The organism is Micromonospora sp. BS32, from assembly GCF_059089345.1.
Genome location: NZ_JBSSHR010000013.1, coordinates 54,202 through 168,270, shown reverse-complemented (window position 1 = coordinate 168,270; position 114,069 = coordinate 54,202). Strand labels below are relative to the sequence as shown.

Genomic DNA, 114,069 nt, shown 5'->3' with positions numbered 1-114,069 from the left:
GTGCGCGAAGCCGGGGCCGACCCAGCCGGCGAAGGCGGGGTAGTGGCCGGAACCGCCGCCGAGCACGACGGCGACCTGGCCGGCCGGGGTAGCCGAGGCGCGTACCACCCCACCGTGCACGGGGAGGACGTGACCGCCGTGGGCGGCGACGAATCCTTCGAGCGCCTCCCCGGCGAAGTTCGGGGCCGCGTTGACCAGCCGGGTCATCGCCGGGCTCCGAGTTTCGCCCGCAGGATCCCGCGCAGGTAGTCACGGTTGCGCGCCGACACGCTCAGCCCGTCGCCCCCGTAGTGCTCCACGCAGATGGGGCCCTGGAAGCCGGCCTGCAGGGCGATCTCGATGGCGCGCCGGTAGCTGATGAGGCCGGACTCGGCGGGGGCGGGGACCGTGAAGTACGCGCCGGTCGCCGGATCATGGTCGCGGTAGTAGTTCTTGATGTGCCAGTAGTTGGCGTAGGGGAGGGTCTTCAGGTGCATCTGTTCCCAGTCCTCGATGGGCCGGTGCAGCCGGATGAGGTTGCCGATGTCCGGGTTCAGGCCGACGTTCGGCAGGTCGATGGCGCGGACCAGCGCGACGGCGTCGTCCGCCGTGCCCAGCAGGGTGTCCTCGTAGATCTCGAGCGAGAGCTGGATGCCGAAACCTGCCGCGTGCCGCCCGATGCGGGAGAAGCGCTCGACGGCACGGTCGAAGCTGGCCTCGTCGCGCCGCTGGTCGGCCCCGGGCTCGGTCCAGAACCACTCCGCGGCCCGCTGCCGCGCGGTCAGGGGCCGATGCAGCCCCAGGCAGACGACTCCCGTGCCGATGCCCGCCGCGGCTTCGACCGTACGCAGGGCGTAGTCGACGTTTGCCTCGCCGTGCTCAGGGTCGAGGATGCTGCGCCGGACGACCGAGATCGCGCTCACCCCGAGGTCTGCGTCCTTGAGCGTGCGGACCAGGTCCTCGCGCTGGCCCTCGGTGAGGTCGCCGGGACGCAGCCAGGTGTCGGTGAGGTCGACGTGGTCGAACCCGCAGGCGGTGACCTCGGCGAAGACCCTGGCCCATTCGATGGGGCCGGCGTCCGCCACGTTGGCGCCATCGCCGTTACGCCCCGGGAACTGGATTAGAGCAGCGCCGATGGGCCACTGCTCCGCCGTCCAAACCATGCGTTGTCTCCGATCGCGGATGCCGGGTCGTTGCCACGCGGTTGCCGCGTGGTTTCCGTATCGTTCCGGATAGATCCTGTAGGATCCACGATCGTGCGGGCTATGTCCAGAGATTCGGACGGTAGGATCTCAACCACCATGACAACGTCGACGACTTCCGATGGCGCCCAGCTCGGGCCGGACCAGGGTCGGCCCGTCGAGCGGCGCGCCCTGCGGGATGGCGTCTACGACGCGATCCTCGAACTTCTCCTCGAGGGCCGGGTCAAGCCGGGCGCCTCCCTGAGCATCGACGCCCTCGCCCGGCAGCTCGGCGTCTCGCCGACGCCGGTGCGAGAGGCGATGGTGCAGCTGGAGCACACGGGCCTGGTCACCCGCGCCGCCCTCAAGGGCTACCGGGTGGCTCCGCCGCTGTCGGCGGAGCGCATGTCCGAGCTCGTCGACGCGCGCACCATCCTCGAGATCGCCGCCGTGCGGGGCGTGGTACCGATTTCCGGCGCGGCGCTGCTGGAGCTGAAGGCCGCGCACTCCGACCACGTGCTCGCGGCCGACTACGTCAAGCGCGTACGGGCCGGAAGCGACGAGCAGAGCTGGTCGGTCATCCGCCGGTACTACACCGCGGACTGGGCGTTCCATCGGGTGATCCTCAACCACTGCGGCAACCAGTACCTGCTGCAGTTGGCGGAGTTCCTCTCGCCGCAGGTGCATCGACTGCGGCAGTCGCTCGGTCACGGCCTCACTGACGTGGACCAGGCCGTGTCCGAGCACGGCGACATCCTGGAAGCGATCGCTTCGGGGGACAACGAGCGGGCCGAGAACGCCATGCGGGCACACCTCATGGGCGTACGCGAACGCTCGCTCGCCGACGGCTGACCGGTCCGGGCAGCCGGAGGAACTCCTTGACGCGCCATGGTCGAGCAGTAGATCCTATAGGAAACAGCTCCACCTGGCACCGGACATCCCCGAGAGAGGACCGCATGCCCCACACCGCCGCCGAGGTTCTGCCCCGGATCGCCCTGACCATGGGAGATCCCGCCGGCATCGGGCCCGAACTCACCGCCCGGCTCCTCGCCACGCCCGAGAACCTGCACAAGGCCGAGGTCTACGTCCTCGCTGACGCCACCGAACTCAAGGCGGTCGCGGCCGAGGTCGGCGTCGACGTTCCGGTGGCCGACGAACCGACTCCAGGCCACGCCGTCCTCGTCGGCAGCGACCTGTCCGGCCCGCCCGTGCAACGCAGGACCGTCAGCAAGGCCGCCGGCGAACGCGTCATGGCCGACCTGCTCAAGGCGCTCAACCTCTACCGCTCCGGTTTGGTCGACGCGATCATGTTCACGCCGCTGAACAAGGCCTCGCTGCATCTGGCCGGCATGCACGAGGAGGACGAACTCCGCTGGTTCGCCAGGAACCTGGGCTACCAGGGCACCACCTCCGAGCTCAACTTCATACCCGGACTGGTCACCTCCCGGGTAACCTCACACATCCCGATCAAGGACGTCGCAGCGCGGATCAACGCCGACTCCGTCCTCGCCGCCATCCGCCTCCTCGACGACGTGCTCAAGGGATCAGGGATCCCCGCACCCCGCCTCGCCGTCTGCGCCCTCAACCCGCACGCCGGCGAGAACGGCAAGTTCGGCCGCGAGGAGATCGAGCACATCACCCCCGGGGTCGAGGCCGCACGGGCGCAGGGGATCGAGGCGACCGGGCCCTATCCGTGTGACACGGTCTTCATCAAGGCCAAGAACGGCGACTTCGACGGTGTGGTCACCATGTACCACGACCAGGGCCAGATCGCGATGAAACTCATGGGCTTCGACCGGGGCGTCACCGTGCAGGGCGGGCTTCCCGTTCCGATCGCCACACCGTCGCACGGCACCGCATTCGAGATCGTCGGCAAAGGCGTCGCCTACCTCGGCCCCAGCCAGCACGCCTACGATCTTGCCGTCGCTCTCGGACGGCGCAACCGGCAGAACCGACGGTGACCACAACAGTCGGGCCTGTCCCCACCGCGATCACCGGCAAGCTCGCCCGGAACAGCCGATGAGCCAGCCGGGGCGCGGGCGGACACGGACGGCTGCCCGAAGGCGTCAGGGTCCGGGGCTCGCGTTGGTCACCCGGCGATGTCCTGAACTGCCGAGATGAGTGTGTACGGCGCTTACCTACCTCGCAATGCTTAAAGTCTCTGACACGATCTGCTGAATAGATGTTGATCAGCGCCACGATGTGAAGATCAGTCTCGGTCGGTGTAGCACGAGTGAGGCGTGGGTCGTCGACGACGACCTATGGGATCTGATCGAGGTCCACGCGCCGACCGTGGGCGAGCTTCTCACCGGGTTCGCCGTGCTCCCGCCGTCCGCGTTCGGGGATTCGGCCGACGTGGCCGACGCGATCGTCGCGGGCGCCGGCATGGCGGAGCCCCCGCTGCGCCTGGCCGTCGGGCCGACGCGATCGACGGCATCCGGGCCGCGCTCGAATCCCGGCTGGCCGAGTTGGAGAAGTCAGCCCAGCGCGGCCGCCTTGCGCAGCAGCACCGAGCGTTCGCGCTGGTTGGCGCACAGCCGGGCCGCCAGCTCCAGCTCGGCGCGCGCCTCCGGTCGCCGGCCGAGGCGGGCCAGCAGCTCCCCGCGTACGGTCGGAACCAAATGCGAACCGGGGAGCCGGCCCAAGGCGATCAGCTCGTCCACGATGGCGAGGGCTTGCGCCGGACCCGAGGCCATGGCCACGGCGACGGCCCGATTGAGCTCGACCACCGGCGAGGGCGCGACCCGGCCGAGCGCCTCGTAGAGCACCACGATCCGGTCCCAGTCGGTCGCCTCGACCGAGGGCGCCGACGCGTGGGCGGCGGCGATCGCGGCCTGCAGGCCGTAGGGGCCGAGGCCGCGAGTCGATGCCTTGACCAGCGCGGCCAGCCCACGGCGAATCGCCGAGAAGTCCCACCGCCGCCGGTCCTGGTCCTCTAGCAGGACCGGCGAACCGTCCGGGCCGGTCCGGGCCGGGAAGCGCGCGGCCGTCAGCTCGCACAACGCCAGCAGGCCGTGCACCTCCGGCTCGTCCGGCTGCAGCGCGGCCAGCGTGCGGGCCAGCCGGATCGCCTCGTACGCGACGTCGGGGCGCAGCAGCCGGTCGCCCGACGTGGCCGTCGACCCCTCGGTGAAGATCACGTAGAGGACGCTGAGCACGGCGCCCAGCCGCTCCCGGCGCTCGCCGGCCGGCGGCAGCTCGAACGGCACCCCGGCCGCCGCGATCGTCTTCTTGGCCCGGGTGATGCGGGCCTGCACGGTCGGCACAGGCACGAGGAACGCGCGGGCGATCTCCTCGCTGGACAGGCCGCCGACCACGCGCAAGGTCAGCGCCACCCGGGCCTCGCGGGAAAGCACCGGGTGACAGCTGACGAACATCAGCGCCAGGACGTCGTCGTCGATCCTGTCGAGGTCGATTTCGTCGTCGACCGCGGGGCCGGCCGCCAGCAGGGCGTACCGGTCCTGCAGGGCGGTCCGGCGGCGGATCGCGTCGATCGCCCGCCGCCGGGCCGTGGCCATCAGCCAGCCGGCCGGATTGGCCGGAGCGGCAAGCGGCCACGACACCAGCGCCTCAGCCACCGCCTCCTGGGCCGCATCCTCGGCCAGCCCGAAATCGCCGGTGAACCGGGTCAGCGCGGCGACGATCCGCGCCGACTCGATCCGCCAGACGGCCTCGACGTCGGCCGTACCCATCAGATCTGGCCGCTGCTCTCGCGCAAGGCCCCTTCCTTGACGAACTTCCCGTTGTCCTGCGGGACCTCGTCCTCCCCGGGGACCCGCCGGATCTCGATCTTGGACCCGGGGACCGACGGGACCCGCTTGGCCCACTCGACCGCCTCCTGTTTCGAGGCGACATCGAGCAGGAAGAAGCCCCCGAACAATTCCTTGGTCTCTCCGTACGGCCCGTCCGTGACCACCGGGGCCTCGTCGCTGAAGTGCACCACGACGCCCTGGCCCGGATCGTCCAGCCCTTCGGCCGCGACGTAAACGCCAGCCTTTGCCGTCTCCTCGATGAACAGGCGGGTCGCGGCCATCATCTCGTCGACGTTGGCCATCATGGCCGCGTTCGTCTCATCGGTGCCCCGCATGATCAGCATGTACTGCGGCATCGCGTTCTCCTCATCCGGCGGGGCCGCCTCTCGGCCCTCGCACCCCCACGTCGAACGAGCGGCCCGCGGATCGACACGGCCCCGGAGAAATCTCTCGCCGCGACGCAGCCGATCCCTCCGACCCGCGTTTCGCCCGTCAGACCGGCCCCTGAGCGATGGCTGACGCGGACGCCCTGCTGATCTGATCAGAAACCTTATCGTCGCAGCTTTGGAAGGCGGTGACGCTGACACGGGGGCGAGTCAGCTTCTGCGTACCGTGGTCCCGGCTCGAAGCGCCCGCGGGATCTCGGCGACGTCGTCGACACGATCCAGCAGCACGGCAAGTTCCTCGACGGACGCGGGTGAGCTCAGCTCGACCTGGTAGGTGATGCCGCTCGATACCCACGTCTGCGTGTCGAAACCTCCCTCAGCCGATACACGTACCCCGTCGATGCGAATGCCGAGCTCGCCTGCCTCCCGGTATATGTCGTTCAGGACGCAGCCAGCCGCAGCGAGGTGCAACAGGTGGGCGCCGGTGAAGTCCGCCTCAACCGAGACGCCCGCAGGGGTCCACCGGTGTGGGAACCGGATCGCACCACCGTCATCTGATCTGAACGAGCCGGCGCCGACCACGACTGCACATTGCTCCACCGGTGCCCCCTGTCCGCTTTGCCTTACCCGGCCGGCTCATTGTGATCCGCCAGATACCGAAACATCCGCTTCTGCCGTCGGACCGCCGTCATCGCGACCCTAGGTAACACCGCCATCGGCTACCACCGCGCCAAACGGCGACACCAACATCGCCCGCGCGACCCGACGCGCGAACCGCCGCCCACACGACCTCATCACCGCCGTGACCAGCAGTTACCCGACAACGCAATGACCCTGGGTGAGACCCTGAGCTGATGCCAACCGAGGGACGGCGGCGTGTTCTCCTTGTCCGCGTAGCGACCGGACACCACATGCCTTCGGTTGGGCTGCTTTGCGGCTGCTGCGCAGCGACCGGTGCACTGCCCGTCCATTGTCTCGCCATGCTGATCTTCGTGCCTGGTGCCCGTCCGATTGAAAGGACATTGATGGGAACCGTTCCGCCTGTGGCCGTCCCGCGACCCCGGCCCGTCAGTATCGCCACTTATCTCCTCTACGCCGTCGCAGCGGCGCCGCTCATCTTCGCGTTCGTCCAGGGATCAGACCTGCGTCATGATGTTCTTGCCGTACGAGGAGAGGGTCTTACCCTTGTCGTCATGCATGAGGTAGAGGGCGAAGTTGTGCACCCCGATCTCCTTGAGCTCCTGCAGCCGGTCGACATGGGCTGAGTCGGGGCCGACGAGGCAGAACCGGTCGACGATCTCATCGGGCACGAAGTCGGTGGACGGATTGCCGGCGCGGCCGTGGTGTGCGTAGTCGTAGCCCTCGCGGCCCCTGATGTAGTCGGTGAGCGCCTTGGGCACGACCCCGGAGTCGCCGTAGCGGGCGACCAGGTCGGCCACGTGGTTGCCGACCATGCCGCCGAACCAGCGCAGCTGATCCCGCTGGTGCGCGAGGTTTGTGCCCACGTAGGCCGGCGCGGCCACGCACATCGTGATGGTGTCGGGATCTCGACCTGCTGCGGTGGCCGCGTCGCGTACCGAGCCGATCGTCCAGCGGGCGATGTCGGGATCGGCCGTCTGCAGGATGAAGCCGTCGGCCTGCTCGCCGACCAGCCGCAGCGCTTTCGGGCCGTAGGCGGCCATCCAGATCTCCAGCCTGCCGTCGCGCACCCACGGGATGCGCACCGGCGTGCCGTGGTGTTCGACCTCGTTGCCTTCGGCCAGCTCTTTGATCACGTGCATCGCTTCTTTCAGCGTGGCCAGGCTCGCCGGCGGCTGGCCGATGACCCGCCGGGCCGAGTCGCCGCGGCCGATCCCGCACACCGTGCGGTTGCCGAACATGTCGTTGAGCGTGGCGAAGAGCGACGCGGTGACCGACCAGTCGCGGGTGCTCGGGTTGGTCACCATCGGCCCGACGATCAGGTGCTTGGTTGCGGCGAGGACCTGCGAGTAGATGACGAACGGCTCCTGCCACAGCACGCAGGAGTCGAACGTCCACCCGTAGCGGAACCCGTTGTCCTCGGCGGCGGTGAGGCCGGCCACGACGTCGCGAGCTGGCGGGTCGGTCTGAAGTACGACACCGAAGTCCACCGCTTCTCCTTTTCAACAGTTGCTTAGGCGGGAGCCCCGGTCCTTCAGGGCCGGAGGAACGCTGTTGCGGACCGGGATGTTTCTGGTTTTCGATGTATGCCTTGACCACGGCGAGTGGTGCGCCGCGGCAGGACCCGGCGAAGTACGACGGGGACCACAGGTGCGCGCCCCACGGGTACCGGCGCAGGTGCGGCTCGTGCTCCTGGCGCAGTCGGCGGGCCGATACGCCTTTGAGGCTGTTGACAGGTTTCGACAGTGCGACGGCCGGCGGGTAGTGCACGAGCAGGTGGACGTGGTCGTCCTCGTCGTTGAACTCGCGCAGCTCCGCGGAAGTCGGTGCAGACGTCGGCCATGATCTGCTGGCAGCGAGTGAGGATGGGGTCGGTGAGCGCGCCCCGCCGGTTCTTCGTGGTGAGGACCAAGTGGGCATGCAGGTTGTGGACGACTGAGCGACCTCGGCGAACATCCGGGTCTGGGGTCCGTCTGGGTGACATAGGCCGAAGCTACGGTGGTCGTGTGAAGCTGGTCGTGCAGGTGAAGTTGCTGCCGACGCCCGGGCAGGCGTCGGCGTTGGAGGCGACCCTGCGCGCGTGCAACACAGCGGCGTCCGACGTGGCGGCCGTGGCCCGGGAGACCGGGGTGTACCGGAACTACGACCTGCGTAAGCACGTCTACGCCGGGATCAAGGCCGACTACGCCCTGGGTGCCCAGGCGGCCCAGCACGTGATCAAGAAGGTCTCCGACGCCTACGCCACCTTGAAGGCGAACCTGCGGGCTGGCAACTACGGCAAGCCCGGCTCGAAGCGGCGCCGCAACGTCGAGACCAACCCGATCGGGTTCCGCTGGAACGCGGCCCAGCCCTATGACGCCCGGATGCTGTCCTGGCAGGCCGATGCCCGGACCGTGTCCATCTGGAGCACGCACGGCCGGCTCAAGGGCGTCGCCTATACCGGGTCCGCCGACCAGCTCAAGGCGATCGCCACCAGCAAGACCGGCGAGTCGGACCTGATCTTCCGGGACGGCATGTGGTTCCTGTACGCCACCGTCGAGGTGCCCGAACCTGAACTGATCGACCCGTCCGGCTTCCTCGGCGTGGACATGGGCATCGCCAACATCGCCTACGACTCCGACGGCACTCGCTACGCCGGCGACCGGCTCAACGGCTACCGCCGGCGGCAGCTGCGGCTGCGCAAGCGGTTGCAGGAGAAGGACACCAAGTCGGCCCGACGGCTGCTGGCCCGGCGCAACAAGAAGGAAGCGCGGCACGCCGCGAACCTCAACCACCGCATCGCCAAGACCATCGTGACCGAGGCTGTACGCACCGGTCGCGGCATCGCCGTCGAGGAACTGACGGGGATCCGCGAACGGGTCCGGCTCCGCAAGCCCCAACGGGTCACACTGCACTCGTGGTCGTTCCACCAGCTCGGCAGCTTCCTGGACTACAAGGCCCGCCGAGCAGGTGTACCGCTGGTCCAGGTCGACCCGCGGTACACCTCCCAGACCTGCCACGGCTGCGGGCACCGCGACAAGCGGAACCGGCCGGACCAGGAAACCTTCCACTGTCGGTCGTGCGGGGTCGTTGCCCACGCCGATCACAACGCGGCCCTCAACATCGCCCAGCGCGGCGTCGAGGGTTGGGGCGCAGTCAACCGTCCGCACGCGGCGTCACCCTGCCTCCAGTAGGGGGACTGACCTGCAAGCCTGCCCATTCATAGGCGGGTAGTTGACACCAGGTACTGACTGAGATCGCGCTTGAGGAACCTGCCGTGCCCGGCCGCGCCGTGGAAGGCGTTGTCGTCGACCACGACTCGACCACGGGACAGCACGGTGGAGACCTTTCCGGTCAGCTCCATGCCCTCGTACGCGGAATAGTCCACGTTCATGTGGTGCGTGCGGGCCGAGATGGTCTGGCGGGCCGTCGGGTCGTACACCGTGATGTCCGCGTCGGCGCCCGGCGCGATGACGCCCTTGCGCGGGTAGAGGCCGAACATCCGGGCGGGCGTGGTCGAGCTGATCTCCACCCAGCGCGGCAGGGTGATCTCGCCTTTCACGACGCCCTGATAGAGCAGGTCCATCCGGTGCTCGACGCCGGGCATCCCGTTCGGGATCTTGGAGAAGTCTCCCCGGCCCAGCTCCTTCTGGTCCTTGAAGCAGAAGGGGCAGTGGTCGGTGGACACCAGCGACAGGTCGTTGGTGCGCAGGCCCCGCCACAGTTCCGCCTGGTGCTCCTTGGGGCGCAGCGGGGGAGAGGCGACGTACTTCGCGCCCTCGAAGTCGGGCTTGGCCAGATCCTCCAGCGACAGGAACAGGTACTGCGGGCAGGTCTCGGCGAACACGTTCTGCCCGGTGTCGCGGGCCTGGGTGACCGCGTCCAGGGCGTGCGCGGCGGACAGGTGCACGATGTACAGCGGCGAGCCGGTGACCTTGGCCAGCGCGATCGCCCGCGAGGTGGCCTCGCCCTCCAGCTCGGGCGGCCGGGTCAGGCCGTGCTGCACCGGATCGGTGCGCTGGCTGGCGAGCGCCTGCGCGACGAGCTGGTCGATGGCGATGCCGTTCTCCGCGTGCATCATGATCATCGACCCGGTGTCCCGGGCCTTCTGCATCGCCCGCAGGATCTCCCCGTCCGTGGCGTAGAAGACCCCCGGATAGGCCATGAACATCTTGAAGGTGTTCACGCCCGCGTCGATGCAGGACTCCATCTCCTTCAGTGACGTGTCGTTGACGTCCGACACGATCATGTGGAACCCGTAGTCGATCGCGCAGTTGCCATCGGCCTTGCTGTGCCACTTGTCGAGCGCGGACAGCACGGACGTGCCCTTGCCCTGTACGGCGAAGTCGACGATGGTCGTCGTGCCGCCCCAGGCTGCGGCGATCGTCCCGGTCTCGAAATTGTCCGCCGAGAACGTGCCGCCGAACGGCATCTCCATGTGGGTGTGGCCGTCGATGCCGCCGGGCACCACGTACTTCCCGGCGGCGTCGATCACGCGCTCGGCACCAGACAGCCACTGCTCGGCCAGACCTGAGTCCGGCGCGGCGAGCGCGGCGATCCGCTCGCCCTCCACCAGCACGTCGGCCCGGTACGCGCCGGTGGCGTTGACGACTGTTCCGTTCCGGATGACGATGCTCATGGCTTCACCAGCGACTCGTACGTCTCCGGCCGGCGGTCGCGGTAGAAGGCCCACAGGTCGCGGACCTCGGCCAGCTTGTCCATGTCGAGGTCGCGGACGACGACCTCATCCTCGGTGTCCGACGCGGCGTCGCCGACGAGCTGCCCCCGCGGGTCGACGAAGTAGGACTGGCCGTAGAAGTCGTTGTCGCCCAACGGTTCCACGCCGACCCGGTTGATCGCGCCGACGTAGTACTCGTTGGCGACCGCGGCCGCGGGCTGCTCCAGCCGCCACAGATACTCCGACAGGCCGCGGCTGGTCGCCGACGGGTTGAAAACGATCTTCGCGCCGGCCAGGCCGAGCGCCCGCCAGCCCTCGGGGAAGTGCCGCTCGTAGCAGATGTAGACGCCGATGCGCCCCACGGCGGTGTCGAACACCGGATAGCCGAGGTTTCCCGGCCGGAAGTAGAACTTCTCCCAGAACCCCTTCACCTGCGGGATGTGGTTCTTCCGGTGCTTGCCGAGGTACGTGCCGTCGGCGTCGATCACCGCCGCGGTGTTGTAGTAGACCCCCGGCTGCTCCTGCTCATACATCGGCACGATCAAAACCACGCCGTGCTGCTCGGCGACCTCGCGCATCAGCGCCGTCGTCGGCCCGTCCGGGATGGCCTCCGTGTACGAGTAGTAGTCCGCGTCCTGGATCTGGCAGAAGTACGGGCCGTAGAACAACTCCTGCAGGCAGACCACCTGTGCGCCCTGCGAGGCGGCGCTGCGGATGGCCTCGACCGCTCCTGCGATCATCGACTCCTTGTCGCCGGTCCACTTCTGCTGCACCAGCCCGGCTCGGATGATGTTGCTCATTTCTCCCCCTTCGCGTGCGCGGTGCGCGGCATCGACAGCGCCAGGTAGACGAGGAACCCGGCGATCAGCCCGACCACCCAGCTGTAGTCGTAGAGCGGCTTGAGGAACGGGATGAGCCCGTCCTCCGGGAACGGCCCCTTGCCGGGTGCGGAGTAGGCGCCACCCACCGCGAGGACCGCGCCGACGACGGTGGCGACGATGGCGGCCCAGTTCCACCCGCCGGAGAACCAGTACCTGCCCTCGGGGCGATAGAGGGCCGGCAGTTGGAGCCTGGTGCGGTAGCGGATCCAGTACCCGGCGATGAGTACGCCGGCGACCGCGCCGAGCAGGCCACCGTAGAAGCCGAGCCAGACGAAGATGTAGATGTTGGGGTCCTGCACCAGGCGCCAGGGCTGGATCAGGATGCCGAGCACGCCGGTGATCAGGCCGCCGGTCCGGAAGCTGATCAGTCGCGGCGCGGCGTTGGAGAAGTCGTACGCCGGGCTGACCGTGTTCGCCGCGACGTTCACCGACAGCGTGGCCACCACGACGGTGAACAGGCCGAGCGCGACGACCAGTGGGTTCTCGAACTTCGCGGCGAGTTGGATGGGGTCCCAGATGGCATCGCCGTAGATGACCGCCGTACCCGAGGTGATCAGGATCGACAGGATGGCGAAGAACGACATCGTGGTGGGCAGCCCGAGAACCTGCCCGTACGCCTGCTGCCGCTGACTGCCGCCGAACCGGGTGAAGTCGGGGATGTTCAGCGACAGCGTCGCCCAGAAGGCGATCATCCCCATCAGTGACGGTGCGAACAGCTTCCAGAAGTCGGCGCCCCAGCCCAGCTTCGACGGCTCGGACAGGATCGGGCCGAGCCCGCCCGCCTCGACCAGCACCCAGATCAGCAGGGCGACGGCGACCACGATGACGAACGGTGCGGCCCAGTTCTCGAAGCGCCGCAGGGTGTCCATGCCCCGCCAGATGATCGCCATCTCGATCGCCCAGAACAGGAAGAACGAGGCCCACAGCGTCCACGGGTGGTCCATGACCTGCGCCGCGTCGACCCACCAGGAACCCAGCAGCTTGCCGGCGATCGCGTAGATCGCCTCGCCGCCGATCCAGGTCTGGATGCCGAACCAGCCGCAGGCGATGAAGGCGCGGAGCAGGGCCGGGAGGTTCGCGCCGCGGACTCCGTAGAACGCCCGGGCGAAGACCGGGAAGGGGATCCCGTACTTCGTGCCCGCGTGGCTGTTCAACAGCATCGGGATCAGGACGAGCAGATTGCCCAGCGTGATCGTGAGGAACGCCTGCACCCAGTTCATGCCGAGCTGAATGAGGCCGGCGGCGAGCAGATAGGTGGGAATGTTGTGCGCCATGCCGATCCACAGCGCCGCGAAGTTGTACGTGGTCCAGGTGCGCTTCTCGATCGGCACCGGGGCGAGCTCTTCGTTGAAGTACCGGCTGCCGGCGATCGTGGAGAAGTCTCGCAACTCGACTCGGCCGTCCGGATGGGTGATCTGGGTGCCCGGCGCGACCGCGGTGGTTTCGGTGGGGGGGAGGGGTTCAACGGCCATCGCTCACCTCGCTGTTAGCTGCCGCAACAGTGGCCGGCCAACCGGCGCGCGTGCTGCGGGTGGGGCGGATAAGCTCGATCTCCTTCTCGGAATCGTGGGTGTCACCACGCCGCCGCGGGCAGTGTCAAACTGTTCACGCTTGCCTTGATCAAGGCACACTGTGTCGGTTGCGCCGCCCTGAGGTGTCAACCCGGCGAGGAGATCACCCCTCGTCGAGCTCGCGTACGAGGAGCGCCACGTACAGCGACAGCATCGACTCCGGATCCTCCAGCGACACCCCGAGCACCTGCTCGATCCGCGCAAGCTGCTGGTAGTACGCGGTGCGCGACAGGTGCGCCGCCACGGCCGCCGCCGACTTGTTACCGCCCTGCTCGCAGAAGCAGCGCAGCAGCTCCATGAGCCGGCTGCCCTGGGTGTCATCCCGCGCCAACAGTGGCCCCAGCTCCCGATGGGCGAACGCCCGGACCCGTTCGTCCTCGCGCAGCAGGTGCAGCAGGCCGCGCAGTCGCACGTCGTCCAGCCGGTGGTAGAGCTGGGTGCTGGGGGAGCGCAGCGCGGCACCGGCGACGTGCGCGGCCTCGCCCAGACTGCGCCGCACATCGGACACCTGCGACACCGTCGTCCCGACCGCCACCACCACGGCACCTGCGGCCGAGCGGTGCACCTCTCTGGCCAACCGTCGCAGGACCGCGTCGATCCCCGCCTGCGCCGGCAACGACAGCAACGCCCGCACGCTCGTGTCGTCCACGACGCCCACCAACGCCGGCACACTCACCCGCCGCGCGGCCACCGCGGTCGCCTCCGCGAGGTCCCGCAACACCTCCTGCGTGGCCAGTGCGGGCGCGCGCGGCGTGATGCTCCCCGGCCGAATCGCCACCCCGACCAGCCGCCGCCGCTCCAGCGGTACGCCCAACGCGGCCGCTCGGGCGGCCAGGTCAGGAGGTGGCAACGCCTGGCCGAGCAGTTGCGCGAGCAGCATCCGGTGCGTCTGCCGCTCCAGACTCTCCCGATCCCGCGCCAGGAGCCGATGCACCGCCAGTGCCGACGCGGCCCGCTCCGCGACCACCACATGACGGTGCGGGGGAGGGCCCGGCGAGAGCAGAACCAACCGTCCCCAGTCGGCGCCCTGCGCGCCGACCGCGGTGATCAGCCAGCCGGCTTCCTCGTCGTAGGCGGTTCGTCGGGAGACCGCCACCGACCGGGATCGCTGCCCCCAGTCGCTCAGCAACTCGATCGGATCCTGCCCGGCCGCGTTGTACGCGAGCACGTCGTGCCCCAGCGTCTCCAGGACGACCGGCAGCCCGGATATCCTCGCGACTTCGCGCAGCACCTCGGCCGGCTCCGCACCGGCGACCGTGAGCGCGGTGAACGTCTCGTGCACCTGCTCGGCCGCCCGCAGCTCGGCGAGCTGCGCGTCCACGATCAACGCCACGACCGCCTCCGTGACGGACACGAACTGCGTCTCCCGCGCCAGCGTGACCAGTGGCAGCCGGTGTCGTTCCGCCGCTGCCGAGAGCGCGCCGGGCACGTGGTCGCTCCAGCGCCGGACCAGCTCCACCACCAGCCCCGCCGCGCCGACCGCGGCCAGGTCGTCCACGTACGTCGCCAGTGCCGCCTCGTCGTCCGGCAGCGCGATGCCGGTGGTCAGCACGAGTTCGCCGCCGCGCAGCAGATGAGCGATGTCGGCCACCTCCGCCACATGGACCCATCGGACGGGTCCTTGCAGGCCGGCGGACCCGGCGACGACCCGTGGCCGGCCGCGCCGGATCACGGGCAGCGCCAGGGCTTCGGCGACCGTGGGGTACATGTGGCCTCCCTCGACGGTTGCACACAACGTAGTGCCATCGATGCGGACCCGTACAGGTTGTCGGTGGCGGCGAACACCGAATTCTCGGGACACTCGGCTGAGGTACGAGATACGGAGGACGCGATGGCGCATCGGGAGTTGCTGCATCGACACCGGTCCGTGCTGCCGAAGTGGCTGGCCCTCTACTACGAGGAGCCGATCGAGATCGCCAGCGCGCACGGTCGCCGGGTGACCGATCGCGAGGGCCGCACCTACCTCGACTTCTTCGGCGGCATCCTCACCAACTCGGTCGGCTACGACGTGGCCGAGATCAGCGACGCGGTCCGCTCGCAGATCGACACCGGCGTGCTGCACTCCTCGACGCTGTACCTGATCGAGTCGCAGGTCGAGCTCGCCGAGAAGATCGCGCAGCTGTCCGGGATCCCGGACGCGAAGGTGTTCTTCACGAACTCCGGCACGGAGGCGAACGAGACGGCGTTGATGCTCGCCACCCAGTACCGGCGCAGCGGGCAGGTGCTCGCGCTGCGCAACTCCTACCACGGGCGCGCGTTCGCCACCGTCGCGATCACCGGCATCCGCGGCTGGTCGGCCAGTGAGCTCAGCCCGATCAAGGTGAGCTGGGTGCACGGTGGCTACCGGTACCGCAGCCCCTTCAAGGACCTGTCGGACGCCGACTACGTCAAGGCGTGTGTCGCCGACCTGCGGGAGGTGATCGAGACCGCGACCGCCGGCGACGTGGCGTGCATGATCGTCGAGCCGATCCAGGGTGTGGGCGGGTTCGCCTCCCCGCCGGACGGCCTGTTCCGCGAGTTCAAGAAGGTGCTCGACGAGTACGGCATCCTGCTCGTCTCCGACGAGGTCCAGACCGGCTGGGGTCGTACCGCCGAGCACTTCTGGGGCATCCAGGCGCACGACGTCGTGCCGGACGCGATGACCTTCGCCAAAGGACTCGGCAATGGTCTGGCGATCGGCGGTGTCGTGGCGCGCGCGGAACTCGTGGACTGCCTGCAGGCCAACTCGATCTCCACCTTCGGTGGCAACCCGATCTCCACCGCCGGGGCCCTGGCCACCCTCAACTACCTGCTGGACCACGACCTGCAGGCGAACGCCGCGAAGCTGGGCAATCGGCTGATCCATGGCCTTCGCTCGGTCGCCGCGACGCATCCGGTGGTCGGCGACGTACGCGGCAAGGGTCTGATGCTCGCCCTCGAGCTCGTCGGCCCGGCCGGCGAACCCGACCCCGCGGCCGCAACCGCCCTGTTGGAGGAGACGCGCAGACGCGGACTGCTGGTCGGCAAGGGCGGCCTGTACGGCAACGTGATCCGGCTGGCGCCGCCGATGACGCTCACCGAGGACGAGGCCGAGGAGGCGTTGGGCATTCTGTCCGAGGCAATTGAGGCGGTGCCGGCATGAGGATCACCCATTGGATCGGCGGCAAGGCTTGGACCGGTATTTCCCAGCGCACGGGTGACGTGTACGACCCGGCGACCGGTCAGGTCAGCGGGCAGGTCGACTTCGCCCGCGCCTCGGACGTCGACGAGGCGGTCAACGCCGCCCGCGAAGCCTTCGCCCGCTGGCGCCACGCCTCCCTCACCCAACGCGCGAACGTGATGTTCGCGTTCCGCGAACTGCTCAATGCCCGCAAGGCCGACCTCGCCGAGATCGTCACCGCCGAGCACGGGAAGGTGCGCTCCGACGCGGCGGGCGAGATACAGCGTGCGCTGGAGGCGGTGGAGTTCGCGTGCGGCATCCCGCAGCTGCTCAAGGGCGGGTTCAGCGAGAACGCCTCCACCAAGGTGGACGTGTACTCCATCCAGCAGCCGCTCGGCGTGGTCGGGGTGATCTCCCCGTTCAACTTCCCGGCGATGGTGCCGCTGTGGTTCGTGCCCAACGCCATCGCGTGCGGCAACACGGTGGTGCTGAAGCCGAGCGAGAAGGACCCGTCCGCGTCGAACTTCCTGGCGGAGCTCTTCGCCGAGGCCGGGCTACCGGATGGCGTGTTCAACGTCGTGCACGGCGACAAGGAGGCGGTCGACCGGATCCTCGAGCATCCGGAGGTCAAGGCGGTCTCGTTCGTCGGCTCCACTCCGATCGCCCGTTACGTCTACGAGACGGGCACCCGTCACGGTAAGCGGGTGCAGGCGCTCGGCGGGGCGAAGAACCACATGGTCGTGCTGCCCGACGCCGACCTCGACCTTGCTGCGGACGCCGCCGTCTCGGCCGGATTCGGCTCGGCCGGTGAGCGCTGCATGGCGATCTCCGTCGTCGTGGCGGTGGACCCGGTCGGTGACGAGCTGGTCGGCAAGATCAGCGAGCGGATAGCCGGACTGCGTGTCGGCGACGGTCGCCGCCCAAGCTGCGAGATGGGACCGCTGGTCAGCGGGGCGCACCGCGACAAGGTGCTGTCCTATCTGGACGCCGGCCGGTCCGCGGGCGCGAAGCTGGTGGTCGACGGACGTGGTCATTCGATCGACGGTGACGACGCCGGCTTCTGGCTCGGGCCGACGCTCTTCGATCACGTCGGCGAGGACATGTCCATCTACACGGACGAAATCTTCGGTCCGGTGCTCTCGGTGATGCGGGTGCCCAGCTACGACGCGGCGGTGGAACTGGTGAACGCCAACCCGTACGGCAACGGCACCGCCATCTTCACCAATGACGGCGGCGCCGCACGGCGGTACCAGAGCGAGATCGAGATCGGCATGGTCGGCGTCAACGTGGCGATCCCGGTCCCGGTCTCCTACTACTCGTTCGGGGGCTGGAAAAACTCGCTGTTCGGCGACTCACACGCCTACGGGCCGGACGGGGTGCGCTTCTTCACCAGGACCAAGGTGGTCACCAGCAGGTGGCTCGATCCGTCCCACGGCGGCGTCAACCTCGGCTTCCCACAGAACAGCTGATCAATTGGTGACGGCCGACCCGCAGGCGCCTCCCGCCGCCGCAGCGCGAGAGCCGGCGGGTCATTCATGTCAGCTCCAGCGAATCTGGATCTGTGACCGCCACTGGTCGACGACGTCGGCTCGGCCTTCGGTTGCGATCTCGCTGGCGCGGTTCCAGAGGCTCAGGTAGACCTGCACCGCGGTGCCGGAGAGCACCACGTCCGACCGCTTGGCCTCGCCCGGGGTGGTGACGATTGGCCCGTCGCTGATCCGTACCGTCCAGGCGTGGCCGGTGTCATCGGTCCTGACCAGCACCGTGTACGGCTCGGCCGAGTGCAGCCGGCCCTTGCCTCGAGTGATGAAACCGGCCAGCAGCTCATCGATCCCGTCGGCGGCCAGCAGCGGATCGATGTCCACGTCCGCCGCTCTCGGCGACCGTCCATCGACGGCCGACATCGCGTCGACGCTGTGGATGGTCGTCTCGTGGGCCTGGCGCCGTGCCCAGAATCGGCGCGGCGGTGGGGCGTCCTTGAGGAACACCATCGCGTGGGCGTCGTCCGCCGTCGCACGCAAGGTGTCGACCAGGGCGGCGAGGCCGTTGGAGTACCAGCGGAGCGGATCGGCGGCAGCCTTGCCCTCGGCGTGTGACGCTGAGGTGACGTCATCGGTGTCGCCGCGCAGGTTCGCCGACGCCCATCTGTGCACCATGCCCTGATGGGTCACGAGCTCGATGACATCCCAGCCCGGGCATGTCGGGACCTTCGCATCGAGCCCGGCTGCGGCGGCCGCCAAGCGCAGGGCGGCGCCGCTGCGGACAAGAGCGTCAAGGTGATCTTCCAGGCTCAGGTGTGTCGGCATGGTCAGCCCACCTTAGGTGTGGCGCGGGAGATGATCGCGGCGAAGTCGACGCCGGCCGGCAGGGTGCCGTACGCCTGGCCGTGGTCGCCGCCGAGCCGGGACGCGCAGAAGGCGTCGGCGACGGCGGGGTGGCCGTGCCGTACCAGCAGCGAGCCCTGCAGCACCAGGGCGAGCCGCTCGACGACGCGCCGCGCCCGCAGTTCGAGGTCGTCGGGGTCGGACAGGTCGGCTCGCACCTGGCGGACTGCGGCGTCGAGCCGTGCGTCGGCGCCGGCAGCGGCGCTCAGCTCGGCCTGGAACGCCTCCACGACCTGGGGTTCCTTGACGAGGGCACGCAGTACGTCCAGTGCGGCGACGTTGCCTGATCCCTCCCAGATCGAGTTCAGTGGCGACTCGCGGAACAACCGCGGCATGCCCGACTCCTCGACGTAGCCGTTGCCGCCCAGGCACTCGAGGGCCTCGGCGGCGTGTGCCGGCCAGCGCTTGCAGACCCAGTACTTGCCGACGGCGAGGGCGAGCCGTTTGAACGCGGTCTCGCTGGCGTCGCCGCGCGCGGATCGGTCGGTCGCTCCGGCGAGGCGCATCATGAGGACGGTGGCGGCCTCGGACTCGATCGCGAGGTCGGCGAGCACGTTGCGCATCAGTGGCTGGTCGATGAGGTACCGGCCGAAGGTCTGCCGGTGGGTGGCGTGGTGGGCGGCGGTGATCACGCCTTGGCGCATCCCGGCCGCCGCGCCGATGACGCAGTCGAGGCGGGTCAGGTTGACCATGTCGATGATCGTGCGCACGCCACTGCCCTCGTCTCCGACGCGCCAGGCGACCGCCTGCTCGTATTCGACCTCCGCCGAGGCGTTGGACCGGTTGCCGAGCTTGTCCTTCAGGCGCATCAGCCGCATCGGGTTGCGGGTGCCGTCGGGGAGGACACGCGGGACGAGGAAGCAGGTGATTCCGCCCGGCGCCTGGGCGAGCGTGAGGAAGATGTCGCACATAGGCGCCGACGTGAACCACTTGTGCCCGACGAGCCGGTAGGTGCCGTCCGGCTCAGGGCGGGCGGTGGTGGTGTTGGCGCGGACGTCCGAGCCGCCCTGCTTCTCCGTCATCGACATGCCCGCCAGCAGCCCCTGCTTGGCCAGCGGCGGACGCAGCCCGAAGTCGTACGTCGTGGCGGTGAGCAGCGGCTCGTACCGGGCGGCCAGCTCCGGGTTGTGCCGCAGCGCCGGCACTGCCGCATAGGTCATCGAGATCGGGCAGCCGTGGCCGGCGTCGGGCCGCCAGGTGTAGAACTTGGCGGCCCGGGCCACGTGTGCGCCCGGTCGGTCGTCCGCCCACGGTGCGGCGTGCAGGCCGTGCGTGACCGCGGTGCGCATCAGCTCGTGCCAGGCGGGGTGGAACTCCACCTCGTCGATCCGATGGCCGTAGCGGTCGTGGGTGCGAAGGACCGGCGGATGCTCGTTGGCCAGCCGCCCGTACTCGATGGCCTGTTCGCTGCCACCGAGCCGGCCGAGCTCGTGCAGCTCGGCGGTGGCCCAGCCGGCGCCCTCCCGCTCGAGCCCGTCGAGCAGTGCCGGGTCGTCCGCCGCGTCATAGCCGGCGAGCGGTGGAACCTGGTTGAAGACCTCGTGTGTCGTCACGGCGATACTCCCAGCGCGCGGTGGATGAAGGCGATCAGGGCGGGGATGGTCTCCGGGCCGGCGACCCCGGCGGCCAGCGGACCGACCATGGCCTCGGCCAGGGCGCCGACCAGCGCGGTCGCGGTCAGCTCCGGATCTTGCGGGGGTAGTTCACCGCTCGCCACACCCGCCGCGACGTACCCGGCGATCAGTTCGGCGTACGCGCGGCGGAAGACGAGCCGCTCGGCGTCGACCGCCGGGTCGACCGGCTCGGCAAGCAGGGCATACGCCAACCGTGGGGACTGCAGCGCGCGGCCGGAGAACGTCTCGACGACGGCTGCCATCTGCTCGGCGGCGGAGGTCTCCAGCGCTGCGGCGCGCGCGACCGCGTCCACCTCGCGCTGGGAGGCCGTGCGGAACACCTCGGCGAACAGGTCGGCCTTGGTCGGGAAGTGGCGGTAGACGCTGCCGGTCGCCACGCCCGCCCGCTCCGCGACGGCGGCGACCGAGCAGCCGGCGTACCCGTGCTCGGCCATGATTCCCAGCGCCGCGGCGATGAGCCGCTCCCGGGAGGCGTTCAGCCGAGCCTTCACCCGCTCGGTGCTCCGATACGCCACGCAAGAATTGAACCATCATTCAATCCTTGGCGACAAGGTGTCGTGTCGCCCGGCCGGCCTCGCCGGGCCGTCGCGGTGGTGCGAACGGAAGCGGTAGTCGGGGTGATCCAGGCCCGGCCACCTTGCCGGTGGACCAGACTGCGTGGGTGAAAATCACCGCGCCCACAATCAGGTGGACGCCGTGGCGGTTCGTGACCGCCTTCGGTGTTGTCAGCCTGCTGTCAGACGTGGTGTACGAGGGCGCCCGGTCAGTCATCGGCCCCTACCTGGCCACCTTCGGCGCGTCCGCGACCGTCGTCGGGCTGGTCACCGGCGTCGGGGAGGCGTTCGCCCTGGTCGGGCGGCTGGGTACCGGACCGCTCGCCGACCGTACCCGGGCCTACTGGCCGCTCGTCCTGGTCGGCTACGCCGTGACCATGGTCGCCGTGCCCGCTCTCGGGCTGACCACCGCGCTGTGGCTGGCTGCGGCGCTGTTCATCGCGGAGCGCGCCGGCAAGGCGGTCCGCGGCCCGGCGAGGGATGTCATGCTCTCCCACGCCGCTGCGGCAGTCGGCCGCGGCAAGGGCTTCGCCGTCCATGAGGCGCTTGACCAGGCCGGCGGCGTGGCGGGGCCGCTGCTGGTCGCCGCCGTACTGGCCGCCACCGCCCACAACTACCGGCCCGCGTTCCTGGCCTTGGCCGTACCCGCGGTGGCGGGAATGCTCCTGCTGCTGTGGCTACGCGCCGGGGTTCCCGACCCGCGTCGCTTCGAACCGGGCCCTCGACCCGGCGCGGCGGCCGCCCCGCCGGGCGGCCGGCTGCCCCGCGTGTTCTGGACCTATCTGGCGTTCACGGCGGTGACGACGGCCGGCTACGCCACCTTCGGGGTGCTCAGCTTCCACCTCGCCACGCGGCACGTCGTACCGGTGGCGGTGATCCCGGTCGTGTACGCCGGCGCGATGGGCATCGACGCGTTCGCCGCGCTGGCGTCCGGATGGCTGTATGACCGGGCCGGCGTCCGGGTACTGGCCGCCGTACCGGTGCTGACCGCCCTGATCCCGTTGGCTGCCTTCACCACCGTCCCGGCGACCGCGGTCGCCGGGGTCCTGGCCTGGGGCGCCGTGCTCGGCATTCAGGAATCCACGATGCGTGCGGCCATCGCCGACATCGTCCCCGCCGCTCGGCGGGGCACCGCTTACGGCATCTTCGCCGCCGGGTTGGGCGGGGCGACCCTGGTCGGTGGGCTGCTCACCGGGGCCCTCTACGACTACTCGATCGCCGCCGTGATCGTCACCGTGGCCGGCATCCAGGTCGTCGCCCTGGCCCTGTTCCTCGCCACCGTTCGACCGGCCACGCAGGCCCGAGTTCTTCGCCGATGACCTTTCGGATCGTCTCTCGGAGGGGCCAAGGAGTGCCAACACCGTCGGCCCCAGGCAGTCATGGCCGCGTCGCGCGACCTCCACGGGCGCCGTTTTGCCGGACAGCGCTCGGGTAAAGCGGCGCTCGTCGCCTCAGGAGTGGGGCCGCGACGCACGGTCCGGGAGGGAGAACTCGTGAACTACGCCGGGTTTCTCGAAGCAGTGGGGAAGCGGGCGGGGCCTGACCCCGCACGACGTGCGTACGTGCTGGTGTGAGGGGCCAGACTCGACTCGGCACCCCCGGACGCAGGTTGCCCACGTCAGGCCAGACCGTGCACGCCGACGAGGCGGGGGACAGCGACGCGGCCCAGTTCGGTGCCGGTGCCGGGATCGTGCCAGCTCACGCCATCGTTCTGGCCCACGTAGAGGCGTCTGCCGTCGCGGCTCAGCACGAGGCCGGAAACGGGTTCGCGGACCCGCCAGTCAGCCGCGCGGCCGGGGCGCGTGAGATCCATCGTCCGTACCACCGTGCCGGCGCCGATGAAGAGGCGGTCGCTGTCGGCGGCGGCGTGTGCGGTCCCGACGCCCCTGGGCTGCGTGTCTGTCCGGCGTACGCTCAGCTCCTCGGTGTCGATCTCAGCGATGGTGCCCGACGTGACGTCGGCGACGAAGAGCCGAACGCCGTCGGGGCTGATCGTCATGGCGTGGCCGATCGCGGCCGCCTCACCGAACGGATGTGGCAGGTCGATGCAGTACGCCCATCGCTCGCTGAGGTGCAGCGTGTGGACGAATGCGTGCACGTTGCCCGGCCGCCCGCTGACGAGGTTGCGGGTGTGCTGGTGGTCGGGCTGGTGGGTGTAGAGCGTGTAGAGGGTGGTGCGATCCGGCGAGAGCACGGCCTGGCGTCCGTCGCCGCGCATCTCCTCCTCGGCGCCGGGCGGCACCGGCGCCTTGGTACGGGTGTGGAGCGGACCGGGTGTCCCGGTGGCGAGATCGACGACGCGGACCCGGTAGCGGTCCGGCGCCGTCGCCGGGAGCCACTCGAGGACGAAGAGCCCGGCGAGATCCGCGGTGAACGTCTCCGGTACGAAGTTGCCCCGCAACTCCAGCCGGTGTTGGACGCCGGTGACGTCGGCGATCAGCACGGGGGTCACGTCCCGCCCCTCCGGGCGCCCCTTGGTGGCATTCACCTCGTTCGACGTGAGCGCCACCGTACCGTTGGCGGAGACGGCCTGCGGCACCCAGCGTCCGGGCAGCTTGACCCGAGTGGAGGTGCCGCCCGTGGCGGTGTCGATCCGCCACAGGGCGGTGTCGGCGCCCTCGGGTGCGGTCGCGTAGATCGCCCGCCCGTCGGCGGTGGCGAGAGAACGCGGGATCGTCTGCCGGTCCGCACCACTCAGTAGGCCAAGCCCGTCGTCGACCTCGACGAGCAGTGGGTCAGGGATCGTGACGCCACGGGCCTGACTCAGGTGCCGAGCTCGATCGCAGCCGACCAACGCCGCGGTGCCCGCACCGACGAGCACGGTCAGAAGTGTGCGACGGGAGATCCTTGTCGTTGCCAGCATGCCTTGGGGACACCGCCACACCCGCCGAGGTTCCACCCCCGTCCCTGGAACCCATCCGGTGCGGGCGGTGTCATGTGTGTGATCCAACTGGAGGTTTCCACTGGACGACGAAGAGCTCGTCACCGGCGCTCGGGCAGGTGACCTGGGGGCGTATGACCTCCTGGTCGCCCGGCACACCGCGTCCGCCTACCGGACGGCGGTTCTGCTCGGCGCGGGTTCGGACGCGGAGGACGTCATCCAGGAGGCGTTCGTGAAGGCATACCGCAAGCTGTCCCGCTATCGGGGAGAGTCGTCCTTTCGCGCGTGGCTTCTCGCGATCGTCGCCAACGAGACCCGCAACATGCACCGCTCACGCAGCCGGCGGGACGGACTCATCCTGCGGGCCGCGGCGGCGAACCCAGAGTCGCAGATCGCCGAGGACGGCGCGGTGGGCGGCGTCCTCGCCGCCGAGCGACGGGCCACGCTGGTGCGGGCCCTGCGGCTGCTGCCGGTGACGGACCGTGAGGTGATCGTGTGCCGGTTCCTCCTTGATCTCAGCGAGGAGGAGACCGTGACGATGCTGGGCTGGCCCAGAGGCACGGTGAAGTCGCGGACGTCCCGAGCGCTGGCGAAGCTCCGCGTCCTGCTCGACCGCGAGGAGGTGCGCCGTGGATGACCTCGAACGGGAGTTGCGTGACCTCACCGAGTGGCTGGACACACCCGCCGCCCCTGACGTTGCCGACCGCGTACGCGCCCGACTGGCCGCGCCCGCGCGAAGGCGACGCCGGTGGCGCTACTACCTCGCCGTGGCGCTCGTCGCCCTGCTCGTCGCGGTGCTGCCGCCGGGGCGGGCCGCCCTCGCCGACGCCGTGGCGGGGCTGCTGCGCTTCTCCGGAATCATCATCGACACGTCGTCGGCGCCGATCTCGCCCACCGGCAGTCCGTCGCCGCTGCCGTCGCAGCGGCCCGCCTCCCTCCACGAGGCGCAGGGGAAGGTCCGCTTCCCGATCCGCCTGCCGACGAAGCTGGGTCCGCCCGAGCAGGTACTGGTCGCCGACGCCGACGGCACCGCCTCCTACCGGGTGGTCACCCTGCTCTACCGCGGGGGTGCGTTGCGCGTCGATGCCTTCGACGGTCGCCTCGACCCGGTCTTCCAGAAGCAGGCCGCCGGGCCAGGAGTGGAATGGGTCCAGGTCGACGCAGGCTTCGCGGTCTGGATCGGCGGCCCACACGCGCTGGCCTACGTGGATCGTGCGGGCACGGTCCATGTGGCGAGCGCGCGGCTCGCCGCCTCGACCCTGATCTGGGAGGAGGCCGGCGTGAGCTACCGGCTCGAAGGCGACCTGACCAAGGGCGAGGCGATCGAGATCGCCAACTCGCTGAATTGAGCGAGGGACGGCGGTCGCTTTCGTGGTGACAGTCGAGCCGGCAGGTCGGGTGGGGAACCCCGAGGGCCCGAGCGGTGTCCTGAATGGTGCGAGGCACGAACGGGGTCAGCGGGTACGACGTTTGTCCGGAGGGCGCGAGATGGGTTCATGGGGCAGGGTGTTGCTGGGGTCGGCGGTCCTGCTGGCGGCATGCACGACCACGGGGCGGTCAGCCACGCCGGTCGGCGCTCCGGCCACCACGGCCCCGGCGAATCCCCCGGCGAGCACTGCGTCGGGCTGCGGCTCACGGATCGAGACGGGTGTCCTGCCGGACTGGGCGGACGCCGGGTTCAGTGGGGAGGCCCGGATCCCGCACGTCTTCGGCGCGAAGGGCGAGATCGTCGCGGTGCTGTTCGGTCACCCGCTGGCGCTGGGCCGGGACGAGGGGCCCACCAACAAGATCCTCTGGGTCTCCGATCCTGCGGCGACGTCGTCCGACACGGCGTCGCCCGCCACCCTGGCGATCACCGCGACGTTGGACGGAACCGACACGCGGGTGAACCGGGAGGTCGCCGGCGGCCCCGGCCCGTCGATCATCGACATGCCGCGGGCCGGTTGCTGGCACCTCGAACTCCACTGGTCGGGACACGCTGACACCATGGACCTCGTCTACGCCGAAGGCTAGCGTGATGCCCAGCACCGTTGTCGACAGCGTGGCGTGACGCGGAGAGCGTACGGCGGTAATCGATGATGCTGGCGATTCGTGGGCGTCGGACGCCCGGAGTTCGACTACTCGAGATCGATCGGCCGGTCGACGAGGGCGGCCAGCCGCTTGGGCGCCAGGACGCAATAGCTTTCCGTGAGCAGTTCGGCGACCTCGTCCCAGTCGACCCGGTCGTCGAGCACCATGCCAACGACGTCGGCGCCCCAACCCGGCTCGTAGAACGGGTGGCCGCTGGCGATCAGCCCGGCGATCTCGTCGCCGGGCGATCGGAACGTCAGCACGCAGATGGGCTGATCCGTCGCGGCAGCGCGGGCGTAGGCCGCCTGGTGGCCGGGGTCGGCCGTGAGCACGTGGGCGAACGTGCGGTTGCGGATCCGCCACCGCGTGCCCACCCACGCCGGCTCCTCGTAGGTCTCCGGCAGCCCGAGGCAGACCGGCCGGAGCCGGTCGAGGATCTCGGACGGAACGTCTCCAGGGCCAGTCACGCTCGCGACGCTATCCGGCCCCTCCGACAGGCTGGCGACGTCGATTCGTCGTAGCCAGGGAGTACGACTGACGGAGACCGATGATTATCGGCTTGGTGGACGGTCTACCCAAGGGAAACGAGTGGAAAGGATGAGGATATGAGCGGCGTACGGGTGCTGGTGGGCACGCGCAAGGGCGCGTTCACGTTGACGTCGGACGGCAGGCGCGACGACTGGACGGTCGACGGACCCCATTTCGGCGGCTGGGAGATCTACCATCTCACCGGGTCGCCGGTTGACCCGAACCGGCTCTACGCGTCCCAGTCGGGCGGCTGGTTCGGGCAGCTGATCCAGCGCTCGGACGACGGCGGCAAGAGCTGGAACACGGTCGGCAACGACTTCGCGTACGAGGGCGAGGCCGGCGATCACCTGTGGTACGACGGCACCCCGCGCCCGTGGGAGTTCAAGCGGATCTGGCACCTGGAGCCGTCCCGGGACGACCCCGACACCGTGTACGCGGGTGCGGAGGACGCCGCGCTCTACCTGTCGACCGACGGCGGTCTGAAGTGGAACGAACTCACCGCGCTGCGTACGCACCCGACCGGGCCGACGTGGCAGCCCGGCGCCGGCGGGATGTGCCTGCACACGATCATCCTGGACCCGGTGAACAAGGACCGGATGTACGTCGCCATCTCGGCTGCGGGCGCGTTCCGTAGCGACGACGGCGGCGCCAGCTGGCTGCCGATCAACAAAGGCCTGCGCTCCGGGGAGATCCCCGACCAGGACGCCGAGGTCGGCCACTGCGTGCACCGCATCACCCAGCACCCGTCCCGGCCGGACACCCTCTTCATGCAGAAGCACTGGGACGTCATGCGCAGCGACGATGCCGGCGCGAACTGGCGCGAGGTGAGCGGCGATCTGCCGTCGGACTTCGGATTCCCGATCGCGGTGCACGCGCATGAGCCGGAGACCATCTACGTGGTGCCGATCAAGAGCGACTCCGAGCACTTCCCGCCGGAGGGCAAGCTGCGCGTCTACCGCAGCCGCAGCGGCGGCGAGCAGTGGGAGCCGCTGACCAACGGTCTGCCGCAGTCACACTGCTACGTCAACGTGCTGCGCGACGCGATGGCGGTCGACACGCTCGACCCCTGCGGGATCTATTTCGGCACCACCGGTGGCCAGGTCTACCACTCGGCCGACGGCGGCGACAGCTGGGCGCCGATCGTGCGGGACCTGCCTGCGGTGCTCTCCGTGGAAGTCCAGGTGCTCCCGTGATCCGGGTCGTCCTCCCGGCCCACCTGAAGAACCTGGCCCATGTCACCGGTGAGGTACGTCTCGAGGTGGCCGGTCCGGTCACCCAGCGCCTGATCCTGGACACCCTCGAGGCGCAGTATCCGATGCTGCTCGGCACCGTCCGCGACCGCCACAGCGGCAAGCGCCGCGCGTTCGTCCGCTTCTACGCCTGCGAGCAGGACCTGTCCAACGACTCGCCGGACGCACCACTGCCCGAGGAGGTGATCGCCGGCAAGGAACCATTCATCATCCTCGGGGCGATGGCCGGGGGATAGGGCATCGCCGCCGGCCCCGGTCTTCTACGGCGAGATCCGTACCTCCACCGAGCTGATGAACCACCGAAAGTCGGACGTGCTGTCGATGGACACGTCGTTCGTGCCGCTCTTGTCGAACGAACGGGTCCCGGCGCACACGACGACGGACTGACCCGCCGGCACCGGTCCCGCGCTGAACAGTTGCGCGAAGTAGTGAGCGCCACGGGTCAACTTCTCCTGCAGGAAGCTGTCGTCATCGTCGGTCTCCTCGTCGAGGACCGACATCTGGGCATACGACGGCTCGGCTACGTTGGGATGCAGGACGTCGAGCATCAGGAAGTTCTGCTGGCCGGTGCGGGAGTTCGACCATCCCCATTCGTCCTCTGTCTCCAGGCGGTGCGTCGCCTCGACGCATTGCGCATCGATGAGGACCTCGACCAGACCTGTCGTTGGCGGGACGAAGGCGAATGCCACCGCGCTGAAGGCATCGCCGGACGCGTAGTCGAAGTCGCCGGCGTCGCTGTTCTCCATCGTGATCGAGATGCCCACGTCTCCGACCGACGGGTTCAGCGTGTGGATCCGATCCACGACGAAGTTGTCGTTGTGCACCGGGACGAAGCCGAAGTTGAACCCGAAGAACGGCGGCCGGAAGACCTCCCACCGGTGCGGGCCCTGGCTGTCGTCGGGATCAAAGATGCCCCAGGGCAGCGCGCGATCGTGGAACGGAGACAGGCTCAACCATTTGTCGAGGTTCTTCGAGAGGTGAAAACCGGCGCTGATGTTTTCGTCGGCCGTGAAGACGTCGGTGATCGCCTCGTGGTATTCCGTCCCTATCGCAGCCAGCTCGTCTCGCCTGATGTCTCGACTCCGCAGGAATGCGTCGGCCTTCTGCTTCCTGGCCTTGTTCAATTTGTCGTAGCTGGCCGCCAGGCCTTCGGGCGGCTGAAGAAGATCACGAAAAGTCAGCCGCTCCTGACGCATCAGGTCGCTCAGTTCCGCCCAGTTGTCGTCGCCCAGCAGGCGCCGCAGCCGGTCAGTTGCCTTGGCCGACAGTTTCGCGGCTGTGCTGCTGCGCTTCTCGGTGATCTTCCGTAGGCGCTTCTCGCGTTCCTTGGCCGCCGCGTCCGCCGATCGCTGGGCTTCCGCCGGGAACTGGCTGAAATTGCGAATGTCCTTACACGTATCGAACACGTGGACCACCCCACTAAGGCCTTGCGTCCATGTTGCTCCGAAATCTCCCTGGGTGGCCATACGGGTTGTGCCATGTTTGCAACACCGCATCTACCTTCAAATGCAATCAATCAGACGCTGTGCCAGTCGAGGCTCCTGACGCGTTGGCCGCATGGGCAGTGGTCGTCTCGCCTACGCTGGACGGGTGGTGATCAGAACCGGCCGGTCGCGGTTCGGCCCGGACAACGGCCGCATGTTGCTGCGCACGGGCCGCAAGGGTGTCGGCTCGACCGTCGGCCACGATCTGACCATCGAGGTGACCGACTGGTCCGTGGAACTGGACGTGCCGGAGACCGGGCCGCCGGATGCCACCGCAACCGCCCGCATCGACTTGGGGTCCCTGGCGGTGCGCGAGGGAAAGGGCGGCGCGGTGCCGCTCACCGACAAGGACCGCGGTGAGATCGAGAACAACGCCCGGCGGACGCTGGACGTCGATCGCCACCCGACGGCCACCTTCCAGTCCACCCGCGTCGTCACCGACGGCGGCACCGCCACGATCAGCGGAACTCTCACGCTGCACGGGGTCACCGCCCCCATCGACGTCGAGGTGCGCGAACTGACGCCCGATCGGTACGGCGCCACGACGGTGGTGACCCAGTCGGCGTACGGAATCAAGCCTTACTCGGCCTTCCTCGGCGCGCTCAAGGTCCGGGACGACGTCGAGGTGGAGATCGACGTCCGCCTCGGAGGTTGACCGGCCCCCGGGTCCGCCGCCGCCGGGCGTCCCGGCGCAGGAGCTCGGACGCGAATCACGAGATCCTTGTCCGAGCGTGGGCGATTCATTACTAAAGTTTCGGTAATGGACGTCGACGCGAGCACCCGGCTTGAACGCATCCTCGGCATACCGCTGGCGGAGGATGCGGTACGTCAATGGCCGCAGTCCGGCGAACTGATCCGCGGCCGGGCGCGGATCGCGGAGGTGGAGTCGCACTTCGCCGGGCTTCGGCTCGGCGTGGGCCGGCGACACTCCTGCGCAAACACCCTGATCGTCGAGTGGAGCAACGACTACGGCGACGGCCGGATCTACCGCAACGTCTCGATCGCTGAGGTGCGCGACGGTGAGGCCATCACGGTGACGGACTACTGGGGTGAGCCGTTCACCGCACCCGAGTGGCGGCAGGCGTTGGGGGAGCGCCTCGACATGCCGGCGGGTGGCGTCTGGCCGACATCCGACGAGCTCACCGTCACGTGACGCAGGTCCCCCTCACCGGCTGTCCGCCGGTGAGGCGGTCGTCGGCGGCAGGGAGTCCGCGAGTTCCGCGATCACCTCGGCGTGACAGCGCTCCGGCACGCACCAGCAACCGAGCCTGCGCCCACGCAGCTCGGGGAGGAGGGCGAGGAGGTCCGGGCGGCCGAGCAGGTACGCGCGGTACTTCTCGAGGACCTCGTCGCGGCTGCCGTCCGGCCCCGGACGGTACGGGCTGGACAGGGGAGAGGCCGGGAGGCGCCAGCCACCGCGATACATGGCCCGCCCGACATAGACCACGTCGGCGTAGGCCGGGTCGCCGCGGTGGCCCTTCAGGTTGACGACCGTGGTTGCCTGCACGATCAGCTCCTCAGTCTCCCGCCGGCAGCGCCAGTGCCGTCCCGGTCCGGCAAGCGATCCGGAACATCGGACGAGCGTAACCATCCCCATCGCCGGTCGCCGAGGGCGACGCCGCGGGCCGGCTGACCTGGGCCCGCGATGCGGTGGCCGTGCGGCGGGATGTGTTCTCGCCGCTGCCCGGCGAGGGACGGTGGGCGCCCGTCCTGCTGATGGACGGCAACATCGGCATCGGCGGGGACCCGGTCGCCCTGCTGCGCCGGTGCCGTTCCCTGAACGGTGGCAGCGGCAGTGTCCTCGTTGAACTGGAGGCGCCCGGGCACGGGCTCTGGCAGGGGCAGGCCTGCCTCGCCTTTCGCACCGTCGACGGCGAGGTGCGCCACGGACCGGTGTTCCGGTGGGCGCACGTGGACGCGGTGGCCGTGCACGGCGTGGCCGCCGCCGGACTGGTGGTCCGGGATGTCTTCCGGTCCGCCGGGCGTTGGTTCGGTGAGCTCGCCGGATCGAAGACCCACTGACGTCCCCGCCGACAGCCCGGACCGTTGACCCACCGCTGTCCCGGCGGCGTTAATTTCGTCAGCATGCGCTATTGAAATTCCGGCTCCACAGGTCCAGGATGGCGATTAAGAGCAACGGCCATTGGTGATAACGGAGGACGCGGCGTGGAACCTTCGCACCGAACCCGGGGGCAGCTGACGTGACCATCGCACCGGCCCCACGTCGCGTTGATCAGCAACCAGCACCCGACCTGGTCGCCGCCGAACAGGCCGCCGCCCGGTTCCTGGCCGCACTCGACATCGACCTGGACTCCGAGAGCCTGCGTGACACGCCCCGCCGGATGGCCCGGGCGTACGCCGAACTGCTCACCGCACGCCCGTTCGACCTGACCACCTTCCCCAACGACGAGGGCTACGACGAACTGGTGCTGGCCCGGTCCATCCCGATCCGGTCGGTGTGCGAGCACCACCTCCTGCCGTTCGTCGGTGTCGCGCATGTCGGCTACCTGCCCGGCGATCGGATCCTCGGACTGTCCAAACTCGCCCGCGTCGTGGAACTCTTTGCTCACCGTCCGCAGGTGCAGGAGCGGTTGACCAAGCAGGTGGCGGAGTGGCTGGCCCTCGAGCTGGCTCCCAAGGGCGTCGGTGTGGTCATCGAGGCGGAGCATCTGTGCATGACGTTGCGGGGGGTGCGTGCCACCGGTGCCACCACCGTGACGTCCACCCTGCTCGGAGCCCTGCGCGACGACGCCCGCTCCAGGGCCGAGTTCTTCTCCCTCACTGGAGTCCACTGACCCGAATTGGAGAGCGGCATGGAAAGCAGCCCCACATTCGTCATCGTCGGAGCCGGCCTCGCCGGCGCCAAGGCCGCCCAGACACTGCGTGAGGAGGGCTTCGACGGCCCGGTGATCCTGCTCGGTGACGAACCCGAACGGCCCTACGAGCGGCCACCGCTGTCCAAGGGCCTGCTGCTGGGGGCCACGCCGCGGCGCGACGTGTACGTGCACGATGCCGGCTGGTACGAGGCGAACGACGTCGAGTTGCGTACCGCGACCCGGGTCACCGGCATCGACCGCGACGTCCGCCAGGTTGTCCTGCACGATGGCGAACGGCTCGGATACGACAAGCTGCTGGTGGCCGCCGGCTCGACGCCCCGCCGCCTGGATGTTCCCGGCGCCGACCTGGACGGGGTCTTGTATCTGCGCACGTTGGCGGACTCCGATCGGATCGCCAGGGCCCTCACCGACCAGGCCCACCTTGTGGTGATCGGTGCCGGCTGGATCGGTCTGGAGATCGCCGCCGTCGCCCGCCAGCACGGCGCCGCCGTGACCGTGGTGGAAATCGCCGACCTGCCGTTGCAGCGGGTCCTCGGCGACGCGGTCGCCCGGGTATTCGCCGACCTGCACCGCGGGAACGACGTCACCTTCCACTTTGGCGTCGGCCTCCGACAGCTGCGGGGCGCCGGGCGAGTGTCCTCGGTGCTGCTGACCGACGGCACGGAACTGGCGGCCGACACCGTCGTCGTCGGCGTGGGCATCCAACCCAACGTGCAGTTGGCCGAGGCAGCGGGCCTGAAGGTGGACAACGGCATCGTCACCGACGCGCGGCTGCTCACCTCCGACCCGCACATCTACGCCGCGGGCGACGTGGCCAACGCCTACCACCCGCTGCTCGGCCGGCACATCCGGGTGGAGCATTGGGCAAACGCGCTCAACGGCGGCCCGGCCGCGGCGCGGTCCATGCTGGGCCAGCAGGTCGAGTACGCCCGGTTGCCGTACTTCTTCTCCGACCAGTACGACCTGGGGATGGAATATTCGGGGTGGGTGGCCCCGGATGGTTATGACCGCGTGGTGTTCCGCGGCGATCCGGCCGTGGTGGACGGCAGGACGCCGGAGTTCATGGCGTTCTGGGCCAAGGATGGCCGGGTGCTGGCTGGGATGAACGCCAATGTGTGGGACGTGACCGACCAGATCCAGACATTGGTGCGTGCGGGTCACGGGGGCAGGGCCGTCGACCTGGCCAAGCTCTCCGACCCGCGGGTGCCGCTGGTTGATCTTGTGAGTTGAGCACAGGGGCCGGTCAGCGTCGAACGAAGCGGCGGGGCGAGTCAGGCCGGACGGATCTGTACGCAGCAGGCGCCGGGGCTGGGGGTGAGCCGCGCGTGGAGGTCCGTTCGGCCCAGCCCGTCGAGCAGGCCGGCGATGAACGCCTGGTTCAGGCCGCACACCAACTCGGTCTGTTGAGCGGCGAGCTCGTGAAAGGGGCAGTTCCGCAGCCGGATCAGCTCTTGGTCGTCGGCCGGCTCGAAGCCGAGTTCGGCCAGGACGGCCGCGACCGGCCCGCCATCGGCGACCTCACGACCGATCGCTACGCCCCGCTGCGCTGCCAGGCGCAGGGCGGCCGACCGGGCATCCTGGGGATTCTCGGCAACGGCCTGGGCAAGGATCTCGCCGATCAGGTCGTAGCGGCGCTCCGGGATGGTCAGGGTGATGCAGCCGGGCGCCGCCTCGTACACCTTCGGCGTTCTACCGCGACCGCGCGGCTGGTCGGTCGGTGCCTCGTACCCGGCTTGCAGCAGTCCGGCGCCGACTAGCTTGTCGAGGTGGAACGCCGCCAGGTTGCGCGAGATGTGCTGTGCCTCGGCGGCCTCCTCCCGCGTCACCGGGTGGTCCTGACTGCGGACGTAGTCATACAGAGCCCGTCGTACCTGGTCGACGAGGGCGGTCACCGCCTGCCAGGAAGACGTCGCCATGCCGGAAGTTTATCACCAGCAGATCTTGTTGAAATTACTTGGCCGAGTTCCGCCGCAGCCGCACCTCCGGCTCGCCTTCAGGTCCCGCCGGATGGCCGCGGTCAGCTCCTGCTTCGTCCGCATAAACCCCCGACCCAATCTTCTGCCGCCCCGTCGTCGGCTCGCCTCGGCAAGCGTCGACTGCGCGGATGGTGCCCGGGTGTCGAAGCCGGGCGAGGCAGCGGTGCAAGCAGAACGTCAGGTGTCGCAGCCGATGCCGTCTCCGTCGCGGTCGAGGTCGTAGATGTCCCGGCCGACGACCCGCAGCGGTCCGTCGACGTACGCGGGCCCGTTGCCACTGCCACCGGCACAGTCAACATCGCTGGCGATAGGCACGCAGGCGCCGCTGTAGTTCGGGTCGCACGTCCGAGCCTCCTTGGTGCCGACCCTGACGACCTGCGTGACCGGGGCTTTCGTGATCTCCGATTTGACCAGCTTCCTTGCCGTCTGAACGCCGTCGGCGAGGGTGACCTGGTAGGTGAGGGTCCTGATGCCCGGGACCCCGCGGGTGGTCACCTTCCTGGTGCCCTTCGGCAGCGAGGAGTCGTAGACCGTCCTGGTCTGAAACCCCACCTTCTGCATCTCGGTGACAGTGCGCGTCTCCACCGCCGGTGTCGCGGCAGCCGCCGGCGGTGTCGCTGCCGGAACAGCTGCGGCCTGCGTGCTCGGGGCCTGCGGCGTCGATGTCAGCTCGCTCGCGCTCGGAGAGGGATCATCCGCAGCCTGGACCGTCGGGATGGACTCAGCGGCTGGATCCTTCTCCCCCTGGGAGCCGGGCTGCGGAGGCGAGACGATCGCCGCGATGGTCACTCCTCCGCAGCACAGCAGCACGAGCGTGACGGCGCTGATCAGCACGATCTTCAAAGTGCTGTTGGCCTTCTGCGGCTGCTGGTTCCAGCCACCGCCAGCCGCCGGCAACTGAGCGGTCGGATACGGCGGGGTTCTCCAATCGTGGCCGGGCGGCGGCGCGGCCGGGGGAGGAGGCGGCGGAGGCTGCGTCTGCTCGTGCCACGGGTCCTGCGGGGACTGGTACGTCACATCCTGAGTGTGCTGAACAGGGCCAACGCGCATCACCCGCCGGTCGGCCACCCGTATCGGTCTTTCGAGGACACGTCACCATACGTTCATCCGGCCAGGCATGTTCACAAAAGATCAAGTCCGGTGGAAGTCATCGCTGTGGGGTGGCAAGCGGCGTTCGGCGTCCCCCGGAGTGGAGCGTGAGAGATGCCGGCCCGGGGGAGCGGGCTTCGGATAACAGGCTGACGGACGGTCGAGGTGCCGGGGTCTACGGTCAGGTATGGGCTTCTCGATCAAGCTGGCACCCGGCGTGCGCATCCGCGCGTCGTCGCGAGGCATCCGGACCAGCGTCGGTCCGCGCGTCGCCCGAGTGCACGTCGGAGCGGGCCGGACTGGATTCTCCAGCGGCGTTGGACCCGTCGGCTTCTACACCTCCCTGGGTGGTGGTCGGGACGGCAACCGCTCCGGTGGCCGCCCTCCCTCCGCAGCCGCGTACCAGCGGCAGGTGGCCAGCCAGCAGCGCCAGGCAGTGCAGGCACAGCGGGCCGAGGAGGCGCGCCACCTGGCGCAGGCATTCCTGCGGATCCTCGAGCTGCACCGGGTGGACTTCCCCGTCGCCACCCGACCGATCGCGCCCCAACCGGCGGCCCCCGATCGGGGCAGCATCTACCAGCACTACGAGCAGCACGCCCTGGCCGGGATCGGCCTGTTCGAACGCAGCAAGCGAGCACAGGCCAAGCAGCAGGCCGTTCGGTGGGCAGAGGCCGAGGTGCAGCGGCAGTGGGCCACCCGCTGCGAGCAGCAGGCAGCCTGGCAGCAGTACCTCGACCAGCGCTGGCACGAGCTGTGCACCAATGGCGCCGAGGTGGTCCTGGAGACGCTGGAGGAAGCGTTCGAGGACAACGAGGCTCCGAGCGCCGCTGTCGGCGTCGCCGACGGGGAGGTCTCCCTTGCCGTGCTGGTGCCGAGCATCGATCAGGTCGTGCCGGAGCGCATGCCCACCACCACCCAAGCTGGGAATCTGTCGCTGCGCAAGCTGCCCCAGCGCGATCGCGCCGCCTACTACCGATTGTTCGTGTGCGGGCAGGTGCTCGTCACGATCCGGGAAGCCTTCGCCGTTGCACCCGGCCTCCGCTCCGCCCGGGTCGCGGTCCTCCGGCACGACGGCATGGACAGCTACGGGCGGCCCCGGATGTCGTGCCTGCTCGCTGCCAGGATCGACCGCCAGGCGCTGGCAGGAGTGCGCTGGGACGCGGCCGACGCCGCTACCGTCGTCACCGGCACCAGCAGTGAACTGCTGCTGAACCAGCGGCCCCGCACCGGGGAACTGCAACCCCTCAACCTCGACGCCGAGCCCGCACTCGCTGAACTCATCAGCGCCGTCGACCTCGCCGAACTCACCGGAGCCGAGTAGGTACGACCGGCGGCTCCGGCGGTCCTGGCCCGGCAGATGATCACCCTGCGTTCGCTCAGCATGTTCGTCGGGTCCACCGCCGCCCGGCCTGTCGGGGGCTGTGCCGGGCGGCGGCTGGCCCCGTCACCTCGGTGGCGGCGTCGGCGACGACTCCACGCTCCGCGACGGCTTCGGGCTCCGCGACGGGCTCGGCGTGGGCGATGGCGATTGCGTCGGCGTCGGCGTGGGCTTCCGCGTTCGAGTCGGGCTGGCGGTGACGCTCGGCCGGGTCACCGTCGGCGTCGGCTGCGCGGAGGTCGGCTGCGGCGACACCGGGGCGGTGGGTGACGGGGCGTCGTCCGGGAACGCCGGCTCCCGGAACCGGTACTTGTCCGGGTCGAGTTTGAGGGCGGCCGTGGCCTGTTCCATGAACTGCCGCCAGATCGGCCCGGGGCCGGTGGAGCCGTAGACGTCGTAGCTGCCGTCGGAGGTCCTCAGCGGCTTGCCGTCGACGGTGCCGAGCCAGACCGCGGCGGCCAGCGCGCCGGTGTAGCCGACCATCCAGGTGTGCACGTTCTGGGTGGTGCTCGTACCGGCCTGCCAGGTGCCGGTCTTGCCGGCCGAATCCCAGTCGTTGTCCAGCTTGGCGGCCTTCACCCGGCGCAGCGTCCAGTTGAGCTGGTCGATCGCCTCCTGGTCGAGCCCGATGTCGGTCTGCACCAGCTGTTCGTCGAGGATCTTCTCGTCGCCCTTGGTCACCGAGCGGACGAAGTGCGCGTCGGCCCGCTTCCCGCCGGCCGCGAAGGTCGCCATCCCGTTGGCGTGGTCCTGCACGGTGATGCCGTACTGGCCGATGCCGACCTCGGTGGAGAAGTGCCGCGCCAGCTCCTCGCCCGAGTGGCCGCGCAGCTCGACCCGCTTCGGCCGCGGGTTGCCCTTCTCGTTGGCCCACATCGAGTCGACCCCGGCCCTGGTGGCCATGTCGAGCACCTTGGCGGTGCCGAGCTGCTCGGTGAGTTCGAAGTAGGTGACGTTCAGCGAGGCGACGGTGGCCTCCCACAGCGCGCAGTCCGGCTGGCACGGCGCGCGCTCGGCGTTGCGGATCGGGCCGGCGGGGCTGCCCTTCGTCCGGCCGGAGGCGGGGAACTCCTTGGTCTCCGGGGAGTCGAAGTGCTGCTTCACCGAGATCTTCTCCTGGACCGCCGTGGCCAGGTCGTACACCTTGAACGACGACCCCGGCGGGTGCTGGCCGAAGCCACGGGCCTCGCCGTTCTCGTCGTAGTACCAGCCGGCGTAGTCGGCGCCGGAGCCGTCGCTGCCGCCGTGGTAGCCGAGCACCCGGCCGGTGCCGGGTTCCACCGCCACCAGCGCGGCCTGCCAGTTCTTCGGCTGCCCGCGGACGGCCTCGGGGGCGGTGTCGCGCCGGATATCGGCGGCCGCGTCGGCGGCGTCCTGGACCCGCTTGTCGATGGTGGTGACGATCTTGAAGCCGCCGTTGCGGAGGTAGTCGGCGGGTTTGCCCTGGAACGGCTCGGTCTGCCGCAGCTCGCTGAGCACGTGGTTGACCACCAGGCCGGTCGGCCGGTCGAGGTTGGATCGGCCTGCGTTGGGATCGAGCGGCTTGACCGTGTCCGGGTACGCCAGGTTGGCCGCCTCGTCCGCCGACAGGTAGCCCAGCTTCACCATGCCGTCGCGGATGTAGTTCCACCGGTCGATCGAGTTCTGCCGGGCCAGCGGGCTGCGCCGCGGATCGTAGCCGGGGTGGCCCTCGGGGTCGTCCGGGTCGGCCTCCGGCTGCTTCACCATGCCACAGAGCACCATCGCCTCGGCCGTGGTCAGCTGCTTCGCCGCCGGCGCGTCGCGGCGCACCGTCTTGCCGAAGTACGCCTGCGCGGCCGCCTCGATGCCGTACGAGCCCCGCCCGAACGGCACGGTGTTCAGGTAGAACCCGAGGATCTCCTCCTTGCTGTACTTGTCGTCGAGCTTCCACGCGATGACCGCCTCGCGGAGCTTGCGCGAGTAGGAGACGCCCTTGAGGTCGGCGGCCACCCGGGCGTACTGCTGGGTGATCGTCGACGCGCCCTGGCGCTGGCCGCCGGTGACGTTCGACCACGCTGCGCGCAGCACGCCGCTGAAGTCGATGCCCTTGTTCTTCCAGAACGTCCGGTCCTCGGTCGCCACGATCGCCTGCTTGGCGGCGTCGTTCATCTGGTCGTAGGGCACGATCGTGCGGTTCTCCGCGCCGAGCTTCGCCATCGGCGTACGGCCGTCGGCGAAGTAGACCGTGGTCGACTCCGGCAACTCCAGGTCGCTGGGCGTGGGCACGCTGTCGACGTAGTACGTCCCGGCGGTGAGACCGGCGCCGGCGAGCAGCGCGAGCACGGCCAGGACAATCAGTACGCGCCTGCGTCGCCGTTTCCGCGCCGTCGGGGCGGCGGTCGGTCCGGGTACGGCGGCAGCGCTGTCGTTGTTACCGGTAGGAGACACCCGTCCCCGTTACCCTGCACCCGGTCCGCCGAATCTTGACCGGTCCGCGCCGTGCCGCGATCCGAACTTCCCCGTTCCCGGCCGGTTGATCCGCTGGTCAGGTCATGATGACCGGGTGCCGTCTGGGCGGCGGTGCGGGCGAGCGGAGGAGCGGTCGTGCAGGACGTGACGGTCAAGGCGGTGGTCACCGGCACACCGGTGCCCGGCTTGGCCGAAATGGTGTGGAACAACGCCCGACAGGACCCTGAACTGGTGCAGTTCGTCCGCCCGGATCCCATTCCCCGGTCGTGGCCGGCGCGCCGGTCCGTGCAGGGCGGAGCGCTGCCGGTGACCTGCGAACAGTTCCGCGACGACGTGCTCACCCTCGCGCGCGGGTTCATCGCCGCCGGCGTCGGCCACGGGGACCGGGTGGGGTTGATGAGCCGCACCCGCTACGAGTGGACCCTCGTCGACTACGCCCTGTGGTCCGTAGGCGCGGTCACCGTTCCCATCTACGACACCTCCAGCGCGGAGCAGTTGGGGTGGATCCTGTCGGACTCGGGTGCGGTCGGGTGTGTGGTGGAGACCGCCGAGCACGACGCGATGCTCGCCGGCCTGCGCGACGACCTAGCGGCGCTGCGCCAGACGTGGCAGATCGACGCCGGGGGCCTGATCGCCCTGGCGGGCCAGGGCCGCACCGTCGACGACGGTCAAGCTGAGGCGCGGCGGCGGGCGGTGTCGGGCGGGGACCTGGCCACGATCGTCTACACCAGCGGCACGACGGGCCGGCCGAAGGGCTGCGCGCTGACCCACCGCAACATCTACTGCGACGTCAGCAACGCGACGGCGGTGCTGCCGGAGCTGCTGCACCCGGGCGCGTCGACGGTGTTGTTCCTGCCGCTGGCGCACGCGTTCGCCCGAATGATCCAGGTGGGTGTGGTGCACACCCGGTCGACGATGGTGCACAGCGCCGACCCGGGCAGGGTCTTTGACCAGCTGCGCAAGTGCCGCCCGACGTTCATCCTCGCGGTGCCGCGGGTGCTGGAGAAGATGTACGCCAGGGCCCGCCAGCGTGCCGACGACAAAAGCCGGGGACGGCTGTTCGCCGTCGCGGACACCGTCGCCGTGCGGTACAGCCGGGCCATGGACACCCGGCGGGGTCCGGGGATGCTGTTGCGGCTGGCACACGCCGGGTGCGACGTCCTGGCGTACCGGACGTTGCGCGCCGCCCTCGGCGGACGGTGCCGGCTGGCGATCGTCGGCGGCGCGCCGCTGGAGGACAGGCTGGGGCACTTCTTCCGCGGCGCCGGCATCACCGTGGTGGAGGGGTACGGGCTGACCGAGACGTCTCCGGCGGTGACGGCGAACCTGCCCTCGGCCATGCGGATCGGCACCGTCGGCCGCCCGCTGCCCGGGGCGGAGATCCGCATCGCCGACAACGGGGAGGTCCAGGTCCACGGCGAGATGGTGTTCTCCGGTTACTGGAACAACCCCGACGCCACCCGAGCGACCTTCACCGACGACGGCTGGCTGCGCACCGGTGACCTCGGCAGCCTCGACGACGACGGCTACCTGCGGATCACCGGCCGCCTCAAGGAGATCATCGTGACGGCGGCGGGCAAGAACATCGCCCCCGCCCCCATCGAGGAGCAGATCCGCGCGCACCCGTTGGTGAGCCAGTCCATGCTCGTCGGCGACGACCGGCCGTACGTGACCGCGCTGGTCACCATCGACCCACAGACCTGGCAGCGGTGGCGGGCCGCCCACGGCCACCCGGGCGCAGAGGTGGCGGACCTGCGGGACGACGCCGGGCTGCGCCAGGAGATCCAGGCCGCGGTCGACCACGCCAACGGGACGGTGTCCAAGGCGGAACACGTCAAGGAATTCCGCATCCTGCCCCGGGATTTCACCGAAGCCGATGGAGAACTCACCCCCACGTTGAAGATCAAGCGCGAGGCGGTCCACGCCCGCTACGCCGCCGACATCGAGGCCCTCTACCGCGGCCACTGACCCGTTCGACCGGACGGCGTTATTCGGTTGCCCACCGGCGTACGCGCTGGTCGACTGGGTGGGTCACCGCACCCGACCGTAGAGGATGAGAGATGCGCGCTGCGTTCATGTCCAACCGCCTGGGAATGCTCATTCACCCGAAGGACATGACGCTTCGTGAAGACCTTGAACATCGGCATCCTCGCGCATGTTGATGCCGGCAAGACCAGCCTGACCGAACGCCTGCTGCACGCCGTCGGGGTCATCGACGACATGGGCAGCGTGGACGACGGCACGACCCGGACCGACTCGATGGCGCTGGAGCGGCAACGCGGCATCACCATCCGATCCGCCGTGGCCTCCTTCGTCGTCGACGGCGTCACGGTCAACCTCATCGACACGCCGGGCCACCCGGACTTCATCGCCGAGGTGGAACGAGTCCTCGACCTGCTCGACGGTGTGGTGCTCGTGCTCTCCGCGGTCGAGGGCGTGCAGGCGCAGACCCGGGTGCTGATGCGGACGTTGCAGCGGCTCCGCCTGCCGACTTTGATCTTCATCAACAAGATCGACCGGGCCGGCGCCGATCCCGAACGGGTGCTGCGCGACATCGCCGCCCGGCTGACCCCCGCCGTGGTGGCGACGGGCGCCGTGCACGGGGCCGGCACGACGGCCGCCCGGTGCGTACCCCACCTCGACACCGACCCGGGTTTCACCCGGCGGCTGCTCGACCTGCTCACCGTTCGCGACGACGCGCTGCTGACGGAGTACGTCGAGGACGAGCGGCGCCTCACCGGACGGCGGCTGCGCCACGTCCTCGCCGTGCAGACCCGGCAGGCGCTGGTCCATCCCGTGCTCGCCGGCTCGGCAATCACCGGCGCGGGGGTGGCCCCGCTGATCGTCGGCCTGACCGAGCTGTTGCCGGTGGCTGACGAAGGCGTCGACGGCACGACCTCCGGCACCGTCTTCAAGGTGCAGCGGGGCCCCTCCGGCGAGCGGATCGCCTACGTCCGGCTCTTCGGTGGCACCGTACGGGTGCGCGACCGGCTGCCCGTCGGTGCGGGGCGGCTCGCCACGGTGACCGGGATCGAGGTCTTCGACCGCGGCTCGACCGTACGCGGTGACGCGGTCACCGCCGGCCGGATCGCCCTGCTGCGCGGTCTCGGGGACGTCCGGATCGGCGACCCGGTCGGGGTGGCGCGGCGGGCCGGATCCCCCGACAGCCCGCATTTCGCCCTGCCCAGCCTGGAAACCGTCGTGGCGCCGGAGCGGGAGGCGGACCGAGCCGCCCTGCACACCGCGCTCAGCCAACTTGCCGAGCAGGACCCGTTGATCAACGTGCGGGTGGACGAGGCCCGGCGGGAGATCAGCGTCTCGCTCTACGGCGAGGTCCAGAAGGAAGTCATCCAGGCGACGCTCGCCGAGGAGTACGGCGTGCCGGTCAGCTTCCAAGAGACGACCACAGTCTTCGTGGAACGGCTGGTCGGCACCGGATCGGCGGTCGAGCTGATCGGGCTGGCGCCCAACCCGTTCCTGGCCACCGTGGGCCTCCGGGTGGCACCCGGGACGACCGGCAGCGGGTTCCGCTTCCGGCTCGGCGTCGAACTCGGCTCGATGCCGCCGGCCTTCTTCACCGCGGTCGAGGAGACCGTCCGCGAGACGCTGCGCCAGGGACTGCACGGCTGGCAGGTCCTCGACTGCGAGGTCACGATGACCCACGCCGGGTACTGGGCCCGGCAGAGCCACTCCCACGGCACCTTCGACAAGAGCATGTCCAGCACGGCCGGGGACTTCCGCAACCTCACCCCGCTGGTGCTGATCGAGGCGCTGCGGAACGCCGGCACCCGGGTCCAGGAGCCGATGCACCGGTTCCGGCTGGAACTGCCGGGCGACGTGCTCAACGCCGTACTCCCCACGCTGGCCAGGCTGGACGCGGTGCCCAGGACGACGCTGCCGCAGGGCTCGTCGTACGTGATCGAGGGGGACATCCCGGCGCGGCGGGTGCACGCGGTGGAGCGGCGACTGCCGGCGCTGACCCGCGGTGAGGGGATCTTCGAGTCCACCTTCGACCACCACCGCCCGGTCCGCGGCGAGCCGCCCACCCGCCTGCGCTCGGACCAGCACCCCACGGACCGCAAGGAGTACCTGCTGGCCGTCGCGCGCCGGGTCGTGCCGCGTCGCAACGGCCGGTGACGGGTCCGCCCCGCCTGATGAATGGCGCGCCCGCGCCGAGTCGGCGCGCGTCGGCGCGAACGCGCGATGGCTAGGCTGCTGGCATGGCGGAAAATGCCCTACGGGGCGACCATGCCGAGGCGCTGCCGCCGCTGACCGACGACCTCGTGGCGGCGGTGCGTGAGGTGCTGGCGTCGACCCCGGCCGGGTGCACGTGGCTGCTGCCGGTGACGGGGCGGGACGGTCTGATCGTCGACTACCGCGTCGCGGCCACCAGCGACCAGGGTCGCGACGTCTACGGCCGTGGTGCGGGGCGGGTCGGTGGGTTGCTCAGCGAGCTGTATCCCAGCATGGTCGGTGGCCCGTTGTGGCAGACCTACCAACGGGTGCTGGCCAGCGGGACCCCGGATCGACTGCCGAACTTCCGGTACGAGGGCAAGCAGGCCGGGGTCGTCGCCGATTCGCTGTTCGAGGTGAGCGTGCACCGGGTGATGGGCGGCCTGCTCGTGTGGTGGCAGCGGCTGGACGAGGACCGGCGCCGGCTGGAGCGCACGGAGCTGCTGGGCAGCCTCGGCTGGGCGGAGTACGACCTGGTCAGCGGCCTCAGCGAGTGGTCCCCGGGCATGTACCGCATCTTCGAGCGCGATCAGGCGCTGGGCCCGATGTCGCGGGCCGAGCAGGGTGCGGCCCTGGTCACCGAAGACTATGGACTGCGCGAGACCGCCTGGCAGACGCTGGACAGCGGTGCGGCGTCGGACGTCACCGTCCGATTCCGTGCCGGCAGGTCGGTGAAGCACCTCCGGATCCTGTCCGACATCGCCCGCGACGCCGGCGGCGCCCCGGTGAAGATCTACGCCGTCGTGCAGGACGTGACCGCGCGGGTGGACTCGCGTACCGCCATCGAGCAGCTCAACGATCAGCTGCGTACCCGGGAGATGACCGCGCTGGCGGAGCACCGCCTCGCCGGTCAACTGCAGAACCTGATCCAGCCGGTGCCCCGCGAGCCGGTCCCGTTGGCCGGCCTCGAGGTGCTGGTCGGTTACCTGCCGGCGGAGAGCGCTATGCAGGTGGGCGGTGACTGGTACCACGCGCAGACCCTGCCGGACGGGCTGGTCGCGCTCGCGGTGGGCGATGTCGCCGGACATGGCCTGGACGCCGCCAGCGGCATGGCGCATCTGCGGTTCGCCCTGGTCGCGTGGTTGTCGATCGGCATCCGGGACCCGGGAGCGCTGCTCGGGCACATGAACCGGCTCTGCCGGCAGCTGAAGATCACCGGGACCGCGGTGGTCGGCGTCTACGACCCGGTGGCCCGGACGCTGTCGTGGGCGCGGGCGGGGCACCCGGCTCCGCTGCTGTCCCGGGCGGGGACGACCATCGAACTCGACCGGCCAACGGGACTGCTGCTGGGTGCCGAAGCCGACGCCGCGTACCCGGTCGTCACGCCGGAGCTGCGCGGCGACGACCTGCTGCTGTTCTACACCGACGGGCTGGTGGAACGGCGGGCGGGGAGGATCGACGACCTGCTCGGCCCGGTGATGCGGGCGCTCGCGGCCCTGTCCCGTCAGCCGGGGGAACAGACGCTGCCGCGGCTGCGCGACGTGCTGCACCGGCCCAGTCCCGAGGACGACACCTGCACCCTGGCGGTCCGCGTGCTGCCGTGAGCCGTCCTCACAGGTGGAAGCGGAGGCGTACCGCCGTCCCCGCCATGCCGGCGTGGACGGCCACCTCGTCGCAGATCCGGGCGACGATCGCCAGCCCCCTGCCCCGCAGCGCCCCGGGTGCGGGCATGTCACCGCCGAACCCGCGCGGCGCGCCCTGGTCGACGACGTCGCAGATGAGCTGCCCGGACTCCGCCCACACCCGGACCAGACCGCCACCGTCGGTGTGCTGCAACGTGTTGGTCGCCAACTCGCTGACCGCCAGCGCGAGCAGATCCACCCGGGCGGCCGACAGGCCCGCGGCCCGGGCCCGGTGACAGACGAACGCGCGGACGGTCGCCAGTTCGCTCGCCCGGCTGTAGGGGAGGGACTCGACGGCCGGCGAGCACGCGGCCGGATGGTCAGCCAAGTCGGTGGCCTCCGATCGGCCCGGCGGCGGCCGTCACCGCTGCCACGAGCCGTCCTCGTCGGCGGGGTGCCGCAGCAGCTCGCCGACGCCGGTGATGTCCAGGACGTTCGCGACGGACCCGACGGCGTTGACCAGGTACAGCCGGCCACCCGCGGCGAGGGCCTCGTGGTGGGCGGTGACCAGGCCGTGGATGCCGGTGGAGTCGAGGAAGTCGAGTGCAGCCAGGTCGACCACCACGACGGGCGCGCTGGCCACGGCGGCCAGCAACACCGACATCAACTCCTCCCGGGCGGCCAGGTCGCACTCGCCGGTGAGTCGCACCACCGCCCGTCCCGCTTCGACGGACGTCTTCGCCTCGAGGTGCGCCACCCTGTCGCCCATCCATCCCCGGCCCGGGAAACGGCCCGTTCGCGCACATCATGCCACCTCATCGGCGAAGGGCACATCGATGCCGGTAGGGCGGCTCACGGTCGCCGAGGCGATGGCGATCCGTTGGCCCGTCGCGGTCGCGACGACGCTCGTAGGGTAGGGGCATGGCTGAACGATCCCTGACTCTGATGGCGGTGCACGCCCACCCCGACGACGAGGCGACGAGCACCGGTGGTGTCCTCGCGCGCTACGCGGCGGAGGGGATCACCACGGTGCTCGTCACCTGCACGGACGGGCGGTGTGGTGACGGCCCCGGCGGCATCAAGCCCGACGATCCCGCGCACGAGCCGGCCGCGGTGGTGGCGATGCGCCAGGCCGAACTGGAGGCGAGCTGCGCGGCGTTGAAGGTCGCCCACCTGGAGACGCTCGGCTATGCCGACTCCGGGATGATGGGCTGGGCCACCAACAGCCTGCCCGGCTCGTTCTGGACCACCCCGGTGGCGGAGGCGGCGAACCGGCTGGCCGAGCTGATCCGGGAGTATCGACCGGACGTTGTCGTCACCTACGACGAGAACGGCTTCTACGGCCACCCGGACCACATCCAGGCGCACCGGGTGACGATGGCCGCGGTCGCGCTGACCGACATCCCCGCCAAGGTGTACTCGACCACGGCGCCACGCTCCATGATGGCGGGCTTCGCCAAGATCATGCAGGAGATCGGCGTCGAGTGGGCGGAGCCGGACGCGTCCTCGGAGCCCGGGCTGCAGCTCGGCCTGCCCGACGAGGAGATCACCACCTGGGTGGACACGAGCATGTACGGCGCGCAGAAGTTCGACGCGTTGGCGACGCACTCCAGCCAGAGCGAGAACATCTTCTTCCTGCAGTTGGGCCGGGAGCGGTTCACGGAGCTGATGGGCATGGAGACCTTCGTCCGGGTCCACGACACCACCGGCGCGCCGCTGCCCGAGGACGACCTCTTCGCCGGCCTGCGCTGAGCCGGCCCGCGCTGAGCCGGCCTGCGCTGACGGACCGACCCGGCACGGAGGCCGGGCCGGGTCGGTCCCGGTCAGGCCTCCTCGGTGCCCGGCCGTACGCTGCGCCGCCGGGTCGCGACGGTCAGCGCCACCAGCAGGAACAGCAGCGCCGCGACGACGTGCACCGGCACCGGCCCCAGCGGGGCGAGCAGCACCAGCGCCACGGTCGCGGGGAAGGCCGCCACCACCGGTCCGCGCTGCTGTCGGCGCACGTGCAGCACCCAGACGGTGAACAGGTAGACGGCGACCGGAATGGCCACCGCGTACCCGGCCGCGACGCCGGAGAGGTGCGCGACGTGCCGTTCGTGGTCCACCGCGACGGCCAGGCCCGCGCCCACCGCGGCGACCGCCGCGAAGATGAAGTAGTGCCCGTAACCCCAGAACAGCGACCTGCGTAGCAGGGTGGGCACCTCCACCGGCCGGTCGAAGTAGAGCCACCAGAGCGCGAAGACGATCACCGCGCCGGCGCCCGCCAGTGACCACAGGCCCTCACCACCGGCGTCCACTCCGGTCTGGATGGCCAGCGAGGTGGCCAGCACCGCCTCACCCAGCACGATCAGCGTGAACAGCCCGTACCGTTCGGCGATGTGGTGCGGGTGCCAGGTGGTCATGCCCGGCCGTTCCGCGACCACCGGCACCAGCAGGTCGGCCAGGGCCAGTACGACGAAGGACGCCACCCCCCAGCCGTCGGGGAGAGCCAGCCGGAGCAGCCAGCCCACCTGCACGACAGCGACCCCGATCGCGTACCGGATCGTGGTGGCCCGGTGCGCGGGGTCGCCGACCGCCGCCCGCGTCCAGTGCGCGACGGCGGCCAGCCGCATCACCACGTATCCGTAGGTGATGGTGGTGAAGTCGCCCTCGGTGAAGGCGCGTGGCACTCCGGCGGCCAGAATGAGAGCGCCGGAGATCTGCACCAGCGTGGTGATCCGGAAGACGTCGGCGTCGGTGTCATAGGCGGAGGCGAACCAGGTGAAGTTCATCCACGACCACCAGATCGCGAAGAACACCATCAGATAGCTGCCGGTCGCGTGCCCGAGGTGGTGCTCCGACACGTCGTGGTGCAGGTTGTCCGCGGCCTGGGCGACCGCCACCACGAAGCAGAGGTCGAAGAAGAGCTCCAACGGGGTGGCCGTCCGGTACGCCTCGTCGGGCCGCCGGGCGGTCATCCGGCGGTACCAGGGACGCACGGAACGGGTCAACGGGTCTCCTCGGGCGGCCGTCAGGTCGCCCACACGATAGCCGCGCGACCGGTCAGCGGCCGCGGAACGTCGCCCGACCCGGCCCGTCGTCCAGGAAGGACCGCACCGCGTGGCGCAGGTCCTCGGTGCGGTAGAGCTCCGCGGCGATCTGCGTGACGTGCCGGTCGGCCTCGGACACGCCCCCGGCGGCGAAGTGGTCGAGCACCGTCTTGGTGGCGGCGTGGGCGCGAGTCGGGCCGGCCGCGAGCTGCGCGGCGAAGACCCGCGCGGCCCCGTCGAAACCGTCGTCGGGCAGCACCCGGTTGACCACGTTCCACCGCTCCAGCGTTGCGGCCGGATACCGCTCGCCGGTCATCACGAACTCCTTGGCCCGGCCCACCCCGGCCCGGGCCGCCAGCCGCTGGGTGCCACCCATGGTGGGGGTCAGCCCGACCACCTTCTCCACCAGCCCGAAGCTGGCCCGCTGCGCGGCCAGGATGAGGTCACAGGCCACGGCGACCTCGAACGCCCAGGTCAGGCAGAGCGCGTGGGCGGCGAAGACGGTGGGGAAGTCGTACCCGGCGATCCGCTCCGGCAGCGCCAGCATCCGGTCGAAGAGCACCTTCGCCTGTTCCGGTGACTGCTGAGCGTCGAACAGGGCGACGTCCACGCCGGCACTGACCACCCGGCCCTCGAAGCGGATCAGCAGGGCGCGGGTGTCGTCGGGCAGCTCGTCGAGTGCTGCGTCGATCCCCGCGTGCAGGTCGAGGGTGTAGAGGTTGAGCGGCCCGGCGTCGATGGTCAGCACGGCCAGGCCCGAGGGCTCGACCTCCAGGCGGGCCACGGCTGGCGGTTCGGTCACCGGTGCAGCCTAGCCGCGCCCGGCAGGGGAGCGCGCCGGGGTGATCGGCGACGACGGCCCGGCGGTGGCGCGACCCGGCTGGGATCCGTACCTTCGCACGGGAGCGCGGGAAGCAGCCCCGCCGGGTGGTGGGAAAGGGGGAGCGGTGGTGGCCGAGCAACGACCCGGCCCGCTCAGCGGCGTCCTGGTGGCGGACTTCTCCCGCGTCCTCGCCGGCCCGTACGCGACCATGCTGCTGGCCGACCTCGGCGCGGACGTCGTCAAGGTGGAAGGCCCCGGCGGCGACGACACCCGGGCCTGGATGCCCCCGACCAGGGACGGAACCTCCACCTACTACCTCGGCGTCAACCGCAACAAGCGCTCGATCGTCCTCGACCTCGCCGACCCCGACGATCTGACGGTCGCGCGGGAACTCGTCCGCCGCGCCGACGTCATGATCGAGAACTTCCGCCCCGGCGGCCTGCACCGCTTCGGGCTGGACTACGACAGCGTCGCCGCCGCCAACGCGCCGATCGTCTACGCCTCCATCAGCGGCTTCGGCACTGGCGCCGGCGCGAAGCTGCCCGGGTACGACCTCATGGTGCAGGCGGCGTCCGGGCTGATGAGCCTCACCGGCGAGGCGGACGGCCCGCCGTACAAGGCCGGGGTCGCCGTCTTCGACGTGATCGCCGGCCTGCACACGGCGATCGGCATCCTCGCCGCCCTGCACCACCGCGCCCGCACCGGCGTCGGGCAGCACGTCGAGGTCAACCTGCTCTCCTCGGCCCTGTCCGGCCTGGTCAACCAGACCAGCGGCCACGTCGCCGGCGGTGCGTCGCCGTTGCGGATGGGCAACGCCCACCCGAGCCTCTTCCCGTACGACCCGCTGCCCACCGCCGACGGCGACCTCGTGGTCATCGCCGGCAACGACGCCCAGTTCCGCACGCTGTGCCGGGTGCTGGGCCTGCCGGAGCTGGCCGACGATCCGCGGTTCCGGCGCAACCAGGACCGCACGGCCAACCGGGACGCGCTCCGCCCGATCCTGGTCGCCCGGCTGGGGCAGCGGACCCGGGACGGGTGGTTCCAGGACCTGCGCGCGGCCGGTGTGCCCTGCGCCCCGATCAACACGGTCGACGGTGGCGTGGCCCTCGCCCGGGACCTCGGTCTCGACCCGGTCGTCGAGGTCGACGGCGTGCCCGGCGTTCGCCACCCGATCGGCTTCTCCGCCACCCCACCCCGCTACGACCTGGCGCCGCCCCGCCTCGACGAGCACGGCGAGGAGATCCGTCGCTGGCTGACCGGCTGAGTCAGCCGGCGCGTTTCAACCGCTGGATCAGGTGCTGCACCCACTTCTCGAACCGGTTGCTGCCCCCGCCGAGCAGCGGCGCCAGGTCCTGCTCGGTCACCCCGCCCCGGTCGGTCAACGACTCGACCAGCTTGCGCAGCCGCCGGTGGTCGTCGTCGTCCGGGGTGTGCGCCGGGCCGCTCGCGCCCATCTGCCGGTGCAGGTCCTGGAGGATGTCCATCATCTGCGGCAGCGTCTCGATCAGCTGCGACAGGCCGGTCTCGTGCGGGCTGGACGAGCCCCGCAGGTCCTGCAACGTGAGCGCGACCGACATCGGGGTGACGATGTCGGCGTCCCGGGTGACCGTGTCGATGGCCCGGCGCAGCTGCTCCTTGGCGGCGTGCACGCTGTCCAGGTCGGTGTGGTCGACGAGGATCGTCCGCATGCCCTGCACGTCGAAGGGAAGCTGCTGATCCTTCGCCATCAGTTGCACGAAGGGCTTGCGCAGCGCGTGGCGCACCGCCAGCTCGTAGAAGACGTTGGCGTTCTGGTCGGTCAGGTCGGCGATGACCAGGTCGTTCTGGATGATCCGGTCGAGTACCTGGGAGGTGATCAGACCGGCGCGCTCGATCTCGTCGCCCCGGATCGCGTCGAACCCCAGCGGCTCGACCACCGGCCGGATGACGTGCTTGAGGATCTGGTCGCTGCGCTTGCGGATCTCGGAGCCCTCCGGACCGATCGGCGCGATGACGAAACACTCACGCCGGGTGGGCTGGTCGTTACCGTCCCCCATGCGGCACAGCGTAGAGGAGATCGGCGAGCCTCGCTGTCACCCCTACCGGGCCCCGGCCCGTTCCCGCTCCCAGCGGGCCCGGTGCGTGGCGAGCAGCCGGTCGGCCGCCGCCGCCGCGTCCGGGTGCAGCGGTTCCCGGCGCCAGCCGTCGAGGACCGCCGTCATGCCCGCGACCACGCGCCGGCCCACCGGGGTCAGCCGTGGCTGCGCCGCCAGCAGCCGCGCGGTGTCCCCGGCGGCCCGGGTCCACCGGGCGAACTCCACCTCGGCGTGCCGCCGGGCCGCCGGGTCGGCCTCCGAGCGCCGCTGCCGGCGCCAGAAGCCCGCCACCCCCAGATGGGCGTACGCGCCGTGCAGCAAGCCGTCCAGCGGTCGTGGGTCGGGCCGCCACGGCGCGTAGAAGAGCTCACCCGACCCCGGTTCGACCAGCGGGAACAGGTCGGTCAGTGCGGCCAGCTTGAGATGCTGCACCTCGTGGGCCAGCGTGACGGCCGCCGAGCGGGCGTCGCGCGGCAGCGACATCGCCACCGCGCCGAAGCCGTGGTGGAAGGTGCCGCTGCGGATGCCGGCGTCCGGCCGGGGGAGCGGGACCAGCGTGCGCAGGGCCGCCCCGACCTCCTCGGCGACCGCCCGGTGGCCGTCCACCAGCAGGCGCCACCCCTCGCCGAGCGGCTCCTGCCAGCGTTGCGGGTCGCCGACCGGGTGGACGCCGGCGGCCACGGTGAGCGGGACGTGCCGCCACGTTGCGGCGTCCAGCAGCAGCGTCAGCGGCACGCCGTCGTGCGCCACGCGCAGCCACGGGGTGGGCCGCCACCGCGGGTCGGCCGGGCGGTCGGGCCCGATCTCGATCCGCTCGCCCGCGCAGTACACCTCCGCTCGCCCGCCGGCGCACCGCACCTGCGCGCGCGCCGCCCCGGCCGGGACCCGCACGGCGCCCAGGCCGGGCAGGTCCAGCCGGCCCGGAGTGGCCGGGTCGAGCGGCACGTCCAGGTCGGCGGGCGCGCCGGCGCGCACCGCGGCGGCGGCCGCCACCGCCGCGAGCAGGCCGGGGTACCCGGCCGGCCGACCGCCCCGGCGCAGCAGCGACGCGGTGCCGAAGGCCCACGCGGCGACCGGCGGATGACCCAGCGCCGCCGCCCGGTCCGCCGCGCGCAGCCGACCCAACGCCCGGTACGCCGCCTCGACCGCCGTCCGGTCCGGGTGGCCCACCTCGTCGGCGAGCAACACCATGGCCCGCACCAGCAGCAGGTTCTTGCTGTGCTGGGCGGCCCGCAGCCGGTCGACGGCGTCCGGCCCGCCCCGGCCCGCGGCCAGCTCGTCGAGGACCGCGCGGGGCATCCGGTGCCCGGTCGGGATCACCGCGCCGCTCCCCGCAGGGCGGCGACGTCCCGGCGCAGCGCGCGGCGGATGTGGCTGATCAGCCGGTACAGGTCGGCGCAGTAGACCGACGGGTTGTCGAAGCCGGCACCGGCGCGGTAGCGGTGCGTGTAGAGGCCGCCCCCGCAGATCCGGTGCAGGTCACAGGCCCGGCACTCGGCGGGCAACCCGGCCACCCCGGCCTGCTGGGCGCGGATCCCCGGCTGCGCCAGCGCGGCGTCGAAGGTGTCCCGGCCGACGTGCAGCCCGGTCCGCCCGGCGCCGGCGTGCGCGGCGCCGAGGGTGTCGTCCATCTCGATCGCGCCGTCGGTCTCCACCACCGCGACGGCGACCGGGCTGGTCCCCACCCCGGACAGCCGTGAGGCGCCCCCGAGCAGCAGCTGGATGATCTCGTCGAAGAGCCGGACCCGGGTGCGCTGCCTGGGGGTCGCGTACCACTCGTCGAAGACCGCGGTCAGCCAGCGCGCGTACGGGGCCTGCCGGGGGTCCGGTGGGCGGCCCGGGGGCGGTGCCGTCCAGGTGCCGTGCGGCAGGAGGAAGTCCACCGTCGGCGGGTCGTACGCCAGCAGGCTCCGGTAGGTGGTGACCGGGTCGTTGCGCAGGTCCACCGTGCAGAGCAGACCGTTGAACAGCCGCGGGTACGAGGCGGTCAGCCGGCCCAGCGCCGCCTGGACGCGGTCGTGGCTGCCCCGCCCGTCGGGACCGCGCCGGCGCCGGTCGTGGGCGGTGCGGTCCCCGTCGAGGCTGACGCTGACCCGCACGTCGAGGCGGTCGAACAGCCGCAGGAAGGTGTCGTCCAACCGGACCCCGTTGGTCTGCACCGTCACCCGCGCCACCGCCGGTGCGGCGCCGCGCCGGATCAGCGCGACGGCGCGTGCGACGCCCGCCGGGCCGGCCAGCAGCGGCTCGCCGCCATGCAGGATGACGCCCACCCGGTCCAGGCCGTGCCGGCGGGCGTGCTCGCCGATCCGCTCCCCGGTCAGGGCCAGTACCCGTTCCGACATGGACCGGGGGCGGGAGCGCCAGCGCTGGTCCGCCATCGTGTACACGTAGCAGTGGTCACAGGCCAGGTCACACCGGCTGTGCAGCTTCACCACGAACTGTCGGAAGGGGACGGACCGCACCGGCGGCGCGGGGCGGGCCGCGGTGCCGCCGCAGGGCCGTTGGCCGCCAACCGATCCGGGCATCAGACGCTCCGCCGTCCTGGTCGCCGATCCCGGCCACCTGCCGAGCAACGAGCATACATCGACAAATGCCGTTCAGTGGGGTGTGGACAGTCGCCGGGCCGCCCCGCGGTGGGCCTGTCGTCCCTGCTCCTGCCGCCGTCCGGGTGGCCTCCCGGGATGCGGCGCACGGTTATCATGATGGCACTCAGCGAATCTGGCCACCGGTCGATGGCATGCCCGGCGGTGGGACGGACGGGCACGACGCGCAGACAGGCGGTGGTCGGGGGATGGACACCGGGAAGGACGACGTCCGATCGGATTTGATCGACCTGACCGAGCTCGACCTCGCCGAGCTCGACGCCCTTCCGAGCGCGGTCCTCGTCGCCGCGCTGCGCCGCCTGGAACGCCGCGGCTCCGCCCCCGGCGACCAGTACGCCGGCTTCGAGAGCGCCCTCGATGGCGACGACTGACCGCACGGGCGCCGCGGCCCGCACCCGCCGGCGACCCGCACCACCGCCCGGGCACCGGGGAGAGCCATGACCAGCAGCAGGGATGAGACACCCGGCGCCGCCACGATCGTCTCGTTCGTGGCACCCGCCAACGGGACCGGACGCAGCAGCGCCGTCGCCAACGTCGCGTGGATCCTCGCCGGCAACGGCAAGCGGGTGCTCGCCGTCGACTGGTGCGCCAAGACTCCCCGCGTCTACGACTACCTGCGCTCGTTCCAGGTGGACGCCGCCCCGGCCGCCCGGGTCCTGGGCGAGGAGCTCGCCACCCTGCTGAGCCCCGCACCGGACGCCCCGCCGGTGCGTCCCGCCGCGTTGATCGCGCCGGCGGCCCCCGAACAGGGCACCATCTACCGGTACGCGCTGCCCGGCTCCACCGCCGGGTTCGCCATGGTCGGCCTCGGCGCCGACGCCCAGGGCCTGCCCCCGGGGGACGCCGCGCGGGTCCGACAGCTGCTTCAGCAGGCGGCCTACGACTACGTCCTGATCGACACCCCGGTGGACCTGACCCTGCCGGGCATCGCCTACAGCGCGGTGCTCAGTGACGTCGCCGTGGTCTGCGTACCGCCCCGCCGGGCCGCCATGCAACAGGCCGCCGGGCTCGCCGGGCAGCTGCAACTGCACGCGACCGGGGGCATCCGGGTGCTCGCCGCGCCGACCGTGCGGGACCTGTCCGAGCCGTGGCACGGCGAGACCCGCGACTCCGCGTGGCGGGCCTTCGCCACCCTGCTCGCCGAGCCGGCGACCGGCGCGCCGGCCACCGCGACGGTGGACATCGTCGAGCTGCCCGAGCAGGACTACGACACCTACGACGACGTGCTGGCCGTGCTCGCCGACGAGCCCGGCGACGAGACCACCCTGCTGGCGGCGTACGAGCGGGTGGCGGCGTGGATCAGCGAGGGCGCGGTCGACCGGGCGGCGCCCGTGCCGAAGCGGATCCGCGAGCGCTACCGGCGGGGCGTACAGCTGGAGACGGCGGAGCGCCCGGACGACATCTCCGTGGCGTACGAGTCGGCCGACCGGCCCTGGGCGGACTGGATCGCCGGCCAGCTCCGGCGGGCCGGGGTCCGGCCGCACCTACGGGTGGTACGGCCCGGCGTCGACCCGGCGTTCGACGCCGACGCGACCGTCCTGGCGGTGCTCTCGCCGGAGCTCGCCGCCGCGGCCGGAGCCGACCTCGCCGGCCTGCACCCCGGCGCCGCCCACCCGCCCGCGGAGGTGCTCGGGGTGCTGGTCGCCGGCGACCGGTGGCGGGAGCGGTTCGACCCGCAACGGGTGATCGACCTGCGCGGTGCGGACGCCACCCGCGCGCAGTCGCTGCTGCTGAGCCAGCTCGGCCTCGTCGCGCCCGGCCAGCCGGCCGGCGACGTGCGCAGCGTCCCCCGCTTCCCGGCCGAGGCCGACCGGCGGCTGAGGTCGAACCTGCCGCCGCGCAACCCCTCCTTCGTCGGCCGGGACGACTACCTCGAACGGCTGCGCGACCACCTGGTCAACGACAGCCGGCCGGTCACCCTCACCGGCGGCGCCGGGGTCGGCAAGAGCGAGCTGGCCCGCGAGTTCGCCCACCGCTTCGCCTACGACTACGACGTGGTCTGGTGGATCCCGGCGCAGGACCGGGAAACCGTCCAGACCGGCCTCGGCGCGCTCGCCGAGGAGATCAAGGCGGTGGACAGCACCGGTGCCGCGGAGGCCGCCCTGGACGCGCTCTCCGCGCCCCGCGGCGCCTTCTCGCGGTGGCTGCTGATCTACGACAACGCCGACGACGCCGACGTCCTGACCGGGCTGCTGCCGCGGGCCGGCGCCGGGCACACCCTGATCACCTCCCGCGACGACGGCTCCTCGGGGCTGCCGTCCCCGCTGGAGGTCGCGGCGTTCACCGGCGACGAGAGCGTCGCCATGCTGCGCCGGGTGCTCGGCATCAGCACCGAGGACGCCCGCTCGATCGCGGTCGCGCTGGAGCACCTCCCGCTGGCCCTGCGGCTGGGCACCGCCTGGATGCGGGAGAGCACCCGGCGGTTGGAGCGCGACGGCGTACCCAACCTGGAGGCGGTGGGCCGCTGCGTGGTCGAGCTGCTGACCCGGCTGGAGCGCCGCTCCGACGAGGACCCGGACGAGCGGATCCCCGGCTCGCACACCTCCAGCGTGGCGCGGGTGCTGGACATCACCCTCGGCACGCTGCGGGACACCGAGTTCGGTGAGCTCGCGACCAGGCTGGCCGAACTCAGCGCGTTCCTCTCCCCGGAGGGCATCGGGCTGCCGCTGCTGCGGTCGACCGCCATGCTCACCCAGCTCGCCGCCGCGGCCGGCGTCGACGCCGAGGAACTGCTGCTCAACGCCGGCGAGATCGACCTGGTGCTCGCCGTGGGCGCCCGCTTCGCGCTCTACGACGTCGACTGGGGGCAGGGCGCGTCGCTGCGGATGCACCGGGCCATCCAGGTCCTGCTGCGGGAGGGGATCGCCGCGCCGCAGCGGCACGAGCGGCACCGCCAGGTCCTGCACGGACTGGCCGGGTACGCCCCGACCGACCCGGAGGCCGACGACGTCCGCTACGCCGGCGTCTTCGACGAGCTGCAACGGCACCTCGTCCCGTCCGGGGCGCTGGACTCCGACGACCGGCGGGTCCGGCACTGGGTGGTCAAGCAGCTGCGCCACCTGTTCCTGCTCAGCGACAGCGACGTCTGGCAGTCGGCGCTGCGGCTGGCCGAGCAGGCCTGCCAGCGCTGGGAGGTGGCGGAGGAACTCGACCAGCTCGGCATGCGGCTCTTCGTCCAGACCGCCAACCTGCACCGGGCGCTCGGGCACTACCAGGAGGCGCTGCGCCTGGACGAGCGGGTCCTCGCCGAGCAGCGCCGCAGCTACGGCCTGCGGCACTTCCGTACCCTGATCGCCGGTCGGGGGCGCGGCGGCGACCTGCGCGGGCTGGGCCGCTTCGAGGACGCCCTGGTCGAGGATCAGGCCACCTTCAAGGGCTTCCGGGAGGTGGTCGGTGACGACCACCCGAACACCCGGATGGCGGTGAACAACCTCGCCATCTCCTTCCTGCTCACCGGGGACGCGCGGGAGGCCCTGCGGCTGGCCCGGCTGGAACGCGACCGCCGGATGGTGCTGTTCGGCCCGGAGGACCCGCGGACCTGGCGGGCGTCGTGCCAGGTCGGCAGCTTCGAACGGGAGGCCGGCGAGTACGACCGGTCGCTGGCCACCCTGCGCGAGGCGCTGGCCCGGGTGCGTGAGCTGCCGGGCGCGCCGGTCCTCGACGAGCTGCGGGTCAACCGCAGCCTCGCGGTCACCGAGCGCCGGCTCGGGCTGACCATCCCGGCCAAGAAGCGCAGCACCGAGACCTTCCGCGGCTACCGGGAGCATCTCGGAGAGGACCACCCGCTCACCCGGGCCAGCCTGCTCAGCCTCGCCGCGGACTACTACCGCGCCGGCGACGCCGGGATCGCCGTGAAGCACGCCATGCGTTGCCTGCGCGGTTACGAGCGGCAGCTGGAGAACGGCCACCCCTTCACCGCGGTCTGCTCGGTCAACCTCGGCCTGTTCCAGCGCGGCGCGGGCGAGCTCGACCAGGCCGTCCACAACGGTGAACGGGGGCTGCGCCTGCTGCGGGCCCGGCTCGGCGAGGTGCACCCGTGGACGCTGGCGGCCACCACCAGCCAGGCCGGCCACCTGGCCGCCCGGGGTGACCTGGACGACGCCCTCGGAATGCAGGAGGAGACGCACCGGGCGTCCCTGCGCTACCTCGGCCGGCGGCACCCCTGCACCGCGGAGGCCGCCGCCAACCTCGCCGCGCTCCGGGCGCTGCGCGACGGCGCCCCGGACGGCGTCGACCTGGCCTTGACCGACACCGACATCGATGTGCCGCAGAGCTGAGGGAGTGACGTGGTGACGGATCCCGAGCTGCTCGACGCCCTGGTCGAGGAATCGGCCGAGCAGGACGTCCCCGGTTTCCGGCGCAAGCGGGACCTCTGCCGGGAGTTGCTGCTCGGCGGGTTCGGCGTCTACCACGTCGCCCACTACACGACCGGGGTGCTCGACTTCGCGCTGGACCTGCTGGCCCACCCGTCGGCGCCGCCTCCGGCGGACGACGCCGACCTGGCGCAGCGCCGCGACGTGTACCGCCGGGTGGGCGCCCAGCTGGTGTACCGCACCGGCGAGCTGAACCGGCGGCTGTGGGAGCTGCAGAGCGGGGCGCTGATCCGCACGGTCGCCCAGACCCGGTCGGGGCTGGTCTTCTGCAACTCGGTGGTCGCCAACGAGCACGTGGTGGGCTTCGGGGCCGTACCGGACGCCGGCGCGGACGCGGTCGCCGATCCGGCCCGGGTGGGCACGATCGACCGGGCGGCCTCGCACCTCGCCACCGACCTGCGGCGGCTGCTGCGTCAGCGGTCGCAGAACCCGGGGGGCTGGCTGACCGACCTGGACGGGTCGCCGACGTCCGGTCCGTCGCCGACCGGGGACGTGGACCTCCCCGCCCGGGTGACGGGCCGGCCGGCGCCCGACGGGCTCCTCGAGGGGGCGCTGCGCCCGGCCGGGCTGCACTACCTCAGCCACCACCGGGCGGGAGAGCAGGTGGCGTCGGTCGACATCCTGGAGCACCCCGACCTGGCCGCGTTCTTCAACCGGGGGATCACCGTCGAGGAGCGCCGGTCGCGCTACCAGCGCCTCGCCGGGGACCTGTCGCTGCTGGCGTTGCAGGTGGGTCGGGACCTGCGCCGGGCGGTCGTCGGTGACATCTCCCGGCTGGTCCTCGATGTGGAGATGGGCGCGGTCTACTACTACCGGCTCTCCCCGGACGACCACCTCTTCGGCGTCACGCTCGACCAGGACGCGGTGGCGGCGGCCGATCACGCCCTGTGGAGCGTGGCGACGCGCCTCGCCGAGCAGCCGGTCTGATTCGCCCGGATCATTCATGCGGTTCGCGATGGAGAGGGTTTCCCTGCGACGGTATCCTCTCCTCGGATCAACCAGGATCGACGCGTCGGTTGGGTGGCCGTGACCGTACTGGCAAGATCAGCGGCCGTGGTCGCCGCCGCCCTCGCCGGCCTGCTGGTGGCCGGGGTCGGCCACGTCGAGGGGCTGGAACGGGCCCCCGCCTACCTGCTGCTCGCCTCGCTCCTGCTGGCGGTGGGGCTCGTCGGCAGCACCCGGGACATCAGCCTCACCGACGTCCGCGCCCACCTGCGGACGGTCCTGCTGGCCGTCACGATCGGGGTGGTCGCCAAGGCGGCGCTCATCGCCGCGGTCATGGTCCTGATCTTCCGCGACCCGGCGCTGCTGGTCCTCGGCGTGGCGGTGGCCCAGATCGACCCGCTCGCGGTGGCCGCGATGAGCCGTCCCGACCGCACCTCCGCCCGGGCCCGGTCGATCCTGTCCATCTGGGCGTCGTTCGACGACCCGGTGACCGTCCTGCTCACCGTCTACGTCTCCGCCTTCGCCCTCGACCTGCGCGGCGGCGGCGGCGCGCTCTCCGGAGCGCTCAGCGACCGCCCGCTCGACCTGCTCCTCGACCTGCTCGCCAACCTGGCCCTCGCGGCGGTCGCCTGGCTGGTGTGGCGGCTGCTGCGCGCCGCCGGCCGGCGCGCGGACGGCGCCCGCCCGGCCCTCAACTGGCTCGCCGTCGCGCTGCTGGTCGGCCTCGTCCTCTTCGCCGCCTGGCAGTTCCTCATGCTCGGCCTGGCGATCGCCGGGCTCTTCTTCCGCCCCCGCCTCGGCCCGGTCGTCGGCCGGTCCACCCAGGCCGCCTACCTGGTCGCCGCGTTCCTGCTCGGGCTGCTGCTCGTGGACGGCGTCGACGTGCTGACCGGCGTGGTGCTCGGGCTGGCCGCCGTGGCCGCCCAACTGCTGGTCTCCGTACCGATCACCCGGGGCCTGCCCCGCGCCGACCGGCTCTACCTCGCCTGGGGGCAGCAGAACGGCGTCACCGCGGTGATCCTCGCCCTCGTCTTGGAGCAGGACTTCCCCGGCACGGTGGGGGTGGTGGCCACCGCGATCGTGGTGATCAACGCGATCCACGCCGTGGCCACCGCGCTGCTCGACCGGCGCCGGCCCCCCATCGAACCACCGCCGGTCGCGCCCCGCCCGGACGCGGACCCGTCGGGGCCGCCCCGGATGCGGGAGGTCCCGCAGGCGAGGACGCTGGAACCCGAGCGGTAGTCACCGCCCGGCCGGGTCAGCCGGCCAGGATCAGCTGACGCACCCGGCCGCCCAGCCCGTCGAAGACCGCACGCGCCTCGGACCAGGTACGCGACCGCTCGGCCCGCTCGCCCCCGTCGTCGACGGTCAGTCCGCCCAGGGTGTCCAGCTGGAACAGCGGCAGGAACTCGGCGATCCCGTCGTACGTCTCGCAGAGCCGGTCCAGCCGTTCCAGGTCGGTGGACTGGGGATCCGTGCGGTGGTTGTCGTACCACTGCTCGACCCCGTCCCGGAACGCCTCGATCAACCGGCGGAGCAGCACCGACGTGCCCACCGCGCGCTGCACGTCCCGGGAGCGCAGCAGCGAGCGCAGCGGAGTCGCGCCGTCGGCGAGCGCGCCGGCCCCGGCCCGTCGGGGGGCGAAGGCGTCCCGCAGCCGCCGTTCGAAGCCGGTGAGCTGGTCCAGCGCCTGGATCGCCTCGACGAAGAGCCGGGCCACCCGCCCCGGCAGCGGGGACGCCGACGCGGCCCGGCGGCGGTCCGGTACGGCGTCGAGCCGACCGGTCGGCTCCTGCCGCAGCGCGCCGCGGATCTCGTCGAGCTGGTACGACAGCTGTTCGATGGAGCGTTGGGTGTTGCTCTGCTGCCGGTGGATCCGCTCGACCCGCTGCCGCACCGAAGTCAGCGCGTCGGCGCCCAGCGCCTCCTCGAGCCGCCGCATCGCGGCCTTCACGCTGCCCGAGAGGTCCTCGGCGAACGACTGCGGGTCGTGGACGATCGGCTCCATGCCGAACGTGACGGACAGCTCCGCGGCGAAGTCGGCCGGGAGGTGGCCGACGACGACCAGGATGACCTCGCTGTCCGGCACCGCCGCCCGGATCGAGACGACCCGGCGGTTCAGCTCGTCGACCTCCTCGGATTTCAGCATCGACTCGGTCAGCAGCACGCAACAGCCGGCGCCCTGCTCCTCCAGCGGTATCCAGTAGTCCACCGGCAGGTCACGCATCGACCCGACCAGATGGTCCCGCTGGTACGACCAGCCGTCCTGGGTGAGCACCCGTCGGACGTCGGCGGCCACGTCCTGTCTGCTGGCCAGGTCGAACTGGACCCGGACCACCTCGCGCACCATCACGTGGGTGACCGGCGTGCCGGCCTGCGCGGCCCGCTGGAAGAGGTGGTAGCAGAGCCGGACCACCCGCCGCGGCACCCCGTCGGCCAGGTTCGTCAGGTATTCGGTGGTCTCCACCGTGAACGGGGCGAGCCGCGCCTCGCCGGACGCCCGCAGCTGGGTCTGCCGGATGAACGCACGGACGTCCTCGCCGGTGAGCGCGGACATCCGCACGATCGGCCCGATCCGCTGACGCACCTCGGGGCCGAGCAGGTGCAGCATGTCGGGCAGGCCGGCGATCACCAGCAGGGCGCCGGCCGAGGTGAAGACGCCCAGCAGCCGGGTGAAGCGGGCCATCGTCTCCGGCGCCGGTCGGCCGGCGGCGGCGAGGATCTTGTCGAGCTCGTCGAGGACCAGCACGAAGCGTTCGTGTCGGCGCCCGTACAGCAGGGCGAGGACCCCCATCGCCTCGACCGCGGTGGCCTCGACGTCTCCGCTGGCGGTGACCCCGGCGGCCGTCAGCGCCGGCCCCGGCGGATGGCCGGTCAACCAGTCCCAGGCCGCCGCCTCGGTGGCCGGATCGAGCAGCATCGCCAGGGCGGTGCCGAAGGCCGGGTCGGTGGTGACCTCGGCCAGCTCCTCGGACAACCGGCGGGCCAGCACGTCGGTGGACCCGACCAGCCCGCCACCGGCCGGTTCCACCCGGTAGCGCTTTACCAGGTCGCGGACCGCCGCCCGGGTCAACCGGGCCAGGAACCGTCGGTGCAGCGAGAGGAAGGTGTCACCCGGCGCGTCCAGGTAGATGGCCTGCCCGCGGCCACCGGTGACCCGGCGGGCGTGGGCCAGCAGCTCGCCGGCGAGGTGGGTCTTGCCGGTGCCGTAATCACCGACCACCGCGACCACCGCGCCGTCCCCGGTCCGCAGGTAGTCGTCCAGGTGGCTGGTCGCGTCGCGGATGGCGGCGGTGACCACGGTGGTCGCGTCGGTGCCCTGCCCGCTCATCCGGGCCACGGCCGTCGGTGAGAAGGGATTGACCGGACGTGCCGCCGGGGGACCTTCGAGTGCGTCCATCTCCCTGATCCTCCGGTAGCTCCGGCCTGGGTGCCAGGCGTCCCCGGAGCGGGCGCCGGCTCCGCTCGTCCGCCACCTCCGGGCCGTCTTTGAATCGTAGCCTTCGACGGCCACCGGCGTGGACCACAACGGAGCCGCCGGATGCCCCGTTCACCTGGGAAAAGAGCCGATCAGCCGGGGTGCCGCTGGTCCGGTCGGATCGACTGCGTCAAATACGATCCAACGGGGCGCGGCGCTGGGCGGTCCCGGCGCGGGGGTGGGCACCGGCACCCGGGGCGGTGACACTGGTGCGGCGGTGCTCCGCCGACGAGGGAGGTGGTCGATGACCGGTCCGGCACCCGGGGCGTACCGCCCCGGCGGGCGGCTGCTGCGGGTGGTGTTCGCGGTGATCGGACTGGCCGCGCTGGTGCTCGGCTTCATCGGCTTCGAGCGACTGACGAGGGTCCGTCCCGAGACCGGCCACGACCTGTACGACGTGCTCTACTTCGACCTCCAGCTCTTCGTGTTCGGCGCCGAGCCCCTGCAGAACCCCGGCCCGTACCCGTGGCAGTTGCAGCTGGCCCGGTTCATCGCGCCCCTGTTCACCCTGCTCGCGGTGGCCGAGGCGAGCCGGCTGCTGCTGGCCGCGGAGATCCGCCGGCTGCGCGCCCGACGGGCCCGGGACCACGCCGTGGTCTGCGGCGACTCCCAGTTCGCCCACCTGCTCGCCGACCGGCTCTTCGCTGAGGGCACCCGGGTGGTCCTGGTCCGCGCCGCGCCGATCGGCCCGTTGGAATACCGGCGGCGCCGCTACCTCGGCGTCAGCGGCGACCCGACCAGCGCCGAGGTGCTCCGCGGCGCCGGCCTGCCCCGCGCCCACACCGTGTACGCCTGCACCGACGACGACGACCGAAACCACGCGATCGCCAACGCCGCGAGCCGGCTGATCCAGGACCGGCGCCAACCGGCCCGGGTCTACGTGCAGGTCCACGACCCGGAGTTGTGCCTGTCCCTGCAGGCCCGGCGGCTGGCCGCGGCCGGATCCAGCCGGCTGCGACTGGACTACTTCCACGTCGACGAGGTCGCCGCCCGGGCCCTTCACCGGCACCACCCGTTGCCGTCGCCGTCCGGGCGGCCCACCCGGGTGCTCATCGCGGGCGGCGGGAGCTTCCGTCGGGCCGCGCTGGTGGAGAGCGCCCGGCACTGGCGGCTGCGGCAGTCCGCGGCGCCGCCCGGCCGCCCGGTGCCACCGTTGCAGGTGGACCTGGTGGCCCCGGACGCCGGCACCGAACTCGCCCTCGCGGCCGCCCGGCACCCGTTCGTGCGTACCGCCTGCCAGGTGTGGGCCCACGACCTGGACTTCGACGCGCTGGTCGCTTCGTCGATGCTGGGCCGCGGCTACGACCGGATCTACGTGTGCGCGCCCGACGAACGCACCGGGCTCCAGCTGGCGCTGGACACACCCGCCCTCTGGCAGGGGGCCGGCAGCGCCGTCTTCGTGCCGGTGTACCGGCAGGCGGCGCTCGCTGCGGCCTTCCACGGCGACCGGCGGCACGACCTGCTCGACGAGGTGCACGGCCGGCTCCAGCTCTATCCGGTGCTGACCCGCGCCTGCGACGCCCGGCTGATCGCGGAGGACCTCACCGAACGGCTGGCCCGGCAGATCCACGAGCAGTACGTCCGCTCGCGCCTGCGCGCCGGGGCGCGTCCCGGCGACGCGCCGGCCATGGTGGACTGGGCGCGGCTGCCCGAGTCGTTGCGCCGGGCCAACCGCGCCCACGTCCAGGACATCGCCGCCAAGCTGCTGAGTCTCGGCTGCGTGGTGGCGCCCCGGCACGGCTTCGCCGGCGAGGCGGCCGCCGGCCGGGCCATCGACGACCGGATCGACGAGCTGGCCCGCCGGGAGCACGAACGGTGGTGCCGGGAGCGCCAGGGGGAGGGCTGGGTGTACGGCGACCCGCGCGACGACGCCCGCCGGCGGCATCCCGCGCTGCGGCCCTGGGACGAGCTGACCCCCGACGTCCAGGAGAAGAACCGGGACGAGATCCGGGCGCTGCCGCAGGTGCTGTCGGACGCCGGGTTCGAGATGATCCTGCTGGCCCCCGACGCGGCGGACCCCGGCCGGCCGCCCCGTCAGCCCGACGGTTCGAGCGACTCCCCGCGCGAGTCGGACGAGGCCACGGGGAAGAGAATCCCCTGATGGCGTTGGACCCTCCACCGATCCGGGTGGGCATCACCGGGCACACCAACCTGGCCCCGGCCACCGAGCGGCTCGTCTACGACGCGCTCCGGGTCGAGCTGCGGCGGATCAGCGACCGGCCGGTGCGGGGCGTCACCTGCCTGGCCGGGGGGGCCGACCAGATCTTCGCCCGGGCCGTGCTGGCCACCGGCGGGGCGTACGAGGTGATCCTGCCGGCCCCCGACTACCGCGAGCGGGCGGTCGCCCCGGCCGGCCGGGCCGCCTTCGACGAACTGCTCGACCGGGCGGCGGAGGTGGTGCACACCGGGCACCGGCATGCGGGCACGGCGGCCTACGTGACCGCCAACCGGGAGCTGCTGCGCCGGGTGGACCGGCTGGTGGCGGTCTGGGACGGGGAGACCGGCTGCCATGCCGCGGCTACCGACCGGACCGTGGAGCTCGCGCGGCAGCTCCACATCCCGACCACCGTGCTCTGGCCGCCAGGGGCGCGACGGACGACGACCACCGGCTGAGCCGGCGGACGCCCTCCGGGCGCCTGTGACGGGAAGCGCCTGTCAGTCGCCCAGCCGCTGCCGGGCGAGGAACTTCGGCACAACCATCCGCCACGCCTCGGTCACCAGCTCGGTCATCTGTTCCTGGTCGAGCCGCTCGGTGTGGCAGCACACCCAGTGAAATCGCAGGTCGGACGTGCGGGGCAGGAAGAACAGCTCCGGCTCGGCGGCGATCAGGCCGTCGCGCTGCTCCTTCGGGTAGCCGACGCCCATTGTCCGCTCATCCCGAGAGAACGCCACGTAGACGATCGCGCCGACCCGGAACTTCACCCGGTCGTGGATGAGGTGCTCGCTGCTGCGGGGCAGCGTCCGGGCCAGCGCCCGGACGCCGGCGACGGTGACCATGCCGGCACCGTACCGCCGCCCTCCGACGATCCTGCGCAGGCGCCGCGGCCCCCGGCGGTGCGCCGAGGGCCACGGTGGGGCCGTACGGGTCAGGCCCAGTACACGTGGGTGACGACCGCGGTGCCGCCGGCGAAGTGCCGGACGTAGGTGGACTGCCGCTCGGCGCGGGAGCCGCTGACCAGGGTGCCCCACGACTCGGGCGAGTTGCCCACCGACGGCGCGACGGCGGGGGAGGGCCGACGATGGTGGTCGAGTCAAGGTGTGAGTAGATCGTCACCAGCTGGGCAGTGACCCGGGCCACTTCATACGCCCATCGATGGACCGGCTGGCGGTCGCGGAGGCAACCTTTCGCCCGCTGCAAATATGGACGACCGTCGAGTTGTCGGGAGCGGTCCCGAACGCTCCGTGTAGGGCGTCACCCTGCGGTTCCGCGCCGTTTCGGCCCGGTCAGCGGTCGGCGGCGCTCCACGCTCCGGCCGGCACGGCGATGTCGTCGCCGGCGGTACGGGCCCACCGGCCGCCGACCGTCCCGTAGCCGGCGGCGAGCGCCGCGAAGCCGGCCGCCGCGCCGGTCAGCAGCAGCGGTGATCGCCCGTCCACCGGTACGACCAGGGACGCCGCCGCCATGCCCAGCACGTACGCGAGGTTGAACACCGTGTCGTTGACGGCGAACACCCGCCCCCGGAACGCGTCGGCGCACTCGTGCTGCACCATCGTGTCCACCACGATCTTGATGCCGTGACCGGCGACGTTGACCACCAGCACGACCACCACCAGCAGCAGCGGGGCGAACGGCAGCCCGAACACGGGCAGCGCCACCGCCACCGCCGCGAGCAGCCCGGTCACCCACCGCCAGCCACCGATTCGCCGGGTCACCGAGGGCGTCACGACCGCGGCGACCAGGACCCCGATTGCGCCCGCGCCGAAGACCAGCCCCAACTGCGTCGGCGCCCCCTCGAGGTCGTGGCCGGCGAAGCGGTTGCGGTAGAGCAGCAGCGTCGCCAGGGCGAGCGCCCCGAACAACAGCCGGAACCCCGTCTGGGCGGCCATCGCGTACGCGGCGCCGCGTGCCCGGGCCAGGTGCCGCACGCCGTCGGCCATGCCACGGACCACCGCCGCCGCCTCCCCGGCGACGCCCGGCCGGTGCGGCAGGGCCTGGTCGGGCCCGAGCTCGTAGCGGGCGAAGGAGAACCGGGCCAGCGCGGCGGCGGCCAGGTAGCCGACCGGGGCGAGTAGCGCGATGGCGGCGTAGCCGGTGTCCCCGGCCGGGAAGACGGTCTGGAGCAGCAGCAGGGCGCACCCCAGGCCCAGCGAGTACGCCACGGAACCGGCGGTGCCGCCGACGGCGTTGGCGGTGACCAGCCGCGCGTCGGTCACCACGTGCGGGGTCGCCGCCGACAGCCCCGACAGCAGCAGCCGTCCCAAGCCGATCACCACCAGGGTGGCGACGAAGAAGAGCGGCCCCTCGGAGCCGAGGAAGGTCAGCGCGGCGATCGGCAGCGCGACGCCCGCCCGGACCAGGTTGGTCAGCTCGGCCACCGTCCGGCGGCTCCACCGGTCCAGCAGAACCCCGGCGAACGGCCCCACCAGCGAGTACGGCAGGACCAGCACCGCCGCGGCCAGGGCGATCGCGGTCGGGGTCGCCTGCCGGTCCGGGTTGAACAGCACGCTGCCGGCCAGGGCGGCCTGGAACACCCCGTCGGTGAACTGGCCGCCCAGTCGGAGGGCGAGCAGCCGGCGGAACGCCGGCACGGCGAGGATGGCACGGAGGTCGTGCGTGCGGCGGGCAGCCATGATCCACCCAGCCTACGCGGTGCGCGGCCGGTGTCTCACCGCGTCCGCCGGCTGTCCCCCGGTCGGCCGGTCGGGAGACCTGGAACTCCCTGAGGGAGTAGCCGTAGCCGGTGGCCCGCTGGGTCCCCGACCGCCGCATGCACCGCCCGGCGTCGGCCACCGTCACGTCGTCCACGTCGCACGGCCATCGATGCCCGACAGCTCATTGGAGGGCGGATAGGCACTGCTCATGACACTAATTCTGAGCTTTTCATAAGACGCGAAATAACGCGTTGCCCGGCCCACTTCCCATTGACACCGCCCACTGCGGCGGGAAACCTCCACCCCGAACCCGGGCTCGCCGCAACACCGCTGAAACCCGTCCGCAATTCCGGCTCCCCAACCACCAGGGAGAGGTCCATGTCACCCGTCCCACGGAAGGCGACTCCACGCCGACGCCCGGCCGCGCGACTGCTCGCCGCGGCGGTCACCGCCCTGCTCGGCGCCGCCGCGTTGGTCGGCCCGCCGGCCGCGGCTCGCGCCGCCGGCACGCTGCTGTCCCAGGGCAGGCCGACCACCGCTTCGTCGGTGGAGAACGCCGGCACCCCCGCCACCAACGCCACCGACGGCAGCGCCGCCACCCGCTGGTCCAGCGCGTTCAGCGACCCCCAGTGGCTCCAGGTCGACCTCGGCGCCGACGCCACCATCTCCCAGGTCACCCTCAACTGGGAGGCGGCCTACGCCCGGGCGTACCAGATCCAGACCTCGACCGACGGCGCCACCTGGACCACCGTCTACAGCACCACCAGCGGCGACGGCGGCACCGACGACCTGACGATGGCCGGCTCCGGCCGGTACGTGCGGCTGTACGGCACCGCCCGGGCCACCGCCTACGGCTACTCCCTCTGGGAGTTCCAGGTCTACGGCACCAGCGGCGGCGGCACCGGCTGCGACACCGCCACCAACGCCGCCCAGGGACGGCCCGCCACCGCCTCCTCCACCGAGAACGCCGGCACCCCGGCCGGCGCCGCCGTCGACGGCAGCCTCACCACGCGCTGGTCCAGCGCCGCCGCCGACCCGCAGTGGCTCCAGGTCGACCTCGGCGCCAGCCGCACCATCTGCCGGATCACCCTCACCTGGGAGGCCGCCTACGCCCGGGCGTACCAGATCCAGACCTCCGCCGACGGCGCCACCTGGACCACGGTCTACTCGACCACCAGCGGGGACGGCGGCACCGACGCCGTCGGCGTCACCGGCGCCGGCCGCTACGTCCGGATGTACGGCACCGCCCGCGCCACCGGCTGGGGCTACTCGCTCTGGGAGTTCGCGATCAACACCACCGGCGGTGGCTCGATCCCCGGCGGCGGGTCGCTCGGCCCGAACGTCATCACCTTCGACCCGTCGATGTCCAGCGCCACCATCCAGAACCAGCTCGACACGGTCTTCCGCAGCCAGGAGGCCAACCAGTTCGGCACCCAGCGCTACGCCCTGATGTTCAAGCCCGGGGACTACTCCGGCATCAACGCGCAGGTCGGCTTCTACACCTCGATCATGGGCCTCGGCCGGAACCCGGACGACGTGCGCATCCACGGCGACATCACGGTCGACGCCGGCTGGTTCAACGGCAACGCCACCCAGAACTTCTGGCGCTCGGCGTCCAACATGCAGGTCTTCCCGTCCGCCGGCTTCACCCGCTGGGCCGTCTCCCAGGCCGCGCCGTTCCGCCGGATGGACATCCAGGGCGACCTCAACCTGGCGCCGGCCGGGTACGGCTGGGCCAGCGGCGGCTACATCGCCGACAGCCGGGTCACCGGCGTCGTCCAGCCCTACTCGCAGCAGCAGTGGTACACCCGGGACAGCAACGTCGGCGGCTACCTCAACGCCGTCTGGAACATGGTCAACTCCGGCGTCGTCGGGGCGCCCGCCACCAGCTTCCCCAACCCGGCCTACACCACCCTCGGCCAGACCCCGGTCAGCCGGGACGCGCCGTACCTCTACCTCGACTCCGCCGGGGCCTACCAGGTCTTCGTGCCGTCGACCCGGACGAACGCCTCGGGCGCGTCCTGGCTGGGCGGATCCACGCCCGGCACCTCGACCCCACTGAGCCAGTTCTACGTCGCCCACCCGGGGGACTCCACCGCCACCATCAACGCGGCCCTCGCCCAGGGCCTGAACCTGCTCTTCACCCCCGGCGTCTACAACGTCACCGAGCCGATCACCGTCAGCCGGGCGAACACCGTGGTCCTCGGCATCGGCTTCCCCACGCTCATCCCGCAGAACGGCGTCACCGCGATGACCGTCGCCGACGTCGACGGCGTACGCCTCGCCGGGCTGCTCTTCGACGCCGGGCCGATCAACTCGCCGGTGCTGCTCCGGGTCGGGCCCGCCGGCGGCGGCGTCAGCCACGCCGCCAACCCGACCTCCATCCAGGACGTCTTCTTCCGAATCGGCGGCGCCGGCCCCGGCAAGGCCACCACCAGCCTGATCGTCAACTCCAACGACGCGCTGATCGACCACATCTGGGCCTGGCGCGCCGACCACGGCAGCGGTGTCGGCTGGACCGTCAACACCGCAGACACCGGCCTGATCGTCAACGGCAACAACGTCACCGCGCTCGGCCTCTTCGTCGAGCACTACCAGAAGACCGAGGTGATCTGGAACGGCAGCAACGGCCGGACGATCTTCTTCCAGAACGAACTGCCGTACGACCCGCCGAACGCGGCCGCCTGGATGAACGGCTCACGGGTCGGCTACGCCGCGTTCAAGGTCGCCGACACCGTCACCTCGTTCGAAGGGTGGGGGATGGGCAGCTACTGCTACTTCAACGTGGACCCGACGATCGCCGCGTACCACGGCTTCGAGGCGCCCACCGTCGCGGGCGTGCGGTTCCACGACCTGCTCACCGTCTCCCTCGGCGGCAACGGCTCGATCACCCACGTCATCAACGACACCGGCGCGACCGCGCAGGGCACCAGCACCGTTCCGGTGAACCTGGTCAGTTACCCCTGACGGGACCCCTGGACGCCGTGCCGTTCGACCTCGCCGATCGGGTCGGACGGCACGGCCCTGTCCGGCGGCGAACACGGGCAGCGGGACAGTTCCATCTGTCAACCTGCCGTCAGGTCGATCCCGGCGCCCACAGCACGTGATAGGAAGCGACCATAGCGGCTGGTCCGGCTGGGGGTGATGGCGTGGAGCCTGGGATAGCGGCCCTCGCGGGGGCGGTCGTGCCGTACGTCTCGACGGCGGTCGGCGCGTACGGGGCGGGTGTGCTCACCCGGCCCGAGGACGCGGCGACCGACGCCGTCGGCATCGGTGCCCGGCTGCTCCGGCGGATGCTCAGGAACGACGAGAGCGCACCGACGGTCTCTGCCGCCGTCGTCGACCTCGCCGACGACCCGGCCGACGAGGATCGCCTGGCGGCGTTGCGCCTCCAGATCCGCAAGGCGCTGGCCGCCGACCCGGCCCTGGTGGCTGACGTGGCGGGCATCGTGGCGGCGGCACGGGCTCCGGTGGTGGTGTCCGGTGAGCGCACCAGCGGCACGCAGGCGATCACCGGCGACTTCAACGTCTTCCTGGGCAACGTCCACTCCGGCTATCCCGGGCGTGTGCGGCCGTGACCGCCGGCTGGGGTTACGTCGCCGGCTTCGTCCTGGGCGGCCTCGTCGCCCTCGCGGAGATCGTCTCCCGGTACCGGGACAAGCCGTTCTCGGCGATCCGTGCGCCCGGCGCCTTCTTCTACGTGGCCCTCAACGGGGCCGCCAGCCTGTCCGCCCTGTGGCTGTCGCGGACATTCGGCATCACGTTCGGCGCGAGCGGCAACTCGCTGCTGGTGACGCAGGTTCTGGTCGCGAGCTTCGGCGCGGTCGCCTTCTTCCGGACGAGCCTGTTCGTCACGCGCATCGGCGACGCGGACGTCGGCATCGGCCCGAGCTCCATCCTGTCTACCCTGCTCAGTGCCGCCGACCGGTCGGTGGACCGGCGCCGGGCCACCGTGCGTTCGCAGGAAGTCGCCGAGCTCATGGCGCGGGTCTCCTTCGACAAGGCGCACATCGCCCTGCCCACGCTCTGCCTCGCGCTGCTGCAGAACGTGTCACCGGAGGAGCAGGAGAACCTCGCCGGCGCGGTCAACGCGCTGAAGGCGGTCAACATGAGCGACCGGCAGCGCAGCCTCGCGCTGGGTCTGCGACTGATGAACCTCGCCGGCCCGGATGTGCTCAAGGCGGCGATCGCCGCCCTGGGGGACGAGGTGGCGGCCACCGCCCCCGCGCCGATCGGCTCGCCGCTGGTCGCCGGCGCTCCCGTCCCGGGCTGACGGCCGCGCCCCGCACCGCTCACCACTCGGGTCCGGCGGGCAACAGCGGTCAGGCCGCCTCCATCGAGATGGCGAGGGCGGCGTCGCGGACGTCCGCCACCGGGTGCCGGCGCAACCCGCGCAGCAGGTCCCGCCAGGGCGCCGACCAGCCGAACGAGGCGCCCCGGCGGGCCAGCGCCACCGCGAACAGGCCGGTGGTGGCGTCGCCGCGCGGGGCGAGCGAGCGGGCGGCGCCGAGCAGCAGGTCCGAGTCGGCGGACACCGGGGACCGCCGCTGCACCCGCTCGCCGACCAGGTCGGCGAGCCGGGCGGCGAGCGCCGGTCGTCCGTCGACCTGGTCGGCGAGCGCCACGATGTCGGCGGTGAGCGCACGACCCTGGCCGGCGGCGAGCGCCAGGAAACGGTGGTACGCCGGCCCGTCGCGCAGCTCCGCCAGGACCTCCGTCAGTACGCCCGCGGCGGCGAGGTCGCGGGCCCGGCGGGCGAGCGTCGCCATCCGCTCCCGGTGGGACAGCGGGTCCAGTTCGGTCAGCAGGCCCTCGGTTGATCTCGGCACGGCGACCATTGTGGTCATCGGGGCCGGCCGCCGCCGACCCGTTTCCGGGCCGGCCGGCGACGATCCCGTCGGGTGCCGCGGACGGGCGGGCGCCCGCTCACCAGGCCGACGGCGGCGGCGGGGGTACGACCGGCGGCCGGTCGTCGCAGGTGATGGTGTTCGGCAGCTGCCACCCGGCGAGCCATCCGCCGTCGTTGCCACCGAGATCCGTCAGGGTGAACTCCGAGCCGGCGGGGGTGAAGTGGAACGACCCGCAGTTGTTGACGCCGACCGCTCCCACGTGGCGGGCGTCCACGTTCGCGAACGAGGCCGAACCCGCCGAGCGGGCACTCACGACGGACGTCCCCGTGCCGTCGACCCGGATGTCGCGGAAGTGGACGTTCGTGATCCCGTAGCGGTCCTTCACCGGCCAGTCGCTGACCAGCATGATCGCGTTGTAGGTGTTGTCGAGGTAGTGGTCACCGGCCACCTCGATGTCGGCGTCGATGGTCCCGTCCAGGGCGTAGAACCAGATGGCGCCGAGGCCGATCTTCCAGTTCAGCTCGTAGGTGCCGGCGCGGACGGTGATGTTCTCCGTGATCCGCAGCCGCCCGGTGAACGGCTCGGCGCCGAACCGGGAGCCGACCTGGATGGCGCTGCCCTCCCGGACGGGGTCGGCGACGAGGTTGTGCGACACGGTGTTGTCCGTGCCGCCGTAGATGGCGATGCCGTTGGCGAGGACCGGTGACTGCACGGTGTTGTGGTCGACGGTGTTGCGGGCGTTGGCGGTCTTCTCCGACCACATCGCCAGCCCGTCGTCGCCGGTGTTGCGCACGACGTTGTTCCGCACGATCGAGTCGGTGACGCCGGTGTGGAAGTTGAGCCCGTCGGCGATCTGGTCGACGATCACGTTGTTGGTGACCCGCAACCCGGTCATCGGCCCCTCGAACCACATCCCCACCTTGGTGTGGTGCAGGTAGAGGCCGTCGACGGTGGAGTGGTTCAGCGCGCCGCCGATGCCGTTGACCTGGTCGGTGTCGATCCGCTCGCGGACGTCACCCTCGATCGCGAAGCCGGACAGGTGGACGTTGCGGCTGCCGCCCGCCGCCGCGTCCCGGCCGTAGAAGCCGACGCCGGTGTGCACCGAGCCGTCGGGGGCGGGGGAGCCCAACGCCACCTCCCGGCCCTTGACGATCGTCCACCAGCTGCCGGCGCCTTCGATCGTCACGTCGTCGACCACGATGTGCCGGTTGACCTGGTACGTGCCCGACGGCAGGTACACCGTCCGGTGGGTGCGCCGGGCGAACGAGATCGCCCGGTCGAACGCGTCGGCGGAGTCGCGCCGTCCGGTGGGGTCGGCGCCGAACGCCAGCACGTTCGCCGCGACCGGTACGACGTGCGGCGGCCCGACCAGATGGGAGTCGAGCAGGTCGATGACGGTCCACGCGGCGGCGCTGCCGACGGGTGCGGTGAGGCGGACGGTGTCGCCAGCGCGGTAGGTCCGGCCGAGCAGCAGGCGCTGCTCGTCGTAGAAGTGGTGCGGGCGGAAGGGCGTGTCGATCGTCGGGGCGGGCGTGGTGTCCGCCGGGACGCAGGAGCACTCGGTGATCCACCAGTCCGGGTGCAGCAGGCCCTGCCGGGGGTCGTTCGAGAACGGGTACTGGTTGTAGAGCCAGGCGTACGCCGAGGTGAGCGTCATGGTGCGGGCGCGGCCGTGGTTCACCGAGACGTGCAGCGGCGCGGTGAGGCCGCCGCCGGTGACCGAGTCCGGGATGCTGTAGCGGACGGTGATCGCATTGGCCGCCTCGGGCAGGGTGAACTCGACGTACTGACCGGGAGCCAGCCGGACCGCGCGGCGCCCGGAGGCCTCGGACGCCAGGGTGTACGCGGTGCGGTCCGGGCCGATCATCGCCCCGGTCGTGGTGGCGTGCTCCGCCTCCTGTTCCACGACGTCCACGTCGGCGCCCCGGCCGGCCACGAGCGACGGATCGAGCGCGGCCCGGGTGACCACCGGGGCCGCCCCGGCGGACGGGGACGCCTCCGCGCGGGCCATGGTGGGTACGGCCGATCGTGACCGCGGCCGCCACCGCTGCTGCCGCCACGCGGCTGGCGAGCCGACGTGGCACCCGGGAAGAGGTGTGCGGAGTTTCTCTGGTGCTTCGAGACATCGACCGGTCCGTTCCCTTGAGGTGTCGACGACGGGCGGCGACGCCGAGGGCGCCTGCGGGGCCGCCGGAGCGGCGGCGCGGTGCGCGGAAGCGGCGTGAACCACGTGCCGGTCATGCTATTTCGCTTTGCTGTCGAGTTTCAAGCATTGATCGGTACGGAACTTCCTCCTACGACGCGACAGCGGTCGGCCGCATCGCCACCCCGACCACCGACCGATTTGACGTCCGACGGCACCAGGCCGTTCATTTCTTGCAGGTTTTCTGACGTACGATTGCCGCGTGACGAAGCGACTGACCGAGGTTGCCAGGAAGGCGGGCGTCAGCGAGGCCACCGTCAGCCGGGTGCTCAACGGTCGCGGAGGCGTCTCGGAGGCGACCCGGACGGCGGTCCTCACCGCGCTGGACGTGCTCGGCTACGAGCGCCCCACCAAGCTGCGGGGGGAGCGCGCCCGGCTGGTCGGCCTGGTGCTGCCGGAGCTGCAGAACCCGATCTTCCCGGCGCTCGCCGAGGTGGTCACCGGCACCCTCGCCCAGCGCGGCTACACCCCGGCGCTCTGCGCCCGCACCATCGGCGGGGTGTCCGAACCGGACTACGTCGAGATGCTCCTCGACCACCAGGTCTCCGGCGTCATCTTCGCCGGCGGGTCGTACGCCCTCGCGGACGCCTCGCACGACCACTACCGGCGGCTGACCGACCGCGGGCTTCCCGTGGTCCTGGTCAACGCCGGCGTCGACGACCTCGACTTCCCCCGGGTCTCCACCGACGACGCGGTCGCCGTGGAGCAGGCGTACGGGCACCTGCGCTCGCTCGGGCACGAGCGGATCGGGATGGTGCTCGGCCCGGAGGGGCACGTGCCGTCCCGGCGCAAGCTGGAGGCGATGGTCCGGGCCGCGGGCTGGGCCGACGACCCGGAATTCCTCCAGCGTTCCAGCTTCTCGATGGAAGGGGCGCGGGTCGCCGCGACCAAGTTGGTCGAGCGGGGCGTGACCGGCATCATCTGCGCCAGCGATGTGCTGGCCCTGGGCACCATCCGGGCCGCCCGGCGGCTGGGCCGTGCGGTGCCGACCGACGTGTCGGTGGTGGGATTCGACGACTCCGCGTTCATGACCTGCACCGACCCGCCGTTGACCACGGTGCGGCAGCCGATCGAGACGATGGGGCAGGCCGCGGTGGACCTGCTGGTGACCCAGATCGAGGGGGCCGGCGTGCTGCACGACGAGTTGCTGTTCGAGCCCGAACTGGTGGTACGCGGTTCCACCGCGCCCGCCCCCGGGCGCTGACCCGGGTCCACCCCGGTCGCCGGCCGCCGTTCCTGCCGCTGACCATCGCGCCACTGACCGGCCATCCGGCCACGGACGGACCACCTCTCCGACTGAACGACGCTTCCGGCCGTCGACCGCTGCTCGCGGTCGGCGGCCGTTTCGTCGTTGCCGGCGTCGGGCGGCGTCGGGAGCGATGGCCCGACCCGCACGAGCGTGAAAGGGGCTAAAGCCACGAACTCGGGCGGGTCGGCGGGGTGTGTCGGGATCTGCCGTCCGATTGTCGTGTCTTTTCAGAGCGGGATCGATACCTTGCTGAAATTAGTTCGTCTGGCTACAGTGACTCCACTCACACCCAGGCCCCGACGCAGCTGGCAGGGGCCAGGTCGCACGGCGGATACCGAACACGAGCAGGGCATCGCCGCGGTGACGATCACCGCAGATCAGCGCAGGTCATGGAGACACCCGTTCCCGAAGGGATGGACAGATGTCCGTACCGCAGTACCGGAAGGCTGCGGCGTTGGCGCTCGTGGCCGGCCTGGGGCTCAGCCTCGCGGCTTGCTCCACGAAGAGCGACGACGCCACGAACGATGCAGGCGGCAAGGTCACCATCACCGTCGACTGCCAGCCGGTCGGCTCGCAGAAAGAGCTGTTGAAGAACTGGAACGACGATGCCGTCGAGTTCCAGCGGCAGAACCCGAACATCGTCATCAAGAGCGTCAGCGTCGGCGAGCAGTGCAACAACCCGCCGGACTTCACCGCCCGCCTCGCCGGCGGCACCGTGACCGACGTGTTCTACGGATACATGACCGATCTCCAGCAGGTGCTCGACTCCGGTCAGGCGATGGACATCACCGAGTTCGCCAACAAGGACACGGTGCCGACCTGGGACAGCGTCGACCCCGCACTCAAGGAGGTCTTCACCGACGGCGGCAAGCTCTACGCCGTCCCGGTGAAGAACTACTCGATGGGCCTGGTCTACAACAAGGTCCTGTTCCAGCAGGCCGGGCTCGACGTGAACAGCCCGCCCAAGACGTGGGTCGAGGTCCGGGACGCCGCCAAGAAGATCTCGGCGCTCGGCAAGGGCATCTCCGGCTACTCGGAGTACAGCGCCGGCAACACCGGAGGCTGGCACTTCACCTCGTTGCTCTACTCGCAAGGCGGCCAGGTGCTGACCGCCGACGGTAAGAAGGCCGACTTCAACAACGCGATGGGTAAGCAGGTCCTGCAGAACCTCAAGGACATGCGATACGGCGACAACAGCATGGGCGACCGCCAGTTGCTGCAGTGGGGCGACCTGCTGACCAACGCCGGCGCGGGCAAGGTCGGCATGTTCGTCGGCGCGCCGGACGCCACCCAGGCGATCGTCAGCCAGTTCCAGGGCAAGTTCCAGGACTGGGCGATGGCCCCGCTGCCCGGCCAGGACGGGAAGGCGAAGGCGACGCTCGGTGGTGGCGAGGGTTACTTCTTCAAGAAGGGCCTCACCCCCGAGCAGGTCAAGGCCGGTCTGAAGTGGATCGCGTACCAGAAGTTGACGCCGGGCAAGGGCCAGTTCGACTACGTCCGGGCCAAGCCGCAGAACTACCCGGTGGGCCTGCCCCAGCCGCTGCTCTTCGCCAACGGCAGCGACGCGCAGAAGCAGGAACTTGAGCTGCGCAAGGCGAACGCGAACGTCGACACCGCGAACTTCGCGATCTTCGAGGCGAACCCGGTCCCGATCAAGGGTGAGCCACGCAACGCGCAGGCGATCTACGCGGTGCTCGACGCCGCGATGTCCGGTGTGCTGACGAACCCGAACGCGAACATCGAGGCGCTGCTCAAGACGGCCGAAGACAAGGTGAACAAGCTCCTCGCCGCCGAGAGCTGATCCGGTCGTGTGGGGGCCGGCCCGCCGGCCCCCACACCCTCCGCGCCGCACCGTCCGCTCGCCGACTCAGGCAGGAGTTGCCTTGGTGATCACCACCCTCCCGGGGACCACGAGAGAACGGGGTCGCCCCACGTCGCCGCACCCGGCGGGGTCGCGGCGTACGAGCCTCGGCCGCAAGGTACGGGACAACCTCACCGGGCACGCGTTCCTGATCGGCGCCGTCATCTGCTTCGCGTTCTTCTCCTGGTACCCGATGATCCGCGGCGTCGTCATGAGCTTCCAGCGCACCCGGCGCGGGGTCACGACCTGGGTCGGCTGGGACAACTACGACCGGGTCATCGCCGACCCGAGCTTCGGGGCGGCCTGGAAGAACACCCTCTACTTCACCGTTCTCGCGCTCGTACTCGGGTACGCGGTGCCGTTCTTCGTGGCGATCCTGCTCAACGAGTTCCGTCACGCCACGGGGTACCTGCGGATCCTGGTCTACCTGCCGGTGATGCTGCCGCCGGCCTCGGCGCTCTTCCTCTTCAAGTTCTACGCGTACGACCCCAGCGACGCGGGACTCTTCAACTCGATCCTCAAGGCGCTGCACCTGCCCACCTCGCAGTGGATGCAGTCCCCCGAGATGACGATGCCGGCGATGGTGATCGCGTCGACCTGGATGAACATGGGCGGTGCGGTACTGATCTACCTGGCGGCACTGCAGAACATCCCCGGCGAGCTCTACGAAGCGGCCGAGCTCGACGGCGCCGGGATCTGGCGGCGGATCCGCCACGTGACGATTCCGCAGACCCGGCTCATCCTCGCGCTTCTGGCGATGCTGCAGATCGTCGCCACGACGCAGTTCTTCATCGAGCCGCTGATCCTCGCGAACGGCACGGGCGCGGAGGACTCCGCGACCTCGGTGGCGTACCTCATCTACCAGCACGGGTTCTTCCAGAACGACCTCAACGGCGCCGCTGCGCTCGGCGTGATCATGCTCGTGGTGCTGGCCGGCTTCTCCGCCGCCTACCTGCGGCTGAGCGCGAAACAGGACTAGGACGGGGCGAGGAATGGCACAGGACTCAGGAACCCGGACCCTCATCTCCCATTCCCAGCTCAGGCGGGGGCGCGGCCGGGTTGTCTACTGGACGCTGCTCGCCGTCGTCGTCGTGGGCTTCACGCTCGTCTTCCTCGGGCCGCTCTACTGGATGGTCACCGGCGCGCTCAAGTCCGGCCAGGAGATCGCGCAGACCCCGCCATCGCTGTTCCCGAAGGATCCCCAGCCGCAGAACTACGCCGACGCGTGGAACAACCTGGACCTTGCCAAGCTGCTGTTCAACACGTTCTACTACGCGGCCGGCGCACTGCTGTTCCAGCTCGTCCTCGACACCGCTGCGGCGTACGCGCTGTCGAAGCTTCGACCGGCGTTCGGCAACCTGATCCTCGGCCTGATGCTGGCAACGCTGATGATCCCGGCGATGGTCCTCATCGTTCCGCAGTACGTGACCGTGATCGACCTGCCGATCCTGCACATCAACCTGCTCGACTCGCCGTTTGCCATCTGGCTGCCCGCGGTCGCGAACGCGTTCAACATCTTCCTGCTCAAGCGGTTCTTCGACTCGATCCCGGAGGAGCTGATGGCGGCTGCCCTCATGGACGGGGCGACGCCGCTGCGCACGCTGTGGTCGATCATCCTGCCGATGTCGCGCCCCATCCTCGGCGTGGTCTCGATCTTCGCCGTGACGGCGGTCTGGAAGGACTTCCTCTGGCCGAAGCTCGTCATGCCGTCGCCCGAGACCCGGACGGTCAGCGTCGGCATCTACGCCTTCTCGGGTGGTACGCCGATGAACGTGGTGATCGCCGCGTCGGTCATCGCCGCGATCCCGACCGTCATCGTCTTTCTGATCTTCCAGCGGAACATCATGTCCGGTCTGACCACCGGCAGCCTCAAGGGATAGCCCCGCGGACGCGGACGCCGGCGAACGACGACCGTTCGCCCGACGCACATTCTCCTCCGGCGAACCCGCCGACGTACCGACGCAGAAAGCAGGTGCCCGTGTCCACAGCAGACGGTGGCCCGTGGTGGCGTGGAGCGGTGATCTACCAGGTGTACCCACGTAGCTTCGCCGACGGCAATGGCGACGGCATCGGCGACATCGCCGGCATCCGGTCCCGGCTCGATCACCTGTCAGCGCTCGGCATCGATGCGATCTGGTTCAGCCCCTGGTACCCCTCTCCGATGGCCGACGCGGGCTACGACGTGGCCGACTACCGCGACATCGACCCGGTCTTCGGCACCCTGGCAGAGGTGGAGGCGCTGATCGTGGAGGCACACGCGCTCGGCATCCGGACCATCGTCGACGTGGTGCCGAACCACTGCTCCGACGCGCACCCCTGGTTCCGGGCGGCGCTTGCCGGGGGACCGGACGCGCCCGAGCGGGAGCTGTTCTGGTTCCGCCCCGGCCGGGGCCCGAACGGGGAGCAGCGGCCCACCGACTGGGTCGGCGAGTTCGGCGGCGAGACCTGGACCCGGACCGTCAACCCGGACGGCACCCCCGGCGACTGGTACCTGCACCTGTTCACCGCCCGGCAGCCGGACTTCAACTGGGACCACCCCAGGGTGCGGGCGGAGTTCGAGGACGTGCTGCGGTTCTGGTTCGACCGTGGCGTGGACGGCATTCGGATCGACTCGGCCGGGCTGCTGGTCAAGGACGGGACGCTGCCCGAGACCCGGGCCGGCTGGCCGCACCCGTTCCGCGACCTCGACAGGGTGCACGAGATCTACCGCGACTGGCGGCGGATCGCCGACGGGTACCCCGGCGACCGGGCACTGATCGGTGAGGTGTGGATGCCGGACCGGCAGCGGTTCGCCAACTACCTGCGCCCGGACGAACTGCACGCGGCGTTCAACTTCGACTTCCTCGGCTGCGCCTGGAACGCCGCGGCGCTGCGCGAGAGCATCGACGGGACGCTGAGCGCGCACGCGCCGGTCGGCGCGCCGGCCACCTGGGTGCTGTCCAACCACGATGTCACCCGCCACGTCACCCGCTACGGGCGAGCGGACACCTCGTTCAGCTTCGCCGCGAAGCGCGAGGGGATCCCCACCGACCTGGAGCTGGGCACCCGCCGGGCCCGGGCCGCCGCGCTGCTCTCGCTGTCGCTGCCCGGCGCCGTATACGTCTACCAGGGCGAGGAGCTGGGCCTCTACGAGGTCGAGGACATTCCGTACGCGCTGCGCCAGGACCCGATGTGGGAACGCTCCGGCCGGGTCGACCCCGGTCGGGACGGCTGCCGGGTGCCGCTGCCGTGGGCCGGTGACGAGCCGCCGTTCGGGTTCAGCCCCGACGGCGCCGCCGCGCCCTGGCTGCCACAACCGGCCGACTGGAAGGACCGGACGGTCCGGGCCCAGACCGGCGACGCGACCTCGATGCTGGAGCTGTACCGGTCGGCGATCCGGGTCCGGCGGGCCGACCCGGCGCTCGGCGACGGCGAGTTGAGCTGGCTGCCCGCGCCGTACGGGGTCCTCGCCTTCAGCCGCGGCGGGGGCTTCCGCTGCCTGGTCAACCTCGCCGACGCGCCGGTCCCGCTGCCCGCCGACGGGGAGCTGCTGCTGGCCAGCGGGCCACTCGACGATGGTCTGCTGCCTCCGGACACCGCCGTCTGGCTGCGTACCGCCGACCCGGTGGACTCGCCGCGCGCGGCGGACGGAGCCGGCCCGACCTGATCGCTCGGGTGCCGGGCCGACGCCACCGCCAACGGGTCGACCTTCGCCGGGTTCGCCTACTTCGGCAACTACACCTCCCGCATCGACGGGCCGGGCAAGGTCTTCGACCTCGCCAACGTGGCCGACATGGTGATCGACAACATCTGGGCCGAACACCAGGTCTGCCTCTACTGGGGCGCCAACACCGACCGGATGACGATCCGGAACTCCCGGATCCGGGACACCTTCGCCGACGGCGTCAACATGACCAACGGCAGCACCGACAACCTGGTCAGCAACATCGAGGCGCGGGCGACCGGCGACGACAGCTTCGCGCTCTTCTCGGCGATCGACGCCGGCGGCGCCGACGAGAAGAACAACGTTTACGAGAACCTGACCTCGCTGCTGACCTGGCGGGCCGCCGGGGTGGCCGTGTACGGCGGCTACGCCAACACCTTCCGCAACATCTAGATCGCCGACACGCTGGTCTACTCCGGCATCACCGTCAGCTCGCTGGACTTCGGCTACCCGATGAACGGCTTCGGCGCCGACCCGCCGACCCGGTTCGAGAACATCTCGATCGTGCGGGCCGGTGGGCACTTCTGGGGCTCGCAGACCTTCCCGGCGATCTGGGTCTTCTCCGCCTCGGAGGTGTTCCAGGGCATCCGGGTCAGCGACGTCGACATCGTCGACCCGACCTTCAGCGGCATCATGTTCCAGACCAACTACGTCGGCGGGCAGCCGCAGAACCCGATCACCGACACCGTGTTCACCAACGTCTCGATCAGCGGCGCCCGGCGCAGCGGGGACGCCTTCGACGCCAGGTCCGGCTTCGGGATCTGGGCCACCGAGCTGCCCGAACCCGGTCAGGGCCCGGCGGTCGGCTCCGCCACCTTCACCAACCTGCGGCTCAGCGGCAACGATCAGGACATCCGCAACACCACCAGCACCTTCACCATCAACCGGAACTGATCGCCGTACGCGCCGTCGGGGGTACACCGCCTCCGACGGCGCCCGGCCCGCGCCCACCGCGGCCGGCGGTGCGCTGCGGCCGGGTCGCGGTGCTTCGCGGCCGGGCGGTGCACCGGCTGCGGATCACGCGGGCCGCTCCGCTCGGCGGCGGACCGTCGAGAGGAGACGGCGCGTGCTCAGCGCATGCCCACCGGTGGAGATGACGAGCCGTCGGTAGAGGCCGCCGGCCGGGCCGGGAAACGCGGCGCGAGTCTCCGCGCGGAGCCGCGCGCGGCCGGCATCGAGCTGGTCGATGCGGAAGATCAGCGCGTAGGACGAGAAGCGGTGCCGGCCGACGAGGACCAGCTCCCGCCCCGGCGCCGCGGCCACCACCCGGAACCCGGGAAAGGTGGAACCCTCGGCGGGAGGCCGCGGCCCGGCCGCCGCGCTGTCGGCGCACCCCACCAGCCTCGCGTAGCCGGCGGCCGGGCGATGGGAGAAGGAACCGTCCAGCGTCTCGCCCAGGGCGCGCCAGATGGTCTCCGTTCCCGCCGCGATGACCGTGGCGTGCTCGTCCAGATACGGCAACGAGTCGTGCTGCATCCAACACCTCCCCGGAGCACCGGCCGCGGTGGTGCGGCCGTACCGTCATCCTCTCCGACGGCCCGGCCAACCGGACACCCGGCGGGTGCCGGTCATCGGCCGGGTTTCACCCCTGCGGTACGGGGGATCCGGCGGCGACGGACCGCGCGGTACGGCGGTGCGGCGTCGGTGTGACGACCTCCGGGAGGACGATGGGCGACGACCGGTGGCCCTCCGGCGGTGGCTTCGGCCGTCGCCTCGACGAGCACGAGCCCGGCGCGCGGGACGACCGGCGCGAACCGGCCGGGCGCGGGCTGGTCGACAACGCCGTCTACACCCACGGCCGCCGCCACGCCTCCCCGGCCACCCTCGGCGACACCTACCGTTGCCTGCAGGAACTCGACCACGCGATGGCCTGGATCGGGCTCTACCGGCCCAGCACCGGCCAGATCCTCTCGCTGGCCAGGGAGTTCCAGTTGCACGAACTGGCGGTGGAGGACGCCATCAACGCCCACCAGCGGCCCAAGCTGGAGCGCTACGGCAGCACCCTGTTCGTGGTGCTGCGCGCCGCCCAGTATCTCGACGACCGGGAGGCGGTCGAGTTCAGCGAACTGCACCTGTTCATCGGCCCCGGTTTCGTGATCACCGTCCGGCACGGCGAGACCCCCGACCTGGTGGCGACCCGCCGCCGGCTGGAGGCCGACCCGCAGGCGCTCGCCCTCGGCCCCGAGGCGGTCCTCTACGCCGTCCTCGACCGGGTCGTCGACGGGTACGCCCCGGTCGTCGCCGGGTTGGAGAACGACATCGACGAGATCGAGACCGAGGTCTTCGGCGGCGATCCCAACGCCAGCCGCCGCATCTACGAGCTCAGCCGCGAGGTCATCCACTTCCAGCGCGCCGCCCGCCCGCTGCTGAAGGTGCTCGACGCCCTCACCGGCGGCTTCGAGACCCACCGGACCGACGAGGAGCTGCGCCGCCGCCTGCGCGACGTCGCCGACCACCTCACCCAGGTGGTGGAACGCGTCGACGGTTTCCGGCATCTGCTGCAGAACATCCTCACCGTCAACGCCACCCTCGTCACCCGGGCGCAGAACGAGGAGATGCGCACCCTCACCGCCGCCAGCTACGCCCAGAACGAGGAACTCAAGAAGGTGTCCTCGTGGGCGGCGATCCTGTTCGCGCCCACCCTGATCGGCACGGTCTACGGGATGAACTTCGCGCACCTGCCGGAATTGAACTGGCGGTACGGTTACCCCTTCGCCCTGACCCTGATGGCCGTGGTCTGCGGCACGCTCTACCTGGTCTTCAAGCGTCGCGGCTGGCTCTGAGCAAAGCTCTGGACGCCCCAACTATGATCATGGAAACGGACGAGGGGCGGCCATGAACGCGTGGGGCAACCTGGTGAAGCTGCGGGCGATGGAGCCGTCCGACGCCGAGGCGCTGTGGCGGTGGAACCACGACCCGGACGTGATGCGCTGGATGGACGCGGGCCACCCCCAGCACCTGACCGTGGTCCGGACGTGGCTGGAGCAGCGGCCCCGCAACGACTACGGCGACGTGCTCTTCGGCGTCGAGGTGCTGCACGACGCGCAGCTCATCGGGCTGGTGCGGCTGCACGGCGCCGAGCCGGAGACGGGCATCGCCGACCTCGACATCTACCTGGGGGAGAAGGAGTACTGGGGCCGGGGGTTCGCCACCGACGCGGTGCGGACGGTGTGCCGCTACGGCTTCGACCGGATGCGCCTGCACAAGATCACGCTGACCGTGGTCGACGGGAACGAGGCCGCCCGGCACGTCTACCGCAAGGTGGGGTTCGTCGACGAGGGCCGGCTGCGTCAGGTCTTCCGCCGCGACGGGCAGTGGCAGGACAAGTTCGCCATGGGACTGCTGGAGGGCGAGCTGCGCTGAGCCGCCGGTGAGCGCGACGGTGGGCCAGCTCACCGCCCCTGGCGTGCGGGGGCGTCGCACCGGTCGCCGCCCGGTGCGTACAGTTCCCGGGTCGGGTCGGGCGTCGACCCCGGGGACGAGGGCGAGACGGTAGCGGCATGACGGTGGACAACGTCGCAGGAACGGGCACGGACGCGGACGTCGTGGGCATCGACGAGGAGCAGCTGGCGACCTGCCTGCGGGTCTTCGAGGCGCTGGAGGAGTTGCCGACCGAGCACCCGGACGTGGTGCGGGTGCAGCGGGCCACCGCCCGGCTCTACAAGATGATCAAGCAGCGCCGGCGTGAGGAACGCCGCGACGCGGTCCTCGCCCACGACCGGGCCGTCACCGCGGCCACCGCCACCGGCGCGCCCGGCCGCATCGACGACGAGACCCAGGGCATCCCGCTCTCCACGCCCACCTCCGGCGCCACCGCCGGCACGCTGATCAACCCGCGCGGCTGCTACATCTGCAAGGCGCGCTACCGCGAGGTCGATGCGTTCTACCACCAGCTCTGCCCGACCTGCGCGGCGACCAACCGGGAGCGCCGCGACGCCCGTACCGACCTGACCGGCCGGCGGGCGCTGCTCACCGGCGGTCGCGCCAAGATCGGCATGTACATCGCACTGCGGCTGCTGCGCGACGGCGCCCACACCACCATCACCACCCGGTTCCCGCACGACGCCGTCCGCCGGTTCACCGCGATGCCGGACAGCGCCGACTGGCTGCACCGGCTGCGGGTCGTCGGGATCGACCTGCGCGACCCCGCCCAGGTGGTGGCCCTCGCCGACTCGGTTGCCGCGCAGGGCCCGCTGGACATCCTCATCAACAACGCCGCGCAGACCGTCCGGCGCAGCCCCCAGGCGTACGCCCACCTGGTCGCCGCCGAGTCCGCGGCGCTGCCCGAGGGGCCGCTGCCGGAGCTGCTCACCTTCACCGGCGGCCGGGCCGTCGCGGCGGCGGCCCTGCCCGACGCGGGCTCGCCCGTGATCACCCCGCACGCCCTGACCGCGCTCGCGTTGACCGGCCGGTCCGCGACGCCGGAGCGGATCGCGGCCGCAACCGCCGTGGACGCGGGCGGCCTCGCGCCCGACCTGGCCCCGGTCAACAGCTGGGTGCAGCGGGTGCACGAGGTCGACCCGGTCGAGCTGCTCGAAGTCCAGCTGTGCAACGTGACGGCCCCGTTCGTACTGGTCAGCCGGCTGCGGCCGGCGATGGCCGCCGCCCCCACCGGGCGCGCGTACGTGGTGAACGTTTCCGCGATGGAGGGGCAGTTCGGCCGGGGCTACAAGGGTGCCGGCCACCCGCACACCAACATGGCCAAGGCCGCGCTGAACATGCTCACCCGTACCAGCGCCGAGGACATGCGCGCCGACGGGATCCTGATGACCAGCGTCGACACCGGCTGGATCACCGACGAGCGGCCGCACCCGACCAAGATGCGCCTCGCCGATGAGGGCTTCCACGCGCCACTGGACCTGGTCGACGGCGCCGCCCGGGTGTACGACCCGATCGTGCGCGGGGAGCGCGGCGAGGAGCTCTACGGCTGCTTCCTCAAGGATTACGCCCCCTGCGCCTGGTGAGGCGCCCCCCGGTGTGACGGCGGCCGGGTCCACCGCCGGCCGTCGTCGTCGGCTGCGGGCGGCGTCAGCCCTGCCGGGCCTTCTGGCGCCGGTCCGCCTTGTTGATCACGAAGACCTTGCCGCGCCGGCGCACCACGATCGAGTTCATCTTGCGCTTCAACCCACGCAACGAGTTCCTGACCTTCATCGCACGCACCCCTTCCGGCTCGTGTGCGGTCCCGCCCGACCATCGGCAGGCCCATCCGGGCCACCATCCCTGCGACCGTGACGCTGCGTACCCGGCGGGAAAACGGTCATGCGTCGGAATGCGCCCCGGCGGCGCAGCAGCTCGTGCGCCATGACGAGCGGCACCACCCCGACCGGATACCAGGCCAGGTCCACCGGATCGAACCGCACGCCCAGCGCCAGCCGGGCCGCCAGGCTGCGCGCCGACAGCTCCGCCGGCACCCCGGTCAGCTGCGCGCACTCCACCGCCCAGCAGAACGCCACCGCGACCACCCCGACCGGCAGCGGCGCCAGCCGCGGCCACAGGAAGAGCACCGCCGCCCACACCATCGACGCGTACAGCGCGGTACCCGAGTACTGGCGCAGGGCGCCGTCGTCGACGACCCGGATGAGCAGCGCCACGGCCAGGAAGAGCGCCGCCGCCGGCGGCATGAGCAGGCGCACGGTCCTCGGCGTGAACGACATTCCGGCGATCCTAGGGCAACCACGGCGCCACGACGGCCCGCGCGGGCGGCCGGTCGACGTGCCTCCCTAGGCGACCCGGGGGACCGGCAGGATCGGCAGCGCGCCGCGGTGGGCCGTACCCGAGATGTCGCCGGTCTGGTCGACGGCCGGCGCTGGCGGCGCGGCCCGGCCCCCGACGGCGACCGTCGCGCCCGGCCCGCCGACGGTCGGGAGCGGCGCGGGCGGTGCGGCCGACGCCTCGATCTCGGCCAGCAGGGTCCGCAGCGTGGCCACGTCGCCGACCGCCATCCGGAAGGAGCCCCGGCAGGTCGTGCCGTGCCACAGGGACACCACCACCGCCCCGCGCTCCGGGTGGTAGCTGACCCGCATCGTCCGGTCGTCGCCCCGGGTGTCGGTGAACAGGTCACCGAAGCCGGGCATCGGCAGCACCTCTCCCATCGATCCAGCATGCCCCACCGAGGGCGGGGCCGGAAGGCCGCGACTCAGTCCGGCAGGCGGGGCATCTCCAGCCCCGGGTCGCGGCCGAGCAGCGTGGCCCGGGTCAGCGCCCCCGACCCGAACCGGTCCCGGACCGCGTCCACCGCCGCGTCGAGCTCCGCGCCCGGGTGGGGGGTGAACGGCAGTTCCGGCTGCACGGGCGAGTCGTCGAGGTTGCCCACCGACACGCCGACCAGCGTCACGCCCCGCCGGTCGATCTCCGGCAACGCCGCCCGCAGCAGCGCGCGAACCGCGTCGAGCAGGACACCGGTCTGCGCGGTCGCCTTACCCAGGGTGCGCGAGCGGGTGGCCCCGGTGTAGTCGGCGAAGCGCAGCCGCAGCACCACCGTCCGGCCGGACCGGTCGGCCGCCCGCATCCGCCGGGCCACCCGGTCCACCAGCCCGGACAGGACGGCGTCCAGATCGGCCGCCGACCGGGGCTCCCGGCCCAGCGCGTGCTGGGCGCCCATCGAGGAGCGGCGCCGGCCCACCTGCACCGGCCGGGGGTCACGGTTGTGGGCCAGGGCGTGCAGGTGCCGACCGGTGCCGGCGCCCAGCAGCGAGACCAGCGCCGGCTCGTCGAGCCGGGCCACCTGGCCGACGGTGCGGATGCCGCGCTCCCGCAGCCGCGCCGCCGTGACCGGCCCGACTCCCCAGAGCCGCTCCACCGGCAGCGGATGCAGGAACGCCAACTCGCCGTCGGGTGGCACCAGCAGAAGCCCGTCCGGCTTGGCCACCCCGCTGGCCACCTTCGCCAGGAACTTCGTCCGGGCCACCCCCACGGTGATCGGCAGGCCGACCCGGTCGCGGACCTCCCGGCGCAGCCGCGCCGCGATCTCCGGCGGCGGGCCGACCAGCCGGCGCAGGCCGCCCACGTCGAGGAACGCCTCGTCGATGGAGAGCCCCTCGACCAGGGGAGTGGTCCCCCGGAAGATGTCGAAGACCGCCCGGCTGGCCGCCGTGTACGCCGCCATCCTCGGCGGCACCACCACCGCGTCCGGGCAGAGCCGGCGGGCCTGCCGCCCACCCATCGCGCTGCGCACTCCGTACGCCTTGGCCTCGTAGCTGCACGCGAGCACCACCCCGCCGCCGACGATCACCGGCCGGCCGCGCAGCCGGGGATCGTCCCGCTGCTCGACCGAGGCGTAGAAGGCGTCCAGGTCGGCGTGCAGGATGGTGGCGTCACTCGACACGAACACATGTTCGCATGGCGGCCGCGTTCCCCGCGATGACCTGCCCGGACGGCCCCCTGCCGGCCGGGGCCTCACCCCTCCAACAGCGCCTTCAGCGTGGCCAGGTCCTTGCGGTTTGCCCGGCGCATCGCCGCCGCCAGCATCGGGGCGGCCACCGCGGCGAACCCGCTCGGCTCACCCCGGTTGCGCAGGATCATCCGGGTCCGCCCGGCCCCCTGCGGCTCCCAGCGGTAGGTCGTCTCCATCGGGAAGGGCCCCTCGGCGGTCCGCATCACCAGGCGCTCCCCGGGCACCAGCTCGACGATCTCGTACGTGTAGGCCAACCGCCGGCCGAGGAAGTGCGCGACGAACGAGAGCCGGGACCCGACGCGCAGCGGCGGGGGCGTCAGCCACTCGACCGACTCGATGTTCACGTACCAGGTGGGTGCCTTGGCCGGATCGCCCGCGTAGGCGGCCACCTGGTCGACCGGCCGGTCGACCAGCACCTCCGTCACCACGTCCACCGCCACGCGGTTCTCCCGTCAGGTCGGGGCCGATGTCCGGTTCCGGTCGACGTCTCGTCCGGACGCCCCCATTCTGGTCGGCGGTCGCCGTCGGCGCCGACTTTCCCGGCCCCGCCGGGCAGGGACGATTCACCCGCCACCGGTCGGGTACCCGCCGCCATGGCCGAGGAGCGCCCGGTGGACACCGTCAGGTCGCCGCTGGACGACATCGCCGCGCGCGGCGGGCAGGCGGTCGACCGGGCACGGCGTTCCGGCGGGCACGCCGGCCGGGTCCGGGTGCGCCAGCTGGAGCTCACCATGGTGATCGCCGTGCAGGCCGGGCTGGCCGCGGCACTCGCCGCCCTGATCGCTCAGCGCCTGCTCGGCCCCGGCGCGCACGTCTTCGCCCCGGCCGCCGCCGTCGGTACGATCGCCACCGCCATCGGGCAGCGGGCCCGCCGGACCTTCGAACTGCTCGCCGGCGTCGGGCTCGGCATCGTCATCGGGGACCTGCTGCGCTTCCTGCTCGGCGCCGGTCCCTGGCAGACCGGGCTGGTCGTCGCGTTGGCGATCGCGACGGCGCTGGTGGTCGCCGGGCGGGGTGGGGCCCTGGTCGGCCAGGCGGGCGGTACGGCGGTGCTGATCTCCACCCTGGCGCCGATGCAACGCAACCTGGAGCTGCCCCGGATCTTCGACGCGCTGGTCGGCGCCGCGGTCGGCATGGTGGTGGTGGCCGTGCTGCTGCCGATCAACCCGCTGCGGGTACTGGACCGGGCCGCCGCGCCGATCTTCGCCACGGTGACCGACCAGTTGCGCGCGGTCGCCAAGGCCCTGTCCGACCGGGACGCCGACGCTGCGGTCCGGGCCCTGGAGGCGATGCGTGGGCTGGACGACGACGTCGGCCGGCTGCACGAGTCGCTCAGCGGCGCCGAGGAGGTGGTCACCATCGCCCCGGTCCGCTGGCACCGGCGGGCCCAGTACCACCGGTACGCCACGGGCACCCAACACCTCGAACGGCTCATCCTCTACGGCCGGTCGGTGGCCCGCCGCTCGGCCACCGCCCTGCAGTACGGCGAGCCGATCCCGGCGCCGCTGCCGCAGGCCGTCGACCGGCTCGCCGACGCCGTCGCCGAGTTGCGCCGCGAGTGCCAGGGCGGCGAGGAGCCGCAGCGGACCCGCCAGCGGGGCCTGGAGAGCGCCACCCTGGCCGGCCGGGCGTGGGCGGAGGGTGTGGGGTCCTTCGGCGACGGGGTGGTCACCGACCTGCGCACCGCCGACAGCGAGCTGCTCCGGGCGACCGGCTGCGAACCTGACGCCGCCAACCGGCTGGTGCGGCACGCCGCCGGCGCGGGGGCGGCCGAGGTCCGCCCGCCGGTTCACCACCAGATGACCCGGCCCGTCACCCGGGCGCGCACCGGGCGAGCCCGGCGTCACCGCCGCTGGGCGGACCGCCGCCGTACCGAACGGTCCGCGGGTCCCCGGTCGCGGTGACCCCCGGCGTGTTCAGCCCTGCGCGGTGGCCGACGGCGGCGCGCTGCCGCCCCGGGGCGCCTCCCCGGTCATCAGCGCGACGATCGCCGCCCGGTCGGCCGCCGACGGCAGGCCCCACTCGGGCCGGTAGCCGTACACCTCGCGCAGCGGGACGGAGGCGGTGCGGCCGTCCAGGATCTCCACCGAGTCGGTGTCGATCAGCCCGGGGTGCTCCACGCCGCACGCCTCGGCGACCTTCACCAGGTCGCGCCGCAGGGTGGAGACGTAGTTGGCGGCCCGCACCGACTTCAGGGTCGGGTCCAGACCGCGGGCCAGCCATGGGTTCTGGGTGGCGACGCCGGTCGGGCAGGTGTCGGTGTGGCACTTCTGCGCCTGGATGCAGCCGATCGCCAGCATCGCCTCCCGGCCCACGTTCACCATGTCGCAGCCGAGCGCGAACGCCACGATGGCGTTGTCCGGCAGGCCGAGCTTGCCGGCGCCCACGAAGAGGGTCTGCTCGTGCAGGCCCTTCTCGGCGAAGGTCCGGTAGACCCGGGCGAAGCCCTGCTGGAACGGCAGCGACACCGAGTCGGTGAAGATCAGCGGCGCGGCGCCGGTGCCGCCCTCGCCGCCGTCGATGGTCACGAAGTCCACGCCCCGGCCGGTGTCGCGCATCAGCGTGGTCAGCTCGTCCCAGAACCCCAGGTCGCCCACGGCGGACTTGATGCCCACCGGCAGGCCGGTCTCGGCGGCGAGCAGCTCCACCCAGTCCAGCAGGCTGTCGCAGTCGGAGAACTCGGCGTGCCGGGACGGGCTGACGCAGTCCTGGCCCTGCGGGATGCCCCGGGTCGCCGCGATCTCCGCCGACACCTTCGCCCCGGGCAGCAGCCCGCCGAGGCTCGGCTTGGCGCCCTGGCTGAGCTTCACCTCCAGCGCCCGCACCGGCGCGCCGGCCACCAGGTCCCTGAGTCGGGGCAGACTGAACCGGCCCCGCTCGTCCCGGCAGCCGAAGTACGCCGTCCCCAGTTGGAAGACCAGGTCACCGCCGTTGCGGTGGTACGGCGACAGCCCGCCCTCGCCGGTGTTCTGCAGGCAGCCCGCCAGCGCGGCGCCCCGGTTCAGGGCGGTGACGGCGTTGCCGGACAGCGAGCCGAAGCTCATCCCGGAGATGTTGACGACCGACTCCGGGCGGAAGGCCCCCCGGCGTCCCCGCGGGCCGCCGAGCACCTTCGCCGCCGGCAGCCGCACGTCGTGCCCCGCCGTCGGCGCCGACGGCGGCACGGTCCGGGCGAACGTGCGGTGCTTGATGATCGGGTAGCCGTGGGTGCGCTCGATGTCGTTGTCCGTGCCGAAGCCGAAGTAGTTGTTCTCCTGCTTCGCCGAGGCGTAGATCCAGCGCCGCTGGTCGCGGGTGAACGGCCGCTCCTCGTCGTTGCCGGCCACGATGTACTGCCGCAGCTCCGGCCCGATCGCCTCCAACACGTAGCGGGCGCGCCCGATCAGGGGGAAGTTGCGCCGCAGCGCGTGGTCACGTTGCAGGACGTCGCGCGCGGCCAGACCGGCGACGGCGGCGGCGACGACGGGTACGGCTCGACGGGCCCACTTCATGCCCGCCACACTCCCCGGCGCGGCCGCTCGCCAAACGACCTACATCTGCGCCTGGGTGATGTTGACCATCCAGGGGACGCCGAACCGGTCCTCGCACTGGCCGAACTCGTCGCCCCACACCTGCTTCTCCAACGGCATCTGCACGATCCCGCCCGAGGAGAGCTGCTCCCAGTAGCCGCGCAGCTCATCGTCGTTGCCGCTGAGGCTGATCGTGTTGCCGTTGCCGCGCCGCAGCTCCATCCCCGGCGGCATGTCCGAGGCCATCAGCACGTAGCCGCTGGGGGTGCGGAGCAGGGCGTGCATGATCTGGTCCGCGAACGCGGGATCCTCGGTGCCGAACTCGCGGAACGTGTTCAGCGTCAGATCGCCGCCGAAGACCTGCTGGTAGAACTCCATCGCCTCGCGCGCATTACCGGCGAAGTTCAGGTACGGGTTGAGCTGCGACGCCACGACATCCTCCTTGAGGTCGACGACCAGCGCCATCGTCGCACCGCGCCCGGCCGCTACGGCGTCATACACGCCGGTGACACCGCCCGACCGGCCTGTCGCGCTAGCCTGAGGCGTCGCGGAGGGAGCACCGCCATGGCCGACCGTCATCGGACCCTTGCCCGGCTCGACGCCCTGGTCGGGAGGTGGACGGTGCAGCCGCAGGTGGACGGCCTGGGCCCGGCGTGGACCGAGTTCGCCTGGGCCGAGGGGGGCCTGTTCCTGCGCCAGTTCACCGACGCCGATCCGCCGCCGGGCACCGCGCCACGGGCGTGGCGGGAGAACGCGCCGTTCCCCGTCACCGCGCTGGTCGGGCTCGACGACACGGCGAACGACTTCACCATGCTCTACGCCGACGGGCGCGGCGTGCACCGGGTCTACCGGATGACCTTCGACGCCGGCAGCTGGCGGCTGTGGCGCGAGGCGCCCGGCTTCCACCAGCGCTTCTTCGGCACGATGAGCGCCGACGGCGCCACCATCGACGCCCGGTGGGAACGGTCCGCCGACGGACGGCAGTGGGATCTCGACTTCGCCCTCAGCTACCGCCGGGACGGCTGACCCCGCGGGCGGAGGCCGTGGTCCCGGTATCGGCACCGGGACCACAGCCGCGCCGCTCACTCCTCGCGGAAGGACTGCCGGACCACCCCGCCGACCAGGGCGCACCAGGTGCTCGTGCTGACCTTGCCGCTGTCCGGCAGGCCGTGCAGTTCCTGGACGTCCTGGACGGCCAGCTTGGTCGCGTGGTCGTACTCGCCGGTGACGGCGACGTCGGTGTAGCCCTTCCAGTTGAGGATGAACTGCACCGCCTGGACCGGCAGGCCGGTCGCGTCCTTCTCCAGCTCCGGCGCGAGGGTTTCCCAGGTCGGACCGGTGATGGTGGCGTCGATGTCGACCGGGATGCCGTTGCGGTACTGCCAGTCCTGCACCGCCGCCACGGTGGCCGGGTCGAAGGCGCTGTTCGGGGTGACGGCGTAGCCCCGGTAGGCGAGCAGGTACTGGGCGACCCGGACGGCGGGGGAGCCGACGAAGCGCCACAGGTCGGGCCAGCGGCGGGCCGGCACGTCGGCCAGGTCGGTGCCGAGCTTCCGGAACACCCGCCGGCGCACGGCGGGGAAGAGCCGGTAGAAGGCCGCACCGGGGCATGCGGTGGTGCGGAAGTCCCAGTGGCCGAAGATGTCGTGGGCGTGCAGGCCGTACTGCCGGCAGACGGTGACGCAGAGCTTGACCAGCGAGTCGAGCAGCTCCTCGGGCGGCGTCTCGGTGACGTAGGTGCCCTCGTTCTCGATGCCGATCGACCGGCCGTTCTCGCCGGGACAGTGCGCCGAGATCATCTGCCGGTCGCCGGCCTGGAGCCGCTCCAGGCTGCCGTGCCGTCCCTCCAGGACGTAGCCGCCGCGGCTGACCGTGAAGTGCTGCCCGGTGTCGGACCAGCCGTTGCCGTCCATGTGCAGGTTCTGGCAGTCGCGGGCCAGTTTGATCGCCTGCGCCTCGGAGTAGTCGGTGACGTTCGGGAACGCCATGTGGTGCACGATGATCTTGTTGGTGGCGATCGCGCTGATCGACAGCGGGTCGGCCGGCGGCCGGGCGCCCCACTCGTCGCAGCTGAGGATCCAGTCGAGGTCCGCGCCGGGGTCGGCGTGCGCGGCGGCCGGGAGGGCCAGTTCGGACCCGACGACCGCGACGGTGGCCGCGCCCAGGCCGGCCCGCAGCAGGGTACGACGGTCGAGTGCAGAGTGGTCGACGTGCATGTCATCTCCTCGGCGGGCCGGTCGGCCCCGGAAGCGGTGTGAAAAGTAGCTCCATGACGCGCGTGTGAGGTGGAGGATATTGCCATCAACGGCCGGTGCGCTAGAGGGATGTGTCGATCCGTTCGGATGCCGGGGCCGCGCCCGCCGTCCACCTGCCCGAGTCGCTCCCGCAGCCGTACCGAATCGGCAGGTCGACGGGCGTAGGCTGAGCCGCGTGGATCAAGAAGACCGGATCGCGCTGTTCCTCGACTACGAGAACCTGGCGCTGGGGGCACGCGAACACCTGGGCGGCATGGCCTTCGACCTGCGTCCGATCGCCGACGCGCTCGCCGAGCGGGGCCGGGTCGTGGTGCGCCGGGCGTACGCCGACTGGTCGTACTTCGACGAGGACCGCCGGATGCTCACCCGGTCGCACGTCGAGCTGATCGAGATGCCCCAGCGGATGGGCGCCTCCCGCAAGAACGCCGCCGACATCAAGATGGCCGTGGACGCGGTGGAGCTGGCCTTCGAGCGCACCTACATCTCGACGTTCGTGATCTGCACCGGCGACAGTGACTTCACCCCGCTGGTGCACAAGCTCCGCGAGCTCAACAAGCGGGTCATCGGTGTGGGCGTGGAGAATTCCACCTCCGCGCTGCTGCCCCCGGCGTGCGACGAATTCCTGTACTACGACCGCCTCGAAGGCGTCGAGGTGCCGCCCGCCCGCAGCCGGCGTGGCCGGCCGGCCCGGCTGCCCAGCCCCGAGCCGCAGCCGCAGCCGCAACCGGTGGCGCCGGAGCCGGAGCCCGAAGCCCAGCCGGTGGTCGAGGAGCGGGCACGCGACGTCGACACCCTCGCCGTCCTGGTCGCCCAGACCGTGGCCGGTCTCCAGGGCAGTTCCAGCGACGAGGTGACCGCCTCCCGGCTCAAGCGCACCCTGCTGCGCAAGGACCCGACGTTCAGCGAGTCCGACTACGGGTTCCGCACCTTCGGTGAACTCCTGCGCCACCTCGCCGGGCGTAACGTGGTCGAGCTGTCCGAGGGCCCCGCCAAGGGCGACCCGGAGGTGTCGCTGCCCGAGCACGGCGACCGCGAGGTGGCGTTCGCGCTGCTGCACTCGGTGGTGCTGGAGCTGGCCGGGACCGACGGGTCGGTGGCCCTGTCCGGACTGAAGAACCAGCTCCGCCGGGCCCGCCCGGACTTCAGCGAGAAGAAGCTCGGCTACCGAGGCTTCCTCCAGTTCTGCAAGGCCGCCGCGACCAGCGGCGTGGTCGACCTGCGGTGGAGCGCGGACGCCGACGACTACCTGCTCACTGCGCCGCCCGCCTGACCGGTCGCCGCGGCCCGCCGTCGGTGTGGTGCCCACCGGCGGCGGCGCGGCCGTGCCGTGCTCCGCCGTCAGCCGGCGGCGAAGCGGTCCAGCGCGGCCACGACGAGCCGGCGGCTCTCGTCAGTACCGAGGTGGCCCGCCTCCTCCACCACGATCAGCTCCGAGTCGGGCCAGGCCGCGTGCAGCTGCCAGGCGGTGTCCAGCGGGCCGCCCAGGTCGAGCCGGCCGTGCACGAGCACCCCGGGGATGCCGGTCAGCCGGTGCGCGTCGCGCAGCAGTTGACCCTCCGCCAGCCACGCGCCGTGGGCGAAGTAGTGCGAGCAGATCCGGACCATCGCGGTACGGGCGGTCGACGGCCGGTCCCCGTACGGGTTGGTGGCGCCCTTCGTCTCGTTCGACACCACCGCGTCCTCCCAGACGCACCAGTCGGTGACGGCCCGGTCCCGCACCACCGGGTCCGGGTCGTTCACCAGCCGGGCGTACGCCCCGACCACGTCGCCGTCGCGGGGCGTGCCGGGCGCGCCGGCCAGGAAGCGGTCCCACTGCTCGGGGTAGAACCGGCCCACGCCCCGGTAGAGCCAGTCGATCTCGAACCGGCGGGTGGTGGTGACCGCGTTGATGACGATCTCGGAGACCCGCTCGGGGTGCCGCTGCGCGTACGCCAGGATCAGCGTCGAGCCCCACGAGCCGCCGTGCAGCAGCCAGCGGTCGACGCCCAGGTGCGCGCGCAGCCGTTCCATGTCGGCGATCAGGTGGTCGGTGGTGTTGTGCCGCAGGTCGACGGCCGGGTCGCTGGCGTGCGGGGTGCTCCGTCCACAGTTGCGCTGGTCGAACAGGATCACCCGGTAGCGCTCCGGGTCGAAGAGCCGGCGCGTCCCGGGCCCGCAGCCGGAACCCGGACCACCGTGGACCACCAGCGCCGGCTTGCCGTCGGGATTGCCGCAGGCCTCCCAGTACACGGCGTTGCCGTCGCCCACGTCCAGCATGCCGTGGTCGTACGGCTCGATTGGCGGATAGCGCTCGTCCACGTGCGGACCTCCCCGGGAAGCAGATACAACAGCGCTGTTATATTACGTCACGTGCCCGACCGTACCCCCGGCCCCGAACTGCTCGGCACCCGGCTGCGCCACCTGCTGGAGCTGCTCGACGGCGACGTCGCCGCCGTCTACGCCGACCTCGGCCTGCCCGGCTTCCGCCCGCGGTACACCCCGATCGTCCGGACGCTGGCCCACACCGGCCCGGCCGCCATCCGCGACCTGGCCCGCGCCACCGGAGTGACCCACTCGGCGGCCAGCCAGACCGTCAACCAGATGGCCCGCGACGGGCTCGTCACCCTCCGCCCCGGGGCCGACGCCCGGCAGCGCATCGTCCACCTCACGGGCCGGGCCGAGTCGCTGCTGCCCGTCCTGGACGCCGAGTCGGCGGCCACCACCGAGGCCGCCGCCCGGTTCGAGGCCGAGCTGCCGTACCCGTTGAGCCGCCTCGTCGACGAGGCGCTGGCGGTCCTCGGGCGGCGGTCGATGCGCGAGCGCATCGCCGACGTGGCACCCGATCTGGTCACCCGCCGCGCCACCTGACCCTTCCCGTCCGGATACGAGTCTGGAGGAGACCGGTCAGGAATCAAGAAGCACCGGTCAGCGAGCCGCACATAGCGTGATGGCCATGGCAACCATCGAATCCGTCACCCTCGACGTGGCCGACCCCACTGCCGCCCACCGCTTCTACAGCGCCGCCTTCGGTCTGGAGAACCAGATACGCCTGCGGGCCTCGGAGGCACCGACGACCGGCTTCCGCGGGTTCACGCTGGCGCTCACGGTGTCCCAGCCGGCCACCGTCAACGGCCTCATCGGCGCTGCTCTGGATGCCGGTGCGACGCCGCTGAAGCCCGCCGCGAAGTCGCTCTGGGGCTACGGCGGTGTCGTACAGGCCCCGGACGGGACGATCTGGAAGGTCGCCACCTCGGCGAAGAAGGACACCGGCCCGGCCACCCGGCAGATCGACGAGATCGTGCTCCTGCTCGGGGTCGCGGACGTGGCCGCGAGCAAGCGGTTCTACGTCGAGCGCGGCCTTGCCGTGGCGAAGAGCTTTGCCCGCATGTACGTCGAGTTCGCTGCTGAGTCGAGTCCCGTCAAGCTGGCGCTGTACCGGCACCGTGCCCTTGCCAAGGAGGTCGGCGTCGCTCCCGCCGGCACCGGATCGCACCGGCTCACGATCGGCGGCGATGCCGGGCCCTTCACCGACCCGGACGGGTTCGCCTGGGAGGCCGCATCGCTGGCACCCACGCCCTGACGTGCCACCGCCGCCTGCCCTACCTGGCCGCCGATGACGGCCTCCGGGTGAGCCGATTGATGACCGAGCGGGAGGCGAACGAGCTGCAGGGACGCGCCGTCATGCGCGACGGCCGCTGGCTCGGCTGACCGCCTGGCGGCGGCACGACAATCACCGCCGGCCCCACACCGACACCTAGTCGATGAGGTACCGGGTGATGGCGGCCCGCAACTCGTCGTGCTTCCCGCTCAGCGCCGTGGCGGGATCCCGCCAGTGGGATGCCGGGTACAGCCAGACGGGCTTACCGACGATTTCCGGCGGCTCCCAGTCGTACCTCGGCCAGATGTGCGCGTGCAGAAAGGGATCGGTGTTGCCGAGGATCTCCAGATTGACCCGGCGGAAGGCCGGGTCCGCGTCGCCGCAGGCCCGCTCGACCGCCTCGCCCAACCGGTCCATGCTCTCGAGGTACGCAAGACGCCTCGCCCTGGGCAGATCGGTGAGCCGCTGCACCTCCGGATCGTCCGCGAGCAGCACGCAGTAGCCTGGCAGCCACTGGACGTCGCCGATCACCGCGAAGCCGCCGGGGAGGCGGGCCAGGACGGTCGGGTTCTCCCCGCGTAGGGCCGCGCCGATCCGGTCACGTCGCCAATCGATCATGAAGCACATGATGCCCTACGCCGGTCTGGCGTGGCTCCCATGATGCGCCTGCCTGCCGGGGTCAGCGGATCACCGGGAGGCCGTACACGGACCGGGTCACCTCGTTCGGGTGAGATCGCAGGAATGGCCCACCCCGGACCGGGTAAGCGCGGCGCCGGGAGGCGGAGAGCCTCCGGGATCGAGGGGTCATGGGAGCCGCCGCCGGATTCGTCGGCCTGGTCATCGTCGTCGTGGTCGTGGTCCTGCTGCTGTCGCTGAGCGTACGGCTGGTGCAGCAGTACCAGCGGGGCATCGTGTTCCGCTTCGGCCGGGTGCTGGAGCGGGTCCGGGGGCCCGGCCTGCACCTGATCGTGCCGATCGCCGACCGGATGGTCCGGGTCAGCCTGCAGACCACGGTGATCGGGGTGCCCGCGCAGGGCGCGATCACCCGGGACAACGTCACCCTCACCGTCGACGCGGTCGTCTACTACCGGGTGGTCGACCCGGTGAAGGCGCTGGTCAACGTCCGCGACTACCCGTCCGCGGTGCTCCAGGTCGCGCAGACCGCCCTGCGTTCGGTGATCGGCAAGGCCGACCTGGACACGCTGCTCGGCGACCGGGACCGGATCAACACCGAACTGAAGCAGGTCATTGACGCCCCGACGGAGAAGCCGTGGGGGCTGCTCATCGAGCGGGTCGAGGTCAAGGACGTGTCCCTGCCCGAGGGGATGAAGCGGTCGATGTCCCGGCAGGCCGAGGCGGAACGGGAACGCCGGGCCCGGGTGATCGCCGCCGACGGCGAGTTCCAGGCGTCCCGCCGGCTCGCCGACGCCTCCCGCGCGATGGCCGACACGCCCGGGGCGTACCAGCTGCGGCTGCTGCAGACCGTGGTGGACGTGGCCGCGGAGAAGAACAGCACCCTGGTCATGCCCTTCCCGGTGGAGTTGCTGCGGTTCTTCGACGAGCTGGCCCGGCCGGCCCGGGAGGCCGGTGGCGCGGTCGGGCCCATCGGGGAGCCGGCCGGTGGGCCGGAGGCGGTGCCGAGCGGCGACGGCCACCGCCGGGAGGAACACCGCTGACGCCGCTCGGCACCGGTGGCGGCGGGTCGCCGGCCGGTGCGGTCAGTCCGCGCGGGTGATCGCGCCGAGCACGCTGTCCAGGTACGCCGACCGGTCGGCTCGGCCGTCGGGGACCAGTTCGGGCATCCGAACCAGCAGCTGCAGGTGCCCGACATGGGTGCTGTACGCCAGCAGCGCCCTGCGGGCCGCCTCGTCCTGCGCGAAGCCAAGGCCGGCGAAGAGTGCCTGGAGATAGTCGACGCGTCGGCGTACCACCCGGCGCACGGTCGGGGCGACCAGCGGGTCGTCGGCGGCGGCGAACAGGTTGACCTCGGCCCGGGCGGGCATCCGATCGGCGGTGCCGGTGGTGCTGGCGAAGAGCCGGCGCAGCGCGGTGGCCGGGTCCTCCGGGGTGCCGAGCGCCTCGATGACGGCCTCGGTGTGCTCCCGTTCCCACAGCGCGAGCGCGGCGGTGACCAGCGCGTCCCGGTTGGCGAAGTGCCAGTAGAAGCTGCCCTTGGTGGTGCCGAGCCGGATCGCGAGCGGCTCGACCGCCACCCCGGCCAGGCCCTGCTCACCAATCGCCTCCAGGGCCGCCCGCGCCCAGTCCTCGGCGCTGAGGCGGCGGCGTCGCCCATCCGCACCCACGGGCGTAACGTACCGTCCCGCCGTGCCGGCGCCGACGGCCCCGGCGGGGTTCGGCCGGACGGCCCGGTGGCCGGCTACGGGCCGGCGCCGCATGAGGGCGCGGCCCCGTGCCCGCGCCCTCATGCCCGCCGCCCCGTCGTCAGGGCCAGGGCGCGCAGCTGCGCCACCAGGCCCGCGCCGAAGACCACCACCGGCGGCAGCGGGAAGGCGACCACCCCGATCGCGAAGCCAGCGCCGGTCACCGCCGTGTTGAGCAGGGTCAGCGAGCGGTCCCGCTGGTACGCCTGCGGCGCCGCCCGCAGGACGAGGAGGTTCATCGCCCCGTACCCGACGAGCACCACAGCCATCGCGGCGCTGAAGCCCTGGTGCAGCGCGGCCAGATCGTGGCCGGTGCCGAGCAGGCGGACCGGGACGGCCCGCATCGCCCGATGCGCGGCGGCCTCCTCGGCCGACGTCGGGGTCAGCCGGGCGGCCGCGGTCACCGCGAGGTGAGCGGCGCCGACCAGCACGAGGCAGCCGGCCCCGAACCGGACCGCGCGGCGCAGCCGCCGGTCGATCTGTTGGGCGTCGGTGCGCGGACTGTCCACCACGGACCACCTCCATACGGATGCGTATGGACGGACGTTAACATACGGCACCGTACGGTGGAAGCCTCCGCCGGTCGTCCGGAGGGGACACCACGCGGGTACGGCGGACGAGCGGAGGCGTTGAAACAACCGTTGCGCCGATGGACCGTCCGGCCGCCGTGGCGAGAATGATCGGGTGGCCCTGACCAGAGACCGGCGCCCGTACACCGGGGAGACCGTCGCGTGACCGGCGACTGGCAGCTGTCCGGATACACCCCGGTCCGGCAGCTCGGCGCCGGCGCGTCCGGTCGCGTGCTGCTCGCCACCCACGACGCCACCGGCACCCCCGTCGCCATCAAGTACCTGACCAGCGCGGTCGGCGACGACCCGGCCTTCCGGGAGGCGTTTCGCGCGGAGGCCCGACTGCTCGTCGAGATCGACGACGCGCACGTCTCCCGGCTCTACGAGTACGCCGAGTCGCCCGCCGGCGCCGCCATCGTGATGGAACTGGTCAACGGGGTGTCGCTGCGCCAGATGCTGCGCGCCCACGGCGCCACCGAGCCCGAGGCGGCGCTCTGCGTCCTCAAGGGCTCCCTGGCCGGGCTGGCCGCCGCGCACGCCCGCGGTGTGGTGCACCGCGACTACAAGCCGGAGAACGTGCTGGTCGACGTCGAGGGGCGGAGCAAGCTCGCCGACTTCGGCATCGCCGTACCGGTCGGCACCGACTCCGGCGGATCGGTCAGCGGCACGCCCCGTTACATGGCGCCCGAGCAGTGGACCGGCGCGCCCGCCAGCCCCGCCTGCGACATCTACGCCGCCACGGCCACCTTCTTCGAGTGCCTGACCGGCCGCCCTCCGTACGACGGGCGAGACCTGATCACCCTGCGCGACCAGCACGCCCAGGCCCCGATCCCCACCGAACTGGCTCCGGCGCCCGTGCACGACCTGCTCCGGCACGGCATGGCCAAGCAGCCGGCCGAGCGCCCGGCCACGGCCGAGGTGTTCCTCGCCGAGCTGGAACGCACCGCCGCCGACGCCTTCGGCGCGGACTGGGAGGAGCGGGGCCTCGACGGGCTGGCCCGACGGGCCGCCCTGCTCGCCGCCCTGTTCCCGTTCCCCGACGGCACCGGCGGCGCCACCAGCCTGGCCAGCACGACCCTCGGCGACGGCCGGCCGCCGCCACGCCGGGGGCGGGCCCGCAGCGCGATGCTGGGGGTGGCGCTCACCGCCGCGCTGCTGGCCGGCGGGTCCGGGCTCAGCTACGCCGCCCGCCACGACGCGTCGCTCACCCTCGCCGACGGCACCGCCGCGCCCGGCGCGTCCGCCGCCACCACCCTCAGCCCGACACCGCTGACCGCCGCGCCGGCGATCACCGTGGTGCCGCCCGCGCCGGACCTGACCCCTACACCTTCGGCCACCGCCTTCGCCGCCACCGCGACGGCCGTTCCCACCACGACCGCCCCGTCCCGGTCGGCCACCGCGACGCCCACCCGGGTACGCACGCCGAGCCCGACGCCACCCGCGCCCACCAGCCCGCCCCCGCCGCCGGACGTCACCGCCCCGCAGGTCGGCAAGGTCGACGCCAGCCCCACCCTGCTCGACCCCGCGGGATGTCCGTACGGGCCGACGGCCAGCACGGTGACCGCCACCGCGGTCGACGACCGGACCGGCCCCGACGCGCTGCGGGTCAGCTTCCGGTGGACCCTCGACGGCGTCACCCGCACCGCCACCATGGACCACGTCGGGCGCGGCATCTACCAGGGCACCCTGGCCGACCTGCCCACGCCGAACTCCGGCACCCGCATTCCGATCCGGGTCGTCGCCGCCGACGCCGCCGGCAACGTCTCCACGCCGAGCGCGACCGTGTACGTGTCGCTGCTGTCCTACTGCACTCCCGGTTAGGAAGGTTGGCCCCCCGATGACCAGGCCCGACGAGCGCGGCGAACCCACAGCCCACCTGTCGCCCGGGTCGACCGACCGCACCGTACGCCTCGGCGGGCAGCCGCCGTCCCACCACAGCGACCCGGACGCCACGGTGCACCTCGCCGGCGACCCGGACGCCACGGTGCACCTCGCCAGCGACGCCGACGCCACCGTCCACCTCGCCGGGTCCGCCCCCACCCTCGCCCCGGCCGCCGTCGACCGGACGATGACGCTCGGCGTGCCGTCGCCCATGGCGGCCTCGATCCCCACCATCGCGGCGACGGGTCGGGCCGTACCCTCGGCGCCGCCGGCCGGGGGCGGCGGCGAGATGCGGTTCGGGCCCGGCGTGCCGGTGTCCCCACCCGCCGCACCGCCCTGGCCGTCGGTCCCGCCGCGTCGCCCGCGGTCGGTGTGGCGCCGGGTGACGGCGGTGCTCTCCGGACTGCTCACCCTCGTGCTCGTCGCCGCCGTCGGCTTCTGGCTCTGGCAGCGGCTCAGCCCGCTGGAGGTCACCGGGGTCGCCGTCGCCGTGCCGCGACCGGCCGGCGACGCCTGCGACGTCACCGTGGACGTGGTCGCCACCGTGCGGACCAACGGCCGCGGTGGTGTCATCGAGTACCAGTGGCTGCGCTCCGGCTCGCCGCCCGGCACGCTGCTCAGCGAGCGGGTCGGCATCGGCCAACGCACCGTGACCCTGACCCTGAAGTGGGCGTTCAGCGGCGTCGGCAGCACCACCGAGACCGCCACCCTCAACATCGTCTCGCCCGCGCCGGCCCAGGCCCGCACCGAGGTGGGCTACGCCTGCCCGCCGTCCTGACCGGGCGTTTCCCGTTCCTTCGCGCGGGGTAGGTCGGGGCCGACGACTCGACGGACAGTGTGGAGGGCCCATATGAAAGACAACTTCGGCGACGCGGTGGGTGACGCCCTCCGCGCGGTGATGCTCTTCCTGCCCAAGGCGGTCGCCTTCGTGGCGATCCTCGTGGTGGGATGGCTGGTCGCCAAGGCCGTTCTCAAGATCGTCAACAAGGTGCTGGAGCGGGTGCACTTCGACAGGGCCGTCGAGCGGGGCGGCATCAAGACCGCGCTGGCCCGCTCCCGCTATGACGCCAGCGACATCGTGGCCAAGCTGGCCTACTACGGCGTCCTGCTGGTCACCCTCCAGCTCGCCTTCGGCATCTGGGGCCCCAACCCGATCTCCGACCTGATCGCCGGGGTCATCTCCTGGCTGCCCCGGGCGTTCGTCGCGATCGTCATCGTGGTCGTCGCCGCGGCCATCGCCACCGCGGTCAAGGACATCATCAGCAGCGCCCTCGGCGGCCTCTCCTACGGCCGGGTGCTGGCCAACATCGCCTCGGTGTTCATCCTCGGGCTCGGGGTCATCGCCGCGCTCAACCAGATCGGCGTCGCCACCGCGGTGACCACCCCGGTGCTGATCGCGGTGCTGGCCACGGTGGCTGGCATCCTGGTCGTCGGTGTCGGCGGCGGACTCGTCCGGCCGATGCAGAGCCGCTGGGAGTCCTGGCTGACCCGGGCCGAGCAGGAGTCGCAGCTGATCGCCACGCACGCCCGCGCCTACCAGGCCGGCCGGCGTGACGTGCGCGCGCACCTCGCCGCCACCGGCGCCGCTGAGCCGACCCAGCCGGTGACCGGCTACGGCTCGTCCGAGCCCACCCAGCGGGTGCCGGGGGACGAGGACGCCGACCGTACCCAGGTGGTGTCCCGCTACGACGAGTCGGACCTGACCCAGCCCGTCGCCCCGTACGCCGGGGCGGACCGGACCTCGCCGACCCACCCGGTGGCGCCGTCGGCCGGCACGGTGACGCCGCCGCGGCAGGCCACCCCGGAGCACGACGCCCCGGTAGACAGCGAGACGACGATGGTCATCCCACCGACCGACGCGGACCGGTTCCGCCGCTGACCGGCACCGGCACCGAAGGGGCGGGACCCGTGCGGGTTCCGCCCCTTCGCGTACCCGCCGACGGGGTCGCCCCGACCAGCGCCGGCGACTAGCATCGGCGCCATGACCTGGCGATGTTGATCCGTAACTGAAGGCCGAAACCGCGGGCCGCCGCGGACGCCGTACGTCCCCGCGTCCGTTCCGTTCCGTGGAAAGGCCCTCCATGATCGTCGTCCCCACGCGGGTGCCCGACACCGGCGTGCGCCGCCTCGCGGCCACCCTCTACGGCTACACATTCCTCACCGACCTGGTCCTGCTCTATCCGGTCTACGCGCTGCTGTTCAGCGACACCGGACTGTCGATCGCCGAGATCTCCACGCTCTTCGTCATCTGGTCGACGGCGAGCATCCTGCTGGAGGTGCCGTCCGGGGCGTGGGCCGACGCCGTCTGCCGTCGTCTGCTGCTCTGCCTCGCACCCCTGCTCGCCGGCGCCGGCTACGCCCTCTGGGTGGTGCTCCCGTCGTACCCGGCGTTCGCCGCCGGCTTCGTCCTCTGGGGAGCCGCCGGCGCGCTCAGCTCCGGCGCGCTGGAGGCGCTGGTCTTCACCGAGCTCGACCGGCTCGGCGCCGCCGGCCGCTACGCCCGCACCATGGGTCGCGCCCGGACGGCCGGGGTGGTCGGCGTGCTCGCCTCGATCGGCCTCGCCGGGCCGGTCCTCGCCGTCGGCGGGTACCCGGCCGTCGGGGCGGCCAGCGTGCTGACCAGCCTCGCCGCCGCCGCCGTCGCCACCCGCCTGCCCGAGCACCGCGGCCCGTCCGCCCCCGCCGACCAGCCGGTCCCCGCCGGTTCGCCCGGCGCGTCCGCGTCGCCGGTCGTTGCGGGGGCCGCCGCGGACGACGGTGACGACCTCGGCTGGCTGGCGAGCCTGCGCGCCGGGCTCGCCGAGGCCCGTGCCGACCCGCGGGTACGCGCGGCGGTGCTGCTGGTGCCCGCGGTGACCGCCATCTGGGGCGCCCTCGAGGAGTACACCCCGCTGCTGGCCCGGGACACCGGCGTGCCGGGGTCGACCGTGCCGCTGCTGCTCCTGCTCATCTCGGCCGGGGTCACGCTCGGTGGCCTGCTCGCCCCGGCCGGGGAGCGCCTGGTCACCCGCGGGTACGCCGTGCTGCTGGGCGCCGCCGCGCTGGCGTTGGCCGTCGGGGCGGGCCTGCGGCATCCGGCCGGTTTCGCGCTGCTCGGCGTCGCGTTCTGTGCCCTGCAACTGGCCACGGTCCTCGCCGACGCCCGCCTCCAGGCGCGGATCACCGGACCCGGTCGGGCGACGGTCACGTCCGTGGCCGGGATGGCCACCGACCTCGCCATCATCGCGGTCTACGGCGGGTACGCCCTGGTGGCCGGGGCCGCCGGCAACGCGGTCGCCTTCGTGGCGGCGGCCCTGCCGTACCTGGGGTTGGCGCTCTGGCTGCTCATTCGGCGGCCTGCGGGGCCGGCACGGCGGACCGCTCCCGTCGGTGTCGACGGTTAGCGTGGGCCGATGACCATGAGCTACGACCGCTGGTGTGCCGAGATCGTCGCCCAGAGCGACCTGCTCCGGTCGCACCTCGACGGAGCCGATCTGACCACCCCGGTGTCCACCTGCCCGGGCTGGAACGTGGGCCAGTTGGTCCGCCACCTCGGCGGCGGTCAGCGGTGGGCGGCCGAGATCGTGCGGACCCGGCCGACCACGCCGCCGTCGGACGCGCACTTCCGCGACCTGTCCCCGTACGCCGACGAGGACCCGGCGGTGGTCGGTCCGTGGCTGGTCGAGGAGGCGGCCGGGCTCGCCGACGTGCTGACCGCCGCCGGTCCCGGCGCGCCGGTGTGGACGCCGCTACCGGCGGCGGGCACCCCGTTCTGGGCGCGCCGGTTCGCGCACGAGACCCTGATGCACCGGGCCGACGCCGCCCTCGCCCTGGGCGTGGACTTCGCGGTGACGCCGGAGCTGGCGATCGACGCGATCGACGAATGGATGGAGCTGGGCTCGCTGCCGCAGATGTTCGACTTCCACCCGCACCGACGGGAGCTGCTCGGCCCGGGCCGCACCCTGCACCTGCACGCCACCGACGTGCCCTCCGGGGCGGGCGCGGAGTGGCTGGTCGACCTCACCGGCGACCTGCTCGCCTGGCGTCGCGCCCACGACAAGGCCGCCGTCGCCGTCCGCGGGCCGGTGGCCGAGTTGCTGCTGCTCGTCTACGGCCGGCTGCCGGTCGACGAGGCCGGGGTGGAGGTCCTCGGCGACGCCAAGCTGCTCGACTTCTGGCTGGAACGGGTCAGCTTCGGCTGACCGTGGGAGTCGGCCGTGCAGGTCAGTCGGGCAGCGCGTCGAGGTAGACCCACCGGCCGTCCTCCCGGACGAAGCGGCTGCGCTCGTCGAGCGTGCCCGGCCGGCCCGCCGCGCGGTAGTGCGCCCGGAACTCGACCGTGCCCGTGCTGTCGAACAGGCCGCCCCGCTCGGTGTCCACGATCTCCAGGCGGGTCCACTGCTCGCCGGGGTCGAGCCGCAGCCGGGCCGGGCGGGTCGAGGAGTGCCAGCTGCGCAGCAGGTAGTCGGCGTCGCCGACGGCGAAGGCGCTGAACCGGGACCGCATCAACGCCTCGGCGGTGCCGGCCGTGCCCTCGCCGCGGTGCACCGGGCCGCAGCAGTCGGCGTACGGGAGGCCGGTGCCGCACGGGCAGGGCCGGTTCGGGTCCTCGGCCGCGCGCCGGCCGGGTGCTCGTTTCGCCACGAGGCCCATCCTGCCGCAGCGAGGCTCGTCGACGGCCGCCCGGTTCTGGGTACGACGAAGGGCCGGCCCGTGAGGGCCGGCCCTTCGTGGTTGTGCGGGTGGTGTCAGGAGGTGGAGTAGCCGCGGGTGGCGATCCAGTCGGCGAGGTTGTCGACGGTGATCTGGTAGCTGGCGGTGTCGGGGTTGGCGGAGTCGGCGATGGTGACGATCTTGCCGTTGTTGGTGTAGCCGACGACGCTGATGTAGTGGCCGCCTTCGAAGGAGTGCACGCCGCCGTCGGTGTCGGTGGTGGTGCCGGCGATGTTGGCGACCACGGCGCGGCCGTCGTCGATGGTGCGGACGATGTCGGTGCGCAGGGTGTCGGTCTGCTTGGTGTCGGCCTTGGGGCTGCGGATCTCGACGCTGTGGTAGGCGTCCTTCTTGCCGGTTTCCTTGTTCAGGACGGGGGTGATGTCGTTGATGCTGTTGGTGCCGTCCTCGGTGGTGCCCATTTCCTTGGCCATGGTGTCGACGTTGATGTTCTTGCCCTGCACGGACAGGGCGTTGCGGGTGGCGGCGGGGCCGCAGTAGTAGAAGTTCGGCTGGGCCTCGTAGTTGACCTTGAGCTGGCGCTCGCCGGTGGGCTTGCGCTCGCCCTGCACGGTCGACGCGGGCTTGCCCTGGGTGGGGGCGGCGTGGGCGGCGGTCATGGGGCCGGCGATGGCACCGCCGGTGAAGGCGAGGCCGGCGGCGGTCAGGGCGGTCTTGCGGATCAGATCGGTACGCATGATGGCGTGCTCCTCTGTTCGGGGGGTGCGCGGCACGCCCGGGGGGCGGGGGCCGCGCGAGGGGGGAAAGTCAATCGGACGGCTCGGCGATCGGGGGGATCTGCGCGGGGCGCTGCCCGGCGGCTCAGGGGGCCTGCTCGGGTGTCCGGGGGGTGTAACCGTGGTGGCGGGCCGGGCATTCCATCGGCCTGCTCGGGTGGTGCGGGGGATGTAACCGGCCCGGCCGGTCGGGCATTCCATCGGCCTGGGCTTCGGGCTTACCTGCCGGGCGGGGGAGCCGCGGTGGTATGCCATGTACAACGCCCCCGACCCCCCACCGATTCCAGGCTGGGGGTGGCCCCGACCACGGGATCCTGACGCCTGGACCGGACGTCGGTCGCACCGACTGCCCCGCTGACCGGGACAGTCGACGCGGTCGACGCGGCCCCCGGCGGCCGGCCGATACCGGACATGGCGGCACACGGACCCCGGAACCCGCGATCGGTGACGTCACCGGCGCCGCTTGAGCCGCCACGGTGAACGGCCGGGCCAGCGCGAGGTGTTACCGCTCGTCAGGAGATCCGCCCCGAGGGCCGCCGGGTTCCGCCCCGGGCCAGCAATGCGAACGGTGTCGGATTGGCCTACTCAACGGGACCGCGATCGGCTCTGCTGGTAGGCCGATCGCGGGCTCAGGATCGGTGGGACGACGACCGATCCGAAGGGACCGACGATGACGACGGCCGACATGTGGTTCGACCCGCGCTGCCCCTGGGCCTGGAACGCCTCCCGCTGGCTGCTGGAGGTGGAACGGGTCCGGGCGGTGACGGTGCGCTTCCACGTGATGAGCCTCAGCGTGCTCAACGAGGGGCGCGACGGCCTGGAGGAGTGGTACCAGGAATGGCTGAAGCCGGGCCTGGGCCCGGTCCGGGTGGCCGTCGCCGCCGAGCAGAAGGCGGGCGCCGAGGTGCTGCGTGACCTCTATACCGCACTGGGCACCCGGATCCACCACGAGCGCGCGCCGATCGGGCGGGAGCTCTACGAGGCGGCGCTGACCGAGGTGGGCCTGCCGGTCGAGCTGGCGGACGCGGCCGGGTCGACGGCGTACGACGAGGCGCTGCTGGCCAGTCACCACGCCGGCCTGGAACCGGTCGGCGAGGACCTGGGCACCCCGACCATCCACGTCACCGGCGACGACGGCCGGCGCAACGCCTTCTTCGGGCCGGTGGTGGCTCCGTTCCCGCGCGGCGAGGACGCCGGCCGGCTCTGGGACGGGGTGCTGCTGGTCGCCGGCACCGACGGGTTCTTCGAACTCAAACGGGCCCGTACCCGGCCGCCGATCGCGCGGTGACCGGTCAGCCGAACGCCGCGGCGAACGGGGCGCGGTTGGTCGCGTCCGGCACCGCGAAGACCACCAGCGGGAACCGGCCCGCGTACGGGCCGCCCGGGCCGAGCAGCGCCGCGAAGGCCCCGGCCACCACGGTGGGGTCGTTGCGGAACACCCCGCACCCCCACGCCCCGAGCACGAGGCGCCGGTGCCCGTGCGCGAACGCCACGCCGAGCACCCGCCCGGCCCGGCGGCGCAGCAGGCCCGCCAGGTCCACCGGTTCGCGAAGCTCCCCGGCGTTCGGCGCCGCCGCGGTCAGGAACGCGACCCGGTACGGCGGGACCAGCAGCCCGTCGTCGTCGCGGAACACCGGCACGTCGGGGGAGTGGATGACCCGGTCGCTGTAGATCGGGTCGCGCCGGGCCCGGTGGTGGTCGTAGAACTCCGGCACGGTGCGCAGCGACGCGGCCAGGGCGGAGGCGCGAGCCAGGCTCTCCTCCTGGGCGTGGGCTCCGCTGGCGTACCCGCCGCCCGGGTTCCTCGCCGAGGCGAAGTTGAGGCAGGCGACCTGGTCGTCTCCGTCGGCGGCGAGCCGGCGGCAGGCGGCCAGGCTGGTCTCGTCGGTGACCTCCACGGTGGACGGGCCGGCCGGACCGGGCTCGGGCAGCGGCTCCTGCGGCAAGTGCAGGGTGGCGGCCGGCACCGGGCCGTAGCGGCCCTGCGCCACCAGGTGGTCGGTCTCCGCGGCCAGCGCCGCCCGTTCGGTCCGGCTCATCGGCCCATCATGCCGGCGTACGCCGTGCCTGTCCGCCCGGTCTTCGGCGTCGCTCGGCCTGGCGACGCCGACTCAGTCCAGCTCGACCGGGAGTGGCACGGGGCGCTTCGCCACCCGCTGGTCACCGGAGGACCGGCCCCGCGCGTGCCGGGCCACCCAGGGCAGCAGGTGTCGGCGGGCCCAGGTCAGCTCGGCGCGGACCATCTCGTGCCGGCGCCGGCGCGGGGCCTCCTCCAGCGGCCGGGTCCACGAGTCGTCGTACCCCGACAGTCCCGCGGTGTACGCGAGCGCCGCCGCGATCCGCTCGTGCCCGGCGCTGTTGGCGTGCAGCCGGTCCTCGCTCCACAGCCTCGGGTCCGAGGCGACGGGGTGGGCGGCGAAGTCCACCAGCGACGCTCCGGTCTGCGCGGTGACCCGGCGCAGCGCCGCGTTCAGGGCGAACATCCGGCCGCGCAGCGGGCGGGCCAGCGGCATCACCGGTACCGGATCGGGCAGGGTGAAGGTGAGCACGGTGGCGCCCTGGCCGGCCAGGGCGCGCTGCATCGTCGCCACGTCGGCGGCGATCCGTTCCGCGTCGAACGAGGGGCGCAGCACGTCGTTCATGCCGGCCACCACCGTGCACAGGTCGGGCGCGAGGTCGAGGGCCACCGGCAGCTGTTCGGCGAGGATCTTCGCGGTGGTCCGGCCGCGGATGGCGAGGTTGGCGTACTCGAGCCCACCCTGCGCGCGGGCCACCGCCGTCGCGAACCGGTCCGCCCAGCCCCGGTACCCGCCGTGGCCGTCCGGATCGTCGAGTCCCTCCGTGGTGCTGTCGCCGATCGCGACGTACCGTTGCCACATCATGATCACCAGCTTAGGTCCCGTCGTGGCCGGCCGCCCGGCGGTCGGCGGGGTCACGCCAAGGGGTCCCGGCGGCTAGCCTTGGCGGGGTGGTGGGCCTGACGACGGGTCCCTCACCGGCGCGACGGGGCGCGTCCGGATGAGCCGGACCCAACGCCTCCTCGACCCCGACCAGGTCCGCCGGTACGTCGCGGCCTCCCTGGGCCCCACCGTCCGGGTGGCCGACTGCGCTCCGCTCACCGGCGGCGGCTTCGCCGCGGTCTGGTGGGTGACTTTGGACGACTGGCGCACCCTCGTGCTCAAGGTCGGGCCGCCGCCGGAGGTGCCACTGCTGCGCTACGAGCGGGGGCTGATCGCCGCCGAGGCGCGCTACCTCCGGCTGGTCGCCGAGCACGCCCCGGCCGTCCCGGTCCCGCCGCTGCTGCACCACGGCAGCGACCCGGAGTTGGGCGACTGGCTGCTCACCGGCCTGCTCGCCGGCCGGACCCTGCACGAGCTGACCGCCGACGGGGCGGCCGTCGCCGGCGTCCGCGCCGAGCTGGGCGCCGCGTTCGCCGCCCTGCACCGGGTCACCGGCGAGCGGTACGGCTACGACGGCGGCCGGGCCGACGGGCACACCTGGCGGGCCGCGTTCACCTCCATGGTGGACGACCTGCTCGCCGACGCGGCGGACTGGCGGGTGGCGTTGCCCGTCCCGGCGGCCCGGATCCGGGAGCTGGTCGACCGGCACGGCGACGTGCTCGACCGGGTACGCCCGCCCGCGCTGCTGCACTTCGACGGCTGGGCCGGCAACGTCCTCGCCGTGTCCGGCCCGGACGGGGAGCCCCGGCTCAGCGGGCTGGTCGACGGCGAGCGTCACCTCCACGGCGACCCGCTGATGGACCTGGTGTCGCCGCTGCTGTTCCGGCGGGCGGAGGACAGCCCGGACGACGCGTTCCTGCGCGGCTACCGCGCGGCGGGCGCACCGGTGCCCCTCGACGACCCGGCCGTCCGTCGCCGGCTGGGCCTGTACCGGCTGCACCTGTACCTGCTGATGACGGTGGAGATGCCGAGCCGGGGCATCACGCCGGCGACCCACCCGGCCCGGGTCGCCCGGCTCGGCGAGCTGCTCCAGCAGGAGCTCGCCGACCTGGACAAGCCGTGACCCCGCCGGCCCGCGGAGCCGGCCGAAGGTCAGCGCCGGCCGGAGGTCAGAGCCAGCCGGAGCGGCGGAACAGCCGGTGCAGGGTGACCGCGGCGGTCGCCATCGCCAGTAGCGCCGCCGCGTAGCCGTACCGCCAGGACAGTTCGGGCATGTGCGCGAAGTTCATGCCGTAGATGCCGGCCACCGCGGTCTGGGTCGCCGCGATCGCCGCCCACGCGGCGATCTTGCGCATGTCGTTGTTCTGGTCGACGGCCAGCTGGGCGAGGCGGGACTGGAGGATCGAGTTGAGCAGGTCGTCGTAGCCGGTGATCCGGTCGACCGCCCGGGTGAGCCGCTCCTCGACGTCGACGAACCAGCGGCGCAGCCCCGGCGGCGGTCCGTCCGCACGGTCGGCGACCAGGGCGCGCAGCGGCGCCTGCAACGGCAGCACCGCCCGCTTGAACTCCACCACCTCCCGCTTGAGCTGGTAGATCTGCTGGATGTCGGCGTCCCGGTCGCGGGCGAAGACGCTCTCCTCGACGCGTTCCAGGTCCCGCTCCAGGTGGCCGGCGACCTCCAGGTACAGCTCGACCATCCGGGCGGTCACCGCGTACCCCACCGCCCAGGGGCCCTCGGCGAGCACCGCCGGGCGGCCTTCGATCTCCTCCCGCACCGGGGCGAGCGCGCCGGAGGCGCCGTGCCGGACGGTGACGACGAAGCGGTCGCCGAGGAAGACCATCACGTCCCCGGTGTCGATCACCTCGGAGGTGGCGGTCAGCTCGGTGTGCTCGACGTAGCCGGCGGTGCGCAGCACCAGCAACGTCACCGCGCCGTGCCGTTGCACCGCGGGCCGGTGCCCGTCGGCGAGCGCCTGCGCCACGGTCAGCTCGTCGAGCCCGAAGACCCGCCCGACCGCGGCCATCACCGCGGCCCCCGGATCGTGCAGTCCGAGCCAGACGAACGCGTCCCGATGCCGGGAGCGGGCGTACGCGTCCGCGTAGTGCGGGCGGCCGGGCTGGCGGCGGCCGTGGACGTAGACCGCGCAGTCGACGACCGCGTCCGGGTTGGACCGTCGGACGGCGGCCCCGGGACCGGTCTCCGGCCGGCCGGTCAGCCTACCGACCAGGGACTCCAGCCGTGTACCGAGCCGTGTCACCGTCCACCTCCGCCGCGCCGCCGTCCGGGGGCCCACCGTAGTACGACGCGACGACGGTCAGGACACGGCGGTGGCCCGTACCACGATGTTGTCGGAGTAGTCGCGGGCCCGCTCGTCGAAGCGGCCTCCGCAGGTCACCAGCCGCAGCGCGGCGCCGGCCCCGCCCGGGCCGTAGACCATTGCGGTGGGAAAGCTCCGCTTCGGGTACGCCCCGACGCCGTCGACGGCGAAGCTCGCCATGCGGCCGTCGGCGCGGGTGACCCGGATGGTGTCGCCGGGGCGCAGCCGGCCGAGGTTGAAGAAGACGGCCGGGCCGTCGCGGGTGTCGACGTGCCCGACGATGACCGCGTTGCCCGCCTCGCCCGGGCTCGCGCCGGGGCGGTACCAGCCGGCCACGGTGGGCCGGTCCAGCGGGGGGACCTCCAGGGTGCCGTTCGGGTCACCGGCCACCGGCACCAGGTCGGCGTGCACGCCGATCGCCGGAATGTCGATCCGCACCGGTTCCGAGCGGGCCAGCACCGGCACCGGCGAGCGGCTGTGCTGGCCGGCGTCCGCGCCGGTCCCGGGCTGCGGTGGCCCAGGCGGGGCGGTCAGGCCCGCGGCGATCAGGGTCGCGCCGGCCGCGCCGGCCACCACCACCGCCGCCACCGCGGCCCGGGTACGCGTGAACCATCTTCTCGCCGCCACCGTCCCTCCTCCCCGACGGCGTGGTCCGGGTGCCCGCCCCGGTCTCACCGGCGCGGGCACCCGTCCCAGGGATGGTGTGTGGTGTGTCCTGTCTCAGGCGACGGTGGCCGCCGCCCGGCGCCGGCGGCGGACCAGGACGGTCGCCCCGAGCGCGGCCGCGCCGGCCAGCGCGCCGCCCGCCGCCACCAGACCGGTGGTGTCGGAGCCGCCGCCGCCACCGGCCGGCGCGGCGCCGATCGGGGTGACGGTGAACGTGGCGCTGCCGGCGGAGCTGCCGTCACCGCAGGTGGCGGCCACCGTGTAGGTGCCGAGCGTGAAGCCGGCGGTGAAGAGCTCGGCGCTCAGTCCGCCGCCCGCGGCGACGGTGGTGGAGCGGACGTTCTGGTCCCGGTTCGGCCCGGTGACGCGGAAGATCACGTCGCCGGACTTCGGGTTGCAGGTCGTCGCGGTGAGCACGACCGTCCCGCCGACCGGGGTGGTGGCCGGTGACACGGTGGTGTCCGCGAGTGCGGCTGCCGGGAGCAGGAGCGTGCCGAGTCCCACGCCGAGCGCCGCCGATACGAGAACTGACTGTGCCTTCATACGCGTCTTCCCTCACTTTTCGTCCGCTGTCTGCGTGGGACGTCGTTCGGGTGGCCAACTCCGTAACTGCACCGGTGTGGCCAACACTAGGAGGGTTGGGCGCTCCGTCCGGCGTAAATGAGAATTCTTCGTTGCCGTCACGTGTTTTCCCTCGCGGCAGGGACCTGCG

General features: G+C 71.9%; 104 protein-coding genes and 3 pseudogenes (1 of these 107 only partly in view). 53 read left to right on the top strand and 54 right to left on the bottom strand.

Annotated features, from left to right (window positions below; all coding sequences use genetic code 11):
• Positions 1–207 carry the 5' end (the start) of a dihydroxyacetone kinase family protein gene (locus tag AC5RWQ_RS20335; protein WP_494284289.1) on the bottom strand. 1,524 nt of this gene lie to the left of the window's left edge, so only the first 207 of its 1,731 coding nucleotides appear in the window; its start codon is at positions 205–207; the stop codon falls past the left edge of the window.
• Complete coding sequence (locus AC5RWQ_RS20330) at positions 204–1,142, bottom strand: sugar phosphate isomerase/epimerase family protein (RefSeq protein ID WP_494284288.1); 939 nt, start codon at positions 1,140–1,142, stop codon at positions 204–206. Before AC5RWQ_RS20330 ends, AC5RWQ_RS20335 begins: the two co-directional genes overlap by 4 nt.
• A gap of 138 nt (positions 1,143–1,280) precedes the next feature.
• Between AC5RWQ_RS20330 and AC5RWQ_RS20325 the strand changes: the two genes are divergently transcribed.
• Both AC5RWQ_RS20325 and AC5RWQ_RS20320 read left to right on the top strand, forming a co-directional pair.
• Positions 1,281–2,012 carry a GntR family transcriptional regulator gene (locus AC5RWQ_RS20325; protein WP_494284287.1) on the top strand — a complete coding sequence of 244 codons (732 nt, stop codon included), beginning with the start codon at positions 1,281–1,283 and terminating at the stop codon, positions 2,010–2,012.
• Positions 2,013–2,116: 104 nt separating this feature from the next.
• On the top strand, positions 2,117–3,121 hold the full coding sequence (locus AC5RWQ_RS20320) for a 4-hydroxythreonine-4-phosphate dehydrogenase PdxA (RefSeq protein WP_494284286.1): 1,005 nt from the start codon (positions 2,117–2,119) through the stop codon (positions 3,119–3,121).
• Between the two features lie 516 nt (positions 3,122–3,637).
• Here AC5RWQ_RS20320 and AC5RWQ_RS20315 read toward each other — a convergent pair.
• The 5 genes and pseudogenes from AC5RWQ_RS20315 to tnpA form a co-directional block, all read right to left on the bottom strand.
• Positions 3,638–4,852, bottom strand: coding sequence for an RNA polymerase sigma factor (locus AC5RWQ_RS20315; RefSeq protein ID WP_494284285.1), 1,215 nt, complete (start codon positions 4,850–4,852; stop codon positions 3,638–3,640).
• A complete protein-coding gene (locus AC5RWQ_RS20310) occupies positions 4,852–5,268 on the bottom strand; it encodes a YciI family protein (protein ID WP_210777215.1) in 417 nt (138 codons plus the stop codon). The genes AC5RWQ_RS20315 and AC5RWQ_RS20310 overlap by 1 nt, the downstream gene beginning before the upstream one ends.
• Before the next feature lie 240 nt (positions 5,269–5,508).
• On the bottom strand, positions 5,509–5,880 hold the full coding sequence (locus AC5RWQ_RS20305) for an OsmC family protein (RefSeq protein WP_494284284.1): 372 nt from the start codon (positions 5,878–5,880) through the stop codon (positions 5,509–5,511).
• A gap of 554 nt (positions 5,881–6,434) precedes the next feature.
• On the bottom strand, positions 6,435–7,427 hold the full coding sequence (locus AC5RWQ_RS20300; protein ID WP_494284283.1) for a TIGR03842 family LLM class F420-dependent oxidoreductase: 993 nt from the start codon (positions 7,425–7,427) through the stop codon (positions 6,435–6,437).
• Positions 7,428–7,500: 73 nt separating this feature from the next.
• Positions 7,501–7,921: pseudogene (gene tnpA, locus AC5RWQ_RS20295) on the bottom strand (IS200/IS605 family transposase); the annotation flags it as partial.
• A gap of 22 nt (positions 7,922–7,943) precedes the next feature.
• Between tnpA and AC5RWQ_RS20290 the strand changes: the two are divergent.
• A complete protein-coding gene (locus AC5RWQ_RS20290) occupies positions 7,944–9,110 on the top strand; it encodes an RNA-guided endonuclease InsQ/TnpB family protein (RefSeq protein ID WP_494284282.1) in 1,167 nt (388 codons plus the stop codon).
• Positions 9,111–9,136: 26 nt separating this feature from the next.
• Here the strand turns inward: AC5RWQ_RS20290 and hydA are convergent, their stop codons facing one another.
• The 4 genes from hydA to AC5RWQ_RS20270 form a co-directional block, all read right to left on the bottom strand.
• The gene (gene hydA, locus AC5RWQ_RS20285) at positions 9,137–10,555 is read right to left on the bottom strand and encodes a dihydropyrimidinase (protein ID WP_494284281.1); all 1,419 of its coding nucleotides are present in this window, start codon (positions 10,553–10,555) and stop codon (positions 9,137–9,139) included.
• The gene (locus tag AC5RWQ_RS20280) at positions 10,552–11,394 is read right to left on the bottom strand and encodes a nitrilase-related carbon-nitrogen hydrolase (RefSeq protein ID WP_494284280.1); all 843 of its coding nucleotides are present in this window, start codon (positions 11,392–11,394) and stop codon (positions 10,552–10,554) included. Before AC5RWQ_RS20280 ends, hydA begins: the two co-directional genes overlap by 4 nt.
• Positions 11,391–12,947 (bottom strand): NCS1 family nucleobase:cation symporter-1, encoded by a 1,557-nt coding sequence (locus AC5RWQ_RS20275; RefSeq protein ID WP_494284279.1) that lies wholly within the window; start codon positions 12,945–12,947, stop codon positions 11,391–11,393. Before AC5RWQ_RS20275 ends, AC5RWQ_RS20280 begins: the two co-directional genes overlap by 4 nt.
• 202 nt (positions 12,948–13,149) lie before the next feature.
• Positions 13,150–14,754, bottom strand: a complete 1,605-nt coding sequence (locus AC5RWQ_RS20270) for a PucR family transcriptional regulator (protein WP_494284278.1) — start codon at positions 14,752–14,754, stop codon at positions 13,150–13,152.
• A gap of 123 nt (positions 14,755–14,877) precedes the next feature.
• Here AC5RWQ_RS20270 and AC5RWQ_RS20265 point away from each other — a divergent pair, with 123 nt between their 5' ends.
• A complete protein-coding gene (locus tag AC5RWQ_RS20265; RefSeq protein WP_494284277.1) occupies positions 14,878–16,167 on the top strand; it encodes an aspartate aminotransferase family protein in 1,290 nt (429 codons plus the stop codon).
• Entirely contained in the window at positions 16,164–17,654 is a 1,491-nt protein-coding gene (locus tag AC5RWQ_RS20260; protein ID WP_494284276.1) for a CoA-acylating methylmalonate-semialdehyde dehydrogenase, read from the top strand. Before AC5RWQ_RS20265 ends, AC5RWQ_RS20260 begins: the two co-directional genes overlap by 4 nt.
• Before the next feature lie 69 nt (positions 17,655–17,723).
• On the opposite strand, the gene AC5RWQ_RS20255 is transcribed toward AC5RWQ_RS20260, so the two are convergent.
• Genes AC5RWQ_RS20255 through AC5RWQ_RS20245 form a run of 3 tightly spaced genes read right to left on the bottom strand, consistent with a single transcriptional unit; the run spans position 17,724 to position 20,718 of the window.
• Complete coding sequence (locus tag AC5RWQ_RS20255; RefSeq protein WP_494284275.1) at positions 17,724–18,491, bottom strand: maleylpyruvate isomerase N-terminal domain-containing protein; 768 nt, start codon at positions 18,489–18,491, stop codon at positions 17,724–17,726.
• A gap of 2 nt (positions 18,492–18,493) precedes the next feature.
• Positions 18,494–20,122: an isovaleryl-CoA dehydrogenase gene (locus AC5RWQ_RS20250; RefSeq protein WP_494284274.1), complete on the bottom strand. Its 1,629-nt coding sequence runs from the start codon at positions 20,120–20,122 to the stop codon at positions 18,494–18,496.
• Positions 20,119–20,718 (bottom strand): TetR/AcrR family transcriptional regulator, encoded by a 600-nt coding sequence (locus AC5RWQ_RS20245; RefSeq protein ID WP_494284273.1) that lies wholly within the window; start codon positions 20,716–20,718, stop codon positions 20,119–20,121. Before AC5RWQ_RS20245 ends, AC5RWQ_RS20250 begins: the two co-directional genes overlap by 4 nt.
• Before the next feature lie 191 nt (positions 20,719–20,909).
• Here AC5RWQ_RS20245 and AC5RWQ_RS20240 point away from each other — a divergent pair, with 191 nt between their 5' ends.
• A complete protein-coding gene (locus AC5RWQ_RS20240; protein ID WP_494284272.1) occupies positions 20,910–22,076 on the top strand; it encodes an MFS transporter in 1,167 nt (388 codons plus the stop codon).
• A 299-nt stretch (positions 22,077–22,375) separates the two neighbouring features.
• Here the strand turns inward: AC5RWQ_RS20240 and AC5RWQ_RS20235 are convergent, their stop codons facing one another.
• The gene (locus AC5RWQ_RS20235; protein ID WP_494284271.1) at positions 22,376–23,578 is read right to left on the bottom strand and encodes a YncE family protein; all 1,203 of its coding nucleotides are present in this window, start codon (positions 23,576–23,578) and stop codon (positions 22,376–22,378) included.
• Between the two features lie 142 nt (positions 23,579–23,720).
• Between AC5RWQ_RS20235 and AC5RWQ_RS20230 the strand changes: the two genes are divergently transcribed.
• The 3 genes from AC5RWQ_RS20230 (at position 23,721) to AC5RWQ_RS20220 (ending at position 25,651) form a co-directional block, all read left to right on the top strand.
• Complete coding sequence (locus tag AC5RWQ_RS20230) at positions 23,721–24,275, top strand: RNA polymerase sigma factor (protein WP_494284312.1); 555 nt, start codon at positions 23,721–23,723, stop codon at positions 24,273–24,275.
• A complete protein-coding gene (locus tag AC5RWQ_RS20225) occupies positions 24,268–24,987 on the top strand; it encodes a hypothetical protein (RefSeq protein WP_494284270.1) in 720 nt (239 codons plus the stop codon). Before AC5RWQ_RS20230 ends, AC5RWQ_RS20225 begins: the two co-directional genes overlap by 8 nt.
• A gap of 157 nt (positions 24,988–25,144) precedes the next feature.
• Complete coding sequence (locus AC5RWQ_RS20220) at positions 25,145–25,651, top strand: hypothetical protein (protein WP_494284269.1); 507 nt, start codon at positions 25,145–25,147, stop codon at positions 25,649–25,651.
• Positions 25,652–25,755: 104 nt separating this feature from the next.
• Here the strand turns inward: AC5RWQ_RS20220 and AC5RWQ_RS20215 are convergent, their stop codons facing one another.
• Positions 25,756–26,175, bottom strand: coding sequence for an MmcQ/YjbR family DNA-binding protein (locus AC5RWQ_RS20215; RefSeq protein WP_494284268.1), 420 nt, complete (start codon positions 26,173–26,175; stop codon positions 25,756–25,758).
• Positions 26,176–26,313: 138 nt separating this feature from the next.
• Between AC5RWQ_RS20215 and AC5RWQ_RS20210 the strand changes: the two genes are divergently transcribed.
• Both AC5RWQ_RS20210 and AC5RWQ_RS20205 read left to right on the top strand, forming a co-directional pair.
• On the top strand, positions 26,314–27,429 hold the full coding sequence (locus tag AC5RWQ_RS20210; protein ID WP_494284267.1) for a WD40/YVTN/BNR-like repeat-containing protein: 1,116 nt from the start codon (positions 26,314–26,316) through the stop codon (positions 27,427–27,429).
• Positions 27,426–27,722, top strand: coding sequence for a MoaD/ThiS family protein (locus AC5RWQ_RS20205; protein WP_494284266.1), 297 nt, complete (start codon positions 27,426–27,428; stop codon positions 27,720–27,722). Before AC5RWQ_RS20210 ends, AC5RWQ_RS20205 begins: the two co-directional genes overlap by 4 nt.
• 24 nt (positions 27,723–27,746) lie before the next feature.
• Here the strand turns inward: AC5RWQ_RS20205 and AC5RWQ_RS20200 are convergent, their stop codons facing one another.
• The gene (locus tag AC5RWQ_RS20200; protein WP_494284265.1) at positions 27,747–28,892 is read right to left on the bottom strand and encodes a hypothetical protein; all 1,146 of its coding nucleotides are present in this window, start codon (positions 28,890–28,892) and stop codon (positions 27,747–27,749) included.
• A 184-nt stretch (positions 28,893–29,076) separates the two neighbouring features.
• Here AC5RWQ_RS20200 and AC5RWQ_RS20195 point away from each other — a divergent pair, with 184 nt between their 5' ends.
• The gene (locus AC5RWQ_RS20195) at positions 29,077–29,625 is read left to right on the top strand and encodes a YceI family protein (RefSeq protein WP_494284264.1); all 549 of its coding nucleotides are present in this window, start codon (positions 29,077–29,079) and stop codon (positions 29,623–29,625) included.
• A 105-nt stretch (positions 29,626–29,730) separates the two neighbouring features.
• Positions 29,731–30,123, top strand: coding sequence for a nuclear transport factor 2-like protein (locus AC5RWQ_RS20190; RefSeq protein ID WP_494284263.1), 393 nt, complete (start codon positions 29,731–29,733; stop codon positions 30,121–30,123).
• A 12-nt stretch (positions 30,124–30,135) separates the two neighbouring features.
• On the opposite strand, the gene AC5RWQ_RS20185 is transcribed toward AC5RWQ_RS20190, so the two are convergent.
• On the bottom strand, positions 30,136–30,477 hold the full coding sequence (locus AC5RWQ_RS20185; RefSeq protein ID WP_494284262.1) for a DUF4326 domain-containing protein: 342 nt from the start codon (positions 30,475–30,477) through the stop codon (positions 30,136–30,138).
• Between the two features lie 149 nt (positions 30,478–30,626).
• Here AC5RWQ_RS20185 and AC5RWQ_RS20180 point away from each other — a divergent pair, with 149 nt between their 5' ends.
• The 3 genes from AC5RWQ_RS20180 to AC5RWQ_RS20170 all read left to right on the top strand — a co-directional run bounded on the left by AC5RWQ_RS20180 (position 30,627) and on the right by AC5RWQ_RS20170 (position 33,037).
• Positions 30,627–30,992 carry a hypothetical protein gene (locus AC5RWQ_RS20180; RefSeq protein ID WP_494284261.1) on the top strand — a complete coding sequence of 122 codons (366 nt, stop codon included), beginning with the start codon at positions 30,627–30,629 and terminating at the stop codon, positions 30,990–30,992.
• A 179-nt stretch (positions 30,993–31,171) separates the two neighbouring features.
• Positions 31,172–31,765: a GTP cyclohydrolase I FolE gene (folE, locus tag AC5RWQ_RS20175; RefSeq protein WP_494284260.1), complete on the top strand. Its 594-nt coding sequence runs from the start codon at positions 31,172–31,174 to the stop codon at positions 31,763–31,765.
• 18 nt (positions 31,766–31,783) lie between these two features.
• A complete protein-coding gene (locus AC5RWQ_RS20170) occupies positions 31,784–33,037 on the top strand; it encodes an NAD(P)/FAD-dependent oxidoreductase (RefSeq protein ID WP_494284259.1) in 1,254 nt (417 codons plus the stop codon).
• 41 nt (positions 33,038–33,078) lie between these two features.
• Here AC5RWQ_RS20170 and AC5RWQ_RS20165 read toward each other — a convergent pair whose 3' ends face one another.
• Together AC5RWQ_RS20165 and AC5RWQ_RS20160 are read right to left on the bottom strand one after the other, a co-directional pair.
• Positions 33,079–33,699, bottom strand: coding sequence for a helix-turn-helix transcriptional regulator (locus AC5RWQ_RS20165; RefSeq protein WP_494284258.1), 621 nt, complete (start codon positions 33,697–33,699; stop codon positions 33,079–33,081).
• A gap of 261 nt (positions 33,700–33,960) precedes the next feature.
• Positions 33,961–34,800, bottom strand: coding sequence for a G5 domain-containing protein (locus tag AC5RWQ_RS20160; protein ID WP_494284257.1), 840 nt, complete (start codon positions 34,798–34,800; stop codon positions 33,961–33,963).
• A gap of 259 nt (positions 34,801–35,059) precedes the next feature.
• On the opposite strand from AC5RWQ_RS20160, the gene AC5RWQ_RS20155 reads away from it, so the two are divergent.
• Positions 35,060–36,193 carry a DUF4236 domain-containing protein gene (locus AC5RWQ_RS20155; RefSeq protein ID WP_494284256.1) on the top strand — a complete coding sequence of 378 codons (1,134 nt, stop codon included), beginning with the start codon at positions 35,060–35,062 and terminating at the stop codon, positions 36,191–36,193.
• Between the two features lie 123 nt (positions 36,194–36,316).
• On the opposite strand, the gene AC5RWQ_RS20150 is transcribed toward AC5RWQ_RS20155, so the two are convergent.
• Positions 36,317–38,554 carry a transglycosylase domain-containing protein gene (locus AC5RWQ_RS20150; RefSeq protein ID WP_494284255.1) on the bottom strand — a complete coding sequence of 746 codons (2,238 nt, stop codon included), beginning with the start codon at positions 38,552–38,554 and terminating at the stop codon, positions 36,317–36,319.
• Between the two features lie 261 nt (positions 38,555–38,815).
• Between AC5RWQ_RS20150 and AC5RWQ_RS20145 the strand changes: the two genes are divergently transcribed.
• The 3 genes from AC5RWQ_RS20145 (at position 38,816) to AC5RWQ_RS20135 (ending at position 44,457) form a co-directional block, all read left to right on the top strand.
• Positions 38,816–40,648 (top strand): AMP-dependent synthetase/ligase, encoded by a 1,833-nt coding sequence (locus AC5RWQ_RS20145; RefSeq protein WP_494284254.1) that lies wholly within the window; start codon positions 38,816–38,818, stop codon positions 40,646–40,648.
• A gap of 156 nt (positions 40,649–40,804) precedes the next feature.
• Entirely contained in the window at positions 40,805–42,817 is a 2,013-nt protein-coding gene (locus tag AC5RWQ_RS20140) for a GTP-binding protein (RefSeq protein WP_494284253.1), read from the top strand.
• Between the two features lie 83 nt (positions 42,818–42,900).
• A complete protein-coding gene (locus AC5RWQ_RS20135; protein ID WP_494284252.1) occupies positions 42,901–44,457 on the top strand; it encodes a PP2C family protein-serine/threonine phosphatase in 1,557 nt (518 codons plus the stop codon).
• Positions 44,458–44,464: 7 nt separating this feature from the next.
• Here AC5RWQ_RS20135 and AC5RWQ_RS20130 read toward each other — a convergent pair whose 3' ends face one another.
• Together AC5RWQ_RS20130 and AC5RWQ_RS20125 are read right to left on the bottom strand one after the other, a co-directional pair.
• Positions 44,465–44,863: an ATP-binding protein gene (locus tag AC5RWQ_RS20130; protein ID WP_494284251.1), complete on the bottom strand. Its 399-nt coding sequence runs from the start codon at positions 44,861–44,863 to the stop codon at positions 44,465–44,467.
• A 33-nt stretch (positions 44,864–44,896) separates the two neighbouring features.
• Positions 44,897–45,244: an STAS domain-containing protein gene (locus AC5RWQ_RS20125; protein WP_494284250.1), complete on the bottom strand. Its 348-nt coding sequence runs from the start codon at positions 45,242–45,244 to the stop codon at positions 44,897–44,899.
• Between the two features lie 152 nt (positions 45,245–45,396).
• Between AC5RWQ_RS20125 and AC5RWQ_RS20120 the strand changes: the two genes are divergently transcribed.
• A complete protein-coding gene (locus tag AC5RWQ_RS20120; protein WP_494284249.1) occupies positions 45,397–46,227 on the top strand; it encodes a PIG-L family deacetylase in 831 nt (276 codons plus the stop codon).
• Positions 46,228–46,298: 71 nt separating this feature from the next.
• Here AC5RWQ_RS20120 and AC5RWQ_RS20115 read toward each other — a convergent pair whose 3' ends face one another.
• Both AC5RWQ_RS20115 and AC5RWQ_RS20110 read right to left on the bottom strand, forming a co-directional pair.
• Positions 46,299–47,465, bottom strand: coding sequence for a low temperature requirement protein A (locus AC5RWQ_RS20115; RefSeq protein ID WP_494284248.1), 1,167 nt, complete (start codon positions 47,463–47,465; stop codon positions 46,299–46,301).
• Between the two features lie 52 nt (positions 47,466–47,517).
• The gene (locus tag AC5RWQ_RS20110; protein ID WP_494284247.1) at positions 47,518–48,306 is read right to left on the bottom strand and encodes an enoyl-CoA hydratase/isomerase family protein; all 789 of its coding nucleotides are present in this window, start codon (positions 48,304–48,306) and stop codon (positions 47,518–47,520) included.
• Between the two features lie 148 nt (positions 48,307–48,454).
• On the opposite strand from AC5RWQ_RS20110, the gene AC5RWQ_RS20105 reads away from it, so the two are divergent.
• Entirely contained in the window at positions 48,455–49,591 is a 1,137-nt protein-coding gene (locus AC5RWQ_RS20105) for a CaiB/BaiF CoA transferase family protein (protein WP_494284246.1), read from the top strand.
• Position 49,592: 1 nt separating this feature from the next.
• On the opposite strand, the gene AC5RWQ_RS20100 is transcribed toward AC5RWQ_RS20105, so the two are convergent.
• From AC5RWQ_RS20100 to AC5RWQ_RS20090, 3 genes are read right to left on the bottom strand one after another with little or no spacing between them, the layout of a single operon-like run.
• Positions 49,593–50,363 (bottom strand): hypothetical protein, encoded by a 771-nt coding sequence (locus tag AC5RWQ_RS20100; RefSeq protein WP_494284245.1) that lies wholly within the window; start codon positions 50,361–50,363, stop codon positions 49,593–49,595.
• Between the two features lie 42 nt (positions 50,364–50,405).
• Positions 50,406–51,722, bottom strand: a complete 1,317-nt coding sequence (locus AC5RWQ_RS20095; protein WP_494284244.1) for an HEXXH motif domain-containing protein — start codon at positions 51,720–51,722, stop codon at positions 50,406–50,408.
• Positions 51,719–52,927 (bottom strand): FxsB family cyclophane-forming radical SAM/SPASM peptide maturase, encoded by a 1,209-nt coding sequence (locus AC5RWQ_RS20090; RefSeq protein ID WP_494284243.1) that lies wholly within the window; start codon positions 52,925–52,927, stop codon positions 51,719–51,721. The genes AC5RWQ_RS20095 and AC5RWQ_RS20090 overlap by 4 nt, the downstream gene beginning before the upstream one ends.
• 266 nt (positions 52,928–53,193) lie before the next feature.
• Here AC5RWQ_RS20090 and fxsA point away from each other — a divergent pair, with 266 nt between their 5' ends.
• The 4 genes from fxsA to AC5RWQ_RS20070 all read left to right on the top strand — a co-directional run bounded on the left by fxsA (position 53,194) and on the right by AC5RWQ_RS20070 (position 59,565).
• Positions 53,194–53,376, top strand: coding sequence for an FxSxx-COOH cyclophane-containing RiPP peptide (gene fxsA / locus AC5RWQ_RS20085; protein WP_334491593.1), 183 nt, complete (start codon positions 53,194–53,196; stop codon positions 53,374–53,376).
• A gap of 66 nt (positions 53,377–53,442) precedes the next feature.
• On the top strand, positions 53,443–57,282 hold the full coding sequence (gene fxsT / locus AC5RWQ_RS20080) for an FxSxx-COOH system tetratricopeptide repeat protein (RefSeq protein WP_494284242.1): 3,840 nt from the start codon (positions 53,443–53,445) through the stop codon (positions 57,280–57,282).
• 12 nt (positions 57,283–57,294) lie between these two features.
• Positions 57,295–58,305 (top strand): hypothetical protein, encoded by a 1,011-nt coding sequence (locus AC5RWQ_RS20075; RefSeq protein ID WP_494284241.1) that lies wholly within the window; start codon positions 57,295–57,297, stop codon positions 58,303–58,305.
• 99 nt (positions 58,306–58,404) lie between these two features.
• Positions 58,405–59,565, top strand: a complete 1,161-nt coding sequence (locus tag AC5RWQ_RS20070; RefSeq protein ID WP_494284240.1) for a hypothetical protein — start codon at positions 58,405–58,407, stop codon at positions 59,563–59,565.
• Between the two features lie 16 nt (positions 59,566–59,581).
• Here the strand turns inward: AC5RWQ_RS20070 and AC5RWQ_RS20065 are convergent, their stop codons facing one another.
• On the bottom strand, positions 59,582–61,723 hold the full coding sequence (locus tag AC5RWQ_RS20065; RefSeq protein ID WP_494284239.1) for an AAA family ATPase: 2,142 nt from the start codon (positions 61,721–61,723) through the stop codon (positions 59,582–59,584).
• 322 nt (positions 61,724–62,045) lie between these two features.
• On the opposite strand from AC5RWQ_RS20065, the gene AC5RWQ_RS20060 reads away from it, so the two are divergent.
• Both AC5RWQ_RS20060 and AC5RWQ_RS20055 read left to right on the top strand, forming a co-directional pair.
• A complete protein-coding gene (locus AC5RWQ_RS20060) occupies positions 62,046–63,902 on the top strand; it encodes a RyR domain-containing protein (protein ID WP_494284238.1) in 1,857 nt (618 codons plus the stop codon).
• Positions 63,902–64,414: a hypothetical protein gene (locus AC5RWQ_RS20055; RefSeq protein WP_494284237.1), complete on the top strand. Its 513-nt coding sequence runs from the start codon at positions 63,902–63,904 to the stop codon at positions 64,412–64,414. The genes AC5RWQ_RS20060 and AC5RWQ_RS20055 overlap by 1 nt, the downstream gene beginning before the upstream one ends.
• Positions 64,415–64,456: 42 nt before the next feature.
• On the opposite strand, the gene AC5RWQ_RS20050 is transcribed toward AC5RWQ_RS20055, so the two are convergent.
• From AC5RWQ_RS20050 to AC5RWQ_RS20040, 3 genes are all read right to left on the bottom strand, one after another.
• Positions 64,457–64,798 (bottom strand): MmcQ/YjbR family DNA-binding protein, encoded by a 342-nt coding sequence (locus AC5RWQ_RS20050; protein ID WP_494284236.1) that lies wholly within the window; start codon positions 64,796–64,798, stop codon positions 64,457–64,459.
• 89 nt (positions 64,799–64,887) lie between these two features.
• Positions 64,888–65,010, bottom strand: a complete 123-nt coding sequence (locus AC5RWQ_RS20045; protein ID WP_494284235.1) for a hypothetical protein — start codon at positions 65,008–65,010, stop codon at positions 64,888–64,890.
• 235 nt (positions 65,011–65,245) lie between these two features.
• Positions 65,246–66,592, bottom strand: a complete 1,347-nt coding sequence (locus AC5RWQ_RS20040) for an MFS transporter (protein ID WP_494284234.1) — start codon at positions 66,590–66,592, stop codon at positions 65,246–65,248.
• A gap of 399 nt (positions 66,593–66,991) precedes the next feature.
• On the opposite strand from AC5RWQ_RS20040, the gene AC5RWQ_RS20035 reads away from it, so the two are divergent.
• The 3 genes from AC5RWQ_RS20035 (at position 66,992) to AC5RWQ_RS20025 (ending at position 70,886) form a co-directional block, all read left to right on the top strand.
• The gene (locus AC5RWQ_RS20035) at positions 66,992–69,580 is read left to right on the top strand and encodes a pectate lyase-like domain-containing protein (protein ID WP_494284233.1); all 2,589 of its coding nucleotides are present in this window, start codon (positions 66,992–66,994) and stop codon (positions 69,578–69,580) included.
• Positions 69,581–69,762: 182 nt separating this feature from the next.
• Positions 69,763–70,191, top strand: coding sequence for a hypothetical protein (locus AC5RWQ_RS20030; protein WP_494284232.1), 429 nt, complete (start codon positions 69,763–69,765; stop codon positions 70,189–70,191).
• Positions 70,188–70,886: a hypothetical protein gene (locus tag AC5RWQ_RS20025; protein WP_494284231.1), complete on the top strand. Its 699-nt coding sequence runs from the start codon at positions 70,188–70,190 to the stop codon at positions 70,884–70,886. The genes AC5RWQ_RS20030 and AC5RWQ_RS20025 overlap by 4 nt, the downstream gene beginning before the upstream one ends.
• A gap of 49 nt (positions 70,887–70,935) precedes the next feature.
• Here AC5RWQ_RS20025 and AC5RWQ_RS20020 read toward each other — a convergent pair whose 3' ends face one another.
• Together AC5RWQ_RS20020 and AC5RWQ_RS20015 are read right to left on the bottom strand one after the other, a co-directional pair.
• Positions 70,936–71,442 (bottom strand): hypothetical protein, encoded by a 507-nt coding sequence (locus AC5RWQ_RS20020; protein WP_494284230.1) that lies wholly within the window; start codon positions 71,440–71,442, stop codon positions 70,936–70,938.
• 97 nt (positions 71,443–71,539) lie between these two features.
• Positions 71,540–73,474, bottom strand: coding sequence for a glycosyl hydrolase family 28-related protein (locus AC5RWQ_RS20015; RefSeq protein WP_494284229.1), 1,935 nt, complete (start codon positions 73,472–73,474; stop codon positions 71,540–71,542).
• Positions 73,475–73,868: 394 nt separating this feature from the next.
• On the opposite strand from AC5RWQ_RS20015, the gene AC5RWQ_RS20010 reads away from it, so the two are divergent.
• The 6 genes and pseudogenes from AC5RWQ_RS20010 to AC5RWQ_RS19985 all read left to right on the top strand — a co-directional run.
• Positions 73,869–74,870, top strand: a complete 1,002-nt coding sequence (locus AC5RWQ_RS20010; RefSeq protein ID WP_494284228.1) for a LacI family DNA-binding transcriptional regulator — start codon at positions 73,869–73,871, stop codon at positions 74,868–74,870.
• Positions 74,871–75,336: 466 nt separating this feature from the next.
• Positions 75,337–76,716 carry an ABC transporter substrate-binding protein gene (locus AC5RWQ_RS20005; protein WP_494284227.1) on the top strand — a complete coding sequence of 460 codons (1,380 nt, stop codon included), beginning with the start codon at positions 75,337–75,339 and terminating at the stop codon, positions 76,714–76,716.
• An 82-nt stretch (positions 76,717–76,798) separates the two neighbouring features.
• Positions 76,799–77,755 carry a carbohydrate ABC transporter permease gene (locus AC5RWQ_RS20000; RefSeq protein WP_494284226.1) on the top strand — a complete coding sequence of 319 codons (957 nt, stop codon included), beginning with the start codon at positions 76,799–76,801 and terminating at the stop codon, positions 77,753–77,755.
• A gap of 13 nt (positions 77,756–77,768) precedes the next feature.
• Positions 77,769–78,656 (top strand): carbohydrate ABC transporter permease, encoded by an 888-nt coding sequence (locus tag AC5RWQ_RS19995; RefSeq protein WP_494284225.1) that lies wholly within the window; start codon positions 77,769–77,771, stop codon positions 78,654–78,656.
• Between the two features lie 98 nt (positions 78,657–78,754).
• On the top strand, positions 78,755–80,422 hold the full coding sequence (locus AC5RWQ_RS19990; RefSeq protein ID WP_494284224.1) for a glycoside hydrolase family 13 protein: 1,668 nt from the start codon (positions 78,755–78,757) through the stop codon (positions 80,420–80,422).
• A gap of 6 nt (positions 80,423–80,428) precedes the next feature.
• Positions 80,429–81,373 (top strand): annotated as a pseudogene (locus AC5RWQ_RS19985) (glycosyl hydrolase); the annotation flags it as partial.
• A gap of 123 nt (positions 81,374–81,496) precedes the next feature.
• Here AC5RWQ_RS19985 and AC5RWQ_RS19980 read toward each other — a convergent pair.
• On the bottom strand, positions 81,497–81,955 hold the full coding sequence (locus AC5RWQ_RS19980; protein WP_494284223.1) for a hypothetical protein: 459 nt from the start codon (positions 81,953–81,955) through the stop codon (positions 81,497–81,499).
• Positions 81,956–82,146: 191 nt separating this feature from the next.
• Here AC5RWQ_RS19980 and corA point away from each other — a divergent pair, with 191 nt between their 5' ends.
• The 3 genes from corA (at position 82,147) to AC5RWQ_RS19965 (ending at position 85,443) form a co-directional block, all read left to right on the top strand.
• A complete protein-coding gene (corA, locus tag AC5RWQ_RS19975) occupies positions 82,147–83,262 on the top strand; it encodes a magnesium/cobalt transporter CorA (RefSeq protein ID WP_494284222.1) in 1,116 nt (371 codons plus the stop codon).
• Between the two features lie 52 nt (positions 83,263–83,314).
• Complete coding sequence (locus tag AC5RWQ_RS19970; RefSeq protein WP_494284221.1) at positions 83,315–83,842, top strand: GNAT family N-acetyltransferase; 528 nt, start codon at positions 83,315–83,317, stop codon at positions 83,840–83,842.
• A gap of 137 nt (positions 83,843–83,979) precedes the next feature.
• Positions 83,980–85,443 carry an SDR family NAD(P)-dependent oxidoreductase gene (locus tag AC5RWQ_RS19965; protein WP_494284220.1) on the top strand — a complete coding sequence of 488 codons (1,464 nt, stop codon included), beginning with the start codon at positions 83,980–83,982 and terminating at the stop codon, positions 85,441–85,443.
• A gap of 64 nt (positions 85,444–85,507) precedes the next feature.
• On the opposite strand, the gene AC5RWQ_RS19960 is transcribed toward AC5RWQ_RS19965, so the two are convergent.
• The 5 genes from AC5RWQ_RS19960 to AC5RWQ_RS19940 form a co-directional block, all read right to left on the bottom strand.
• Positions 85,508–85,630, bottom strand: a complete 123-nt coding sequence (locus AC5RWQ_RS19960) for a 50S ribosomal protein L36 (RefSeq protein ID WP_494284219.1) — start codon at positions 85,628–85,630, stop codon at positions 85,508–85,510.
• Positions 85,627–86,133 carry a ribosomal maturation YjgA family protein gene (locus tag AC5RWQ_RS19955; protein ID WP_494284218.1) on the bottom strand — a complete coding sequence of 169 codons (507 nt, stop codon included), beginning with the start codon at positions 86,131–86,133 and terminating at the stop codon, positions 85,627–85,629. The genes AC5RWQ_RS19960 and AC5RWQ_RS19955 overlap by 4 nt, the downstream gene beginning before the upstream one ends.
• Positions 86,134–86,199: 66 nt before the next feature.
• A complete protein-coding gene (locus AC5RWQ_RS19950; protein ID WP_494284217.1) occupies positions 86,200–86,571 on the bottom strand; it encodes a hypothetical protein in 372 nt (123 codons plus the stop codon).
• A gap of 44 nt (positions 86,572–86,615) precedes the next feature.
• The gene (dinB, locus tag AC5RWQ_RS19945; RefSeq protein WP_494284216.1) at positions 86,616–87,803 is read right to left on the bottom strand and encodes a DNA polymerase IV; all 1,188 of its coding nucleotides are present in this window, start codon (positions 87,801–87,803) and stop codon (positions 86,616–86,618) included.
• Positions 87,804–87,874: 71 nt separating this feature from the next.
• A complete protein-coding gene (locus AC5RWQ_RS19940; protein WP_494284215.1) occupies positions 87,875–88,312 on the bottom strand; it encodes an SRPBCC family protein in 438 nt (145 codons plus the stop codon).
• Positions 88,313–88,483: 171 nt separating this feature from the next.
• Between AC5RWQ_RS19940 and AC5RWQ_RS19935 the strand changes: the two genes are divergently transcribed.
• Positions 88,484–89,776, top strand: a complete 1,293-nt coding sequence (locus AC5RWQ_RS19935) for an FUSC family protein (RefSeq protein ID WP_494284214.1) — start codon at positions 88,484–88,486, stop codon at positions 89,774–89,776.
• A 12-nt stretch (positions 89,777–89,788) separates the two neighbouring features.
• Here the strand turns inward: AC5RWQ_RS19935 and AC5RWQ_RS19930 are convergent, their stop codons facing one another.
• Both AC5RWQ_RS19930 and AC5RWQ_RS19925 read right to left on the bottom strand, forming a co-directional pair.
• Positions 89,789–91,363, bottom strand: a complete 1,575-nt coding sequence (locus AC5RWQ_RS19930) for a glutamate synthase-related protein (RefSeq protein ID WP_494284213.1) — start codon at positions 91,361–91,363, stop codon at positions 89,789–89,791.
• Positions 91,364–91,402: 39 nt separating this feature from the next.
• Entirely contained in the window at positions 91,403–91,882 is a 480-nt protein-coding gene (locus AC5RWQ_RS19925) for a VOC family protein (protein WP_494284212.1), read from the bottom strand.
• 63 nt (positions 91,883–91,945) lie between these two features.
• On the opposite strand from AC5RWQ_RS19925, the gene AC5RWQ_RS19920 reads away from it, so the two are divergent.
• The gene (locus AC5RWQ_RS19920) at positions 91,946–92,407 is read left to right on the top strand and encodes a hypothetical protein (RefSeq protein WP_494284211.1); all 462 of its coding nucleotides are present in this window, start codon (positions 91,946–91,948) and stop codon (positions 92,405–92,407) included.
• A 56-nt stretch (positions 92,408–92,463) separates the two neighbouring features.
• Here AC5RWQ_RS19920 and AC5RWQ_RS19915 read toward each other — a convergent pair whose 3' ends face one another.
• Entirely contained in the window at positions 92,464–93,597 is a 1,134-nt protein-coding gene (locus AC5RWQ_RS19915; RefSeq protein WP_494284210.1) for a peptidoglycan recognition protein family protein, read from the bottom strand.
• A 214-nt stretch (positions 93,598–93,811) separates the two neighbouring features.
• Here AC5RWQ_RS19915 and AC5RWQ_RS19910 point away from each other — a divergent pair, with 214 nt between their 5' ends.
• Positions 93,812–94,906, top strand: coding sequence for an NYN domain-containing protein (locus AC5RWQ_RS19910; RefSeq protein ID WP_494284209.1), 1,095 nt, complete (start codon positions 93,812–93,814; stop codon positions 94,904–94,906).
• Between the two features lie 68 nt (positions 94,907–94,974).
• Here the strand turns inward: AC5RWQ_RS19910 and pip are convergent, their stop codons facing one another.
• On the bottom strand, positions 94,975–95,934 hold the full coding sequence (pip, locus tag AC5RWQ_RS19905; protein WP_494284208.1) for a prolyl aminopeptidase: 960 nt from the start codon (positions 95,932–95,934) through the stop codon (positions 94,975–94,977).
• Between the two features lie 51 nt (positions 95,935–95,985).
• On the opposite strand from pip, the gene AC5RWQ_RS19900 reads away from it, so the two are divergent.
• Together AC5RWQ_RS19900 and AC5RWQ_RS19895 are read left to right on the top strand one after the other, a co-directional pair.
• Positions 95,986–96,483 (top strand): MarR family winged helix-turn-helix transcriptional regulator, encoded by a 498-nt coding sequence (locus tag AC5RWQ_RS19900; protein WP_494284207.1) that lies wholly within the window; start codon positions 95,986–95,988, stop codon positions 96,481–96,483.
• A 79-nt stretch (positions 96,484–96,562) separates the two neighbouring features.
• On the top strand, positions 96,563–97,195 hold the full coding sequence (locus tag AC5RWQ_RS19895; RefSeq protein WP_494284206.1) for a glyoxalase: 633 nt from the start codon (positions 96,563–96,565) through the stop codon (positions 97,193–97,195).
• 174 nt (positions 97,196–97,369) lie between these two features.
• Here the strand turns inward: AC5RWQ_RS19895 and AC5RWQ_RS19890 are convergent, their stop codons facing one another.
• Positions 97,370–97,831, bottom strand: a complete 462-nt coding sequence (locus tag AC5RWQ_RS19890; protein WP_494284205.1) for an HIT family protein — start codon at positions 97,829–97,831, stop codon at positions 97,370–97,372.
• 188 nt (positions 97,832–98,019) lie between these two features.
• Between AC5RWQ_RS19890 and AC5RWQ_RS19885 the strand changes: the two genes are divergently transcribed.
• Positions 98,020–98,889, top strand: coding sequence for a slipin family protein (locus AC5RWQ_RS19885; RefSeq protein WP_494284204.1), 870 nt, complete (start codon positions 98,020–98,022; stop codon positions 98,887–98,889).
• A gap of 42 nt (positions 98,890–98,931) precedes the next feature.
• Here AC5RWQ_RS19885 and AC5RWQ_RS19880 read toward each other — a convergent pair whose 3' ends face one another.
• Together AC5RWQ_RS19880 and AC5RWQ_RS19875 are read right to left on the bottom strand one after the other, a co-directional pair.
• Positions 98,932–99,516 (bottom strand): TetR/AcrR family transcriptional regulator, encoded by a 585-nt coding sequence (locus tag AC5RWQ_RS19880; protein ID WP_494284203.1) that lies wholly within the window; start codon positions 99,514–99,516, stop codon positions 98,932–98,934.
• Between the two features lie 119 nt (positions 99,517–99,635).
• The gene (locus AC5RWQ_RS19875) at positions 99,636–100,103 is read right to left on the bottom strand and encodes an LIC_13387 family protein (RefSeq protein WP_494284202.1); all 468 of its coding nucleotides are present in this window, start codon (positions 100,101–100,103) and stop codon (positions 99,636–99,638) included.
• Between the two features lie 222 nt (positions 100,104–100,325).
• On the opposite strand from AC5RWQ_RS19875, the gene AC5RWQ_RS19870 reads away from it, so the two are divergent.
• The 5 genes and pseudogenes from AC5RWQ_RS19870 (at position 100,326) to AC5RWQ_RS19850 (ending at position 106,225) form a co-directional block, all read left to right on the top strand.
• Positions 100,326–101,984: a serine/threonine-protein kinase gene (locus AC5RWQ_RS19870; protein ID WP_494284201.1), complete on the top strand. Its 1,659-nt coding sequence runs from the start codon at positions 100,326–100,328 to the stop codon at positions 101,982–101,984.
• A gap of 16 nt (positions 101,985–102,000) precedes the next feature.
• Positions 102,001–102,822: a hypothetical protein gene (locus tag AC5RWQ_RS19865; protein ID WP_494284200.1), complete on the top strand. Its 822-nt coding sequence runs from the start codon at positions 102,001–102,003 to the stop codon at positions 102,820–102,822.
• 72 nt (positions 102,823–102,894) lie between these two features.
• Positions 102,895–103,638: pseudogene (locus AC5RWQ_RS19860) on the top strand (mechanosensitive ion channel family protein); the annotation flags it as partial.
• A 487-nt stretch (positions 103,639–104,125) separates the two neighbouring features.
• A complete protein-coding gene (locus AC5RWQ_RS19855) occupies positions 104,126–105,427 on the top strand; it encodes an MFS transporter (RefSeq protein ID WP_494284311.1) in 1,302 nt (433 codons plus the stop codon).
• A 9-nt stretch (positions 105,428–105,436) separates the two neighbouring features.
• Complete coding sequence (locus AC5RWQ_RS19850) at positions 105,437–106,225, top strand: maleylpyruvate isomerase family mycothiol-dependent enzyme (protein ID WP_494284199.1); 789 nt, start codon at positions 105,437–105,439, stop codon at positions 106,223–106,225.
• A 22-nt stretch (positions 106,226–106,247) separates the two neighbouring features.
• Here AC5RWQ_RS19850 and AC5RWQ_RS19845 read toward each other — a convergent pair whose 3' ends face one another.
• The gene (locus tag AC5RWQ_RS19845; RefSeq protein ID WP_494284198.1) at positions 106,248–106,676 is read right to left on the bottom strand and encodes a YchJ family protein; all 429 of its coding nucleotides are present in this window, start codon (positions 106,674–106,676) and stop codon (positions 106,248–106,250) included.
• 95 nt (positions 106,677–106,771) lie between these two features.
• Positions 106,772–107,434 (bottom strand): C39 family peptidase, encoded by a 663-nt coding sequence (locus AC5RWQ_RS19840; protein ID WP_494284197.1) that lies wholly within the window; start codon positions 107,432–107,434, stop codon positions 106,772–106,774.
• Positions 107,435–108,143: 709 nt separating this feature from the next.
• Here AC5RWQ_RS19840 and AC5RWQ_RS19835 point away from each other — a divergent pair.
• Positions 108,144–108,761, top strand: a complete 618-nt coding sequence (locus AC5RWQ_RS19835; RefSeq protein ID WP_494284196.1) for a mycothiol-dependent nitroreductase Rv2466c family protein — start codon at positions 108,144–108,146, stop codon at positions 108,759–108,761.
• 4 nt (positions 108,762–108,765) lie between these two features.
• On the opposite strand, the gene AC5RWQ_RS19830 is transcribed toward AC5RWQ_RS19835, so the two are convergent.
• On the bottom strand, positions 108,766–109,512 hold the full coding sequence (locus tag AC5RWQ_RS19830) for a TIGR02452 family protein (RefSeq protein ID WP_494284195.1): 747 nt from the start codon (positions 109,510–109,512) through the stop codon (positions 108,766–108,768).
• 72 nt (positions 109,513–109,584) lie between these two features.
• Entirely contained in the window at positions 109,585–110,355 is a 771-nt protein-coding gene (locus AC5RWQ_RS19825) for an SGNH/GDSL hydrolase family protein (protein ID WP_494284194.1), read from the bottom strand.
• 136 nt (positions 110,356–110,491) lie between these two features.
• Between AC5RWQ_RS19825 and AC5RWQ_RS19820 the strand changes: the two genes are divergently transcribed.
• Positions 110,492–111,496, top strand: coding sequence for a phosphotransferase family protein (locus tag AC5RWQ_RS19820; RefSeq protein ID WP_494284193.1), 1,005 nt, complete (start codon positions 110,492–110,494; stop codon positions 111,494–111,496).
• 46 nt (positions 111,497–111,542) lie between these two features.
• Here AC5RWQ_RS19820 and AC5RWQ_RS19815 read toward each other — a convergent pair whose 3' ends face one another.
• From AC5RWQ_RS19815 to AC5RWQ_RS19805, 3 genes are all read right to left on the bottom strand, one after another.
• Complete coding sequence (locus tag AC5RWQ_RS19815) at positions 111,543–112,631, bottom strand: magnesium and cobalt transport protein CorA (RefSeq protein WP_494284192.1); 1,089 nt, start codon at positions 112,629–112,631, stop codon at positions 111,543–111,545.
• Between the two features lie 57 nt (positions 112,632–112,688).
• Complete coding sequence (locus AC5RWQ_RS19810; protein WP_494284191.1) at positions 112,689–113,318, bottom strand: class F sortase; 630 nt, start codon at positions 113,316–113,318, stop codon at positions 112,689–112,691.
• A 93-nt stretch (positions 113,319–113,411) separates the two neighbouring features.
• Complete coding sequence (locus AC5RWQ_RS19805) at positions 113,412–113,900, bottom strand: hypothetical protein (protein ID WP_494284190.1); 489 nt, start codon at positions 113,898–113,900, stop codon at positions 113,412–113,414.
• Positions 113,901–114,069 lie beyond the last annotated feature (169 nt).

Bases quoted from the DNA above. Each gene is read 5' to 3' on its own strand.
- AC5RWQ_RS20330 (WP_494284288.1), bottom strand. From the start codon at position 1,142: ATGGTTTGGACGGCGGAGCAGTGGCCCATCGGCGCTGCTCTAATCCAG.
- AC5RWQ_RS20325 (WP_494284287.1), top strand. From the start codon at position 1,281: ATGACAACGTCGACGACTTCCGATGGCGCCCAGCTCGGGCCGGACCAG.
- AC5RWQ_RS20320 (WP_494284286.1), top strand. From the start codon at position 2,117: ATGCCCCACACCGCCGCCGAGGTTCTGCCCCGGATCGCCCTGACCATG.
- AC5RWQ_RS20315 (WP_494284285.1), bottom strand. From the start codon at position 4,852: ATGGGTACGGCCGACGTCGAGGCCGTCTGGCGGATCGAGTCGGCGCGG.
- AC5RWQ_RS20310 (WP_210777215.1), bottom strand. From the start codon at position 5,268: ATGCCGCAGTACATGCTGATCATGCGGGGCACCGATGAGACGAACGCG.
- hydA (WP_494284281.1), bottom strand. From the start codon at position 10,555: ATGAGCATCGTCATCCGGAACGGAACAGTCGTCAACGCCACCGGCGCG.
- AC5RWQ_RS20280 (WP_494284280.1), bottom strand. From the start codon at position 11,394: ATGAGCAACATCATCCGAGCCGGGCTGGTGCAGCAGAAGTGGACCGGC.
- AC5RWQ_RS20275 (WP_494284279.1), bottom strand. From the start codon at position 12,947: ATGGCCGTTGAACCCCTCCCCCCCACCGAAACCACCGCGGTCGCGCCG.
- AC5RWQ_RS20270 (WP_494284278.1), bottom strand. From the start codon at position 14,754: ATGTACCCCACGGTCGCCGAAGCCCTGGCGCTGCCCGTGATCCGGCGC.
- AC5RWQ_RS20265 (WP_494284277.1), top strand. From the start codon at position 14,878: ATGGCGCATCGGGAGTTGCTGCATCGACACCGGTCCGTGCTGCCGAAG.
- AC5RWQ_RS20260 (WP_494284276.1), top strand. From the start codon at position 16,164: ATGAGGATCACCCATTGGATCGGCGGCAAGGCTTGGACCGGTATTTCC.
- AC5RWQ_RS20255 (WP_494284275.1), bottom strand. From the start codon at position 18,491: ATGCCGACACACCTGAGCCTGGAAGATCACCTTGACGCTCTTGTCCGC.
- AC5RWQ_RS20210 (WP_494284267.1), top strand. From the start codon at position 26,314: ATGAGCGGCGTACGGGTGCTGGTGGGCACGCGCAAGGGCGCGTTCACG.
- AC5RWQ_RS20190 (WP_494284263.1), top strand. From the start codon at position 29,731: ATGGACGTCGACGCGAGCACCCGGCTTGAACGCATCCTCGGCATACCG.
- AC5RWQ_RS20170 (WP_494284259.1), top strand. From the start codon at position 31,784: ATGGAAAGCAGCCCCACATTCGTCATCGTCGGAGCCGGCCTCGCCGGC.
- AC5RWQ_RS20155 (WP_494284256.1), top strand. From the start codon at position 35,060: ATGGGCTTCTCGATCAAGCTGGCACCCGGCGTGCGCATCCGCGCGTCG.
- AC5RWQ_RS20135 (WP_494284252.1), top strand. From the start codon at position 42,901: ATGGCGGAAAATGCCCTACGGGGCGACCATGCCGAGGCGCTGCCGCCG.
- AC5RWQ_RS20125 (WP_494284250.1), bottom strand. From the start codon at position 45,244: ATGGGCGACAGGGTGGCGCACCTCGAGGCGAAGACGTCCGTCGAAGCG.
- AC5RWQ_RS20120 (WP_494284249.1), top strand. From the start codon at position 45,397: ATGGCTGAACGATCCCTGACTCTGATGGCGGTGCACGCCCACCCCGAC.
- AC5RWQ_RS20100 (WP_494284245.1), bottom strand. From the start codon at position 50,363: ATGGGGGACGGTAACGACCAGCCCACCCGGCGTGAGTGTTTCGTCATC.
- AC5RWQ_RS20090 (WP_494284243.1), bottom strand. From the start codon at position 52,927: ATGCCCGGATCGGTTGGCGGCCAACGGCCCTGCGGCGGCACCGCGGCC.
- fxsA (WP_334491593.1), top strand. From the start codon at position 53,194: ATGGACACCGGGAAGGACGACGTCCGATCGGATTTGATCGACCTGACC.
- fxsT (WP_494284242.1), top strand. From the start codon at position 53,443: ATGACCAGCAGCAGGGATGAGACACCCGGCGCCGCCACGATCGTCTCG.
- AC5RWQ_RS20065 (WP_494284239.1), bottom strand. From the start codon at position 61,723: ATGGACGCACTCGAAGGTCCCCCGGCGGCACGTCCGGTCAATCCCTTC.
- AC5RWQ_RS20060 (WP_494284238.1), top strand. From the start codon at position 62,046: ATGACCGGTCCGGCACCCGGGGCGTACCGCCCCGGCGGGCGGCTGCTG.
- AC5RWQ_RS20055 (WP_494284237.1), top strand. From the start codon at position 63,902: ATGGCGTTGGACCCTCCACCGATCCGGGTGGGCATCACCGGGCACACC.
- AC5RWQ_RS20050 (WP_494284236.1), bottom strand. From the start codon at position 64,798: ATGGTCACCGTCGCCGGCGTCCGGGCGCTGGCCCGGACGCTGCCCCGC.
- AC5RWQ_RS20040 (WP_494284234.1), bottom strand. From the start codon at position 66,592: ATGGCTGCCCGCCGCACGCACGACCTCCGTGCCATCCTCGCCGTGCCG.
- AC5RWQ_RS20035 (WP_494284233.1), top strand. From the start codon at position 66,992: ATGTCACCCGTCCCACGGAAGGCGACTCCACGCCGACGCCCGGCCGCG.
- AC5RWQ_RS20015 (WP_494284229.1), bottom strand. From the start codon at position 73,474: ATGGCCCGCGCGGAGGCGTCCCCGTCCGCCGGGGCGGCCCCGGTGGTC.
- AC5RWQ_RS20005 (WP_494284227.1), top strand. From the start codon at position 75,337: ATGTCCGTACCGCAGTACCGGAAGGCTGCGGCGTTGGCGCTCGTGGCC.
- AC5RWQ_RS19995 (WP_494284225.1), top strand. From the start codon at position 77,769: ATGGCACAGGACTCAGGAACCCGGACCCTCATCTCCCATTCCCAGCTC.
- AC5RWQ_RS19980 (WP_494284223.1), bottom strand. From the start codon at position 81,955: ATGCAGCACGACTCGTTGCCGTATCTGGACGAGCACGCCACGGTCATC.
- corA (WP_494284222.1), top strand. From the start codon at position 82,147: ATGGGCGACGACCGGTGGCCCTCCGGCGGTGGCTTCGGCCGTCGCCTC.
- AC5RWQ_RS19970 (WP_494284221.1), top strand. From the start codon at position 83,315: ATGAACGCGTGGGGCAACCTGGTGAAGCTGCGGGCGATGGAGCCGTCC.
- AC5RWQ_RS19965 (WP_494284220.1), top strand. From the start codon at position 83,980: ATGACGGTGGACAACGTCGCAGGAACGGGCACGGACGCGGACGTCGTG.
- AC5RWQ_RS19960 (WP_494284219.1), bottom strand. From the start codon at position 85,630: ATGAAGGTCAGGAACTCGTTGCGTGGGTTGAAGCGCAAGATGAACTCG.
- AC5RWQ_RS19955 (WP_494284218.1), bottom strand. From the start codon at position 86,133: ATGTCGTTCACGCCGAGGACCGTGCGCCTGCTCATGCCGCCGGCGGCG.
- AC5RWQ_RS19950 (WP_494284217.1), bottom strand. From the start codon at position 86,571: ATGGGAGAGGTGCTGCCGATGCCCGGCTTCGGTGACCTGTTCACCGAC.
- AC5RWQ_RS19930 (WP_494284213.1), bottom strand. From the start codon at position 91,363: ATGAAGTGGGCCCGTCGAGCCGTACCCGTCGTCGCCGCCGCCGTCGCC.
- AC5RWQ_RS19920 (WP_494284211.1), top strand. From the start codon at position 91,946: ATGGCCGACCGTCATCGGACCCTTGCCCGGCTCGACGCCCTGGTCGGG.
- AC5RWQ_RS19915 (WP_494284210.1), bottom strand. From the start codon at position 93,597: ATGCACGTCGACCACTCTGCACTCGACCGTCGTACCCTGCTGCGGGCC.
- AC5RWQ_RS19895 (WP_494284206.1), top strand. From the start codon at position 96,563: ATGGCCATGGCAACCATCGAATCCGTCACCCTCGACGTGGCCGACCCC.
- AC5RWQ_RS19890 (WP_494284205.1), bottom strand. From the start codon at position 97,831: ATGATCGATTGGCGACGTGACCGGATCGGCGCGGCCCTACGCGGGGAG.
- AC5RWQ_RS19885 (WP_494284204.1), top strand. From the start codon at position 98,020: ATGGGAGCCGCCGCCGGATTCGTCGGCCTGGTCATCGTCGTCGTGGTC.
- AC5RWQ_RS19865 (WP_494284200.1), top strand. From the start codon at position 102,001: ATGACCAGGCCCGACGAGCGCGGCGAACCCACAGCCCACCTGTCGCCC.
- AC5RWQ_RS19855 (WP_494284311.1), top strand. From the start codon at position 104,126: ATGATCGTCGTCCCCACGCGGGTGCCCGACACCGGCGTGCGCCGCCTC.
- AC5RWQ_RS19850 (WP_494284199.1), top strand. From the start codon at position 105,437: ATGACCATGAGCTACGACCGCTGGTGTGCCGAGATCGTCGCCCAGAGC.
- AC5RWQ_RS19845 (WP_494284198.1), bottom strand. From the start codon at position 106,676: ATGGGCCTCGTGGCGAAACGAGCACCCGGCCGGCGCGCGGCCGAGGAC.
- AC5RWQ_RS19840 (WP_494284197.1), bottom strand. From the start codon at position 107,434: ATGCGTACCGATCTGATCCGCAAGACCGCCCTGACCGCCGCCGGCCTC.
- AC5RWQ_RS19835 (WP_494284196.1), top strand. From the start codon at position 108,144: ATGACGACGGCCGACATGTGGTTCGACCCGCGCTGCCCCTGGGCCTGG.
- AC5RWQ_RS19830 (WP_494284195.1), bottom strand. From the start codon at position 109,512: ATGAGCCGGACCGAACGGGCGGCGCTGGCCGCGGAGACCGACCACCTG.
- AC5RWQ_RS19825 (WP_494284194.1), bottom strand. From the start codon at position 110,355: ATGATGTGGCAACGGTACGTCGCGATCGGCGACAGCACCACGGAGGGA.
- AC5RWQ_RS19820 (WP_494284193.1), top strand. From the start codon at position 110,492: ATGAGCCGGACCCAACGCCTCCTCGACCCCGACCAGGTCCGCCGGTAC.
- AC5RWQ_RS19805 (WP_494284190.1), bottom strand. From the start codon at position 113,900: ATGAAGGCACAGTCAGTTCTCGTATCGGCGGCGCTCGGCGTGGGACTC.